Origin of the sequence: Flavobacterium sp. (genome assembly GCF_965262375.1) — a bacterium.
Lineage (GTDB): Bacteria > Bacteroidota > Bacteroidia > Flavobacteriales > Flavobacteriaceae > Flavobacterium.
The window spans coordinates 1905001-2020343 of the sequence record NZ_OZ253527.1 but is presented as its reverse complement, the minus strand read 5'-3'; the positions used below and the strand labels follow the sequence as shown (position 1 = coordinate 2020343).

Below are 115343 nucleotides of genomic sequence, written 5' to 3'. Positions count from 1 at the left end.
ATTAATGCGTACCTCAAAATCGAGACCTTCGGTAAAAGTTGCTGTAGTTTTATTCTCTAATTTGCTAATGTCAGGTTTTTCTAACTTTACTTTATTTACAGCTCCAGAAAACAAATCAATTACTTTCAGATAAACATCATCTTTCTTTAAATCGATTTTGATTTGGTCTTTTTGATTGACTAAATCTAAACCGTAAATATCATTGAAAAAACGAAATCGCTCGGTAATTTTAAAATATTTTGATGGTACACCATCCAAATTCAATTTGTATTCTGAAGGAAATTCATTTTTATCAGACACTTTTCCGATTAAAAATGCCGTTTCTATAGGGGAATAAATACAATTGGCTAATTTTTCATCGGCTATTAATTTTTGCATGAATCCATCGGTATCATACGCCCAAACATCTGTAATCAGATTTCCATACACTTGCGTTGTTTTTTGACCCTGCAAAATCACTACTTTATCCTGATTGGGTAAATACAGCACATCTAAAGGACGCTTAGTGTCATTAAACGGAATTTCAGCTATGTTTTTTTGGCTAAATCCAAGACAACTTATAAATAAAACACTCCAATATATTTTTTTCATGTTTTAAAATCCTTGTTTGAATGAAACACCAAAAGTAAACGACCTCGTCAAACCATCAGGACGCGATTCTCTAAACAAGAAGGGACCTGCTAGAGAAGTTTCAATACTACTACTCTCTCCTAACTTATAATTAGCAATTACATTTCCATTAATCGTTAAGCCCGAAGACTTTTCAATAGTAACTCGTTTGCCAAATTGGTTTTCATAACTATCGTTCCCTAAATGATAAATGAATAATAAATTTGGTTTCAATGTTAATTTTTCATTTGCAAACAAAAGTTTATATGTACTACGGAACAACACATCGGGTTGACGATGGAATAAATTGGTCGATTCAAACTTAGCTGTGGGTGCTAAACTCGTCAAATAAGAGTTTTTATTGTCATTCAACGGAATTTGTGCTGCTAAATTAAAATCAAACTTTTTAAGACTGGTTTCTACCCCTGCAATGATATCAAAAGTCCCTAAACTCGATTGATACGGCATGGGTAGCGATACATTATTTATTTTATCATTAGCACCTGTCAATGGAATTTTAAGTCCTAATAATCCAGACCATTTAGCATTATCACTATTAGGATTGAATTTGTAATTCCCAGTCAGAAACACATCGCCTACATTAGCACGCGTACCAAAATCACCGTTAGCCATTTGTCCAGTAAACTTTGCATTAACTCCAAATTTTTCAGAAAACAATCGAGTGTAAGATAGATAAGAGTTTACAATGGTTGTTCCTTCTTCACCTAACCCGTAACCAGCGCCTATTTCTAATTGATTTTTTACATTTTGCTGAGCCACTTTAAAAGGATTTCCTACCGAGCAGAATCCTGCATCGCTACATCCTTGTGCCCAAAAAGACTGTGCACCTAAGCTTACTAAAGCTATACTTAAAAATTTAATTTTCGTTCGTATCATAAGATTTTTGATTATAAATGAGGTATTAATTTTGCCGTAGCAAATAAATGATTGTATTGTTGACAGTGAATCAACACGTATTGATATTCTGAAAAAGAAATACCATTAGGAATAGCATAGGTGCTGGTTCCATTACCTGTAAAATTCCCCAAATTGACAAAGGCATTGGGAGTAGCTGACTTAGATAAATAGACTTTCAAATCAGGGCCATCACTTAAAGAAACATTTTCTAGTCTGAGTTTAAATTGTCCTTTGTCATTAAAAATTTTAACTTGCCCCGTTGCGCTTATGCCCGAGGTAGGTATCAAGGTGGCTGTATACGTCAATATAGCCCCATTATCTACAACTACATTTGGGGTGGTGCGAGTTAATTCGCCTTCTTTTTCACAGGAAAAGTTAAGCAAAATAAGTCCTATTAACACTATTTTTTTCATAATTAACAGTTTTACTATACAAATGTAAAGTGCTTAATTTTTTAAAATTGTAAGCTAGATTACATTAGAATTATTTGTTTCGGTTTTATTTTTTCAATTAATTTGCCCTATGATAAATCCTTCGGCACACGGCTGGGTCAACAAATTTTTCTTTGAGCAAGTCGCTCAGAAACAATTCGAACTTTTTGATTTTGAAAGTTTCTATTTGGCTACTCGAAAAACAGGATTTTTAGTGGGATATGCTACAAATTTTGTAACTCCTATCCCCATTGAAATTCACAACCTCACCACCGAAGAGATTTCAAAAATTGCCTTATTAAATTCTTTGTTTGGTATTTATCAAATTAGTAAACAATCAAACGACAATCAAGAATTTATTCAAGCATGTGTTGCTTTTTATAAAGAATTACACCCAAAAGAATCTGGCTTATGGGATGTTTTTTTGCCCCATGAAGCTCCCGATAGTAAATTGGAAAAAATTATTGGCAATCGTATCAAAACCAATGATAATATTATCAGTAAAAATTTTTCACATATCCTTACTAATGCACTGCTTTTTATAGATGTTTTAGCTTTCAAACATTACCTACTTGAAAATACATTACCTAAAAAGTATCTGAAAAAGATTGAAGAAATCATTGTAGGAACGGTCTCATTAGCGCTTTCTGCTAAAAAACAAAAAACGCATTACGACGATTTACTTCAAAAACTTTTTGAAACCTCAGTCCGTTATTCCAAGTTCAGTAAAACTTATAACGATGCCTCTACAGAAAATATAGATTATTCGTATTTAAGCGATACGTATGAAAAGTTTTACCTCATTGACCTAGCCAATATGGCTTTATGGAACGATGGAAAAATGGAACCTACTGAGGCTCAATTTTTAGAAACATTAAGTGTACAACTTCATTTGGGTGCTTCTTTTGTGAGTCAGAGTATACAAGATATGGATGCGTTTTTACGAGAAAATAAAAATACAATTCCGTATTTCAACTATTCAAACCCAGTAAAGCATTTTTACGACCAAACTACGACTAACGTGCAAACTTTAATTCAACGTAACAAAAAAAGGTTGCAATTAGAAATTTCTCAAAGTAGGGAATTAATGATTTTACTTACACAATCTACCACTAGAGAATTGTCGCAAGAGGAAAAGAAAAAAGTAAAAACACAATTATTAGACATTTGTAAAACTATCCCATCCCTAACTATTTTCTTGGTTCCTGGAGGCAGCTTACTTTTACCTATCTTAATTAAGTTTATCCCTAAATTATTGCCCTCAGCATTTAATGAAAATTTGGATAAAACGAATTAACCAATAAACCCATTTTTTAAATAAACTTGAACCATTAAAGAATTTAATTCTTTCAGCGCATACTTTGCAATTCAGCTTATCAAAACTTAATCTGCTTAATAGCTTAATAGTAAAAACAAAAAAGACTTTTAATAGTAAATCTTCACTTTTTAATCTGATTTAACACTTTTTAACCATAAATCAAATTGATTGTTTTTATATTTGTATAAAAAATTACTATAAAATGACCATCACACAATTGCAATATGTTTTGGCTGTTGCCGAACACAAAAATTTTACACAAGCCGCAGAAAAATGTTTTGTAACACAACCTACCTTGAGTATGCAAATTCAAAAAATTGAGGAAGAACTCGACATCATTATTTTTGACCGAAGTAAAAAACCAATTCAACTGACAGAGGTAGGACAAAAAATCGTAGAACAGGCGAAAAACATCGTGAATGAAGCTGATAGAATTCAAGATATCGTTGACCAACAAAAAGGCTTTATAGGAGGAGAATTTAGAATTGGTATCATCCCAACCATCATGCCAACTTTGTTACCTATGTTTTTGAATAATTTTATCAAAAAATATCCAAAAGTTAAGCTGATTATAGAAGAATTGAATACCTCAGAAATAATCACCAAACTTAAAAATGGTCATTTAGATGCTGCTATTGCTGCCACCCCATTAGAAGAAGAAAAAATTAAAGAAGTTGTCTTGTATTACGAACCTTTTATGGTTTATGTACCCGAAAGTCATGCAAAATTTGACAAATCGGAATTAGAAATAGACGATTTAAATGTTGAAGAAATCCTTTTATTACAAGATGGACACTGTTTCCGTGATGGCATCCTTAACCTATGTAAAAATAGAAATCTCGCTAAAGATTATAAATTCCAACTACAAAGTGGCAGTTTTGAAACCTTAATTCGCTTAGCCAATGAAGGTTTAGGTGTAACACTGTTGCCCTATTTACACACTATGGAGTTAGCCGATAAAGAAAAAAGCAAATTACGTCATTTCAAAGACCCAAAACCCTCAAGAGAAGTGAGTTTATTATTTCCTAAAAACGAATTAAAAAAGCATATCATTGACGCTTTACAAGCTACTATTCAAGGAGTCGTAAGAGGCGCCATTGCTTTTCAAAATGTGGATATTATAAGTCCACTAGCAAAAAACAATAAAGGAGCCTAAGCTCCTTTATTTTCAATTTCCGTTGTCTTTGGGAGATTTGGGAATATTAAATTTCTACGATGTGGATAAATTGTTTTAATTCGGGCCTTTCACTTGTGAAAAAGCGCAACCAGTTTTGAAGGTGCTCTAATTCATAAGGAAGTAAACTTTTCACAGCTTTTCTCAACTCTTTAACAAAGAGTTTGATATCAAAGCTAACTTTTTCAAGTACTTTTTTGGTATGGTCGTAAATCATTCGAGGCATAGGACAACATAATTATAATGAAACACTTGATTAAGAACTCATTATAAATTTACTTCTAGTTTCGATAAAAAGCAAATAAAATCGATGAAAAGCAACTATAAAGTAAATAAAAAGGGATTTCTTACAATTTAGAAGAAATCCCTTTTTATAATGAAACCTACAAGTTATTTTATCATTGTTGCATTTTAAAATAATAATCAGCTGAATGCTTCCCACTACCATAAAACAAGAAGAAAACACAAATTGCTAATAGTAAAAAAGATAAAATTAGATTTCCAATATGCATTTCTCCAATAAAATTTATTATAAAAGCTCCGAATAGAATAGGAATTTGCGCAATGACAGACCATCGTGTTAACAGACCAAATAGTATCATTACACCTCCCACAATGTGTGCGCCCATGATATAATGCACAATCAACATCCCCCCTCCAATGTTTTTCAGAGGCTCTATTAACTGCGTGTAGTATTCAATATTAGTCATGAAAGACACTCCTTTCATAAATAGAAATACTCCTACAACAATACGTAAGACATCCAACGAGTAATAAGTATGCGCATTAGCCCACTTATTTAAGCTTTTTACAGTAGCCATAGTTTAAAGTTTAGAATTCACACCCTAAGTTACTAAAAACCAAATGATTAATTCATTAAAATTTAATAATTTATGTAAAACACCTTTTTATTCGGTTGAATATCACTCAACCTATTCACTTTAGTCTGTATTGGAGTCCATTGATTGGAAAATATAAATCTTTGGGACTTCCCTTTTATAGAAAGTTCTATGGGCATTTCAAAATTTGACTCCTCGGTTTGCCAACGAGCTTCTAAACCTGTATTTGTTTTTCTGATTTCTAGCTTCGGAATTGTAGTATATCGTAAGTATTGATTAAAAATAGGAGTCAAATTCATTCCAGACTCTTTATTAAAGAAATCAATCACCGTTTGGGTGTCTATAATTTGCTTTTTATAGGTAGTAGCAAATTTATGTAAAATCCCCCACCATTTTTCCTTACCTATCACGTGGCGTAGTGTGTTGAGCATATTAGCTCCTTTATAATACATATCTCCACTTCCTTCTTTATTCACTCCATAAGGACCTATCATTGGACGGTCATTAGCGATATTTTGGCGAACGCCTTTACAATAGTCCATCGCTTTTTCATAACCAAATTGACATTCTAAAAACACCACCTCAGAATACATGGTAAAAGCTTCATGTATCCACATATCAGCAATATCTTTACTGGTTATACTATTCCCAAACCATTCGTGCCCAGTTTCATGAATCGTGATATAGTCAAAAAGCAAGCCTACGCCTGTTCCAGACAAATCATTACCCAAATACCCTTGCATATATTGATTACCGTAAGCCACCGCACTTTGATGCTCCATCCCTAAGTAAGGAGTTTCTACCAACTTATATCCATCTTCTTTGAACGGATATTCGCCAAACTTGGCTTGAAAACAATCCATCATCGGTTTCACTTCTTCAAAATGCTTACGTGCTTTCGCTTCATTATCACGCAACACATAATAATCTAAATCTAACCCCTTGTATTTATCTTTAATCAACACATAGTCCCCAATATTTACGGTCACATCATAAGTATTTATGGGGTTTTTCACTTCCCAATCCCAACGAGTGAAGCCATTTTTCAAATCTTCTTTCCCTATGAAACGCCCGTTAGATACATTCATCAGCCCATTAGGCACCGCTACTTTTATACTAGCCCCTAAATCGGGTTCATCGCTTTGCGAATCTTTCACAGGATACCAACAACTAGCACCAAATCCTTGACACGCAACCGCTATCCATGGTTTACCGTTTGCATCCGTAGTAAACACAAATCCACCATCCCAAGGGGCTCTTTTTGCCACTGTAGGTTTTCCCGAATAATAAAAACGAATTTTTTCAATATTTCCTTTTGGGAGTGGTTTGGAAAAATCAATAAAAGTTGCTAGAAACTCCCTTTTATAATTGAGCTTTTGATTGTTGTAAATAATACTATCAACTTGCATGTTTTCAAACAAATCAATTTGAATTTTTGAAGTATTTTCAACAACTTTAAAAGTAATCTCATTATATCCAACAATTTTTCGGTCAGCAGGAGTGATTTTTAAATTCAAATCATAGCGTTGCACATCAAAACACGTGCGTTCAAATCGTAATCCTCCTTGCAAGGTATCACGACGGGTAAAATATTCTTTCGCTTTGGTCAATTGACCATAAAAAGTTGAACTAATTAATCCAACACAAAGAAGAAAATATAGTTTGTTCATATAAAAAAAATCTACTACTGTAAAAATAGTAGTAGATTTTGATTATTTGTCGCTTTTAAGAAAAGTTTAATAGAAATTAGCTTAGACTTAACCACAAAGTACACTAAGTATTTATATTGTTAATTCTTAATTCTTAATTCTAAAATTAAACTTGTATCACCCCTAGATTAAACGGTTTTTCAATAGGAGCATGATTCGCTGCTTCAATACCCATGGAAATCCAAGTACGCGTTTCTAATGGATCAATGATTGCGTCTGTCCATAAACGCGAAGCTGCATAGTAAGGCGAAACTTGTTCGTCGTAACGCGCTTTGATTTTATCAAATAATTCTTGCTCCTTTTGAGCATCTACTTCTTCGCCTTTTGCTTTTAATGAAGCTGCTTCAATTTGCATCAAAACTTTAGCTGCTTGTGCACCACCCATTACGGCTAATTCAGCACTTGGCCAAGCAAAAATCAATCGTGGGTCGTAGGCTTTCCCGCACATAGCGTAGTTTCCAGCCCCATAAGAATTTCCTACAATAATCGTGAATTTAGGCACTACAGAATTAGATACAGCATTCACCATTTTAGCACCATCTTTGATAATCCCTCCATGTTCTGATTTAGAACCTACCATGAATCCCGTCACATCGTGCATGAATACTAAAGGAATCTTCTTTTGATTACAGTTCGCAATAAAACGAGTCGCTTTATCCGCAGAATCCGAATAAATTACTCCTCCAAATTGCATTTCACTGGGTTTGGTTTTGGCACCCGTTGTTTTTGCAATCAATCGTTGATTAGCTACTATCCCTACAGCCCAACCGTCAATGCGAGCATAACCCGTAATGATGGTTTGACCATATCCTGCTTTGTATTCATCAAACTCAGAATTATCCACCAAACGTTTGATAATTTCCATCATATCATATTGCTCGGCACGAGATTTTGGCAAAATACCATAAATATCATTTGGATTTAAAGCGGGCTTTTCTGCCTTGATACGATTATACCCTGCTTTATCAAAATCACCCATTTTCCCCACAATACTCTTAATACGGTCTAAAGCTGCCGCATCATCCTTAGCTTTAAAATCAGTAACTCCAGAAATTTCGCAATGCGTAGTCGCTCCGCCAAGAGTTTCATTATCTATGGTTTCACCAATAGCCGCTTTTACTAAATAACTTCCCGCTAAGAAAATACTTCCTGTTTTGTCCACAATCAAAGCTTCATCACTCATAATAGGCAAATACGCACCACCAGCCACACAACTACCCATTACAGCTGCAATTTGCGTAATCCCCATACTGCTCATCATAGCATTATTACGGAAAATACGACCGAAATGTTCTTTATCTGGAAAAATTTCATCTTGCATTGGCAAATACACCCCAGCAGAATCTACTAAATAGATAATTGGCAAACGGTTTTCCATGGCAATTTCTTGCGCACGCAAATTTTTCTTTGCTGTAATAGGAAACCAAGCCCCTGCTTTAACGGTAGCATCATTAGCTACCACTATACATTGCTTACCTTGAATGTAGCCCATTTTTACAACTACCCCTCCAGAAGGACAACCACCATGCTCTTTATACATACCGTCTCCCACAAAGGCACCAATTTCAATAGCATCTTGGTCTTTATCTAATAAATAATCTATTCTTTCTCTAGCCGTCATTTTACCTTCGGCATGCAGTTTTGCAATTCTTTTCTCACCTCCACCTAACTTTACTTTTGCGAAACGCTGTCTTAATTCTGATAATAATAGTCTATTATGATCTTCGTTCTTATTGAAGTTTAAGTCCATAAATTAATTGTTTGATTTTGGAGCGCTAAATTACAAAATCATCAGCAACTATTCGATAACACTATCTTAATAATTCTGTAAAGTTAATGGCAACTTATTAATCAGTTAACAATTTCTTAACATTGAAATTCTACTTTTGCACTCGAAATTAAATTGATATAAAATGGCATTCAAAGACATTATTAAGTTTTTCTCTCCAAAGGATACTACTTTCTATCCTTTATTCATCAAAGCTACTAAAGATTTAGTTGCCTTATCTGAAAATTTACACGAAGCTGTAAATATAGGCAAAAGCGAAATGGAAAACAGAACTAATTTTTACAAACAAATTGAACAATTAGTTGCTGATGTAGAAAGTACAAACCACAAGATGAATATTGAATTAAGCAAAAACTTCATCACTCCATTTGATAGAGAAGACATTCATATGTTAATAACAACAATTTCTGAAGTTTCAAACAACATCTATACTGCTTCTAACCGCATGAATCTGTACAATGTTGCTAAAATCAACAAATCTATCCGTAAATTAACGGAAATCACTTTAGAAACTGCAAACCATATCAATAATGCGGTTATCGAATTGAAAGATTTAAAAAATCTTGATAAAATTAACAGTGCCGTAAAAAAAATATACAAATTAGAAAGCAAAGCCGACTTGGTATTTGACAAAGCTGTTGCTGAATTATTTGAAAACGAAACGGACGCAATCAACATCATTAAATATAAAGAAGTATTATCCGCTTTACACAAAGCTACAGACAAATGTAAAGATGTAGCTAGAACTTTAGAAGCAATCTCGGTTAAACACGCGTAATCACAACTTTATATTTTAGAAATGGACTTTACATTATTAATTATAATAATTGTTGTGGCTTTAGCCTTTGACTTGGTAAATGGTTTCCATGATGCAGCCAACTCAATTGCTACCGTAGTTTCAACAAAAGTATTATCACCTACTCAAGCCGTAATTTGGGCAGCCATATTCAACTTTGCTGCGTATTGGGTATTCGACATGAGCGTAGGTAACACCGTAGCCAAAACAGTAGACAACTCGGTTATTGACCTTTGGGTAATCCTTTCAGGTTTATTAGCCGCAACAGTTTGGAACTTATTAACTTGGTGGTTAGGAATCCCATCATCATCATCACACACCTTAATTGGTGGTTTTGCTGGAGCTGCAGTAGCTCACGCAGGTTTTGATGTATTGAAAATGGAAGAAATCACAAAACCTTTGATGTTTATTGTTTTAGCTCCAATTATCGGTGGAGTTATCTCTTTCATCATTACTATGATGACAATTCAAAGAAAATTCATTGTAAAACTTTTATCTTACATAGGATTAACCGTTTTTACTGTGTACATGACATGGGCATATAAAGATATCTTTGATATCAAACCTATCATGATTTGGATTATCGGTATATTATTATCTTCTTTCGTTGTGATTTTCATCATTTTCGAATTAGTAGTTGGTAAAAACAATACCGCTATGAAAGAAGGGAATTTATACAAAAAACTACAATTATTATCTTCTGCAGCTTTCTCTTTAGGACATGGTGGTGCCGATTCTCAAAAAGTAATGGGTATTATTTGTGCCGCTTGTATTGTATATGCTAACGGGGTTAGACGAGGAGAAATAAAAGGCGATATACCTGAAATGCTTCAAGTTACTGAAGTTTTACAAGTAAAATACACTAACGACGAAGGTAAAATTAAAAAATTCAAACCTGCTGTTAGTATTTTTGAAAATGATACTGTTTATGTAGATGGTAAAAAAATCATTGATTTATCTACAAAAGAAAACATCTATGAAGATGAAAAATTAGTAGCAGATGTAAATCCAAACAATCCTTTTTTATTGCATTTAAAGAAAGAAGGTATTGATGTTACAAATTTTGAAAAAGTATCAAAAGAATTAAAAACATTATTAGTATACACGGACAAAAAAGATGTTCATGATACTGAAACTAAGGAGTTAATTTTTAAAAATAAAGAATTAAACCCGAACTACAGATATGCTAAAATGTTTACTAAATATGTAGACGAAAACGGCAAATTGAAAGAAGAACTTAAAGCAAAAGTAGAAACAAAAGTGACCAACAAAACCATGCCTATTTGGATTGCCTTTGGTTGCTACTTGATGATTGGTTTTGGTACACTTATGGGGGGATGGAAAATCGTTAAAACCATGGGTACAAAAATCACAAAAGTTACCCCTTTAGAGGGTGTATGTTCAGAAACTGCAGGTGCTTTAACTTTATTTACGGTATCGCAAATGGGCGTACCTGTGTCTACCACACACACCATTACAGGGTCAATCATCGGGGTGGGTGCCACTAAACGATTAAGCGCAGTAAGATGGGGCGTTACTATTAATTTGATTTGGGCTTGGATATTAACCATTCCAGTATCAGCCTTAGTAGCTGCAATCATTTACTACATCTTATCCTTTTTCAATTAAATATAAAAGGCTGTCAATCGACAGCCTTTCTTTTTAAATAATCTTTAATAACGTTCCTTTTTATCTTGCCTGTTTCCGTTTCATCAAATTTATCAATGAAATAAATATACTTGGGTTTTTCGTACTTTTCGAATTGTTCAAATATCGACTCGTTTATTTCATATGATTCACCTTCAATAATCAGCACTAAACATTCTCCTAATTTTTCATCTGGCATTCCCATACAAAAAAAACGAGATGGTATCAAATCAGTAAGTTTGTTTTCTATTTGCTCTGGAAACAGCTTAATCCCCCCACTATTTACTACATTATCCACTCGCCCTTTCCATACAAAACGATCACTGCATAACAAGTCAACAATATCGTTAGTAATCAAATGTTGCACTTTTAAATTTGGCGCATCTATAATCAAACAACCACGTACATCTACTGAAAGTGAAACCCCAGGTAAGGCTTTAAAATAACTTTTACCTATTTTTTTTAAAGCAATATGCGTAACCGTTTCGGTCATACTATACGATTCAAAAGCATTACAGCGTAGTTGAATTAATTTCAAAGACAATTCTGAATCCACTGCAGCACCCCCTATCAATAAAGTTTTTACCTTATGCAAATCTGACAGGGAAGCTTTAACTTGCATAGGCACCATTGCTACAAAATCATACTTTTTATTCAAATGCAATAATGGCTGGCTAGAAGGCTCTACAAGATCTATCTCCCAACCTAACACCATGGCGCGAACAAGCATCATTTTTCCAGCAATATATTTAACAGGTAAACAGCATAAAGCTGTAGACCCTGGCTGAAGTTCAAAAAAAGTCCCTGTTGCCTTTGCAGAAGCTATCATTACTTCTTTTGCAATTTCCATTTCCTTAGGCACGCCTGTTGTCCCAGAAGTTTGCACTACAACGGCATCCGTTTCATCTAACCAATGAATTAAAAAAGCAGCAGTTTCTTTTATAAAATCTTTAGAAACTCCAATACGCTCAATTGCCCATAGTTGCAATTCTCTTTTAGAATAACTCTTACCATTTAGTTTAAAATCGCGATGAATAGACAACATAGTATTATTTAAAATCAATTTTACCTGTTAATTTACTTCGCCAATTTTTCCAACCGTATTTATTTGAAAACAACATTAATAATACAGGAAAAATAACCACCACAGGAGCTAAGACCTCAATACCTACATCTGGATTAGAAATATCTTTTAAAACAGCATCGGTTTGCAAAGCAGACCAGTCTGTAGTAACTAACAAAGCCGTAATTAAATTATTAGCGCTATGAAATCCTAATGACAATTCCATACCTTCATCCATCAAAGTTAGTATCCCTAAAAACAAACCAGTCCCAATGTAATAAATCATAATAATGGGACCTAATTTAGCAACTTCAGGATTAGAATAATGCAATCCTCCAAAAAACAATGAAGTCACTATGAGTGGAATCCATCTATTACGGGTTAATAATGCTAAACCTTGCATTAAATACCCTCTAAACATCAGTTCTTCAATTCCAGTTTGTATAGGCAACATCACAACACCAATAAAAAACAACACTAGAAAAGATTGCCAGTGAAAATTCCACACAAAATCGTTGGGCGAAATTGTGTACATGGCAATGGTAGTTACAACTTGAAAAGCTGCCCAAATCCCAAAAGCAAAAAAATAACGATTCCAATCGATTTTTGCACGGGAAGTAATTAACGTAGTAATTTTTTGTTTATGCAGTCCTTTTACCACCGCCAAAAGAGCGAAAAAAGCAAAAACAAACGAAAGTAACATTAAAAATAAATTCAAATTTTTGTCCAGCACTTTCATAAGTTCAGATTCCGTTTTCCCAAACATCGATTCATCCTGACTATTCAATTTCAAAAAAACAGCAACTGCAAATGGAATTTGACCAAGAAGAGTAGCGATAAAAACAATAAGAATTCCGATTATATATTTCCAAAATTCATTTCCTTTAAAAAAAGCTTTTTCTAAAAACATAGTTTGATTTTAAGTGTCTTTGAGCAATTTAGATTATTTTTGTCACATAAAAAAAAGAAAAAAACATGATTACCATTTACCATAATGCAAGGTGTTCAAAATCAAGAGAAGGCGTTTGCTTTTTAGAAAACATCGATACTCCTTTTGAAGTAGTTAATTATCTTGAAAACACGCCAAACGCGGAAGAGTTAAAAGATTTATTAAAAAAATTAAACCTTGAACCTATCGATTTAGTTCGAAAAAAAGAAAGCATTTGGATAGAAAACTTCAAAGACAAAACATTAAGTCCTAAAGAAGTTATTGAAGCCATGGTTACGTATCCAAAATTAATTGAAAGACCTATCGTAGTCAAAGGTAACAAAGCCGTTATAGCCCGTCCTACAGAAAAAATAAATGAATTATTACAGGAAACCTTATAATACCTTTAACAAAACTTTGGGAATCCAAAATAGGATTCCCTTTATTTTTGTATTCTAATCCAAAACCAATGAAAAAACTATTACTTTTATTCTTAAGTTTCATTACTTTGACCCTAACAGCTCAAGAAAAAAACTCAGGAAAAAAAATCACCTTATCAGGAAAATTAGTCGACAAAGAAAGTCAACAACCCCTTGAATACGCTACTGTTACGGTGATTGGCACGAACACGAACAAACCAATATCAGGTGCAGTAACCGACTTAAAAGGAGAATTTTCCTTACAAGTGCAAGCAGGAAATTTTATCTTAAAATACGAATACCTTTCTTTTAAAACTTTAACGATTCCTGCAAAAGGCTATTTCGCTGATATCAATCTAGGTGTTATTGGACTTGTAGCAGACGCCAAAGCATTAAACGAAGTAGTCGTGCGAGCTGAACGCACGACTGTAGATTTGAAACTCGACAAAAAAGTATATACTGTAGGTAAAGACATTTTGGTTCGTGGTGGTACCGTAAGCGATGTATTGGATAATATCCCCTCTGTTTCTGTAAGTAGCGAAGGCGCCATAGCTTTACGAGGTAACGAAAACGTAAGAGTGCTTATAGATGGAAAACCAACAAATGCTGTAAGCGTAAGCGATGCGCTAAAAATGATTCCAGCAGATGCCATAGATAAAGTTGAAACAGTTACTACCCCATCCGCACGCTATGATGCCGAGGGCGGTGCGGGGATCATCAATGTTATTTTAAAAAAAGGTAAAAACCTAGGAATTAATGGTACGCTAATTACCGCTATAGGTACTCCAAAAAACAACAGTCTTTCAGCAAACATCAATTATAAAAATGAAAAGATGAATTTCTTTTCAACTATAGGTTATAACGACCGTAACAACCCTGGAAGAGCAAAAATTGACCAAGAAAACTTTGACAGAAATACCGGAACTTTAGTTTCCTATTTAGAAGAAAGAAGAGAAAATGACCGCTTGAGTAAAGGCTTGAATTTAAATTTTGGTATCGAACTTTCTATCGACAAAAACACCTCTTGGACCAATGCCTTCAATTACCGAAACAATGATGGCAAAAACATAGAAGACGTTTTATACTATAATTACAATGCTAATAGAAATTATATCAATACTTCTCGTAGAGACAACCGCTTAGATACCGAAGGTGAAAACGTTGAATACAGTACGAATTTTACAAAAAAATTCAAAAAAGAAGGACATAAACTAACTTTTGACGGAGCTTTTTCAAAAAACACTGATAAAGACGACTCAAACATTTTACAAACTATAGTTGACACAGGTGATTTTGTTAGACAAGAAAAAAGTAAAAAACACGATACGCAAAACAGAAATTTAATCCAAGTTGATTATGTGTTACCACTAAACAAAGAGTCTCAATTTGAAGCGGGTTATCGTGGTAATTTTGTCAACTTAACAGCCGATTTTTCAGTAAAACAACTAAACAAAAACACAGGTGTTTTTGAAAACATTGCAGGCTTTACCAACCTAATGGATTATATTGAAAATGTGAATGCATTATACGTCCAATTTGGTTCAAAAATCAACAAATTCTCCTATTTACTTGGTTTACGTTATGAAGATTCTCATATTGAAATTAATCAACTAACTACCCAAGAATTTATTACAAAAAATTACAACAACTACTTCCCGAGTGTATTTTTAACCTATGATTTAGGGAACAACGCGAGTGTATCAGCTAATTACAGCAAGCGCATTACGCGACCACGCGACCGCTTTATCAATCCTTTTGCTTCCTACACAAGTAACATCAACTTATTCCGTGGTAATCCTGATATCAATCCCGCGTATAGCGATGCCTATGATATTGGTTTCTTAAAAAAATGGGATAAGTTAACACTAAATGCTTCCGTTTATTTAAATCACACTACAGATGCATTCCAAATTGTACGAAAAGAAACTGGCGAGTATGCGATCACCCCTGTTGGAGGTGCAGATACTATTGAAAATGGTGAATATGTAACTATAATCGATGGAAGAGATATCATAACTCCCGTAATCTTGAATACACCTTTTAATTTAGCTACAGACGATAAATACGGTTTAGAACTGACTGCCAATTATAACTTTAAAAAATGGTGGAAACTAAACGGGAACGTTAACTTTTTTTACAACAAAACGGATGGCGAATACTCCTACATAAACACTAAAGGAGAAACTAAAATACAAAGTTTCGATTTTGAATCATCGACTTGGACAGCTCGTTTGAATTCTAGAATTAATTTACCTTATAAAATAGATTTCCAGTCCAGCATGACCTACAATGCTTCACAAAAAATCGCACAAGGAACACAAAAAGGTCAGGCGGTCATGACCATTGGTCTAAGTAAAGATTTGCTAAAAGATAAGGCGACGCTTTCTTTAAATGTTAATGATGTTTTTAATTCCAGAAAAATGTATCGAGATTTACGTTTGCCAAACGTGCATTCAGATTCAGAAATGCAGTTCAGAATGCGTGTGGTTACGCTTTCTTTCACCTATAGATTCAACAAAACGAAAACAGAAAGAGAACAAAAACCACGACAAGATAATGAAGGTGGTGGTGAATTCTAATCATAAAAAAAGTCCCGAAATCGGGACTTTTTTATTTTAAAACAATTCAATTATTGCTTTAAGCTTTCTTTATTAGCTCTCTTTTCTTTGTATTCATTCCACAAGTAACCTCCTACCCAGTAGAATACGAAGTTCACTAAGAAAATCATTAACCAAAATCCCATAGTTAAAATGGTTAAAAATAATAAGAAACCTAAATACTGTTGAAATTCAAACATATTTCCGGAATTTTTTGTATACCCTACAAAAGTAAAAATACTATTTGGTTTACCCAATCTTTTACAACTATTTTTTTAGTTGTTTCAAGATGTCATCCATCATTTCAATTTGTACCTTTTGCATTTCAATAAGAGCTTCTTCTTGATGCATGATTAAATGATCTATTTTTTCATGCAATAATCTAATTTCAAGCTCAGACTTCAAGTTTATCATATAATCATTCTTTGAGCGTTCCCTATCTTTTTCTTCTTGTCTGTTCTGACTCATCATAATAATAGGCGCTTGAAGAGCTGCTAAACAGGATAAAATCAAATTCAACAAAATAAAAGGATAAGGATCAAAACCTTTGTTAGCTAATAAAAAAACATTAGCACTAATCCAGATCAGCAAAAAACCAAAAAATGACAAAATAAATGTCCAGCTACCTCCAAACTCAGCCACCTTATCGGCTACCTTTTGTCCAATTGTATACTGCGGATTTGAATCTTGAATAATACTCAAAAAAGTATTATCTTTTAACGATTGTAAAACTGCCTTTTCTAATTCAGTAATTTCCTGTATATCTTTTAGTAAAAAACCCGAAATGTACTTTTCTCTATAATAGTTTAATTCAGCTAAAGATATCACACTTTCTTTAGTAAAATTAGGATAATCTTGTTGTATTAATTGAAAAACTGATTTTCTAATAGTTTTAGCAAAAATCACATCTGAGGTTTCAATTTCATGTCCTGACAGAGCACTTATATAATTATTCATGAATCTAATTTAAATTAAAACCATTTACGCAGTTTAAAAAGTACAACCATAAACAACTGCAACACGATCATAATCCCCAAAACAATAAAGTAACCATAATGCCAATGCAGTTCCGGCATATAATCAAAATTCATCCCATACACCCCTACTATGAAAGTTAATGGCATAAAAAACACAGAAACCAGGGTTAATGTCTTCATTACCTCATTCATTTTATGACTTTGCGAAGCGAAATAAAAATTTGAAGCACTTTCAAGCGTGGTCAAATCGTATTCAATTTGTTCTAACAATTCTAATGATTTTTGGTGCAAACGGTCAAAAAAACTATAATTTTCTTTCTTAATCACATTAAACACATCATCGTCTTTTGTAGCTCTGATGGAATACAAAGAATCGCGAAGTGGCAATATAGAACGCTTTAAAAAATTGAAATTGTCTCGATGCTTTTCTATTTGTTCTAAGATTAGCGGTTTAGTACTCGTTTTTGACAAATTAATCAAATCTTCTACCTTATCCTCTTCAGCCTCTATGGTGATAAAGAAATTTTCCATAATTGCATCTAAAAGCAAATACAACAAATAATCAACTTCTTTATCACGAACTATCCCCGAATGTGTACGCAATCGCTCACGAATATGTGAAAAAAAATCGCTTTTCTTTTCTTGAAATGACGTTAATAACCCTGATTTTAAAAGAAATGAAATCTGCTCAACTTTTATATTATCTGAATTTTCTATAGGTAAAATAGATTTGATACTAAAAAAAAGCACATCGTGATACTCATCAATTTTAGTACGCTTGGTGGTGTTTAATATATCGCCTAAAATAAATTTGTCAACTTGTAAGAAATGACCAATTTTCTCAATTTTCTCCAAATCCGTTAATCCATGTATGTTCAACCAATTTTGCTTTGTCAAATCTACATCCACTACCATTTCTTCAAAACTCCCATCAGCACTTTCTGTCAGGCTATGGGTGTCATACGAAAACAATTGCATGGTAGTAGCTACATTTTTATGAACACCTGTGTATTCTAAAAATGTAGGTACTATCTTTTTTCCCTTTTTATATTTAATTTTTCGCACGAATTTCTTATTTGTAAGTAATATTACAAAATTTGTCCAGCAGACGCAAAAAAAGCTGTCAAAATAAATCCTGACAGCTTTCTTGAATTAAATAACTAACCTCAATAATTTATGAAAAAATCAAATGAACCGTATTGTAAGCAAACAACTTGTATCTTCCGAAGATTATTACAAATAATTTAAAAAAATTAAATTTTAATTCCTTTTTACTCTTCTAAATTAACACTTTTATTTCAAATATCATAATTTATTTAAAATTTTTTACATTAAATTTTACAATTATTATGAGATTTCCTTAAAAACAAAGTACTTTAGCGGATATTATTAGAAAAATACAAATGAAAAAAATCATTATAAATATAAGAGAATTACTACAAGTTAGAAAAACTGCTATCGACAAAGTCACTGGTACCGAAATGGCTGTTCTACCCAAAATTGACCAGGCTTATTTAATCATTGAAAACAATATCATTTCCGATTATGGTTCGATGGAAAATTGTCCAGATACTTCAACTTTTGAAGTAATAGATGCTACGGGTCAAGTGGTACTACCTACTTGGTGCGATAGTCACACCCATTTGGTCTATGCAGGTCATCGCATACAAGAATTTGTAGACCGCATCAATGGATTGTCGTATGAAGAAATTGCTAATCGTGGCGGTGGTATTCTAAATTCTGCTAAAAGACTTAATGAAACACCAGAAGAACAGATTTATGAAGAATCTAAAGTTCGTTTGGAAGAAGTTATGAAACAAGGCACTGGCGCCATTGAAATCAAATCAGGCTATGGATTGACCGTAGAAGGTGAACTCAAAATGTTGCGCGTGATTAAAAAATTAGCTGAAAATTACCCCATTGCCATTAAATCTACCTTTTTAGGGGCACACGCTTTCCCACTCGAATATAAAGAAAATCATAAAGGCTACATTGATTTAATTATCAATGAAATGCTCCCAAAGATAGCCGAAGAAAATTTAGCCGATTATATAGACGCATTTCTTGAAACGGGATATTTTTCTGTAGAAGAAACCGAACGTATCATGGCAGCAGGAAAACAATACGGCTTAGCTGCAAAAATCCACGTAAATCAATTTACAGCTATTAATGGTATTCAAGCCTGTGTGAAACACAATGCCGTAAGTGTGGACCATTTAGAAATTGTTACCGATGAAGATATAGCAATCTTAAAAGATAGTCATACGATGCCCGTAGCATTGCCTAGTTGTTCTTATTTCATCAGTATTCCGTATACACCAGCACGAAAAATGCTAGAAGCAGGCTTACCACTTGCTCTAGCTACCGATTTTAACCCCGGTACTACTCCATCTGGAAACATGAATTTTGTAGTAGCTACAGCCTGTATTAAAATGAAAATGACTCCCGAAGAAGCCATCAATGCCGCTACCATTAACGGAGCTTATGCTATGGGCATTAGTGATACCCACGGCTCTATCACACGAGGCAAAAAAGCAAATTTGATTATCACCAAACCTATTCCTACCTATTATCAACTTCCGTATGCTTTTGGTAGTGATTTAATTGATAAGGTGTTGATTGAGGGAGAAATTGTGTAAAAAAAGAAGGTTTCCTAAAATTAGAACCCTGTTTCTAAGAATTACTTATAGAAAACTATCTGCAAAGGGTATCTGAATATTTTAGCAAAGAAAAAGGCTGTCCAAAAAGTTTAGGACAGCCTTTTCTAATTTTTTCTTATTCTTCCTCCTCCTCATCATATTCAACCCCAAATAAAAAAGGTTCAATCATAATTTTATCGGCTAATATTTCGATGCGCTCCGTTAAATCTGAGGCAAAAAATAAACGTTGTGTTTTTTCCACACTCATAGACAATCGTTGCACGATACTATCTTGTCGCAATTTAAAAATTTGATCTGCATCATCCACAGCAAAAACTTTAATCGTCGTCATATTAAAACCAGCACCGGAGAACATGGCATTAATTTTATTGGGCGTACCAATCAACACATCCATTCCCGCTGAAATAATATTCTTTTCGTCATCGATATCCGTTCGGTCATTGACCCCAATTACTCGCAGATTAGAATTTTTACCAAATTTTTCAAAGTAATCCACCATTTGCAATACCGCTTCTTTATCTTTTACGATAATCAACGCACGCGTGGACTCCCCAACTGGTTTTTCTAATTTTTGAATCACCGTATAAGCTATGGTAGCCGATTTGCCTTCGCCTTCAGGCATAATCACAACGGCATCAGCCCCACTTTTTAAAGTCCCCCAACAATCCGCTTGAATTTCAGTTGGTTCTGTAATTCCGTTTTCGGTAAGCGCTTGTTTTAAATTGGGGTTTATTTTTTTTAATTCCATTTTATCTAGTAATTAGTAAAAAGTGATTCGTGACAAGTAATGCCCCCTTCACCAATTATTTTATTTTGAAGCAAACAATTTTACATCATTTTCGGAAATCTCATTACCGCCTAAAATGATTAATCGTTCGACTACATTTCTTAATTCACGTATGTTTCCTGTCCAATCGTAGGCCTGTAACAATTGTATGGCTTGGGACGAAAAACTTTTCAAGGCACTCCCTTGTTCATTTGCAATTTTATTAGCAAAATGCTCTATCAAAGCTGGTATATCATCGCGTCGGTCATTCAAAGCAGGAACTTTTATCAAAATAACGGCCAAACGGTGGTATAAATCCTCGCGAAAACGCCCTTCTTCAATTTCTTTCTTTAGGTCTTTATTGGTCGCGGCTACAACACGCACATTTACTTTAATATCCTTATCCGCTCCTACCCTTTGTATTAAATTCTCTTGCAAAGCACGTAAAACTTTAGCTTGAGCCGGCATACTCATATCTCCTATTTCATCCAGAAATATAGTACCCCCATCAGCTGCTTCAAACTTCCCTGCACGGTCTTTGACTGCCGAGGTAAAAGCACCTTTAATATGACCAAACAATTCACTTTCAATCAATTCAGAAGGAATTGCAGCACAGTTCACCTCAATCATAGGCCCTGTTGCACGTTCACTGCGTTCGTGAATTTGATGTGCCACAAGCTCTTTTCCAGTACCATTAGGTCCTGTAATTAACACACGCGCCTCTGTAGGAGCCACCTTTTCAATCATATCTTTAATATGATTGATAGCGTCACTCTCCCCTATCATTTCGTAGTTTTTAGATACTTTCTTTTTCAGTATCTTATTTTCCACTACCAGCTTTTTTCTATCCAAGGCGTTGCGAACGGTATTTAACAAACGATTCAAATCAGGTGGTTTTGAAATATAATCAAAAGCGCCCAAACGCATCGTATTCACCGCTGTTTCTAAATCGCCATGTCCTGAAATCATCACCATAGGAATTTCAGGCTTTATTTTTTTTATCGCTTCTAAAACTTCCACACCGTCCATTTTAGGCATTTTGATATCGCAAAGAATCAAATCAAAATCTTCATTCTTTACTTTTTCAAGCCCTTGAAGACCGTCTTCCGCTTCTTCAACTTTATACGAATCATTTTCCTCCGAAAGAATTTTAACCAAGACCCTGCGGATGGCTGCTTCGTCTTCTATAATTAATATTTTACTCATTTTTTTAGGTGCAAAGTTACTGAGTAACAAAGTTGCAAAGTATTTTAATAATTTTTAAATATTTTCTTTTATCTTTTTCATAAAAGCACTAATCATGCGTTCTAATTCCCTACTACTCTCAAACAAAGTAGTAAAATCCTTTTCTGAAATGTATTCCAAATTATATGCAATTTCTAATTGCGTTTGAAATTCAAATAATGACCCAATAGAAATTCTAAGAAACCTATAAAACTCTTTATTGCTTCCACGTCCAAATCCTTCAGCAATATTACTTGGAATTGAAATACAACTTCTTCTAATTTGCGAAATCAATCCAAATTGTTAATCAATAGGAAATTTTCTTGATAAAGGATAAATAACATTAACCAAGTGCATTGCTTTTTGCCAAATTAATAAATCTCTAAACGTTTTCATAACCACACAGCCTCTAAGTTACGTTAAAACTTTATTACTTCCCAGCTTTACTTCTTTGTCTCTTTGTCTCTTTGCAACTTTATTTTAATATTTCAACCATTTATACAATTCTTTCCATGTAGGTTTTTTACCATACATCAAAATACCTACCCGGTAAATTTTTGAAGCAAACCAAACCACGCCTAAAAATGTTCCAAAAAGTAAAACAATAGAAGTCACCAATTGCCAAACGGGCACACCAAAAGGAATACGCATTAGCATAACGATTGGAGAGGTAAACGGAATAATTGAAAATATCGTTGCTACGGTTCCATGTGGGTCATTGATTACCGTGAAAAAGCCTACGTAAATCCCTAACATTAACGGCATGATAATAGGCAATAAGAACTGTTGCGAATCGGTTTCAGAATCAACCGCTGCTCCAATAGCTGCATACAGTGAGCTATACAAGAAATAGCCTCCAATGAAAAACACAAAGAAGAAAATCACCGTGGTCAAAACAGGGATTTCGTTATAGTACAATTGCACTTTTGCAATTAGTTCGGCAATATTACCAGCTTGAGATGGCAACTTACTTAATGCTTCTTGTGTAGCAACGGCATCGTTAGACGCCCCGAAAAACATAGAACTTCCGAATAGCAACAACAAGCCCAGAGCCACCCAAATGGTAAACTGCAAAATTCCCGCAAGTGAATTTCCTATAATTTTCCCCATCATTAACTGATAGGGTTTTACAGAAGAAATAATCACTTCAATAATTCTTGAAGTCTTTTCTTCAATTACGCTACGCATCACGAAGTTTCCGTAGATGATAATGAACATCATAATCAAATACCCAAAAGCGCCCCCAAAAAACACTTTGATTTCATTCAAGTATTTTAAGCCTTCTTCACCTGAAAATTTAGTAATGTGTAATTCAGATGCAACTTTTGCTTTTTCAATCTTATTGGCATCAAAACCCAACGTTTGCAAATTTTCCTTAGTCAAATGGTCATCGACTACTTCTTCTATAGCAGCTACAAATTCTAAACTTGGGCTTTCATCAGATATATAGGCTACTTTTCTGACTAATTCCTGAGTATTAGCTACTTTAGGCACAAAAATTAAACCTTCATAATGCTTAGCCGCTGTATCTTTTGCTAATGGCAAAGGCATCGCCGACAAATCGACGTATTTAACCTCTTTAGTATCTTTAAAGTCAGCTTTCAAAACGCCTAAAGCATCGTGTATAGCCACTTTTTTAATTTCACCTTTATTCATATTGGATAAAAATGCAATCAAAAATGACATCCCGATAAATAAAATCGGACTTAAAAAAGTCATCACGATAAACGATTTATTGCGGACTTTAGCAATAAATTCTCTTTTTATGATAAGGGATAATATATTCATATTTTATAATTCTTTGTAAAACAGTTTTTCAATGGCAACGACAATATTCAATAACGATTTTTATTTTTTAATTATTAATTTTTAATTGTCAATTATTACAATTGTCTTTTATTGCTGATGGGTAACGGTTTGGATAAAAATATCATTAATCGAAGGAATATTTTCAGCAAAATGGGTTACTTGTCCGTTTTTAATCAAAACCTCCAAAAGTTCATTTTGACTGCGTTGCCCTAAATCAATTTCTAATTGTAAATCATTGTTCAACGATTTGAAAGAGGTTTGTCCCACAGTGAATTTTTGAGTCAAATCATACATTAATCCTTCCACATTGTTCGACATAATACCCACTTGAAATTTATGCGTACGATATTCTTTTTTCACATCGCTTACCTTACCTTCAATCAATTTATTCGATTTATGAATAAGCGCTATATAATCGCACATTTCCTCCACACTTTCCATACGATGCGTAGAAAAAATAATGGATGTTCCTTGCTTGTTCAACTGTATGATTTCGTCTTTGATAAGATTAGCATTCACAGGGTCAAATCCCGAGAAAGGTTCATCCAAAATCAATAATTTCGGTTGGTGCAAAATGGTTACTATGAATTGAATTTTCTGCGCCATTCCTTTAGAAAGCTCTTGAATTTTCTTATCCCACCAAGCTTCAATTCCAAATTTTTCAAACCAATATTTCAATTGTTTTTTGGCTTCGGCATGAGGCATTCCTTTGAGTTGTGCCAGATACAAGGCTTGTTCTCCCACTTTCATGGTTTTGTACAAGCCACGTTCTTCAGGCATATACCCGATAACCGAAACGTGATGCGGTGCTAGTTTTTGACCATCCAACCAAACTTCCCCACTATCAGGCATCGTAATTTGGTTGATGATACGAATCAAAGAGGTTTTTCCAGCACCATTAGGCCCTAGCAAACCATAAATACTTCCTTGTGGCACTTGCAATGAAACGGAATTCAGCGCGGTATAATCGCCATATTGTTTCACTACATCTTTTACTTCAAGTATATTGCTCATTATTGTTTGTAAGATTTTATGTAAAAATACAGATTTATTTAATTATTCTTCATAGTAATCCAAACTATAATAAACACAAAAAAAGTAGATCTCATTTGATTTAAATATTCGCCTTGCATTAATGTAAATAAAAACAATTCCATTTCAGCTAGCTCATCCAATTCGCATAAGACATCGAATGAATACTCATAATTCCAATTCATCCAATTGTACTTTTTTGTCAAAATAATTAGCTCTTTCCCCTTTTCATCTAATAAAACTTTTGAGTTTTTCCAAAAATTTTTAGTCTTCAAAAAAAAATAATTCTTATTTACATTCGAACAAATCTCTAAAACTCCTGACCAATTCTTATTGACCGAAAAAATGATTTGTTTATCTCTTAGAAATTGTATTTCAGAACTTAATAAACTTTTATTTTTAAAAGTAGCATTATTAGTGTCATTTATTCGAATTGCACCACAATTTTTCGAAAAAGAACTATCATAAGTTAAGGATGCTAATTGCTTTTGTTTTTCATATAAAACAAAATTTTTAGAATCTAGTGCTTTAATCTCAAACTTCATCAAGTTAAAATTATATATTATGTATTAGTTTTAAAGTTATCAAATTTATTATAAAAAAATCCCAACCATTTCGTTGTAAAGTACAACGAAAGTTGGGATTTAAAAATTTATTTCAAAAAGATTAAGAAAACATATCTTTTACTTTTTCAAAAAAAGATTTTTCTGATTTTTCTGGATTAGGAGAGAAATTTGGATTCTCTAAGTTCTCTTCAAAGAATTTCTTTTGTTCTTTCGAAAGATTTTTCGGTGTCCAAACATTAATATGTACCAGCATATCACCTGAACCGTAACTGTTCAAACTTGGAATTCCTTTGCCTTTCAAACGTAAAATTTTCCCCGATTGAATTCCTTCATCTAACTTGATACGTACTTTACCCGTAACGGTATCAATTTCTTTAGAAGCTCCTAAAATTGCTTCTGGGTAACTGATATACAAATCGAAATGTAAATTTTCACCTTCACGTTTCAACGTTGGGTGCTCCACTTCTTCAATTGCTACAATCAAATCCCCTGGAATACCATTACCTGGAGCATCATTCCCTTTACCTGATACTTTCAACTGCATACCATCAACCACACCCGCAGGTATTTTGATTGACACCGTATCCTCTTCCAAAATCATTCCTTGCGCATCCGCACCAGCAGGTTTCTTATCAATCATTTCACCTAATCCACCACAGGTAGGACATGGAGAAGCGGTTTGCATACGACCTAAAATGGTATTAGCAATTTTCACTACTTGCCCACTTCCGTTACACGTTGAACAGGTTTTATAGCTTACGCCCTGTGCTTGCACTTTGCGTTTTACTTTTACTTTCTTTTCAACGCCAGCTGCAATTTCTTCCAAAGTCAATTTTACTTTGATGCGCAAGTTGCTTCCTTTAGCGCGACGCTGACCGCCTCCGCCACCGAAACCACCAAAACCGCCACCAAAAGCACTCCCGAAGATATCGCCAAACTGACTAAAAATATCATCCATATTCATGTGGTGACCACCAAAACCGCCAGCGCCATCAAAAGCCGCATGACCATACTGGTCGTACTTCGCACGTTTGTCACCATCACTTAAAATTTCATAAGCTTCAGCGGCTTCTTTAAATTTTTCTTCCGCCACCTTGTCACCTGGATTTTTGTCAGGGTGAAACTCTATCGCTTTTTTGCGATAGGCCTTTTTAATTTCTGACTCCGAAGCTCCTTTGCTTACTCCTAATATTTCGTAATAATCTCTTTTGCTCATTTTATTTTTTGTTTCACGCTTCAAGTTTAGATTGTTTCAGGCTAATAACTTGAAACTTGGCACTTGAAACACAATTAGTTACCTATAACAACTTTAGGGAAACGTATAATTTTATCGCCTAATTTATATCCTTTTTCAACCACATCAACCACTTTACCCTTCAAATCATCACCTGCTGGAATTTGTGTAATGGCTTCTGCAAAGTCCGCATCAAAAGCGTCGCCTTGCTTTATTTCAACTTCTTCTAATCCTTTTGAAATTAATGTTGATTTAAATTTTTCATGAATCAATTCCACCCCTTTCACTAAAGCTTCATCTTCAGATTTTGAAATTTGCGCCCACGCTCTGTCAAAATCATCCAAAACAGGCAACATCGCTTGTAATACTTCCTGACCTGCTGTCTTGAATAATTCGATTCGTTCTTTAGATGTACGCTTTTTATAGTTTTCAAATTCCGCAAAAAGGCGTAAAAACTTATCTTTTTCAGTTGCAATTTCTTCTTGCAATTTTTCTTCAATTGTCATTTCAGGATTTGTAATCTCTTGATTTTCTGAAACATTTTCATTTTCCAATGCCTCTTTCTCGATGTTTTCAGTTCCTTCTTGGCTCATATATTTTGAATTAATTTGAATTAAATTTTTGTTTTCAAAAGCAAAAGTACTGCCAAAGCATTAAAAATGCCAAATTGTCATTCATTTTTTATATCTAATAATAGACAAGCCCACAAATAATTCGTAAATTTATAATACTAAACTACTTACATCTTTTTTCACAAATCTTCTCATTTTTAAATCCAACTAATCATGAAAACACATTTCAGCATCCTTATCCTCATTTTCAGTTTTTTAGTAACAGCTTGTAAAAAAGATAATACAAAAACGGATTACACCAATTTATATAAAAAAAACAACCCTAATGAAATCAAATATAAAGTAGACACTGATAAATCAATAATTCTATGGACCGGATTCAAACCAAAGGTAAAACACACTGGTACGTTAAAACTAGCTGAAGGTGTAATTACCCTAAAAAACGACTCAATCGTTTCAGGAAGATTTTATTTTGATTTGAAATCAATCGCTGTAACCAATCTTACAGAAAAAGAAGGTAAATCAAAATTAGAAGCGCATTTAAAAGGTATTGGTGACAAAGCTAAAAGCAATGATTTCTTTAATATTTTAAAATTCCCTTCGGCTGATTTTAAACTCATTAAGGTGGAATACGAAAATAACAAAGCTATTGTTTATGGCAATTTATCGATTAAAGGCATCACTAAGGCGGTAAATTTTCCTGCTGAAATTAAAATATCCAACAAAGAAATTTTGATAAAAAGTGAAACTTTGCGCTTAAACAGAACCTATTGGGATATGAAATATGCCTCTAAAAAGATTAATCCTGACTTAGGATTAAACTACATTAATGATGAAGTAGAAGTACAAGTTAGCGTAAAAGCCGATAGGATTTAATCTTTTTTTAATAAATTTCTCAAAGCCTCTTCCAATTGGGTATATTTAAAATAAAACCCTTTTTCTCTAATTTTTGTAGCCTGTACTTTTTGCGAATCAAAAAGAAGCACGTGCATTTCTCCTAAAATTAGTTTGAGTACCCACTTAGGGGTATTGGGTACAAAAAGTGGTTTTTGCAAAATACGAGCTATTGAAAAAAGCAAGTCTCGGTGTGTTACTGGCTGAGGCGCTACGGCGTTATACACCCCATCCAGTTCATGCTCTAGGGCAAAAACAAACATGCGAGCCAAATCTTTGATATGAATCCACGATTGCCATTGTTTACCTGAACCGAGTACAGAACCCATTCCCCAGCGGATAGGTTTTAGCAATTGCGGGAATGCTCCTCCCTTCTTAGAAAGGACTAAACCTATACGCAATTTGCAAACTTTTATTCCTAAACGAGTAAACTGCTCCACACTTTCCTCCCATTTGACAACCACATTCGACAAAAAAGTATGCTCAATTGAAGTAAAATCTTCCTGGTATATTCTTTCTAAAGAACTCGGGTAAATACCAATCGCTGAAGCTGAAATTAGCTGTCTAACCTGATTAGGATGCGTTTTAAGCAATTGAAACAATAAATTAGAGGAGAGCACACGGCTTTCAACAATTTCTTCTTTGTATTTAGAAGTCCAGCGATGGGCTATGGAAGCCCCTGCTAAATGTATAATTACCTCAACACCATTCAAACAAGTTTCATCAACTTCACCGGTTTCGGGATTCCAATAAAACCCTTTTGTATTTGTTTTAGTCTTCACTTTTTCAGGAGAGGTAGACAGATAATGCACGACTATCCCTCTATCATGAAGATTTTTCACAATTTCTTTGCCTATCAAACCTGTTGCTCCTGTAACTAAAACTTTCACCGTGGATTTTTTATACAAATTTAATGACAGAAAAGTTGTACTTAATCTTAATTAGCAATAGTTTAACGAAATAGTAATGTAGTCAGTGGTCAGTGGTCAGTGGTCAGTAGTCAGTAGTCAGTGAAAAGTAATTAGTAAATTGTACGTTTCTAAACTTTTAAACTTCGAAACTTTTAACTTTATAAACTTTTAACATTATAAACTCTTAAACTTCTAAACTTTTAACCTTATAAACTCTTAAACTTATAAACTCTTAAACTTCTAAACTCTTAACCTTATAAACCCTTAACCTTATAAACCCTTAACCTTATAAACATTTAACCTTATAAACCCTTAACCTTATAAACATTTAACCTTATAAACCCTTAACCTTATAAACCCTTAACCTTATAAACTTTTAACCTTATAAACTTTTAACCTTATAAACTTTTAACCTTATAAACCCTTAACCTTATAAACCCTTAACCTTATAAACCCTTAACCTTATAAACTTTTAACCTTATAAAACCTTAACCTTATAAACCCTTAACCTTATAAACTTTTAACCTTATAAACTCTTAAACATAAACTCCCAACCTACTAATTCCCCTTCACGCGTATTGTCCATTCAAAATCGATAATAGAAACTTGGTCGCCTTTTTCGTCTGTACCTATAGATTTCATCCAAAAGGTTTGTCCTTCACCTGTGGCAATGGTTTTTTGAATAGCTTCAGAAATCAAATGTCCTTCTGAACAAGTAAAAGTAATACGCCCTGTCGCTTTTTTAGTAAATGTTCCTTTGTTGTTAGCTACAAGCATGGATATATTTTTACCGCTTTCTTTTATTTTCATCATGACCAACGCTCCAGTCGTTAATTCGGCCGCCATAGCTTGCACGGCAAAATACATTGAATTGAAAGGGTTTTGGTTGAACCAACGGTGTTTTACTGTGGCTACACAAGTGTTGGCTTCAATATGTTTGACACGCACTCCAGACACAAAAGCCGAAGGTAATTTGAACATCAAAAAAGCATTTAATTTCCCAGGAGTAAATTTCATATCTTATATTTTTTAGCTAATATACAAAAAATACTATGCATGCCTAGTATTTAACAGTAATAAACAACACAATTGGTTCTAACAAAAAATTCACCCTGGGGTTTGTAAATATAAACTGCTCCCATTTTATCTTAAAAAATAGGACAAAAAAGGCAGTTTTAAAAATGTAACCTTCTCGGCGCATCTATTCCCTTTCATTCTTAAAACAATACTAACGAATAGTAATCTATAAAATCGGAGAGCATCGTCTGGAAAAGTCTTTATTTTAAAAGCAATATAAAATGATGTTTTATCTTGTAAATAATCAAAAACAACAAGGGCATTGTGAGGCGTACCGAGGAGTAATATAAATTTTAATTGTTACGCTTCTAAAAGAAAAATTCAAAATATAATTAACGGATACAATTACATAATTATTATTCCTAAACATACTCCGGCAGAATTACTATAAAAAAAAGCTGGCCTATTCGACCAGCTTTTTCTCTTAAAATACACCCCATTATTTTGCTGTACTAGCTTCCACTTTGGGTTCGTAGGTAACTTTAGAAATATCCACTCTAAGTTCTTCCAATCTTTTGTTTATTTTTTCAGGAATTTCTTTTTGGAATTGTCCCCCTAAAATACCCGCTAAGAATTTTTCAATCTCAGCATACATTGCCATAGAGTTCACAGGTTTTCTAAAACCATGACCTTCATCGTTAGCTAATAAATACGTTACTTGCTTTCCTTTATCACGAAGTGCAATCGCAATTTGGTCTGCCTCAGCTTGTTTTACACGTGGGTCATTAGCACCTTGTACAATCATTAACGGTTTTACAATTTTGTCCGCACTAAACAATGGACTTGCTTCCTTAATACGTTGTTTTCCTTCTTCAGTATTAGGATTTCCAACCATTTTGTATAAACCAGCTTTAAAAGACTCCCAATAATCCGGTACACTATTAATCAAAGTTGAAATATTCGAAGGTCCTACAATATCTACCCCACAAGCATACACTTCAGGCGTAAAGGCTAAACCAGCTAAGGTAGCATACCCTCCGTAACTACCACCCATAATAGCTACTTTAGATTTATCGGCAATCCCTTTTTCGATTAAATATTTTACTCCCCAAGTAATATCATCTTGCATTAATTTTCCCCATTGCAAATCACCTGCATTCAAAAACTTCTTACCATACCCACCACTTGCTCTAAAGTTAGGTTGCATCACCGCATAACCTCTATTAGCTAAAAACTGTGCAATGGAATTGTAACCCCACATATCTCTTGGTCCTTTCGGTCCACCGTGTACTAAAATCACTACAGGAAGATTTTTGCCAGTTGTTCCTACTGGCAAAGTTAAATACGCAGGAATTTCTAATCCGTCGCTACTTTTATACGTAATTGGCGTCATAGGAGCCAAATATTGTTCTACCTCTTTTAACTTAGGTCTTGGGGTACATTGAAAAACTAAATTTTTAGTTTCAGCGTCAAAATAGTAAATATCCGTAGCAAATTTATCACCCGATAAATTAACAATCATTTTCTTTTCATCGCTTGTCATGCTTGAAATTCCAATTTCTCTATTTGGAAATTTGCTTTTCAAGAACTCATATAGTTTCTCCCATTTTTTATCCTTCCAGTATCTCTTTGTTTTCTCAGCAGTATAACTCGTATAAATAATTTCTCTTGTAACATCACTCACCCACATACCTCCAAAATCAACACGTTTTTCAGGGTCGCTTTCTACTAAAGTCATTTTTTTAGTAGCCACATCTAAAAGATACAAGGTTGAAAGATTCATATCCCCTTTGTTAGTTACTAAATACACTTGTTTGTTATCCTTAGTCCAATTGCTAACATACGCTTGCTCATCTACCGTATAATCATAAATAGGCGTCAAGCTTTTATCAGCTCCTATAGCATACATCGTGGTATTTCCTTTTGGGTCGGTTTTGTCTAAGATTCTTAAATTTTCATCCCAATCAAAAGTGTACCCCGTTACGCGCTCTGTATTTTCATATATTTTTTTCAATTCCCCAGTTGAAATTTTCAAAGTATACAAATCATGCCAAGCTTTGTCTCTGTCGTTCAACGAAACATATAACAAATCTTTATCTTTTTTACTCACAAATTCAATGCGCGCCACTACGCTTTTCAACGGTGTAAGATTTCTTGATTCTGGTAAGCCCGTTGCTACTTTGTCAGACGGATTCACTACGAAAATATTCATATTTTCATCGCCGTTATTATCCTTTACATATAAGATATTTTTACCGTCTTCCGACCAAAAATAACCATTCATAGGTCTTTTGCTCGCTGTTAAAGGACGTGCTTTTGAAAAAGGCTCTTCAAAAGATTTCACCCAAATATTCATAATGCCTTCGTATTCCTTCAAGAAAGAAACCCATTTACCATCAGGGCTCAATTGGATTCCCGTAATTTCTGGATTTCCAAAAAACAATTCTCTATCCAATACAGGCGCTTTTTGGGCTTGCACTGTAGCCCCAAACAAAAGCAGTAGAGAAAAAGTAAGTCTCAATAATCTGTTCATTTTTTTAAAATTTTAATTTTTATGTACTTCGTTAGTAGGCATAATTAAAATTTTGTTACAAGAAAAATTAAAGAAGTCCTCTTTGATATACCTCTTCTATTTTACACTTCAATAACGCAATCAATTCTGGTTGCATATAATCATACTCATCAGGAATATACAAGCAAACTATTTTTTTGGTTTCATACACTTTAGGATAATGCTTGCGAATAAAATTTCGGTGGTGGCGTTCCATCACAATTATACTATCTGCCCAATCCAGCAATTCTTGAGTAAGCACCACTTGAGCGTTAGCATCTGTCCCAGCTGATGATACTTCAAAACGGTTATCGTCTTGGTAAATCGTATGGGCGGTGGCACTTCGCATTCGGTTGATGTTGCAAATGAAGAGGAGTTTGAGTGTTTTTTTGAGTGATTAAAAAACTAATAACTTTTAAGTTTGGCTAAAATAAGCTTTATTGCTTCATCATCATAAAGATTGAATCAAATTTTAAAAGAGAGAAAAATGCATTAAAATAAGTCTAGGTATTTTGAATTATTCTTTTTCGAAAAGTATTTATATGTGTATATTTGGGGATTAGGCATAATCTTTTAAAATGGACAGAAATATTATTAAACCATATAAAATAACTGAAGATAAAGAAGCAATTCTCTGGAAAGATGCAATAATTGTTTTTGATTCTTCTGCTCTATTAGATTTGTATTATTCTCCAAAATCTGAAAGACAAAAAATAGATACTGAAATATATACAGAATTAAAAGATAGATTATGGCTTCCAAATCACGTTCAATATGAGTTTCTTAAAAATCGTGAAAATAAAATTAAAAAGCCTATAGCGGAAAAGTATGAGCCCTTAAAGAAAAAAATAGAAAATTTAACAACTATTCAAAAATCGGAAATTTCAAAAAGAATAGATGAAATAATAAGGGAAACGATTAAAGGAGACAAACATCCACACCTAAAGCAGGACACACTAAATGACTTTAAAATTATAGTAGAAGATTTTGTAAAGAAAACCGAAGAATTTCAAAAAAAAATACTAAGCGAAATTAGTATTGTTGAAAAAGAAATTACAGATGTTGAGAATGATGATGATGTACTTAATTCTCTAGAAACACATTTCAAAGTAGGCAGAGAATATAGTTTTGCTGAGATTATTGAAATAACAAAAGAAGGAAAGCATAGATACGAATTCAAAATTCCACCTGGATATGGAGATTACTATAATGGCGAAAAAAAAGGAACGCAAATATTCGCAGATTTAATTATTTGGAAACAAATATTAGAATTTTCAAAAGAAGTAAAAAAGTCCATAATTTTTATTACTAATGATATAAAAAAAGATGAAGATTGGTGTTATATTGATAAAAAAGCGACAGAACAAAGAATTCACAGTCCTCGTGAAGAACTTATTAAAGAAATAAAAGATAATTCTTCTGTAGATTTTTGGATGTACAACTTACCTCAATTCTTATATCAAGCAAAAAAACATCTTAATTCGACAATAAAAGATGAAACAATTCAAAATCTTTTTCAATTTATAAATACAAAAAAAAGCAGGAGCAATTATTTAAAATTTAAATGTAATAATTGTGGAAGGATTCATAAATATGACGAATCTGAATTTAATTTAGAATTTGAGTGTGTTGGAGGTTCTGAAAGAAGTATGGGGTCTGAAAATCAATATCAAGCCGAAGAACATTTTAAATGTAGTTGCGGTAATGAAATAGATGTAAAATTTGAATTATGGGAATATCCAATAGGAATTCATAATTATGACAACATTGAAATTGAAAATGCTGAATTATTAGATTCTTTTAATTTTACAATTGATTTTTATGAAGATGAAGAAGATAACTTTATTATTTGTTATTCTTGTGATGGAAATAGAGATGGAATGGGAAATTTTGTGAGATTTGATAATAACATAGAATTAGATAATGAATTTATAGATAAAATCCCAGAAAGCGAATATTCCTCAGTTTCGTGTGGAAATTGTGAATGCTGCGATAGCCTACACATTGAATGCCCCGAATGTGGAGACATTACTTTAATGGACCTAAATTATGCTAATAAAAATATCGAGTGTGAAGGAGGTTGTGGTTTAATATTCAAAATGGACACAACAAATGACAGAGAAAATCTAGGGGAGTATAAATTGAGATTAGTTGATATTAGAATAAAAGAATGTGCGGATTGTGGAGAAAAGTTTGTTGATGAACAAAATATAGAAATATGCGAAGAGTGCGAAGCGAAATATAATGAAGAATAAAAAATATTCCTTACACACTTTATGATATAGTACCGTTTCAGAAAAAAAAACTATCCTATTTTAACAAACCTAACAGGTTTTTGAAACCTGTTAGGTCTTCTAAATAAAACTACTCCTCAAACACTTCCCTAATCTTCCTCCTCCATTTTTCACCTGCTACGGCATATACTTCCTTTAAAAAATCCGTAGCCACAGGTTTGTATTTTCCCTTTTTACATTGGGCTAGAAAATTTCGCAACGCAAGATTCACACGCTCCTCTCCTATCCATTCGCTGAGGTGATACATCGTCACAGCGCCTTTGGAATAGGAAATATGTGGGGTTTCTGATGTGGTTTTAATCAAAGGCACATCACCATTAAATCCGCGTTCGTTGGTGTAAATATCTTGGTGCATTGCTACCACTTCTTCCACTCTTTTTTTACCGTACATTTTTTTGAGTAACATCAATTCGGTGTACATCGCTAAGGTTTCAGTCAGCATTGGGGCACCTTCGCGGTCATCGGGGTTAATTTGAGCATTGCCCCACCATAAATGCGCCAACTCGTGTCCTGCCAGTTCGTTGATGACATCCTGTTGTTTATCGGCTTTGAGGTTGCAATGAAACGCCATATTTTCGGTCATATAAATCGAGGCTGGATAAGCCGTAGCATTAAACCCTTGGGTAAAACTGGAAATCTCAGCAAATCGAATGGTTTTATAGGGATAAGCACCAAAGTTGGTCTCGCAATAGTCCATCGTGATTTTTGCATTTTTGATTAAATGTGCTACATTTTCGTAATGCGACGGATGATAATAGACTTCAAAGCGTTTGCCTTTATAGACTTCTCTTTTTACGGCATAGCGAGCTGAGGAAATCGCAAATCGGAACGGAATTTGACGAGCTTGAAACTGAAACACATTTCGTTGGGATTCTTTCCTAAACTCGACCAATTCCCCTACTCCAATCACAGTTTGGTAACTGGCTGTGGTTACCGTCATATCCAAATCGATTAGGTCGTTATGTAAGGTTCTAGGCGCTGAAAGCGACAAAATCGCTGTGGGTTTCCCTAAACTATTTTGTTGGCGAAGGCGATGGTCTTCCACTTCCATTCCGCTATCATACCCTATTTGCGGATAATACCTACTGATACGCATAAAACTTCCGTTTTCAATAATCGCATTAAACGATTGATGCCCTTTGACAGGATGCCATTGGTAAGCCAATTCAAATTCGAGGGTCAAATTTGTTTTGGGTTGTAAAACTTCGGGTAATCGAACGGCTTGGTTTTGCTGATGGATTGCAACGGAGGTATTGGCATTCTTTACAATGGCTTTGGTTACTTTAAAATCATCTGAAAAACCTATCAAAACTTCCGAAATCGCTTCTTGACTTTTGTTTTCCATTACATAACGCCCTTTGATAATGTACCTATTCTCCTTCGGAAATAAATCGACCGTTGTCACCACTTGGGTAATGATAGGTTGGGGTTTGTTTTGAAATCTTCGGAGTTGCTTTTCGTAATTCACTTTTTGTGCGATGATTTCCTTATCATTTTTAGGTTCATAATCAGCAATCAATAATACTCCTAATCCAATTCCTAAAATCAGTAGCATCGCAATACTAACCAAGACTATTTTTTTTCGGCTGGTAACCGAATATTGAACAAAAACCAATAGTAATGTAAGAACCACAACCAACCCAAAAATCAATCGGATGACCACAACATTTTCATAACTTCCAAATCCGTTCATATCGCTATAATCAAACGGAATCGTGTGCAAGAATTTCAATAACGGATGTTTGATAAAAACTTTTCCTAAACTCGTAGTCAATACCAATGCCACTAGACCTGAAACCGCTAAGGCAATGTATTTATTTGGAAGTATTTTTTGAAACAACAGCGACAAAGCCCCCAACACCAGCAAGGGTAAAGTAACTAAATAGAATATCTTAGCATATATCGTCCAGTCAAAAAAAGCATACTGATACAAAAATTGAAAAAGTACCCCTTGTACTATCAATAACAAGGTTAACACTATTACCAAAATCGCCAACGTGAACCACAAGGACCAAAAACGCCATTGACTATTAGCCGTAGTCGTTTCCATAAAATGAAATCGGTTGACTTGACTGCGCCAATGCAAATCATTAGCATAAAACACCATTATACAAACGCCCAAGGGGTAGAAATTTTGTATAATCGTAGAAACTAATAATCCAGATGTAGCATATTTTTGAGGAAGTCGGATGCCTTTTTCTATTTCGGCATACATTTCCATCCCAACGGCAAACAAAATCCCAAGCACAATCAATAAAAACGGAATGCTTTTTAACGCATATTTAGTGTTTATTCGAGTAAAAGACACAAAGGATTGCCATTGCGATATCGCTGTAAATTGAGGCGCTACAAATTGAAACGGAACTGTTTTTATTTCTTGCGTAATAGCTAACCCTTTTCCTTTTTTTACTTTGGAAAATAATTGAAAACGTTTGGATGTTACTACTAATAACCCAATTGAAATCAATACTACGCCTATTCGATTGGCCGAAACCATTCCGAATATATTCAAATAGTCAACATTTTTTTGTTGGATGCTCCAACTTGACGTCTGATTAAAAAAGGCGGACAATCCGAAAGGGTCAAAAACACCCGACCAAAATTGAACGGCTTTCGATTGAGGCAACTGATTCGCCATAAAAGGCGAACCTGAAAACACCATTGTCACCATATACAACACATACAGAAGCAATCCGCTTACATAAATCATCATTTTACTTTGGCTCCACCACGCCACACTGGTCGTCACCGCTACTACAAAAAAAGTATTGACAACTGTAAAAAGCAGCATCGGTTGGATATAATACGAAAGATGAAAACCCGCATCTTTCCAATCGGTTGCTAGGGATTCCCGACCGATAAAAAAGCTACTAGTCAACAACAACGTAAACGAAAAACTAACGATAAACACCGACAGAAATCTTGCCCAAAGAAACTTGTTCCTATTAATAGGCAAAGCAAAATAAATCAGTTGGAACCGATGTTCGATTTCTTTCAAGGAAGCTTGAGCCGTAAAAAGTGTCCCAAAAAACAAGGCGGTCAAACTCAAAAAACCAGTGATAAATGCCACTTGGTACGTACCATTATAACATAAGGCGTCCGCCAAAGTAAATCGAGCTTTGCTTCCTGCAAAAATTCCGAAAGTCACTACAACTACCAATGCCAACCAAGTCTTTTTAGCTTTAAAAAAAGACTGCAAATCAAAAAATAAAATGGTTCTCATAACATTCCTACTTTTTGGTGTAACGCTGAAAAATAGACTTCTTCCAAAGAAGGTTCGACGCTTTCAAAATCAGCCAATGTGGTTTCTGAATAGACTTGAACCATTAATTTCCCTTCTCGGTAATACGAGGCAATCACTTCATATTCCGATTGATAATAAGCTAATTCGGAAGTTGTGATTTGTTTGCACCAAACTTTGCCTTCCAATTCGGCTACCAAGACATTCGGTTTTCCTTGCAGAATGATTTTCCCATTTTGCATAATCGCCATTTTCGAACATAAATTCCGAACGTCTTCAACCAAATGTGTCGATAAAATCACAATGCGGTCGTTGCCTATTTCGCTCAACAAGCCGTTAAACCGATTGCGTTCTTCGGGGTCTAGACCCGCTGTAGGCTCGTCCACAATAATTACGGAAGGATTCCCCAAAAGGGCTTGAGCGACTCCAAAACGTTGTTTCATTCCGCCAGAAAATGTGGCTACTTCTTTATGACGCTGTGGAAACAGATTCACTTTTTCCAATAACGAATGAATTTGTTCTTTACGCGCATTGGCATTGGTCACTCCTTTTAAAATAGCCAGATGTTGCAACAAATCATAAGCCGAAACTTTAGGATATACCCCAAAATCCTGTGGCAAAAACCCCAAATGTTGTTGGATGAATTTCGGATGTTGCAATACATCGACTCCATTAAAGAGCACGGTTCCTGAATCGACAGATTGCAAACCCACTAAAGTGCGCATTAAAGAGGATTTTCCTGCTCCATTAGGCCCTAATAAACCAAACATTCCGTTGGTAATCTCAAGCGATACGTCTTGTAAGGCTTGTACTCCATTGCTGTACTGCTTTTGGAGATTTTGAATGATTAAACTGTTCATTTTTTGATGATTTTTATTGATGATTATTGACCTAACAGGTTTTAAAAACCTGTTAGGTTTTGGTAACTTTTAAACTCCATTCTTAGTAAATAGCTCGTATGATACCTGACAGGTTTTGGAAACCTGTCAGGTGTAAAAAGCATACGAAATAGACATAGCAATCCCTATCGGTAAATCAACCGACTAGTAAAACACATTAAATCAAAAGATTACTCGCTAACGTATTCTAATACATCGCCTGGCTGGCACTGCAAAGCTTCGCAAATGGCTTCGAGGGTATCAAACCGAATTCCTTTGGCTTTTCCTGTTTTTAGAATCGATAAATTAGCGGTGGTGATACCAATTTTTTCAGCCAATTCTTTCGATTGCATTTTGCGCTTTGCCAGCATTACATCTACATTTACTATAATTGGCATACTATATATATAAATCTTGTTCGTTTTGTAAATTCACTCCTTGTTCAAAAATAGCCGACATAAAATAGATAAAAATGCCCATTATAGAATGCGCAATTATCATCGCTATAAACGGAAAATCTTCGATACTTATCATCGACCAAATAATAGCAATTACGGGATACAATCCTAAATTGAACCAATAAAACTGTTTTAAATAAGCAAGTCCGTTTTTAGTAAATAAACGTTCTTGCTTGAACGCTTTGAATACATTTCCTAATACCCAGAAGAAAAGACCGTAAACCCCAATTCCAATGACCATTTCTGCAACGTACTCAAATGTATATGCTGAACCTAGTAAAAAATGTTTAGTCGTAAAAGGAAAATTAATAGCAAATCTATTTTTATCTAACATTTCAAAAAAAGAACCACCGAAAGCACAGTTAACTAAAGTATAAAAAGCCGTAAAGAGGTAGCCCAACGCTATCAATTTGACTATTTTTTCTAAAATGGAAGCTATTATTTTTACTGATTTCATTGTCTCTAATTTTACAATTACAAGACAAATATAATAATTAATTATCGTAAAACAATAATTTTATATCTTTTTATTTAAAACTAATTCTTCTATTAATAACTCCTTATTTTTTTCAAAACCAAAATATGCGAAAACAAAACAAGCGGAACTACACAAGTCGCCAAATACGTAAAAGGGAATTGCAATATTGCTACATTGGGTTGGTTAAAACCAAATTGTTGAATAGGCAACGGAGATGATAAAATTGCGATACTGACAATAAAAAGTAAAAAACCAATTCCAATATAATTCCAAATCCGAAGTACGTTTTTAGCTATCCTATCTTTCCTTTTTAGAATATACAAAAACACAAACAAAGAAGAAATTCCAATAAAAACATCGTAATTCCAACCTTCAAAAGTCATTATCCTAGGAATCTTTTTTTGAATAAAAAGTCCGTATAAAATAAATTCTACAGAAACTCTTATAAAATGAATTAAGGTGAGTATTTTTAAATTAATCGTTGCCAAGGCTATTTTATTTGTTAACCTAAATATAATTAGTATGGTTAAAAGAATAAATAATGGGAAAATTTTAGGATTGTTTTTAAAAATTTGAAAGTAATTTAAAATTCCTATGATAGATTGCCATAGTAAAAAGACAATTAGCACTTTTTTGTTTTTACCAATGCCTAAATAAAAAGTATATAGAGTAATGATTGTAATTAATACGAAAGAAAGACTTAACAAATTTTCCATTTTTCAAGATTTACTTCAAAAGTAAGTTTAAGTTGATTCAAAAAAATTGTCCTATGATAATAAATCTAAAAATCTGCTTTTCAAAAAATATACATATAAATTTGCACAATTCAAAAAACATTCTATACATTTGCATTATACAAATAATTGAAAAAAAAAATGCAAAATAGTTTAAACAATACTTGGTGGTGGAACAACTTACGTCAAACGTCGTGAGCAGTACCAGCTATGTAGTAGTTTAAAAACATAATATACTCCAAAAGGCTTGTCAATCACGACAAGCCTTTTTTTATTGTTAAAAATTTAGAAAACACACAAAATGAACAAAATACAATTACATACCACCTACAAACAAATCCTTGCCGACACCATTACGCCGGTAAGCATTTACTTGAAACTAAGGGACAAATTTCCGCACAGCATTTTGCTAGAAAGTAACGATTACCATACCAATGATAAAAGTTTTTCGTACATCTGTTGCAATCCCATAGCTTCGATTACGATTCAAAATGAGACTATAACCACTTCTTTTCCTGATGGTTCTTCTACTACCAAAAGCATCAGCCATAAAAAAGAAGTCTTGGATGCCATAGAAAACTTCACTACAAGTTTTGAAGTAGAAAAATCTAATTTCAAATTTATAACTAATGGACTTTTTGGATTCACTACGTTTGATGCCGTTCGCTATTTCGAAAAAGTGGATATCCAAAAAAAACAAGGGGATTTAGCCATTCCCGATATGCATTATAGCGTCTATCAGAATATCATCGCTATCAATCACTTTAAAAATGAAGCCTATTTGTTTTGCCATAGTACCGACGGACAGGATAATTTAGCCGAAATCGAGCAATACATACAATCGAAAACTTTTGCTTCATATACTTTTGAGCGTGAAGGGCAAAGTACTTCTAACCTGACCGATGAGGCTTTTAAACAAAATGTCAGCTTAGGCAAGAAACATTGTGCCCGTGGCGATGTGTTCCAGTTGGTGTTGTCGCGTCGCTTTTCGCAAAAATTCAAAGGCGACGAATTTAATGTGTATCGTGCTTTACGAAGCATCAACCCTTCTCCTTACCTCTTCTATTTTGATTATGGTAATTTCAAAATTATGGGTTCGTCTCCTGAAGCGCAAATCATCATTCAAAATCGCAAAGCCGAAATCCATCCTATCGCAGGAACTTTCAAACGTACAGGCGATGATGAAAAAGATGCGCTTTTGGCAAAACAATTATCAGAAGACCCTAAAGAAAATAGCGAACATGTAATGTTAGTCGATTTAGCCCGCAACGATTTGAGTCGCAACGGACATCAGGTGCAAGTAGAAAAATACAGAGAAGTCCAATTCTTTTCACACGTCATTCATTTGGTTTCCAAAGTAACCAGCGAATTACACGAATCGGCAACAACGATGCAAGTAGTTGCCGATACCTTTCCAGCGGGAACACTTTCGGGAGCGCCTAAACATAAAGCCTTACATTTAATCGAAGAAATTGAAAACACTAACCGTTCGTTTTACGGTGGTGCCATTGGGGTAATGGATTTTGAAGGAAATTTTAATCACGCCATAATGATTCGTACTTTTATTAGCAAAAATCACGAATTGCATTATCAAGCTGGTGCGGGTATCGTAAACGATTCGGTAGAAGAAAGTGAAAATAACGAAGTGTTTAACAAATTAGGAGCGTTGAATAAAGCGCTGGAGTTAGCGGAAACTATATAAAAAGTTAAAAATTGTTTAAAGTTTCAGGTTACGCAACTTGAAACCTGAAACAAAAAAAGAAAATAAAGATGAATACAACACATACAACAGTTCCCCCTTCGGGGGCTAGGGGGCTCATAGCAGTCATAGACAATTACGATAGTTTTACCTACAACCTAGTACATTACCTAGAAGATTTAGATTGTGAGGTTACGGTGTATCGCAACGATGAGTTTGAATTAACCGAGCTTGAAAAGTTTGATAAAATCCTGCTTTCTCCAGGTCCTGGGATTCCGAGTGAGGCGGGGTTACTAAAACAAGTAATTGAAAAATATGCGCCTACCAAAAGTATCTTGGGGGTTTGCCTTGGGCAACAAGCGATAGGAGAAGTTTTTGGCGGACAGTTAACCAACCTAGAAAAGGTGTATCACGGAGTAGCTACAAAGGTCAAATTAACGAATCCGGATGAAGTCCTTTTCAGAGATTTACCAGAGGAGTTTGAAGTGGGTCGTTACCATTCTTGGGTGGTGGCTAATGAAAACTTCCCAGGGGTTTTGGAAGTAACTTCGGTAGATGAAAACGGACAAATTATGTCATTGAAACATAAGTCCTACGATGTTCGTGGGGTGCAATACCATCCTGAAAGTGTGCTAACTCCTTTGGGTAAAAAGATTTTAGAGAATTGGGTGAGTTGGTGTGAATAGTTACACAAAGTCACACAAAGTCCTTTCACAAAGTCAAAGAAGTTTTTTTCATTGTGAAACGTTGTGAAAAAACATTGTGTTACATTGTGTTACTTCATTTCATAGAATCATACAAATGAACTTTTAATTTTTAATTCATCATTTTTAATTCACACCTAATGAAATCAACACTTAATAAATTATTCCAACACGAAACGCTTTCGCAAGAGGAGGCGTACCAAATATTAGTCAACATTTCACACGGACAATACAATCCGAGTCAGATTGCATCGTTCTTAACAGTGTTTATGATGCGCCCTATTACCATTGCTGAATTAGCAGGTTTCCGTCAAGCGCTATTAGATTTATGTATCGCAACCGATTTTTCGGCTTATGATACCATTGACCTTTGTGGAACGGGCGGCGATGGAAAAGATACGTTTAACATTTCGACTTTAGCGTCTTTTATCACGGCAGGTGCAGGTACCAAAGTGACTAAACACGGTAATTACGGACTTTCTTCTATTTCTGGATCGAGTAATGTAATGGAAAACCTTGGGGTTAAATTCAGTAATGACAAAGGCTTTTTAGAAAAATGTTTGGAAGAAGCAAATATTTGTATTCTTCACGCACCGCTTTTCCACCCTGCAATGAAAGAAGTAGCGCCTATCCGAAAGGAATTGGGAGTAAAAACCTTCTTTAATATGTTAGGCCCAATGGTAAATCCGAGTTTTCCTAAACATCAAATGGTGGGTGTTTTCAATTTAGAATTGGCTCGTATGTATGCTTATTTGTACCAAAATACCGAAACTAATTTTACCATTTTACACGATTTAGATGGTTATGATGAAGTATCGTTAACGAATGCTACCAAAGTTATTTCTCGTAATACCGAAAGAATCTTAAAACCTGAAGATTTTAGCGCATCCAAATTAAACGCTATCGATATTGCTGGCGGAACTACCGTACAAGAATCGGCGGATATTTTTATGACTATTCTTCAAGGTAACGGTACTACGGCTCAAAACAATGTGGTCTGTGCCAATGCTGGATTGGCTATCGCCACCGCTCAAAATTGCTCGGTACTCGACGGCTTTGAACTAGCCAAAGAGAGTTTAATGAGTGGAAGCGCTTTGGAGAAGCTGGAGAAGCTACAGTTGTTGAGTGGTCAGTAATAAGTGTTCAGTGTTCAGTAATTAGTGTTCAGTCTCAGAACTTTTAAACTTTAAACATTGAACTTTAAACAAAAAAAGAAATGAATATTCTAGACAAAATAATAGCAGATAAAAAAATAGAAGTTGAACTTAAAAAATCGATTATTCCAGTGAGCCAATTGGAGCAATCTGTGTTATTTGGAGGTAAAACGACTTCGATGAGTAAGAATTTACGAAACAACTTTGTGGGTATTATCACCGAACACAAACGTAGGTCGCCCTCTAAAGCGGTTATCAATCAAAATCATAGTGTGGACACAGTGGTAACGGGGTATCAAAATGGAGGTGCTTCGGGGATTTCTGTGCTGACTGATGGAAAATACTTCGGAGGTTCGTTAGATGATTTACTTCTCGCTAAAGCTTCGACTTCGGTGCCTTTATTACGAAAAGAATTTATCGTGGATGAATACCAAATTCTTGAAGCTAAGGCTTATGGTGCCGATACCATTTTATTGATTGCTGCGGTTTTAACCCGAGAAGAAATCAAACTATTATCGGAATTTGCGCAATCTTTGGCTTTAGAAGTTTTATTGGAAGTCCACAACGAAGAAGAATTGGAAAAATCGATTATGCCGAGCTTGGATATGATTGGCGTAAACAATCGTAATCTAAAAACCTTTGAAGTTAGTTTAGATTATAGCAAAGAACTCGCTCCTAAAATCCCGAATGAGTTTGTTAAAGTTTCTGAAAGTGGAATTAGCGAACCTAGTGCTGTGATTGAACTCCAGCAATATGGTTACCAAGGTTTTTTAATCGGTGAAAATTTTATGAAAACCGATAATCCAGAAGTAGCGTTAAAGGAGTTTATTAAAAAAATAACCATATAAGTCATATAAGAGCATAAAAGATAAAACTTAAATGGACTTATATGACTTATATGGTAAAAACAAAACACTATGAAAATCAAAATATGCGGAATGAAATACCCTGTCAACATACAGGCAGTTTCAAAACTAAAACCCGATTATTTAGGTTTTATTTTTTATGAAATGTCTCCAAGGCATTGCACAGGAAATATCCCTGAGATTCCCAATACCATCAAAAAAGTGGGCGTGTTTGTCAATGCTGATTTGGAAACCATTCAACAAAAAATACAACAGTATAAATTCAATGCAGTGCAATTACACGGAAAAGAGTCTGCAACGATGTGCCAAGCGTTAAAAGACACTTCAATTGAAGTTATCAAAGTATTTTCGGTGGATGCTCATTTTGATTTTCAAAGTATAATTAACTACGAAAATGTTTGCGACTATTATTTGTTTGATACCAAAGGACAACAACACGGAGGCAATGGATTTACTTTTGATTGGGATATTTTAAAAAATTATCATTCCGATAAACCTTATTTTTTAAGTGGAGGTATTGGCATCAACGAATTAGACACCCTAAAAGCTTTCCTAAAAACTGACGTCGGTCAAAAATGTTACGCCATAGACGTGAATAGTAAATTTGAAATCGACGCAGGGCTGAAAGATGTGGAGAGATGTAGGGAGTTGATTGATAAGTTGGGTGATGGATGATGGAAGTCAGAATTTAGAATTTAGAAAAAGTGATTAGTATTCAGTGTATTAGTGTTCAGTTAGAAGAGTGAATAGTAAAAGTAATTAATTAAAAACTTTGTGAAACTTTGTGCCTTACTTTGTGCAACTCTGTGTAACAAGAAAACTTTGAAACCTGAAACTTGAAACCTGAAACAAATAAAAATAAAAAAATGAAATATACAGTAAACGAAAAAGGATTTTATGGTGATTTTGGAGGGGCTTTTATCCCAGAAATGCTGTATCCTAATGTAGAGCAGTTACGCCAACAGTACCTTGATATAATCGAAACGGAGAGTTTCCAACAAGAATATTTAGAATTATTAAAAGATTATGTAGGTCGCCCTACCCCTTTGTATTTTGCTAAAAATTTATCGGAGCAATATGGCACTAATATCTATTTAAAGCGAGAAGACTTATGCCATACAGGTGCGCATAAAGTCAATAATACCATTGGCCAAATTTTATTAGCCAAACGATTAGGCAAACACCGCATCATCGCCGAAACGGGTGCTGGTCAACACGGAGTGGCAACTGCAACCGTTTGTGCCTTAATGGGATTACAATGTATTGTGTATATGGGCGAAATCGACATCAAACGCCAAGCACCCAATGTTGCCCGAATGAAAATGCTTGGAGCGGAAGTCCGTCCTGCCACCTCAGGTTCAAAGACCCTAAAAGATGCGACTAATGAAGCTATTCGCGATTGGATTAACAATCCACTAGATACCTTTTACATCATCGGTTCGGTAGTAGGACCTCATCCCTACCCTGATATGGTAGCCCGTTTCCAGAGTATTATTTCGGAAGAAATTAGAAAACAATTACTCGAAAAAGAAGGTCGAGAAACCCCTGATTATGTCATTGCTTGTGTGGGTGGAGGAAGTAATGCCGCAGGCGCTTTTTATCATTTCCTAGACGATGAAAATGTCAATTTAATTGCTGTTGAAGCCGCTGGAAAAGGAATTTATTCAGGCGAAAGTGCAGCTACCTCCATATTAGGAAAAGAAGGTATTATCCACGGAAGCAAAACCTTATTAATGCAAACCGAAGACGGCCAAATTACAGAGCCGTATTCTATCTCTGCGGGATTAGATTACCCAGGTGTGGGACCCTTACACGCCCATTTATTCAAAAGCGGGAGAGCAACATTTATGTCGGCTACCGATGACGAAGCGATGCGAGCAGGGCTTAACCTTTGTAAAAAAGAAGGCATCATCCCAGCAATTGAAAGTTCGCACGCCCTAGCCATTTTTGGCTTAAAAAAATTCCAGAAAAAAGATATCGTAGTGATTAACCTTTCGGGAAGAGGCGATAAAGATTTAGACACTTATATGAAAAGCCTCCCCAACCCCTAGATTGCTTCGTTCCTCGCAATGACTGGAGGGGCTTAACTGGACGCAATTGCCCCCTAACCCCCGAAGGGGGAATGTAGGAACGCCTAATCAGTTTTTATGAAATTATAAAAGAACACCTTAGCGAACCTTGCGTACACCTTAGCGCACTTCGCGGTTAAATAATAAAATTATGAATAGAATAAATAAACTTTTCACGTCAACAGTTCCCCCTTTGGGGGCTAGGGGGCTTTTATCCCTGTATTTCACCGCTGGGTATCCTGCATTAAACGACACCGTACACATTATCCAAGAACTAGAAAAAAACGGAGTTGATATGATTGAAATTGGATTACCGTTTAGTGATCCCTTAGCCGATGGTCCCACCATACAAGAAAGTTCGACCATTGCATTAGAAAACGGAATGACTTCTGCCCTGCTATTTGAGCAATTGGCAACCATTCGTCAAACGGTGCAAATTCCGTTATTGATTATGGGGTATTTGAATCCGATACTGCAATTTGGAGTCGAAAAATTTTGTCAGCAATGTGTCCAAGTAGGCATCGACGGTTTAATTATCCCCGATTTACCTTTGGAGATATACCAACAAGAATATCAGGTTATTTTTGAAAAATACCACTTAAAAAATATCTTTTTAATCACTCCACAAACCAGTGACGAACGCATTCGCCAGATCGATGCTATTTCCAATAGTTTTATCTATATGGTCAGTACCGCAAGCGTTACGGGTAGTCAAACAGGCTTTGGCGAAGAGCAAATGGCGTATTTTGAACGAATCACTAAAATGCAACTCAACAACCCACAAGTGATTGGTTTTGGAATTTCTGATGCTAAAACATTCCAACAAGCCACTACTCACCAACAAGGTGCCATTATAGGTAGCGCGTTTATCAAGCATTTAACTGCTAATGGTGTAGATGGTATTGGGGATTTTATTAAGAAAATACGATAATATTAAGCCTGAAGATTTTTTCAGGCTTTTGTTTTATTTCTATTACACGGAGATACTCAAAGAAAACACTGAGATACTCAAAGTTACTCCATACAGTTGGTCACTCCGAATACTACTATGATTTTTAACCACTAAGGACACAAAGGCTTTTACACAATGTTCGCAAAGTTACTCTAAACAGTTTTTTTAGGCTAAATTATGGATTCAATAACTCTCTTTGTGTGACTCAGTGTTCTACTTTGTGTGACTTTGTAAAATTCTATTCAATAAAAATCAAATTGAATCAAAATAAAAATTCATAATTCTTTTATCCCACAAAATTTTCCATAAATACCTGCGTTTTAGTATCTTTAAGAACTACTAACCCAAAATCGGCTACGCATGTTACTACGTCCGCTTCTTTTTGCATTGTTAGCCATACAAGGCATTGGTGCACAAATCAAAAAACAGGAACACAAAGATTTTAGAACACCACAGGAAATTGAGTTGGAGCAAGTGGTATTGAAAATGCGTACGCAGTTCAAACAGCATTACCGCTCAAACACCACCGATTTTTACACGGTAGAAGCTGTAGCGCAAATTAACCAAACACCTTTTTATAGTTTTAAAGGCACTTGCCTCTTGAAGTCCGTTTCGCCTATTGGTTGCGAAAGTACTTATCAATTGGACAAAGCGAAATTTGATACGTATCAGCAAGCCGAAAATGCTATTTTTAAAAAAGAACGCAATCCAAGGGAGCAAATTCCATTTTATTTGACTTCGGTTTTTGGGCAGTTGGAGCACTTCTATGAAAACTATGCTTTTTTGAATCGCAAAGATTTTCAATTCAAATTGGAAGAAACCAGTGATAAAGCTAACTATATCCTGCATTTTCGCTCGCAAAATCCTAAATTACCATTACTAGGCTCCTTGACGCTTACCAAAAAAGAATGTCGCCCGATAACCTTGGAATATCATATCTCTTCGGACTATACTTTTGAGATGAGCAGTGATAATTTCAACTACAAACAAAGTACGGGATATATCGTAAGAGTATTGAATGAAGTAGTAAAAATGACCTTTCAGGAAACAAACGGAGTTTTCGTTCTGAGTCAATACGAATCGGATTATAGGTTTAAAAACGAGACCAAAGACACTTCTGTTACCATCCAAGGGGAGGTGGGACATTCTGCAATCAAAATGAGCAAAACGACTAACGAAGTTAACATCTGCAAAAAAGATTTTGATATGGATATTTTGGAGTAAATTTTTAAGGCTTTTTTGTTACACAAAGTGACAGAGAATTTCACGAAGATTCACAGAGCGTATTAAAAAAACATACTATACAACAATATTTTATCTTTTTTTGATAACGCATATTGTACCTTCTTTGTAAACTTTTTGGTTAATACAACACCTATTTTAAACACCTCAACACACTTCCTAAGCTTTAAAAATCAACCCATTCCCTATTTTTAAAATTGTTAAAAAAATGTTAAAACAAAATTAAACAAACGTTTAATTTAAACAATTGTTTAATTTTGCTTCATCAAATTGAAAGCAATGGCATTACATCCATTTAATGATAAACAAATAGGCATCTTAGAGGTAGCTGAAAAACTTTTTGCAGAAAAGGGTTTTGATGGTACTTCGGTACGTGATATCGCTAAGTCCGCACAAATTAACGTGGCTATGATTTCCTATTATTTTGGTTCGAAAGAAAAACTGCTGGAAGGCATAGTGTTGTATCGTTCGGCAAACTTGAAACTTCAAATGGAGTCGATTACCAACCAAAGTATTAGCCCCGTTGAAAAATTGGAAAATTTAATTGAATTCTTTGTGCATTTGGTTCATAAAAACAAATGTATTTATCAGATTATCAATACCGAGTTTAACAGTCAGAAAAGAGAAATTGATTTAGAACTTTTTAATAGTACCAAAAAAAATAATTACTTAATTTTAGAGAAGGTAATTAAGGAAGGTCAAGAAAAAGGAATTTTCAAAAAAGAGGTCAACATTCCCATGCTTGTCCCAACTATATTGGGCACCTATTTTTACTTTTCGAACAATCATGTTTTTTATTCCGAATTGATTGGTTTGAAAAACGAATTAGAAGTTGAACATTACATCCATAACGATTTATTACACCATATAAAACAAGTTATAAAATCCCTAGTTACCCATGAAACTGCATAACCTACTTAAATGTTTTATTCTTTTTAGTTTAGGCCTTTCCGCTCAAGAAAGAACCAACTTAAATTTAAAAGAGGCGCTTCAATTATTAGAGAACAACAATCATGAAGTGCAATTAGCAAATGCTAAAGCGACAACCAAAAAAATGGAGTGGCAACAAAGCAAAGACCACCAATATCCTGATGTTAAAGTAAGCGGACAATATTACCGTTTGACCGATGCGGATGTGAATTTGAAACTAAAACTCCCGTTACCGCCTACGGCTGGAAATGTAAAAGTCAATGAATTCATGTTGGGGCAAGCCAATGCTTCTTTACCCGTATTTGCTGGTGGAAAAATTAGAAATAGTATTCAAGCTGCTGAGAATTTGTATAAAGCCGAAGTAGCAAAATCGGCCAATACAAAGGAAGAAGTAGCCTTAAAAGTCATTGAATATTATGCTCAATTATACCGTGCTTTAAAAACCGTAGATTTAATCAATGACAATATTAAAAGTGCCGAGCAACGTGTCAAAGATTTTTCGAATATGGAGCAAAATGGCTTGATTGCACGCAATGATTTATTGAAAGCACAATTGCAATTGGCTAAAATCCAATTATCCTTAGAGGAGGCTAATAAAAATGTTAATGTGGTAAATTATGCGCTAGTTACTTTATTAAATTTACCTGAGAATTACAAAATTGGCATTGATGAAAATCAGTTTGAAGGACAATCTCCTATCAAAGAGGTTGCTAATACTGCTCAGGCTTTACAAACTCGTAAAGATTTAGAAGCCATTCATTTTTACCAAAAAGCCAACGAAAACAGCATTAAAATTGCACGCAGTGGGTATTTTCCACAAATTGGTCTTTCCGCAGGATACATTGCTATGAGTTTACAAAACGTAGTCGATGTGACTAATGCTTTGAATTTTGGTGGAGGCATTTCCTATAATCTAGCTTCTTTGTACAAAACACCTAAAGAAGTCAAGGTAGCTAAAAGCAAAGCCGAAGAATTAAAACATACCGAAGCTATGCTTACAGAAGGTATAAAAATTCAAACGCAACAAGCCTTAGAAAACTTCAATTTTGCGCAAAAACAAAAGGAAGTATACCAAAAAGCGATTGAACAAGCTTCAGAAAATTACCGTATTGTAAAAGACAAACACGACAACGGTTTAGCTACTGCAACCGAGCTTATTGATGCCGATGTAGAACAATTAAACGCTAAAATCAATTTTGCCAATGCTAGGGCCAATGCTTTATTAAAATATTACGAAATGCTTTCGGCATCAGGACTTTTAACCTCAACTTTCAACTTAACAAAATAATTACTGTACCATGGAAACAGAAAAAAAAGCCATCAATAAAAAATTTGCTGTAATCTTAGCCACTTTAGTTTTAGGAGGCGGTTTTTACGGGGTTAGCAAATATTTACACGCACAAGCACACGAAGAAACGGATGATGCGCAAGTAGAAAAGAAAATGACTCCCATCATCCCTAGAGTTTCTGGATATGTGTCTAAAATATATGTAAAAGACAACGATTTTGTGAAAAAAGGAGACACTCTTTTTGTAATAGATAATCGTGATTATTTAGTTAAAATTGAAGAAGCAAGAGCTGCCTTAGCGGCTTCAGAAAGTTCATTTGAAGTAGCAAAAGCCGATGTAGGAAGCGCTAATGCTAGTGTTGCCGCTTCTGATGCAAACGTAGCATCGGCAATGGGAACTATCGAATCAGCTAGAATTCGTTTAGACCGCGCTACTAACGATTATGAGCGTTACAATAATTTGTATAAAAACCACTCGATTACAAAACAACAATACGAACAAGCTTTAGCTACTAAATTAGAAGCTGAAAATCAAGTACGTATTTTAACCAATCAGCAAAAAGCAAGTAGCTTCCAAAAAAACGTCGTGGCTTCAAAAGCAGTAGTATCGAACAAACAAACTCAAGTGGCATCTGCTAACATCAGCAGAGCTCAAGCCGCTTTAAATGCAGCAAAATTGAATTTAGATTATACTGTAATTACAGCAACCATAGACGGGCAAGTATCGAAAGTTAATGTACAACCTGGACAATTGGTGAATCAAGGGCAATCATTATTTTATATTGTAAACAATACTGAAACTTGGGTGATTGCGAATTTCAAAGAAACGCAATTAGGCAAAATGAAAATTGGTCAAGCCGTTACGGTTAAAATCGATGCTTTTGGTGACTTAGAATTAAAAGGAAAAGTAAGTTCCTTCTCCCCTGCTACGGGTTCGCAGTTTTCTATTTTACCTCCAGATAATGCGACGGGTAACTTTGTGAAAACCGTGCAACGCATCCCAGTAAAAATCGAATTTACTGCAGATAACGAAAAAGAAAAAATTGAATTATTGCGTGGGGGTATGAATGCTCATGTAGATGTACTTGTAAAATAACAACCGATGCAAACAAGTAGTTCAGACGACTTAGTCGAATATGGATATCGCAGAGCTATGGTGACTATAGTTGCCATACTCTGTTCCTTACTGGAAATCGTAGATACCACTATTGTAAATGTGGCACTCAACGAAATGAAAGGAAGCTTAGGAGCCACTCTGAGTGATGTTTCGTGGGTGATTACAGCTTATGCCATTGCGAATGTAATTATCATTCCCATGACCAACTGGTTATCTACCCAATTTGGTCGAAGAAATTATTTTACAGCGTCCATCATCATTTTTACCGTTACTTCCTTTTTATGTGGAAACGCTACCAATATTTGGGAATTAGTTTTCTTCCGTTTTATTCAAGGTTTAGGAGGTGGTGCCTTATTAGTAACGGCACAAACCATCATTACCGAGAGTTATCCTGTAGAAAAAAGAGGTATGGCACAAGCTATTTATGGCTTGGGTGTTATTTTAGGTCCAACTTTTGGTCCTCCTCTAGGTGGATTTATAGTTGATAATTTTTCATGGCCTTTTATCTTCTACATCAATATTCCTTTAGGAATTATTGCTACCATTATGACAATAATGTATGTAAAAAGTCCTAAATACAGTGTCAAACTCAAAGCAAATCAAGTAGATTGGTTAGGAATTATTTACTTATCCTTGTTTGTAGGTTCCTTACAATTTGTATTAGAACACGGGCAACAAGACGATTGGTTTAACAATAACACCATTATAACATTAAGCTTAATTTCCTTTTTTGGTTTCTTGTTTTTTGTTCATCGCGAATTGACCTATGAATTTCCTATAGTAAATCTCCGTGTACTGAAAAACAATTCCTTAAAAGTGGGCGTATTTTTTTCAACCATTTTAGGATTTGGGGTTTACACTACTATTTTCATTATTCCGGTGTACACCCAATCTATTTTGCGATGGAATGCCACCCAAGCAGGCTTATTGCTTATTCCAAGTTCGTTAATGACGGCATTTGCCATGCCTATCGTAGGTAAATTACTGCAAAAAGAAATTTCCATCAAATACCCTTTGATGATTGGTTTTGGGTGTTTTTCATTTTTTGCTTTTTGGATGTATAACATACTCACACCTAGTACTGGAGAAGAACATTTCTTCTGGCCTTTAGTCCTTCGTGGAATAGGTTTAGGTTTATTATTTGTGCCTATTACCGCCTATTCGTTAAGTGAATTACAAGGAAAAGACATTGGAGATGGAGCCGCTTTTACGGGTATGTTACGACAATTGGGAGGTTCATTTGGAATTGCTATTGTAACTACTTTCATTTCTAGATTTAGTCAAGAACATCGCGTGAATTTGATAAGCCATTTGGACAAAACGGATTTCAAAGTACAAACGCAAATCAATGCTTTGCAAAAAGGATTTATGGCCAAAGGCTATTCATTTAATGAAGCTTTAAATAAAGCTCACCAAGTATTGGAACTGAAAGTGCTAAAACAGGCGAACATCTTAGCATTTATGGACATTTTTCAATATTTAGGTATCCTTTTTTTACTTTGTATTCCTATAGTGTTCTTTTTAAAAACTAGAAAATCAAATATTAATCCTGCAGATGCGATGCATTGATGAAAATTTAGAATTTAGAATTCAGAATTTAGAACATTATTTTTAAGAATTCCATCATAATTCTGATTTCTGATTTCTAAATTCTAAATTCAATTCACTTATCTTTGCGTAAAATTTTAAAAAAATGAACTTACAAAACATTCCAAATATAAAACACTTAGACAGTGGAAATTTCTTTGTACTTGCGGGACCTTGTGCTATTGAAGGAGAAGAAATGGCAATGCAAATTGCGGAACGCTTGGTAAAAATTACCAATGATTTAAAAATTCCTTATGTATTCAAAGGTTCTTTTAAAAAAGCCAATCGCTCAAGAGTAGATAGTTTTACAGGGATTGGTGATGAAAAAGCATTAAAAATTTTACAAAAAGTAGGTCAAGAATTTAATATTCCTACCGTAACAGACATTCATACCAATGAAGATGCTGCGCTGGCTGCACAATATGTAGATGTATTACAAATTCCTGCCTTTTTAGTACGTCAAACTGATTTAGTGGTTGCCGCTGCTAATACAGGAAAAACGGTAAACTTGAAAAAAGGACAATTTATGAGTCCAGAAAGCATGAAACATGCCGTTCAAAAAGTGTTGGATTCCAACAACGAAAATGTAATGATTACTGACCGCGGGACCATGTTTGGCTACCAAGATATGATTGTAGATTTCAGAGGGATTCCTACCATGCGTCAAATGGCGACAACCGTTTTAGATGTTACCCATTCTTTACAACAGCCTAATCAAATGACGGGAGTTACAGGAGGGCGTCCTGACATGATTGAAACCGTGGCTAAAGCTGGTATTGCTGTAGGCGTAGACGGTATTTTCATTGAAACTCATTTTGACCCAGCAAATGCTAAAAGTGATGGCGCAAACATGCTTCATTTAGATTACTTTGAAGATTTGATGAAAAAATTAGTCGCTATTAGACAAACCATTAATCAATTTTAATTTTACAAAATCAATGAAAAAGCTAGTATTAGCTTGTATTATAGCATGCACTTTCGGTTCTCAACTAAGAGCACAAGAGACAGCACAACCTGAAAAATACACCGCACATAATAAAGGTAAATTTTATTTTTATTGGGGTGGAAATCGTGAAACATATACCAAATCTGACATCCATTTTACAGGAAAAGATTACGATTTTACTTTATATGATGTAACAGCGCATGACAAACCTAAAGGTTGGCATGTAGACTACATTAATCCTGGAAGGATGACTATCCCCCAAACCAATGCGCGCATAGGCTATTTTATTAATGATCATTATAATATTTCTGCAGGTCTAGATCATATGAAATATGTAATGTACCAAGATGGAGTAGTAAATTATTCGGGTAACTACCCTTCTAAAGGGTTATATGGTGAAAATGTTGATCCTAGTGGACAACCCTTAAAAAATGATCAAATCAATTTGACCGAGGATTTTTTAACTTTTGAACATACCGATGGTTTAAACTATGTTAATTTAGAAGTGGCACGTGTGGATGATATTACACCTTTACTTTTTAAAACACTTAATACAGACAAGCTACAAATTAATATTACAGAAGGAATAGGTGGTGGATTTCTTTTACCTAAAACAAATACCAAATTATTCCATAAAGAACGTTATGACGAATTTCATTTAGCAGGGTATGGAGCAGCGGCTAAAATTGGTTTAAATTTAACTTTCTTTAAATATTTCTTTATTCAAACGGAACTTAAAGGAGGATATATCAATATGCCCGATATTAGAACAACTTATGACCCAGCTGATAGAGCAAGTCAAGATTTTTGGTTCTTACAACGTATTATTGCCTTTGGAGGTATTTTTCGAATCTAATTTTAGCCCTGAATTTCAGGGCTTTTTTTATGTCTTTTTGTTAAAATCCTCTTAATTAGTTAGTCGCCTTTTTATTTTTTTATTTACTTTGTTTTTCAAAGTACTTTAAAAATGATTACACGAAATAGATTACTTATTTTAATAACCGTAGGAGGATTACTCTTAGTTCCTTTAGTGGCAATGCAGTTTACAAAAGAAGTAAATTGGAGTTTGTCTGATTTTATACTTATGGGAATATTACTGAGTCTCTTGGGTTGGATAGGAATATATATTTCTAGAAAAACAAAAAATAAAACAAAAAGAATACTATTACTTGCAGGAGCATTACTCCTATTTTTACTCCTTTGGGCAGAACTTACCGTAGGAATTTTTAACACACCACTAGCAGGTTCATAACATTAACTAAACACTATGGAAAACAAAAATTATTTAGAAGACTTAAAAGACATCAAAAACTTGATGAATCATTCCACTAAGTTTTTATCGTTAAGCGGTATCTCTGGCATTTTAGCGGGCGTCTACTGCTTGGTTGGGGCTTACCTTGCCAACCAACTCATTTATGCTGATGTTACTGATTTTGAGAATTACAATCGAATACTCATTACCCAATCAACCATTTTCAAATTATTAGCTATAGCCGTTACTGTGGTACTTCTTTCTTTGTTTACAGCCATCTATTTTAGCAATAAAAAAGCTAAAGAAAACAACCTGCAACTGTGGAATGCAACCTCAAAACGATTGCTCATTAATTTTATGATACCCCTAGCCACTGGTGGCTTTTTCATATTATTTTTAATAGAAAAAGAAATTTTAGTTTTAGTCGCTCCACTGACGCTCCTCTTTTATGGTTTAGCTTGTGTAAACGCTAGTAAGTATACCTTAGGCGATATCCGTTATTTAGGAATTACAATGATACTTCTTGGCTTACTATCCACTTGGTTTTTAGGCTATGGATTAGTATTTTGGGCCTTAGGTTTTGGAATATGCCATATTGTTTACGGAGGATTGATGTACTTTAAATACGATAGAAAATGAGAAAAATAATATTTCTATGCACCATTATTTTAGCAACAATTAGTATCAGTTGCAAAGATGCTGGCGCGGAAAACAAAAGCAAACAAGACATTGTGTTTAAAGATGGCGACATCATTTTTCAAACTTCTGAATCTTCACAATGCGAAGCGGTTCGTTTGGCTACACAATCTAAATTTTCGCATTGTGGTATCATTTTTACCGATAGAGGAGAAAATTATGTTCTGGAAGCCGTTCAACCCGTTAAAATTACGCCTTTAAAAACATGGATTCAACATGGAAGAGACCAAGCTTATTTAGTAAAACGCTTAAAAATGTCCGCAGGCGTTTTAAGTTCAAAGCAAATAGTTGAAATGAAAATCTACGGTAAGAAGTTACTGCATAAAGATTATGATTTGTATTTTGAATGGTCTGATGATAAAATTTATTGTTCCGAATTAGTTTGGAAAATATATGAACACGGGGCTCACATCAGCCTTTGCCCTTTCAAAAAATTGAAGTCATTTGATTTGAGTGCGCCACAAGTACAACAAATCATGCAAGAACGCTATGGAACCAAGATTCCTTTAGAGGAACAAGTTATTGCACCTTCTCAACTGGCTGAATCGGAAAAACTGGAGACTATTTTTGATAATTATACTTTTTAAAAAATGATATTATTTGTTCTTTTAGCAATATTAATTATCGTAGTACCTATAAATGTCGTATTTGTAATTATTGGACTGATATCCAAAAAGCCCATTTTTCATAAAATAGGTTGTGGGATTAGTATTTTACCTTTTTTGTTACTCTTACTACTCTATTTTTACAGATTTTGTTTTCATGAAAAAATGACTGTAGATGAGGACGATATTTATGGTACCTATGTTATCAACACCAAAAAATGTCCAGGAAAACAAGCCGATTGGCAATACAAACATTTTCGATTTGAGATAAAAAAAGACGATTGCTTGTATTTCTACATCTATGATGACGCTGGAGATTTGAAAAAAACCATCAAAAAACCCATCATTTTTAATACTGGTTACACGAGTAGTCAAATAGACATGCAACCAAAGGAAAATGATTTTCACATCCTAAAAAATAACCCAACGCTTTATCGCGAAGTATGGTCATTTTATTATGTGTTTGAATCTGAAAAATTTGGAAACATGTTTTTTTCAAAGAAAAAGTGGTATTCGTTTGATTAAGTTAAACTAATGCAGTACAAGAAACATTATGAAAAATATCATACAAAATATTAACAAAGCCTTTGACCATCGCATCCGACTGGGCATCATGTCGATTTTGATGGTCAATGAAAGTGCCGATTTCAACACTTTGAAGGAATTACTAGGCGTTACAGATGGCAACCTTGCCAGTCATAGCAAAGCTCTAGAAGCTGAAAATTACATCCTAGTTGAAAAACAATTCATTGGTCGTAAACCTAATACCCGTTACAAAGCAACTCCTGAAGGTCGCAAAGCTTTTCAGGAGCATATCGAAGCGCTGGAAAAATTAATTTCTAAGACTTAATTTTTTTAAATATTCACTTTGAATCTCAAAGTTCTTTAAACAAAAATGAAAAACTATTCATACACTTCCAATGTAATTGCCTTATTAAGTTTTAGTTTTGGCACGCTTCTTCTAATTGTATATCTACTTAGTAAAAATGAGTTTCTACTTGCTGTGGGATTTACTTATGTACTACTGGCAATATTTTTCAATTTATTGGTACTCGTGTATAATATACATAAGTTGCTTTATCGTTCTGAAAAAGTAAAAACGTTGTCAGAAATAGGAATACTATTAATCAACGTTCCAATAGCGTATTCTTATTTCTTAATAGTTATGAATCAAATCCCTTAAGTCATGAAGTTACATTGGAATACATTAGGCTACTTCTTTACTGCCATAAGTTTTGTGCTACTGAAACTTTTTTACAGAAACGCAACGGTCAGTGATTTAAAAATACTACTAGCACCAACAAAAACAATAGTTTCGTGGGTTACGAATTCAACAGCTATATTTTCCCCACAAATGGGTTACTATTTCAAGGATTTACACCTTACGATTGATAAATCATGCTCAGGATTTAATTTTTTTAGCCTACTCTTTTGTATGTTTTGCTTTGTCATCATAAAAGAATTCAATCACAATGCTAAGAAATGGAAAGCCATTCTCATAAGTTTTGGATTGACCTATTTGGTTACTATCCTCGCAAATACATCAAGAATTCTGATAGCTATTTATACCAAAAAAATCATACCTCAACCTTTATATCAAAAACCATGGATGCATGAAACACAAGGAATTCTTGTCTATTTACTCTATTTTATTATTATTTATAATGTTACAACAACCTATATTAATAAACTGAATCATGAAAAAATTGCTTAACCCAAAAGTCTTACTCTTTATTAGCTTGCTTCCGCTAATTGTTTTGATGAGCCTATTTTATGCGCAATATTCCATCATTAAATCACTTTTAAACTCTGAAAGTTTACAAATTTGGAAAAGCTTTGGTTACCTAACTATGAGTATACTTATTGGTCATAGTATAACTCTCGTATATTTTTTAAAAAACAAAAAAACACTCCATAAGCTATATGCTATAATTACTTTATTTATTTACATTGGATTAGCGTATTGGTATTCGTACCATACAGACGATTTTATACCTTTTAACATCCCAAGATGGATGATAAGTACCGAGCTGATAATTTATGTGGGTAGTTTTTTGATGCCTACTATAATACATTCCATTATCGTCGTAATGCTGGATTTGACAAAAAACATTGAAACACAAAATTCAGTTTTAAATTTTGGTTTGGCATTTACTGTCCCATTTTTATGGTATATGACCTCACAAATAGCACTTCCTTTGTATAAAATTGTAGATAGCCAATTTGGCGAACATCTTATTTTTATTTGTATCATCGCCTCGATAATTTCTTTTCTATTTTTCTTGTTTCGAGGAATTTACATTTTAGTACAAAATAAATCTGAAAAATGGAAAAAATATGATTTAACTTGGAAAATACCCATTGCACTGGTTTTTCCAATACTAGGATTACTCCTCAATAATGGTATAATTGCAGAGATAATTTCCGCAAGAGGCGATGGCGTATTTGGCAATTTCAACAACCCTTGGTTTTACATCATCGCTGTTTGCAATGGTATTCTACTTTGCCTGCCTCAATTTTCAAATCCTAAAACCCGATTAGTACTTTTTGCTTTGAAAGCTATAACCTATTGTTATACGGTCTATTTCTTCTTAATTTTTATCCCATTTTTACCGTTTTCAGTAGTGGCGGTAATAGCCTTAGGTCTAGGTTTTTTGATGCTCGCCCCTCTCCTATTGTTTGTCTTTCAAACCACACAAATGCAAACAGACTTTCAATTTTTAAAGACATTTTATTCTAAAACAAAATTAATCAGCATTCAACTTATTGGTTTTTGTATACTCCCTTTATGCATAATAGGTACTTTTATTCATGATAAAATGATTTTAAACGAAACATTAGAATATGTTTATGCTCCCAATTTAAATAAAACCTATACCATCGATAAAAAATCTTTAGAAAACACTTTACAAAAAATTAGTATTCAAAAAAACTCAAAAAACAATATTTTATTCGGAAGCCAAACGCCTTATATTTCTATGCTATTTAATTGGATAGTATTAGATAATCTGACGCTTTCGGATGAAAAAATAAATACCATTGAAGCTATTTTTACTGGTACACAACATTCTAGTTATACGCTACCTAAAAACGAGAATAGTAACGTTACGCTCAATACTTATACCATTTCAACAAAATATGACCATAAAAATCATTGTTACAAAAGTTGGGTAAATTTGAGCTTGAAAAACAATTCAAATAGTGATTTTCAAGGATACACCACGCAATTTACACTTCCTGAAAACTGTTTTATAAGCGATTATTATTTATACGTAGGCAAACTTAAAAAGAAAGGACTGTTAACAGAGAAAAAATCAGCATTATGGGTATTTAATCAAATCCAAAACGAAAACAAAGACCCAGGCATTCTTTACTATCAAAATGATACAACCTTAGGATTCAAAGTTTTTCCTTTTACTGCACAAGAAGAACGAAAAACAGGTTTTGAAATTATTCACAAAGAGGATGTTTCGTTAGTATTAGATGGTAAAACAATTTTTATCCCTGTCAATTCATCAATTGATGATACAAAAAACATTGAAACTCAAAATGCAATTTATATTCCCAATAGTAAAAAAAAACAACTAGAACAAATCGTTAGAAAACCCATTTACAATTTCATTATAGATGTGTCTAGCTTGGCTAAAAAAGACCAAAACCATCAAATTGAAACCATAGAACAGTATATAGCTCGGGAAAAAATCAATAAGGATGCTATTCTATTTACTGTTTGTAATAGTACAATTAACACCATTTCATCACTAGAAGAATTAAAAAATTATAAGTATGAAGGTGGATTTTACTTAGAACGTGCTTTACAAAAGAATTTGATTCAGAATTATAAAAGTAAAAACCCGAAACAACTCATCCCCATTGTTGTGACCGAGAATATCCAACAAGCCATTATGAGCTATGATTTCAATAACCTAAGTTTTACATTCCCTGAACACCGTTACTTTTACAATTTACAAACCAATGGGCAACTAAACAGCCATGATTTAACGTTTCAACCGAAAGAAGTCGTTGCCATTAATCAAAAAGTAGAAACTAAAATCCCCGTATATCGCTATCCATTAAAAAATAGCTATACCTACTTCACCCTTAACGCTACAGCTACGGTACTTTTAAAAAACAAAGAAACATACAAGGAATACAACCTTGAAACTTTAGATTTATTTACCCAAGGTATTGAAACCAAAGCCATGATGCAACTGATGCTTTTAAACCCAGAACAAAAAGAAAGCCATTGGTTCAATTTGTTAAAATTAAGTTTTACAAGTAAAATTTTAAATCCAATCACCGCTTATATAGTCGTAGAAAATGAAGCTCAAGAAAAAATGCTTTTAAAAAAGCAACAAGAAGTCATTAATGGCAATAAAAATCTTGATTTAGAAGAAAGTGAAATACAAAGAATGAGTGAGCCAGAAACTTTTTTAATATTCATTTTATGCTTCATTATTTATTTACATTCAAAAAATAAAAATAAAATAATTAATTAAAGATATACAACAAGTTGAACTCACTTACTAAGAATTGTATATTTGAAAATCATCTCCGATAAAAAACTGAAAATCATATCAATAAAAGAGGCTGTTCAAAAATTCGAACAGCCTCTTTATGTTCAAAAAACAAACATCAGAATATAAACTGTCTTAAAAAAAAATTACATTTTAACCAAATTGATTCAAAAAACTACAGTATTTATAAATTAATTATAGATTACTTTGAAAACTATTTTCTAAGTAGTCATTTAGATACAAATTCCTTCGTTCCATCAATTTTGTCAAATAATTTCGCAATATACATTTATCAAAAATATTACCCAACCAGCCATAAGGGACACTATACTCGATGGCATCAATCATCAAAGTAGCACCATTTTTATCAAAAAAATAGTGTTGATGTTCAAAGTGTTTAAAATGCCCTTGGCGCATAACATCAGTAAATTTTTGATACGGTACTAATTCGGTGATCAGACTTTCATGGGTAAGGTACACGCCAAAATGTTTAGCACGCCAAGTAACTGTTTCTCCTTTTTCAATCAGTCCAGAAGTACGACCAGCTATGATTTGCTCTTGGGTGTCAACAAGCGAACGTTGGTGTAAATCTAAATTTCTAGATGCATCAAATACTTTTTCTTTGGGAGCTTGTATTATCGTTTGTAAGTAGATTCGTGTCATGTTGAGGTTTACTTTTACGATGCGGACTTTGTGCAAATCAATGAAATCTATTATTGTGTGATTATTTTAAGTTTTTAACTCCTTTAAAGCATTTTCCAACCTACCATATAGAAATTCAAATCCATGTTCCAGCAGTCGTTTGGGGATGACATTGCGACTTTTTAAAATCAATTCGGTCTCGGTTCTAATGATTTTAGCGCCAAATGCCAACATGCGTTTGCTTAAAGGCGTTCCTACACGAATTCCGAGAACTTTTCGTAGCGTTTTCATAAACTCGGCGTTGCGGATAGGTTGGGGAGCAACGATATTTACTACTCCAGTGAGTTCCTGTTCGATGCAGTAATGTACGGCACGAGCAAAATCTAGTTCGTGTATCCAACTTACAAATTGTTTTCCATTACCCTGTTTGCCTCCGAATCCCATTTTGGTAAGATTTTTTAAGGGGACAAAAGCTCCTCCATTTTTTCCTAAAACAATCGAAGTGCGTAAAGCTGTTTTCTTGGTTTTTGGTGTATCGGTTGTAAAGAATGCTTCTTCCCAACGTTTGGCTACATCCATAGAAAAATCATGACCAATTTCACCTGTATACTCATCCATTGGCAAATCTTCTGAATGTCGGTATATGGTTGCAGTTGATGCATTCAGCCAGTGTTTAGGTGGATTTTGACATTGTGCAACCGCTTGATTCAGTATTTGTGTGCTGACTACTCGAGAGTGTAGAATTTCAGCTTTGTTTTTAGGCGTATAACGACAATCAACTGATTTGCCCGCGAGATTTATCAGTACTTCTGCATTTTCTAAAACGGCTTCCCAACCGTTCAGTTCGTGTAAATTCCAAGTAACATATCGTATATTGTTTTTAATACAAGCTTTACCCCGTGTGAATATGACTACTTCGCAAGCGAACTTTTGGAAATATTCGGCGAGTACTTGCCCTAAAAAACCTGTTCCTGCTACAATTACTATCTTTTTCATAGAATATCTTTTTAGAATTTGTAACTCAGATTTCTTGGGTTGCAAGAAATCCGAGTTTAATTGGAGAATTAATAATTCGCTGCTTGGCTGTTTTCTTTTGCTTTTCTCTTCCCTCTAAAAAATAAATACAGATTAAAGAACAGCATAATGCCTAAATAAATTGAAAAGCCTCCAACTTGGTAACTCAGTTCTTCTATAAGTTCTTGATAGGTGTTTTCGTATAAATTTAATTCTAATATCAGCAAGGCAAAGCCCAAGTTTAAAAGGTAAAAACCAGTTTCAAATAGCTTATTAGTCGCTAAAGCTATTTCTTCACGGCCATGAAAAATATCCATCATAAACGTTTTTCCATTTCGGAATAAAGTTTTTGAAACATAAAACGTAAGTGCAAAAGCAATAGGTAAATACACGGCGTAACCGATAATGATTTTTGAAGTTTCCATAATGATTTTATTTAATTAATTTTTGAATATAATGGGTCAGTAGGTAAATGTTTAGATAATGCAAACCTGAGAGTATAAAGGCAATGACGGCAGTTTTTGTAGCTACGGTTTCAATGAGTTCTTCGAGGTTGTTGAGTGTTTGCCATTGCATTAACGTCATGGCGCTGTAACCTAAATTGACCAAATAGTAACCGGTGAGGAGTATTTTATTGATTTGAAGACATAATGCTTGATGATTAGGAATAAGCTCCGCAACATAAATATTTCCATTTTTATAGCATATTTTCCCCACAATCAGGATGATATAGACTATAATGAGTAGGAAAATACTATAGCCGATTATGTTGTAGTTAAAAGATTGCATTGGTTGTTATTTTACGTTTGCTTTTTACTGCTATTTCAGAGCCTTTAGCTAAATAAACAGACCTAGGTTTTAAATTATTTAGTATAGCAAAGGAACTACCGTATTCTTGTTCAAAATCTACATCTATCGTATAGTTTTTAATGAAGTATTGTTCCCATTTGGGATGTTGTACTTCGTATTCAAAAGTAGTATGATTGTTATATTGGGTATAGCCATAATAATGTTCTAAGATAAATTCGGCTTCAGTGTTTTCATCTATAGGCGTTAAAAAATCATAGGCATTTACAGCTATCGATTGTTGGTTTAGGTTTTGTTGCCAGGTATATTGGATGTTTAACACTTCGCCTTTCTGTTCATGGGTATGATTCATGGTTTGGGTTTCATAATGCTCTTTATAAAGTGTGTTAGCCACCCAAGTGAGCGTTTTTTTGGGAACAATTTCTTTGATGAAAACCACACCTCTTTTCCAACTGCCACTTTCAAAACGTTTGACATAAAATCGAAGATTGACTTCTTCAAAAGTATGATGCTTCGGGATTTTGATTCCCAATACTTTGGTGTCTTTAAAAAGAAAGCCTACCAAACTCACATAACATTGGTCTTGCCATAAGTCCAACTCGGTTCCTTTTGGGATATAGGGTTTGAGTATTGCTGGAGGCACGGTATAATTGACTAGGATTAACTGTTGCCATTGTGCGGTTAGGAAGTTCATAATATATTGTATTTATAAAACTTTCAGAAAAAAATGAAAGTTTTGATTAAAAAAAATAATTTTTCTTTTTTTAAAGCGAATTTTACCCGCTTTACTTCATAAATTTGACGAACAATTGGGCTAACCAATTGTCTTTGTATTCGGTAATTTTATCCAAAACATTATCGGCTTTCAATACGAAATCGTAAAGTTTTGAGGTCTGGTCAACAAAATGTTTCTCTTCTTCGGTTTGTGGCTGTTGCAAGGAAGAAACCTCTTTCAATACTTTCAAAGCCGGTTTAATTTCACGTTTGCTACGTTCTCTTGAGATTTTCACGGCCAATTCGTCTAAATCTTTCTCAGCGGTAAAGTACTCGCGTCGTTCACCTGCCTTAAATTCTTTATACACGATACCCCAATCCATCAAAGCGCGTATGTTCATAGAAGCATTTCCGCGGGAAATCTGTAACTCCTCCATAATGTCCTCCATTGAAACCGCTTCGTTAGAAACCATCAACAAGGCGTGAATTTGTGCCATGGTTTTGTTAATCCCCCACTGAGAACCTAAGGCACCCCAGGTTTGAATGAATTTATTTTTTGCTTCTTTGAATTCCATAGGTCAAAGGTATATAAAGTTTTTAAACTTTCAAAAAAAAATGAAAGTTTATTTTAAATACCTATATCTTTTTGTTTTAGTTAAACTTGGTTGAAAACATAAGATTATCGAAAATCATCTAAACCAGATATTTAAAGATTTATAAAGAAATTCAATCACACTCTCAAATTCTTATAAAATGTTCGAGTTATAAATCAATCTCAAATCAACTGTGAATTTTGTAAAAAAATCTTAGCAAATCTCAAATCTGCAGCCTAAAAAATCAGGACGATGTTAGAAACATGCTATTAAGCGCAAGATTTTTCTTGGCTATAGTCTAAAAAAATTGCATTTGAAAATGAAATTCAACTTTCAAATTGATAACTTGTATGGGGTCGTGGGATTTCAGCAAACTCATTTTACTTTCGTTTTTTTCTTTACAAAAAATAAAGTACTGATTTTCGCATTCATAATTTGGTCACCTTTTAGATTGAATAATATACAATTGATGAATTATTTAGTCAAGATGTTTATTAATGAAACAGGTTGGTTTTACTGGTAGTTTCATCATTTTAGGTGACCCTTTTTAAAAAAAGTAAAATAGGTCTCGAATTAGCCCCTTTAGGAATGCTAAAATTTGAATCTTTTGGTAATAGAATAAAAGTAAAAAGCCCTTAAATCCTGCGAATTATGGGCTTTTGTATTAAAATGGGTTTTAAATTGTGGAGTCGGAGAGAATCGAACTTAAGCTCATAAACTCTTATAAAATAAGACTTTCAATTAATCATTCATTCAAAGACCACCGATTTAGCCCCTTTTATTTTAATATATTTTGTATTAAAATCACTAATGCAAATTTATTAAAACAATAGTAATTATCCAATTATATACTCCTGAATGTGTTCAATATTTAAACCTGTATAATGGCAAAATTCATCTATTGAGATAAAGCTGTTTTTAGGTTTGTTGTAGGCTTCCTTTATCTTGTTGTAGATGCGTGTGCTTTGTCGGTAGCTTTTACCTGTGATTCGCTCTATATCCTTTGGGTAGATGCATGCTCTTTTGGGTGTTACTTTCATACTCTATCTATGCCTTTGATGGTTGTTTGACTTTGCTTTACTATTTCTAAAATTAATTAAAAAATGAATCCGTTTGAAGTGGTCAATTGTGACTGACTTGGACAGTTGTGTCGGTTTAGGACATTGTGTATGCGATGGTTTTAGAGTTGGTTTAAAAAATGCTAAACTTTGTTTAGAAATTACTTTTCTGTTGCAACTGGAGGGTTTATGTAGAATGTTTAATCACTTTAATTTTTTTGGATTATGGCAAGGCAAAAAGGGATTATAAAGCTAAAAGGTACTATCGGGGATATTACTTTTTATAAAACGCAGGATGGTCATTTGGCGAGAGAAAAAGGCGGTATTGACGCAAGTAGAATCGCAAATGACCCTGCGTTTCAAAGAACACGTGAAAACGGTTCTGAATTTGGTCGTGCGGGTAAAGCGGGTAAAATACTTCGTATTGCTTTACGCCCGCTTATGTTAAACTCTGCTGATGGTAGAATGGTGAGTCGATTGACGCAAACCATGATGAAGGTGATTCAAGCAGATGCGGTTAGTGTTCGTGGACAACGTAACGTGATTGATGGTGAAGTGGAATTGTTGATGGGTTTTGAATTTAATATTCGAGGGAAATTAGGCACAAGCTTATTTGCTCCTTTTACCTCAACGATTGACCGTGTAGCTGGTACTTTGGCTATTGATTTAGCACCTTTTGTGCCTATCAATATGATTGCAGCTCCTACTGGAACAACGCATTTCAAAATCGTTTCTGGTGGTGTTGAAATTGATTTTGAACAGGAAACCTTTGTTTTGAGTCAATCTGCTACAGGGATTTTGCCTTGGGATGCTACTACAACTGCTGCTATTAATTTGAGTAATACTGTTACTGCTAATTCTACAAAACCTTTATTATTGGGACTTGGTATTGAGTTTTTCCAACAATTGAATGGAGAAATGTATCCGCTTAAAAACGGGGCATTTAATCCATTGAGTATTGTAGCCGTTGATGGTGGGGTGTAGTTTAGTGGTCAGTGGTCGGTAATCTGTGTTCAGTATTCAGTATTCAGTGTTCAGTAATCAGTGTTCAGTATTCAGTGGTCGGTAATCAGTGGTCGGTAGAGAGTGGTTGGATTATGTTAAGTCAAAATGATTTAAGATGGTGTTATTTTTAACAAGAAGCTATTTCCCTGATGGCACGAATGGGAAATTGGAATGTGCTGGTAAGTTGGTTTGTTATACCATAGAATTACCTTGGAAGCAAAATGTAAAGGGGGTTTCGTGTATTCCTGAAGGGAAATATCTTCTTAAAAAGCGTTACAGTCGCAAGTATCAATGGCATTTTGAAGTGATTGGTGTTGCTAACAGAAGTTTGATTTTGTTACATCCTGCTAATTATGCTATGCGTGAATTGCAAGGATGTATAGCACCTGTAAGTCGGTTGTCGGGAGCTGGAATGGGAATTGACTCTAGAAAGGCTTGTAAGCGTTTGTTTGGATTGTTAGCTGCCCAGATTCAAAAAGGAGAAATTATTGAACTGGTTGTCACAAATTGAAGGAATTAATCATTTTTATTCTTTATTCTATGAAAAATATTGTAACAAGAATTCAGTCGCCAACTCCAAAGTTTTTCAAAGTATTGCGAAACGTGGGTTTGGTTTTGTTGAGTGTTAGTAGTGTCATTGCTGCTGCTCCTATTGCGTTACCGGCTGTAGTGATTACAGTTTCTGGTTATGTAGCAGTAGCAGGTGGTATTTTATCAGCGGTAAGTCAATTGACTGTTCCCTCTGAAGAAAAGTTGGCACGAGAAAAGGAATTGGAACATTATTCGGGACCTGGTTCTGAAATTAATTCGGAGTAGTATGGAAACGAATCACACGTTGTCAGTTGGAACTACATCGGGTACTTTGTTGAGTATTGCACCTACGATTGTTTCGGCAGACATTTTGAAAACGGTTATTTTAGCTGTTATAGGTGCTTTGGTTAGTTTTTTTGTTTCATGGTTGTTGAAACGTTTTTTAAAATAAACTCTTGTTTATGATTGGTAACCTTTTACGGGAGTTGAGCCTGGTCGAAAGACTGGGCTTTTTTTATGGGGAATTCAGACCTGCGGTTTGTTAGTTGCCACGAATACACTAAATGGCGCGAATATTTAGACCTACGGTCTTTGTTATACCGCTTATTTTTAACACAAATTAGCACAAATTGGCACGAATTTTTGACCTGTGGTCTTTAATTTATCCACAGATTAAAGGATTTGCACAGATTTTTTAGAACATCAATTAACAAGAATTTCAGACCTGCGGTCTGTTGGTTTCCACTAATACACTAATTGTCACGAATATTTAGACCTACGGTCTTTATTATACCGCTTATTTTTAACACAAATTAGCACAAATTAGCACAAATTGGCACAAATTGGCACAAATTTTTAACCTGTGGTCTTTATTATTAGCCACAGATTAATGGATTTGCACAGATTTTTTAAAACACCAATTAACAAGAATTTCAGACCTGCGGTCTGTTGGTTGCCACTAATACACTAATTGTCACGAATATTTAGACCTACGGTCTTTGTTATACCGCTTATTTTTAACACAAATTAAGACAAATTGGCACAAATTGGCACAGATTTTTGACCTGCGGCCTTTATTATTAGCCACAGATTAAAGGATTTGCACAGATTTTTTAAATACCAATTAATAAGAATTTCAGACCTGCGGTCTGTTGGTTGCCACTAATACACTAATTGATACGAACTTTAGACCTATGGTCTTTTTTTACAACTTATTCTAACACAAATTATCACAAATGGTCACGGATTTTAGACCTGCGGTCTTTGTTTTTAGCCACTGATTAAAGGATTTGCACAGATTTTTTATATGTTTACCCTTAGCAGGTTTTGTCTGCTAAGGGGTTGTTTTTTTATTGGATTAGGAGTTTTATGGCTGCTAATTTGAGTTCGGTTATTTGGTGTACTTTTATGGCAAAGTTGATTTCTGCTTGTTCGATTGTTTTTATTTTTGATATCAAATCTTGATATTTTTTGTACTCGGTGTCCATATTGGTGATTTTTATTTGGAGGTGTTTTTTGAAGTCGGATATTGTTAGAAAGGGTATCACTGAGCCTCGAAGGTATATTTTCCAATAGTTGGATTTAGCTAATGCTTTGCATAAGTATTTTACACTTTCTAAATAATCAGGGTTTTCAACCTCAACAGTAAAGCAATTCATACAGGGTTGGGGAAGTGTTTTACCTGCGTTGTTTCCTTTGTTTAATACAAAGAAATGTGCTTTTTGATAGTTTGTTTTAGCGTCGTGGGTTTTAATGGTTACTTTAATCATGGCTTAAAATTTTGTGGATTCGACAATCATTTCATAAATTCTTTTCAAAAGAAAAAGGAAAAAAAGAAAGCTTTCGCCCCTTCGGAGTCCATCAAAAAAGCAAGTTTTGTTTGATTTTTTTAATTGGAAATGGTTTCTAGTATTGGATGAATGACCTTAAAAAAATCGGAGAACCTGTGGCTTGAACTTGCTTTTTTGATTGACGGAGAACAACTTTGTTTTCTTTTTTTCCTTTCTTTTAAAAGAATTTCGGGGGTACCAATCAATGAATTCAAGTTGATATAAGAATCTATATTCTATTTGAAAACATTAATCTATAGGGAAACATCAGAAAAAATGTTTGTCGTAACCGAAAACATTCTAGGGAATCGAACACCCCTAAGCATCGCAGGGAACAGAAAAAGCGCAATGAGGTTTGATTAGAAACGAAATACTTGTTGCTTTTTCTGTGAGCGAGGAGCGCCAGGCGGTGTTGCGGCAATGTGAGGAAGCCTGCGACACGGAATGCGGACGAACGTAGGAACTAAGTGAGGAGCAATGTGGCGCAGTGTGCTGAAAGCATAGCCCTGTTACCAAACGAAGTGCGGTAGAAAAAAAAAGCGTGGCTTTGCCACACCAAACAGGGCGTACTGAACGAACAGGGAGCAACCGCCATAAAAGCAAGGGGCGTTGGACACCAGCACGGGCTGACCAACGGGAAGCTGGTGCGGTGGACAAAGAAGCCCCGACGAACGACGCCGAACAGCGTGTGAAGCTGAGGACGAAATGCAAAAGGCAGTACATGTGCTGATAAGCTTATGTACTGCCTTTGCATGAGTGAACTGTGGAACGGAAGCCAAGAAGTTACACGGAGTGTAGCTCGAGGCTGACTGGAACAGCCGAACGGAACGAAGCGGTTCAAGGAGAGAGACCGCTTGATTACTATGTTTATTCCAAGTAAAATTTGATTTTTTTTCAAAAAATATTCTTAGGTTTTTTTAGGCATAGCCACCTCTGAATAAGAGATGAAAAAGGAAGGATTAAGCTGCCTTTTTGCTTTGACTTATTCGTCGGTATCAAAGGTTATTCCTGATAGGTTGCTCCTCAGCAGAGCCTATTTCCGCTTAGCCTTGACAATGGTAAATATATTAAAATTAAGCAACTTATCGAAGTTGATAGCATCTATTTTCTTTTATACAGGAACAAATCCTGTGTATCAACTTGTTTTTTATGTTGTTTAAAATCAGTAGTTTATTTTTATTCTGAGCTACTTTTCTTTGATAATACGCTTTTAATTCTGGGTCATAAGTTGCAGCTGCTAAAGCACACATATGAAGTCTTTTTTTTAATTTTTTATTTGCCATATTACTAACTCTTGACTTACCTTTTATACTTTTACCTGAAGTATGCTCGAATGGTGCAATACCTCTGTTGATATTGGTTCCAAAGACTTGTTTTTTCTAGTTCTCATAATTACTATAATTTAATTGTTTTATAGTTTATATGAAAAAGATAAAAAGGTAACCCTATTGCTAAAAAAAATTATTCAAGTAGTACAAAACCTGCCCAATAGTATGGGGAATATTTTTCTTTCATTTTGTTTTGGGCTTCATTGAAAGCTTCTTGTATGGATTTGCCATTGAAACATGCTGCATAGAAAATTTCAAATAATTCTGCTGATTGTACATCAGGTACTTTCCATAAACTCATGATGATATTTTGAACACCTGCCATTTTAAATGCGCGTTGTAAACCGAAAACACCTTCACTACCGTTTATTTGACCTAAACCTGTTTCACAAGCGCTCAATACTACTAATTTACAATTGCTTAAATCAAGATTAGCGATTTCTTTAGCGGTTAAAATACCATCATCTGCATTTGTTTCATTATTGGTTTTTCTCCACGAATTATTTGCTCCAGCAAGTAGTAAACCAGAACGCATCATAGGGTCTTCTGATGCTAAATAGATTCTTTTTTTAGCTTCTACTGGAATGTTTTTATCTAAATCTGATAATTCCTGTTTTGTATTTTCAAAGAAAAAACCATGAGTTGCTAAATGCAATATGAAAGGATTTGCTTTTCCACTTAATTGCTTTACACTCTCTTCTGTAGCTGCACTTTCTGTTTTAATTGTAGTTTTGAAGTTATACGTAATTGCTTCTTTATTAATCTTATTTACCTCATCATTGGTGCCAGGTAAATAATTAAACTCTAAAATTCCACTTCTGGTTGCTAAATCATTTAATTCGTTTGGATAAGCTTCTTTATAAACCTCAACCTGTTTTTTGTTGTAATTAATTCCACCATATAAAACAATCTCAAAATTATCTTTTTTATTGATGGTTAATGGTTTATAATCTACCAATGTAGTTGTAGTACCTAAAAGAATTAACTTGTACTTTTCGCCCAAAGTTTGATTTGTATTTACAGGTAAGGCTTTAAAATTTATTTGGTGCGCCAAACCCGAAGGAGCCAGATAAATCGTGTTGCCATTTTTTAATTCAGCTTCTAGTGGTTTGTAAAACAAATTGCTGATTTCTTTATCTGAATATTGCTTATTAATTATCTTGGATTGTATTGAATCGTGCGCTTTATTATTCCTTTCTAATAAAACTGCTAGTTGTTTTTCCTCAAACAGATTTACAAACTTTGGAAATTTGCTGTCTTTTTTAATTACAAAAGCACCATACATAATACTGTCAGTCCATTTTTTGTTATAATAATTGAATGAAACTAAGTCAATAACTACTTCGTTTGGTTTTAGTTTTTCTTGAATTTGTTTCCAAGAAACCGCCAACGATTTTTTTGCCTCAGCAAAGGTTGCTGATAAACGTGTTAATTCTTTTTCAAGACTTTCTGTTTCTGTTTTTAGTTGGTCGTATGTTGCAGGTCTTTGTGCTACTGGAAGTTCTTCTATTTTAGTGATATACCGTTTATTGTCAATAAATTGTTGGTATTTTTGCTTTACTGTGGCATCACCGTTTTTTTCAATGGTGGTTTTTATTCTTTGTTGGTTGCGTATCGAAAGGTTTTTAAGTAGAAGTTGGTTTTCGTAAATAGCGATAATCGATTTAGAAAAATATTTGTTCTTTTTAAGAAGAAAACTCAAATGGCTATTATTAGGCAAAATTGTACTATTAAAAATTAAATTTTCATTTTCACTTAAATTTTCCGAGGATTTAATTAATAATTTGTTTAATGTATTCAAATACAAGTATAAATATTCTTGATGTTTAACAATATTTCCATTAGTAATGTATAGTAAATTATTGTAAAGTATTAGATTATTTAAATTGTTCTTACCAAATAATTTATTCTTAATTTCAAGACTCTTTAAATAATAAAGTTCTGCCTTTTTAATATCTTTCATTAAAGCATATGTTGTAGCTAAGACATTAAGTGTCTCAGATAAAAGCCTTTGATTATATTTAGTATCATTCCTAATTATATTGTAAGAAATTAAACTATATTCTAATGCTTTTTCATTATCACTTAAATTCCAATATAAATTAATTAAAGCGTTTAATGAGCTAATCAATTTTATACTGTCATTCTTATAAAATCTTTTTTTAGATTCAAAATTATTTTTGAAATAATATTCTGCTTTAGTATATTTTTTATTCTTCAGATTAATAAAGCCTAAATCATTAGTTACTTTAAAAATTCGATCATAATAATCACTTTCATGATCTAGATAATATTTTAGTACTTCTAAATAAAGCTTTTCTGAATTATCGATTTTTCCAATTTCAAATTCTATTATAGCCTTATTGTGTATGAAGTTTATTCTATATTTAATCAAAAGATCATTGTTCTGTGATAAAGATAAACCGATATTATTATAAAAATCCGCTTGAAAAATGTCTTTATTAGTTAAAAACATTAAAACAGTATTGTTTAATATCTCTAATTGTAATTCTTTATTGTTAATATCGTTAGATATTTTAATACATTTAAGATATGTAGATTCGGCTTCTTTAAAATTCTCTATCCTTAAAAATGATTGAGCAACATTTGATAAAGCAATAATATATTTTTCACTATTTTTATCATAAATATTTTCTGCAATATCCAAGCACTTTTTTGAACAAATTACAGCTTTGTCAAATTTATTTTGATTAATGTATATATCTCCTAATAGATTTAAAGAATTATAATACACTTCTCCTATAATATTTTTTAATTCTGATAAATTAATTGCTTTCAATAAATAAATTTCTGCAAACTCATTATTTTGATTTTCTGAATAATTATTAGCTATTAAAAAATAGTTATGTGTTATTGCTTCAAAGTTTTGATTGTAAAAACTTATGTTTTCTTCAAGTAATTTAAAATACTTTTCCTTTTCGCTATTTTTTTTTATTTCTGTATTTAAAAATGCCAGCCAACTTATAGTATTGACATAACCTTCGTCTTTATCGCTTGGGTTTTCATTATAAAAACTAATTATTTTTTCACCATATTTGATAGCCTTTTCTAGTTTGTTTTCTTGATAATAATAAGTTAAACTATCAATTTGAGAAAATGATACTTTTGATAAAAAAGTGAACAATATCAACAATTTTAACTTCATATTACCAATTTATTATTTGATTAGAGAAAGACTTAGAATATTTAGTAGGAGCTAATTCACAATAGCTATCAGTATCATTTGGTTTCAGTATAACCTTTTTTTCTTCCACCTTGTCAAGTTCATAATTATCATCGAAAACATCATATTTCATTGCTATATTTATTGCTAACAAATCATCTTGAACACTTGGGAATAAAATGCATTCAATTTCACCATTTTGTAAAAAATTAAATATTCTATTTGCATAAAACGAACTTAAAAAGTAGTCAAAGTGATTATTAGCATCGACATCTTTTGAAAAACAATCCGATAAAAAACAAACGAATAAATCTATATTTTTTTTAATTTCACTATCCTTTTCATTTAGTTTTTTGATATACTCTTGTCTTAGTTCGAAAAAATTTAAATTAAATGCTTCATTATAAATAAAAGGGAAATTCTTAAAAATTGGAGAAATTGTCAGCATTCTTTCGTTTTTTAATTTCCATGTAGAAACAGTTATTGTATCATTATTATCAACTCTAGCTTCTTTTAAAGCAGATATTATATTATCAGTACCATACAATATTTTTTCTCCTATCAAATTTGCTCTCCCGTTTGTTTTTGCCCCATCGGGAGGATATTTTAATTTTTTAATTTCATCAATTGTTTTCTCACTTTTATCGTCATTTACTCTTTTATTAATTGTAACTCTTGAAAATGAATCTATTTTTTTCTTAAAAGTTAAATTTGAAATAAATCTAAATTGATTTAGTAATATGAATTCTATTTGCTTGGCTTTATTTTCATTTATTGAGTTTTTATCTAAGTATTTCCTCAAATTCGAAATATAATATTCTAATTGTTGATTCTCCTTCACTTTTTTAATATTACAAATTTTAATTTCTTACTAATAAAACACAATCTTATCACACATTCTGAATCTCTTTTCTAATAAACTCCTCCAATGTTGCCTTACTTGGGAGTTGTAATAAATATTTAGAAACAAAAATATCATTAGCTAAGCCAGCTGTAGCATATTCTACTAAGGTTTGGTTTTTATTAGCACACAATATAATACCTATTGGCGGGTTATCGCCTTGGGTCATTTCGTTTTGTTTGTAGTAGTTTAGATAGACATTCATTTGGCCAGCATCAGCATGGTCAAATTTTCCTAGTTTTAAATCTATGAGTACGTGGCATTTTAAAATACGGTGGTAAAAAACCAAATCAATTCTGTAATGTGTATTGTCAAATGTGATACGTTTTTGTCTGGCTTCGAAACAAAATCCTCTTCCTAATTCGGTTAAAAAGTCTTGTAAATGATTAATTATTGCGGTTTCTAAATCGCTTTCACTATACGTGTTCTTTTCTTGCAAACCCAAAAACTCTAAGAAATATGGGTTTTTAATTGCCGAATCAACAGTTGTTGTTTTATCTTCTCGAAATTGTTCTATAACACTTGCTTTATCTTCAGACAAACCCATTCTTTCATATAGCATAGAGTCCATGGCTCTGGCTAAAGCTCTTGAACTCCAATTGTTTTTTATGGTTTGGATTTCATAAAAAGCTCTTTTGGTTTCGTTTTCTGCATTTAGCAATTCTATAAAATGAGAAAAACTCAAACGGTTTAACAGTAGTTCCGGTTCGTAAGATAGTGTGCTTTCTGAAAAGGTTTGTAATTCTATCGACAGTGTCGAGAAAATATTTTGCGTAAGTAATTCGGTATTTTTAAATTTTATCAACACTGTTGAGAAAATATTCGGATAGGTATTGTATAGGTCTCTAAATCTATACAATTGAGGAGCAGAAATCCCTTTGATGTGTTTGAGTTTCTGAGCTAGTAATTGTATTGTTTTTGCACCATATTCGGCACGATCTAAACCATTTTGTTCGTACTCTACAATATAAAATCCGATAAGTATATTTCTAATTACTAAACTACTATTCACTTGTTGTACTGCGTGCTGTTGTAGTTTATTGTGTGTAAATTCAATATGTTCTATTAATCCTTTAAAATCCATAATTATCACTATTCTATTTCTTTCCAGATTTCTGCTGCCTTATTTTCATTGTCTGCATGATAATAGGCAATTGCTAAAATTCGTTTCGCTTCGTTTGTATTTTGTTGTTCTTTAGATAACTCTTTAATTTTTCCAATAGCGGCTTCTGGATTATCTAACAAATCGAAAACACAAGCTAAATTTACATATGCTTTGTAGTAGTTAGGGTCTAGACTGATTGCTTTTTCAAAATCTTTCTGAGCTGCTTTTAAAAGTTGTATCATTTTGAGTTGGTCAGCTTCAGCTCCTCTAGTTCCATTTTGATTTAAACGGCTCGAGTTATCCAATTCTAAAGGATATAGAAAACGTTTTGGATATTTGTGTTCTTCTAATGTTAGCACTTTTAAGTCTAAAGCGCTTAACGTTTTAATTACTCCTAAGTTGTTGAAATTTTCACGTGATGGAAAATAAGTGTTGATTTTTTCTAATAGCTTAATTGCTTCTTCATACTTTTTTTCTTCCTTTAACTGAATCGATTTTTTAAAGGCAACATATAGTTCGCTTGTTTTTTGTTTCACAGCATTTGCCATTTGTTTCCTTTCTGCTTTTGAAGGATAACCTGGATTGCTTTCGGGTAGTTGATATAATTTATAGATGGCATCAATAGTTTTGTCATAACAATCAAAAGGATTGTAGCCTGCAATGGCTGCATAGAAAAATCCTTGATAATCGGCTTGAGTTTCTCTACTTATTTTATCGGACTTAGAAACCATTTTTAGTTTTTGAGCTAATTCAGCATTATTTTTTCTAACTACAAATGCAAAATCAGCACAAAAAGTATGGTCGTTATAGTAATGTGCTAATTCATGACTTAAAACTACGGCTAATGCATTTGTACTATCCTTACCAAAAGAAATACAGAGATCATAAAACTTACCATCTACCAGAATAGTTGGCTGAGGTGAAGTTGTGTACAAAGCTGGTGTTGTTTTGATAGCTTCCTTTTTAAAATAGGCTAATTTTGGAGCTGCTTTAGAATTGCCATAAGCCAATACTAAGTTTTTGAAAACAGATTCAATTTGTTTTTCTGTATGAGTTTGACCCACAGAGGAAAAAGAAATAAAAGCAAATATTAACGTTGTGCTTAGTTTCAAATTATTTTGAAGCTTTCTATTCATTTTCAAAAATGATTTTTTCTAATTCTTCTCTAACATTATTATCTTTTACTTTTTCTAATTCAAGAGGAATTTCTGTTTTTTGTAATTTATAAAATTCTGATTTATCGTAAAAATACAGTGAACCGTCAGCTGTTGTTAAAATAGCTTCTTTACGATTTAAGGCTTTTTTGTAAACCGAAAGCGAAATCCCATCAAAAATATATTTATTATTTAATGCTGTTAATTTTTTATATTCTTCTATATATTCGGGGTTGTTATCTCTTTTTAAAGCCTCCTTTAAACCTTCAATTTTTTTACTGTAATCAATATAGTTGATTTTGAATCCTTTTTTGTTGTTTGAATCTGTATATCCTAAAGTGCTCTGACTTGACAACACCGAAACAGCTGTGTCTTTAGCTACTACAGAAGTTGACTTATCATCTACTATTTCTTGTATTGGGTTTGTTTTGTCGAAATTTTTAACAGAATCCAATGGTTTTGGATTATCTTTTGAAGTTACAACAAAATCTGTATTAGATTGCATTATTTCAGAATTTGAAAAGTATACCCAAGTACCAAAAGCCACAACAAAACAAGAGGCAACAGCATACTTAACCCATGTTAAAGAAAACACTTTAGAAGTAGTGGATTTTTTCGACACTGTAACTAATGATGTTGCCGCAGCGACATGAGAAAAATCGGTTAATTCTTCATCCCATTGTTTGAATTTTTTTTTAAGGTTTTCTCTTTCGGTCTTTTTAATTGCAGCTTCTAAATCATTTTCAGGAATTTCAAATGTTACTTTTTCATAAGCTTTGGGTAATTCCTCTTTAATGCGTTCGCGTTCTAATTTTGTTATTACACCTTTAACGGTTTTAAAATAGTTAACCTGTTCTAAAAAAAGCTTATCGTTTTTCGTTAATAAAATATTAATAGCTTCGTCGCTACCTTCTAAAACATGAAGTTCAGCAAGTTCCTTAATGAAACTAGTATGAATTGATGTTAGTTTTTTAATTACTTTCTCTGGATCATTTAATTGTAATTCATATACAACTTTGAAACTAGGTTTAGCATCATTTTCGTAAAGTAATATCGCTGCAGTAAATGCTTTCCAGAACTCATCATTCAAATTAAATTGATTGAAATTATTGTCCTTTTCCAATACTGGAAGCACTAATGATTTTATTATTTGTTCTGATTTCTTCATGTTTAGTTATTCAACTCATTGAACGCTAATTTCTCTAATCTTTTCTGGCATTTTGCTTTTTGTTGCTTTGTATTATCAGCATTAGAATAGCCAAAAACTTCCGTTAATTCGATCATACTTTTTTTATGATACCAAAACAACGTTAATAACTCATAGCAATGTCCACCAGTTTCTTTTATTTTTAACAATGCTTTTTCAATTGCTTGAAAATAAGGTTCATTAGTATTTTCAATAACATCTAACCTATCTGTAATATTTAGGTAAGATAGCTCTGAATTGTCATCCTCCTCCTCATTCCTTTCAATAAAATCTACTGTATTTTCGCTTTTATTTAGGGTGTTGAGTAATTGAATTCTACAAACAGAATTTAGATACGTTTGGAAAGAACAAGTTAATTCAAAATTTCCTTTGGTTATTTTCTCATACAACACTAATATAGCATCTTGAAATACGTCTTCAAGTTCGTATTCATTCATTTTAGAAGTCATTTTTTTCATAAAACGAATGCTGTTATTTTTACATTTTTTGTAAACAATGCTTAGATTGTCACTATCTTCTTTTATTTTAGATAATAAATCCTTGTCAGTAATCTGTATTAAGCTTAAAAGTTTATTCATTGTAGCGATTTAGTTTGTTTTTAAAATCGCTACAATTTAATAAATTTTCAGAAAATCACCTTTTATTTTTTTGTTTACGCCATTGCCATGGTGGTATGGAATTAGATTGTTGCCATAAACCAACTTTTAATTTACGAGCTTGAATTTCCAATTTTGCATAGTCATTATTAGAGGAGTATTTTTTAAAGTGCCAAGCTAATCCATTTTTAACTAACTCTTTGTTGATATTTATGTTATTACAATACACTTCTGCAATTAATCTTTTGTAGCGGTCTTTTTTATCATTGCTCACTATTTTAACCATTTTACCAAAACAAAGTTCAGATGCTTTCCATTTAGCATTTTTTCCATAAGGTTGGTTTTTTTCAGGACAATCAATGTGATTTAAACGAATTGTTATTTCGGAATTGTTATACAATACTTTGAACGTATCGCCATCTTTGACTCCAACAACTTTTGCTTGAAAAGTTGTTGGAATTTGCGTTTGGCATAATGACCAATTAAGGGTTAAGAATGTAAAGAAAAGAATAGCTGCTATTTTCATTGCTTGATGAATTGGTTAATTGTATTTACTGTTATATCTGTTGCCTGTTCACGATGTACCAGTTTGATATTTCTAGCATTCATTCTTTGTAACCAATCGGTCCAGTATGCTTTTAAAATTTCGAAATCTTTACCTTTTCCTTTTTTTCGTTCGTTTACTTCGCAAATTAATATTTCAGAATTTGATAAATCTACATTTACTTTTGGAATGCTAAAGCCTAACATTGAAATCATTTCGTTTGTATTTCCTATATTTAAAGACTTGTATAACTGAGGTGCCAATTTTGTATAGGCTGCTCTTTCTTCGGGTTCTAAATACCCATCTGTAATAATAACAATTTTATTTAGGTAGTTATCAAATAGCGTATTCTTTTTAATTCTGCTTTCTAAGTATCTTTTGAAATAAAATACATAATCTGCTCCCAGTGGTTTCTGAGTTGCTGCATTGTACATTTTTTCTATCCCCAAATTAAATTGGTCAGTTTTATCAGCTGTAAAATACAATCGATTACTTTTTCCTTTATGATTTGATAAGTCAAATTGTAGATTATTTGCTATTGCGTTAAATTGTCCTTTAGCTTGTTCTACATCCGTTACATCAATTATCAACTTGTCTTTTGAATCCTGTTTTAGCATTGAAACTTCTACAAATGACTTCCAAATGTTTGAAAGAATAATTTTGTCGTTAGCCACTTGATTAGGATTGTTAATTTCATCTAAAATTCTTCTTGATAAATCGGGAACTACAATTACATTTACGTTAGTTTTTGCAGTGGGTAACCACTCTAAACAATGTTTGATTTCTTTATCATTTAAATTGAAAGTACTCAACTTTTTACGAAGCTTATCTTGAAATTCAATGGCAATACATTTATTTCCATTTTCGTCAGTTTCTAACAAATCGAATTTATATTTGTCAAAAATTGATTTAACTTCATTCACATTTGTACTAATTTGAATTTCATCGATAGCAGTATTCAATTTAGAAGGCATTGAAATTAGACTAATGAAAAGAATAAAAAACACTAATACTGCGATTAATATGTAAATTGGTTTTTTACTTTTAACTTTATTTGCTCTTTTTGTTTCCATAACTTAACTGATTACTCGTTTAGATTTTCAATTTTTGAATTCATCCAATTTGTTTGTACTCTAATTGCTTCATTATTTAATTTTAAAGCATCATCCGAATTGAAATTTCCATTGGTAAAATATTGCCAACCTCCCATAAATTCTCCGATTGCTGCTTTTAAAGTTGAAATGTTAATTGGGATGTCTCCAGTTTCATAACCACTTATGTTTTTTTCTTTGTCTTCAATTTTCGCATTGCATGATAAAATATCACTTTCGGCCTTAGCTATTCTCGATAAAATAAGGTTTAATTCATTTTTCTTTTCTTGAATTCTATTGCTAATGTTTCCTAGCATTATTTTGGTTTTTTCATTTTCTGTTTTTAAATAGGAATGGCTTAACACATAGTTTAATAAGAATCCCCAAATGACATAAACTACAAACCCTAATATCAATACTAAGTAAAAATTAATATCCGAAAATATCATATTGAAATTCCACAATTCATTTGTACGACCAGCATTAAACTCATTGTTGTGTACTCCTTCGGCAATTTTATAACCAATGAAAGCATCGGCAATAAATGTTATAAAGAGCAACACCGAAATCAAAGCAAATTTTTGTGGTTTTCCTTTTTTAACCAATTCTTTATTTTCTTCTAATGCATTATGAATTAAAAATCCTAATCCTAAAAAAATCACTGGAAAAAGGATTATCAAAGCAAAAACCCCACCGCCTCGATTCAAAGCATCTGAAAAAACATTTGCATTTATGAAACCTAAACTTCCTTGCTTTATTCCATAAAAAGAAGAATAACCGGAAGAAGAGTAAAAGACAAACAAGTAAAGTGTAAGTAGAATTGTTATGAAAGCTCCAATGATAAAGGAAGTTGTATCACCTAATTCGCCTTCACCATTTTTTATGTCAATTCTATCTAATTCAAGTTCTTGAATTTCGTTTTCTTTATCAATTTTATTAGCGCTGTAAGCTGTGATTTCTGCTTGAAGATCATTTTTTCTGGTTTTTTCCAATATTACTTCTTCTCGCAATCTTGAAATTCTATTTTTAACACCAGTTTCGTCTAACTTTTGGTCTTCTAAGAACTTGTCATATACTTTATTTAAATAGCCATCAATACTTTCAGGATTTGATTTTGAATTTGTTGCTGATTGAAAGCCATACTGGGTTAATGTAATTTTATCGGAAGTTATACTTTCTTGCATATCGATTAATTTAAAATATTAAAAAAAAATTATTTTATGTAAGTTTTATTGCCATTGCTATTAATATAGTAAGTACCACCTCTAGGACCAGTATAAATGGTTTGAGATGCATAAGTCTGCGTGTTAGTTTCAGCTGAAGAATAGGATGCTAAAAAATTATCAGAACTATTACTATTATAACTATTATATGTTGGAGTTGTGTATGATGGTGCTGTATAAGCAGGTATTGTATATGAAGATGTTACTTGTTTTGAATGAGAGTATACTGTAGAAGTATATTCTGGAGAATCATAAGATTTAGCCTTGAAATTAGAATAGCGAGATGTGTTGTAAGAATATGACACACTCCTAGGTCTTGTACCGTGTTTACCAGTATGCGGATTAATATTACCTCTTGTTGTCCAATTATCATTAATAGTATGGTTTTTTTCCGTTCTATAGTGCCCCTTGACATAGGTTCCATTGCTTCTGTAGTAGCCATCAACCCATACTTGTGACTGCGCAAAGGATAAAAATGATGTTAAAAACAAAGTGATTAAAAAGAATACATTTTTCATGATATAAGATTTTATGTTAAAAATTAATTTATATCTATTTATATTCTTTATTTAAAAAGGTAACCCTATTACTAATGTTTTATGAATATTTATTTCTAAGAAGTGATGTATGTTATTGGTATATAGTGTGTTGTATTCCACAAAAAAAAGCGTCAATAGTATTGACGCTTGATTCCTATAAATAAATTTCCTCTCGTTTTTAGAAAGAGATTGAGAGTATAGTATAATTTTGTTTAACTACGATGTTAAATGCGGATTATAGTTTGAAATTAGTTATTTTGGATTTTCTATAAATAAGTTAGTACGTTTTTTTACTAATTCTTTATAGCTCAATTTTGCATCTTCATTTAAAAAGGAATTATCAATTAATTGAATGGCTTTAGGTAACCATTTATGTAGTTTTTTGTAAACAGAATTTATCTGTTTTTCGTTCAATTTCAAGAGATCTCCAAATCTATCAAAGTATTTTTTATTAAAATTTTTCTTTTTACCTCCAAATTTCAATGCAGTATCTTCATCGTCTTTTGGTAAAATAATTTTTACGTTCAACAAATCATAAGCTGGGGATAATACCCATCCTATGTCTGATAACCACATTGAAAAGTTTTTCAAATGCATATCATTATTACCTATGATAAAATTGAAAAGAGTTAGTTCAAAATACCTCAATTTATCCAATAAGGTGTTCACGGATAATTCGCCAATAGTTTTTCCAAGTAATTCGGTTGTTCCTAAATATTTGTCTTCTAATTCAAGGATTTGTAAGAAATCAATCATATGAATTTTCTGACCTGCTTTTTTTCTATCAATTCTTTTAGTAATATAGCACAATTCGCCAGAAGCTAAACGAATCATATTAGAAGGCACTACATCAATTTTTAGCAATTCAGCTAATTTCATTGAGAGATGTTCATTTTCTGGCATCTGTGGGTATTGAGAATTTTGTGGTTTTAGGATATAGTTACCATCTAAGGCATCCATAATGGTTAAACGACCATCGTGTCCATTTTCTAAGTTTGATTTTATCCATCCTAGCGATAATTTAGGTTGCACACCAGGCACGGTTACCGATAATGCTACAGCATCCCTTGCTAATTGTTCCATTTCTTCTAAACGATATGGAAGAACAGGGGCTAAGGAAGTGCCATAAAAAGCTTTGATACATTTATCGTGATAATCAAGATTAGTAATAGTAACTATTTCTTGATAACAATAGAGGCATTTAGACATCTTGATTTTCATTAATAGGGTGAATACTGACAGCACCAATTGCATTTTGACAGCAGGCTAAAAGAAGTCCCATACGGTCATTTTTATTTATTTTCCAACTTTCGGAGGCAATATTTAACAACCACCCCTCTGGAATTAAACCATCAAAAAAAGGGAATAATCTTTTACTTCTGTATGCCCGCCTTTGTACAGGCATATTAAAAGTTATAAATAAATCGGGATAGTTTTCAATGTAATTTTCATCGTACACAAATTCATATTCTCCGCTATCTAACTCTTTTAAAATACCCGATTGAATGTTGTTATATTTAACTATAGCTTGTCTCATGATTATTTTTCGCTAATGGGACCTAAAACATGCCCAAACATTTTCAATACCTGATTTACTTTTGATAGACTTAAGTTTTCTTTGCCTTGTTCAATTTTTCGAATAACCGTTAAAGCTACCCCCGCCTTTGTTGCAAACTCTTCTTGAGTAAGTCCAGCTTGTTTTCGTCTCTTTTTAATAAAATCTGCAATCAAATCCATTTTTATATGCTTTTGAATATAAAAGTAATAAAAAATATTTAATTATATGTAAATAGATATAAAAAGTATTAACACAAGCTTGATTGTATGTTTTTGCATATAAAACTAGGTAAACTTTAAAAGCTATATGTAATTACGTATAATTGATTTTTTTTATGAGTAAGTGGTATTGTCTTTATTTTGATTTTAAGAAAAGGTGTTCATTATATACTGTATTTGTGGATATAAATGCTATTATTGTTTACCTTTAAAGTAATGTTTATTTCACTGATCCTTCTCGATAGACCCTTAGGTTATTATAGTAATTTCAAGGTTGAAAAGGGTTGATTTTAATATTGAGTAAATTCAATAAATAAAAAATATAGGGCTTCAAGCTTGGCTAATCTACATGTTTTTATTTGGCTAAATAACTTTCGATTTTTTTAAAAGCGTCTTCATCAAATTCATATCCCCAAGATTCTTTATAGATTAAGAATTCTTCTTTATTTTTAAGCTGTTGTATACAGTTCACCAATGTTTGAGCAAAATCGGAAATCGAGGAATCTATCGCAAAAATTAGACAATCGTTTATATTTGGAATTTCTGCATAAAAATAAATTTCTTTTGCGCTAAAGCCAAGACGTATCCAATCTAGTACATCGTATTGATTTTCCCAAATTAGAATTTTCAATTTATCATTTTCTTTAATAATTACTTAGCTAATCTATATGTTTTTATTTGTCTAAATAACCCAGCTCTCCGAAGTCTGAGCAATAAATTTAAGATGAATATGCTCCGCAAAGTCTCCCGACTTTGAGGGATGATAAATAAAACAAAAAGCACTCTGTAAAAAGGGTGCTTTTGTTGTTTGAATTCAGCTTTAAAAATAATACAATCTTCTTTTTAAAATGAGGTTTTCCGTAAAACAATGATAGGTTTTTTATTGTAATTTGTGTATAATTTAAAATTTACAAACAATATGGAAACAATTAAGTCTATTAAGCCAGGCCCTAAACCTAATAAACCTGATGGCACACCAGATAAAAGACGTAGGGTTACACCTCCTAACAAGCCCCCCCCTCTGATCCCCAAAGTTTCAACCATAATTTTAAGATAGGCTTGCTACGCAAAGTCTCCCGACTTTGTGTTAAGATAGTAATCTAATACTATTCTACATTATTTTTGCATTTTCATTAAAAATAAAAATAAGTGATTATTGAAAAAAAGTTTAATTTGTGGTAACTCAAAGCTGAGGGACTTTGCGCAGCTGGGGCAGGAATAGTTAGTAAAATAGAAGATTATATTTATTCAAGCGCAAGTAATTATATTGAAGGAAATGGATTAGTTAAAGTTGAATTAGTCGAAAATAAAGTTGTGAATGTTCATAAAAAGTCATCGTTTGAGAATATGTTAGTTAGAGCTCAAAGTCGGGAGACTTTGCGCAGCGGGGTATGCCCATTTTACTGTTAACTTTCTACTGTTTTTTTTTGTCTTCTTTTATTGTTTTTACTCAATAGATTCTTGTACTACAGGTCGCAGTACTGTTTTTCAGCCGCTACAATTTTCCTGTACAAATAAAGATTTGAATTAGACCAATCTGAATTTAATGATTCATTATTTTTGAATGACCATGCGTCAGATAATCCTGAAAATTTATCTCTGAGGTGGGGAAAATCTAGAAATAAATTAGCAATGAAGTTGATGTTGTTTTTTGCCAATGCCAATATTACATAAGCTTCAACATGTTCAGTATAAAAATTTAAAAAATCATTATTTTCAATTAAAAAATGATGGTGGTACTTTTCGGCTTCCGTAAATTTATCGTTCCAAAGTAATATTGAACATATTATATAAAAACCAGCAGCTTTAGAAAAATCATCATCATCCTTTGAGCAAAAATCTATAGCAATCGTTACATTTTCGAGTGCAAAATCTTTAAGATGTCTTATGTTTTTACTCAGAATTAAGTAGGATAGTTTAATCAATGCCGTTGGGCTCTGATTTATGTCCAACACTCCAAAAAATGCTCTTATTGTACGGTCATCTGCTATCCCTAAATTAAGTTCATTAGTTGCAATCGTTTCAGTAACAATTCCGATTAGTTCATCGCTAAGCTCTATATGTTCAGATATGTTGTTTAAAGCGTTAACAATATATTGGTTAGACAGTTCGCTTTTCCCTAAATTGAAATAAGCAAGACCTATTACAAAACCAGCAAAAGGCATTTCTTCAAGGATTGTTTTTAGGATTCTGATGCACGTTTTATCATCAACATTCAAATACCCTAATCCTATTTTAAAAACTTCATTTGCGCTTTCTTGAGCTAATTGGATTATAAATCTATTGTCGAGTAATTGTAGGGGTTCAAAAGTGTTTTGTAGGTTGGCTAAATCTACATTAAAACTCAACTCAATTTTAAACTCTTCATCAACCGTAATTACAAAATCTCTAACTTTTTCTTTAAGAATAAGCATCGATTCAAATAGATTTCCTCTCCAATTGATGTACTCGTTTTTACATTTATTTTGATTAAAAATCTCTTCATGAACTGTGAGTAAAAAAGTACCTTTCATTTTTGTAGCCACCCAATTACTACTAAACTGAAAATAATCGCCATGATCTTTAATTGATAAATAGAATTTTGTATCTGTATTTTTTACTGAATAATCTGCTAAAAAAGCGGTGCTTCTAACTACATCATAAAATCCCGATTTGAATTGGTCTCCTTTTTTAAATTTGGGGTATATCCTATTGGTATTGATATTACTATGGATGTTTTTCCATATTAGATTATGATAGATGTATTCTTTTCCCATATTTATTACAATTCAAATGTTAGAACTCTTTTTGTGTTTACCAAATACCACTTATCTAGTTTTTTTACAATGAGTTTCAATATTTTACTTAAAATTAGCGAAATGAAGCAAACAAAGAATTGGCTTTAGGAAAACTTGGACTAAAGACGGTTTTTGTGCATCTGAATGAGGTAATTATTTTATTGAACTGAAAGTCCCTTACAATTTACTTAGGGCTAAATCAACAAAATCTTCACCATTTGAAACTAACTCCAATTTAATATTACTCTTAGTTGCTTTTGAAAGTTCTTCAAAGTGCTTTTTGCCACAATCAATTTTTCCTTGTTCTGCAGGGCGTAAAAAGTCATATCCTAAAGTACCTTTACTTTCTACAACGAAATATAATTGTTCTTTACCATCAACTTCAAATAAAACTGCCCAATCAGGATTATAATTGCCTAGAGGTGTTTCAATTTTAAACCAATCGGGAAGCTTAGCATATACCTTTACATTGTTGTTTTTTTCAAACTCTTTTGAAAGTTCTTTTTCGATGTTACTATCATAAATTGTAAATTCAAAAGGTGATTTTGAACTTTCAATCATATTGGATTTTAAATATCCAGTTAGTTCTTCGTTTTCAAAAAGTTCTTGATTGTAAAATTCATTATCTCCAATTTTCTTGTACACAATTCCATCTACAATATGCAAGCGCATTTGTTCATTAATTATATCAATACATCCTTCAATGTATTTTTGTGGGTTTATTTTAAAGAAATTCAGATTATCACAACCTCTTAGAATTTCCACAATTGATTTTCTAGTTAATCTTGTTTCATTTTGCAAGTAACCAATAATATCAGGTAAAGCAGCAACTTCTTGCTTTACAACATCATAATTTGTTTTTGGATCATTAAATGTAACTCCACCCTCGGTAATATCTAACTTTGTTTTATTGTATGATAGTTTTCCTCCATTAACAACTAATCTATTGCTAATGTTTTTAATGCATTCTTTTATTAATGTTTCACTCTTAAAGTCAACAGAATATGTTGTTTTAAATTTTATTTTATCCCAAAGATTTTTAAATTCTTCACTTAAAAAGACTTGCTTATTAACTTTTACAATTTCTTTAGTAGCATTATTTTTTACATCTAATCTTCCAGCTGTTCTGGTAATTTCTTTGATGATTTGTTCTTCAACATGTTTTTCAAAATCTTGACCTAAATCAACTGCTCCTTGTTTGATATCTTCTTTTAATAGATCTTGGATTTTACCTTTGGTATTGATGTATCCTTTTAGTAATAAGTGGTTAAATACTTCTTCCGATTTATGATGTCCTAAATATTCAGGCTCATTACCATTCATACTAATTACTACATTGCTGAAACTATGTGTTTGAAGAATACCAAATTTGATACCTGTTTCATCTTCAATATTTTTTTGAAGCTCCTCTACAAATTGTTCATAGCTAACACTTGCCATAACTGTAAGTGTATTTACTTCAAAACCATATACACGTTCACCATCTTGGTTGACTGCTAAACGAAGACCACGACCAATTTCTTGTCTTCTTTTGTTGTCTGATTGTCCTGCTTCTTTAAGTGTACAAATTTGAAATACATTTGGATTGTCCCAACCTTCTTTTAATGCTGAGTGAGAGAAAATAAAACGTAGTTTACTATCGAAACTAAGTAATTTCTCTTTATCTTTCATAATTAGATTGTAGGTATCTTCATCTGCTTTAACTGAACCAGAAGTATCTTTGAAATATTCAAATTTTTCTTTCTTGTTGCTTGCTTTAGATTGTTTATCAATTGAGAAATAACCGTTATGTATTTGAGAAACTTCGCTATCTAAATCTTTTATTTCATTGAAAATAGATTGGTACTTTCTTGATTTTATTAGTTTTTTGTATTCTTCTTCGAAAATTGTAGCATAATCACCATTTTGTTGATTTCCTTCTTCATCATATACGCGATAATGCTTTACAGAGTCAATAAAAAACAAGCTTAATACTTTTATCCCTTTTGGATTTAATCTTACTTCTTTGTCTAAGTGTTCTTCTATTGTTTTTCTTATTTGAAAACGTTTTATCATCAAATCATCTACAGCTCCAATTGAATGACCTAAACTAATCTCGGTTCCATTAGTAAACTCAATATATTCTTGATCGATATAGATGTCCTTTAAAAAGTAATCTGCATATTGAGGCAATTTTGTAATCTGTAATAAATCTGTATTTTGTTTTATTTCTTTTATTTCACGCTTTGCTTTACCGTCACGTCCTTTTACATCAATCTCTACTTTTGCTGATATACCATTACGGTTTTGTAGTGATACCAGTTTTATGTATGCTCCGCTGGAAGCTGCACCATCAACCATTACTGATGCTACTTCAATTTGTTTTACCAACTGTTTGTTATAAGCATCCACAGCATCTAACTTGTACATTAGATTAATTTTTTCTGTGTGTGTAGCTGAGTATCTGAAAATTGCTAATGGATTAAGATTTTTGATGGATTTCTTTTGTAAAGGACTACTCATAGTTGATTGAGGCTCGTCTACAATTACAAAAGGACGTGTGTTTTGAAGCAAAGAAATAGGTTTATAGCCTAATTTATCATTATAATCTAATAAGATTCTGTTTGTTTTAGCTGCTGTTTCATCTATATCTTTTGCAAAAGCTTGAATGTTGATTACCATTATTTGTAAGCTATCATTTATAGCAAAATCTCTTACACTAGATAAATCAGAACTATCATAAACGAAGAAACTTTTTTCGTTATAGACTGCTTCTGGGTAATGTTCGTTGAAATGGTCAACGGTCATTTGTAGTGATTTAAAAACACCCTCTTTAATAGGAATTGAAGGTACTACAATGATGAATTTTTTGAATCCATATTGACGTTGCATTTCCATAATAGTTTTTAGATACACGTAAGTTTTTCCGGTACCTGTTTCCATTTCGATTGAAAAATCAAGATTGTTTATGTCTATTTCATTTGATAATGAAGGACGCAATCCGTTTCTTAATTGTATTTTTTGAGCATTGTCTATGATTTGAGCTTCATTGATTTGTAATTTATTAGCAAAACCCAAGTTATTTTCTGCAGTACGATACTGTTTGTTTATATATTCTGGTGAAAATACAGTAAAGTTAGAAGTACACACTTCTTGTCCTTTGAATATATCTACAATAGCTTCTACAGCATCTTGTTGGTGTTCTAATCCGCTTACAAACTTTATTTTCATGGTTTCAAATCTATTTTTTAGGTGGTGCACTAAGTCTTACAACTTGTGCACTAAGCTTTTTAACTGGTGCACTAACATTATGTACTGGTGCACTAAGGACTTCTGCATTATTATAATTAGTATCATCTTGTCCAAGTTAACTTTAATATTACACTATTTTATGTATTACTTGGACATCTTGTCCTAGTTATTGTCCAAGTAGTGCATGTTAATATATTTTGTTGACAGTTAACTTGGGCACTCTTTTTTGATTGATTTATTTATTTTTATTTGATATGAGCGAAATAATTTAATCGAGTTCCTTTAAAATTATCTATTAATGCTCTTTGTACTTCTGGGAAATCTCTGAATGCATTCATCCAAATGGACCAAAAACCATTTTTAAGTGATAAATCTACAATTGTTTCAACATCACATTTATCAGCAATATATTTTTGTTTATATTTTTCACTTAATTCCCATGCTTGCTTACGTTCTCGCCAGCGATCATCTTTAGTGCTATAGTTTGCAATTCCAGGACGACGATCTAGTCCAACTAAATTTACCAATTCAACAACTTTACTCCTTAAAGGTTCAACAACTTCATCTTTAATTTTGATAAAACCGCTCTCTAAATATTCAAAAGGAGAAAATGTATTCTGAATATGTGGTAAAATAATATTAGGGAAGTCAATTTCTTTTGTTCCTTTAATTGAATTACAATTTTTACATGCCAATAAAAAGTTATTCCAAAGAAACTCTTTATCAGGATGACCATCTTTATCTTGAATGTGTTCTACATCAAGAGCAGAACTAAAGCCTTCTCTTTCACAATAAGAACAAAACGTACCAATTGCAGCTATTAAATCTGGTTTTGCATCACCATATGGATTGTACTCTATATGGTTAGTTGTGTATCTTGATTTATCAACTGGTCTCATTTATGGTAGTTCGGTTTTACGTTCAGCTTGCATTAAAGCAACATAAACTGGGTCATCATTAAATTCTAGTTCAATCCTATCTAGTTCCATTTTTAACTTTCTAGTTTCTATGTCATCTTTAGAATTTTTTCCTTTTTCAATTAAATCAAAATATTTAGCAGCAATATCTTGATAGTGCATAAATTTTTGACTTCTTTTTACATTAACAACATCCATATCTTGTTCTGCAATTTCCTCTATACTCTTAGTGAAAGGATCTTCATTAATTACTTCAACATCTAAACTTATTACTTCCTCTTTCTTTAAAGATTGAACAATAAAAGGTGAATGTGTTGTTACAATAAACTGGATTTTAGGAAAGGTTCTTTTTAAATCTTCAATAATGTGACGCTGCCACTTTGGATGTAAGTGCATGTCAATTTCATCAATTAAAACAATACCTTCGGTGTCTAAAACTGCTCTTTCACCTAAATGTGGATTTAACTGTATTGCTCTGTAAGCTAAGTCGGCTGTTAAATGAACAATACCTCTATATCCGTCACTTAGATTTTTTAATGGTAACCAATTACCATTTTTGGTTTTACCTAAAATATCTTCCTGGTCCCAACTGTAATGTAATTGTTCCCAATCCTTGACCATAGATGTTATTGTATTAGTAAAAGCATCATACAAACTCTTATCTTTTTCAAATTTTAGAATATTGTCTTCATATGTTTTAAACCAAACTAAAAACTTATCTTTGATAGAACGTGAATCTAAACAAGCATAATAGCCTTCAAATCTGGATGTAAGTTTCTCGTATTTGTTTTTTTTATCAAATATGTTACCCCATAATCTTGCTGTTGTATGATGAACAAATAATGGTAAATTTATAGGGTTTTCAATGTTTTGAGAAAAATACTCGCCTAAACTAGTTACATCAGATGCTTCTTTGTAACTTAGGTTTTTAGAGAATTTAGGTTGTTTTCTACACCATTTTAATGTATGCCCTTCAAAATTAAAGCTACCTTCTAAAACAACATCACGTGGTTCTTTTCTGCCTAATTCTGTGATAACATTTCTAATTTCATGTTTGTATAAAGGTCTAGTTCTAGTACCACTATAGCCAAAACTAGCTCCTGATTTCATTAGGATAGTACCCATAGCTATAGAAACGGCGTCTAAAATTGACGTTTTTCCAGCACCATTATCACCGATTAAAACATTAAATTGTGGATTAAAAACAAATGATTTGTCCTCAATTCCTTTAAAGTTTTTTATATGTATGTCGTTTATTTTCATAACGAAAGTTATTTTTTTGTAAAAAAACTAAAACCTATTTATATACTATTCACCTCTTCAATACCAAATCGTTTTAAAATTTGCATTGCGTTTACTTTGTCTTTGTCGCTTGCAAAGCCTGAGTCTTTGAAGATGACTCTGCAAATGGAAGGGTTTAGTTCTTGTTTCCAAGCTCCGATGCCTTCTGAAATTTGTGGTGTAATGCCATCTGCTAAGCAAATGAATAAGGTGCCTAATCCTATGCTGTACACTGTTTTGCCTGCTATGTTTTTTTCTTCTATAGGCACGGTTAAATCTAAACCGTATTTTAGTAGAATTTCAAATAAAATATCTTCTTCGGTTCTATTTGTTTTGATGTTGTTTGCGAATACATCTAACTGCTGTTCTAAATTATCTGGATTGCCATCCCAAGCGGTAATGTTACTGCTGTCTAATTTGAACGCTTTAAAACCAACGTCTAATTTGTCAATACCATCTTTGTCTTTAAAATCTTTTTTGATTTTTTCTCCTGCTCTTCGAATACGCTCTTTTGTGATATCAGCTATATTAAAGTATTTTGCTTTGTAAGCTTCACTTTTTTCATCGGTAGGTTCTGGTAATTGTACTGAAATACATTTTCTTGAACCACCATCTTCTGCATTCAGTTGCATTACGGCATGGGCTGTGGTACCGGAACCTGAAAAGAAGTCAAGAATAATATCATTTTTAGATTTACTTTCACCAACTGAAATAATTCTTTGTAGCAATTTAGTTGGTTTCGGTGTGTCAAATGGAACTGTACTATCTGAAAATAAATCTCTAATTTCTGATTTTGCACCAATATTATGACCTGCATCGTTATATGACCAAATTGTAGTTGGAACAATACCATTTTGAACTTCACTAAGATATGTTTTTAGATATGGTCTTGAAGTTCCATCTTTCCCAAAAGTAATTCTTCCGTCTTCTAATAATTCTTTGAACCTTTCTTTTGAAACTACCCATGCTCTTGAAGCAGGTGGTGTAAACTCTAAACCAGTTGGGCCTGTTATTATATAATCATTTGCTTTACTATACGTTTTCACTGATAAATTTGTTGCAATCCATTCACCTCTTGGATCACCATCTGGATTTTTATATTTTGAATTTAATTCATCGGGCCTTTCAAACATATTTGGACGCCAATTATTTATGTTTTTACAATAAACCAATATGTGATCATGTACATCTGAAAAATATTTTGCATCATTTGCTGCACCATATTTTTTATGCCAAATCAAATTTGTTACAAAATTATCTTCTCCAAAAATCTCATCACACAATTTTCTCAAATTATGCACTTCGTTATCATCAATTGAAATAAAAATAACGCCATCATCTGTCATTAGGTTTCGTGCCAAACGCAAACGAGGGTACATCATGTTGAGCCAATTACTGTGATAACGACCGTCACTTTCGGTATTGGTATTTAGTTTTTTACCTTTATCGTCAACTTGTCCGGTTATACTCAAATAATTACCTAAATTATCGGTATAATTGTCTTTATACACAAAATCTTTGCCTGTATTATAAGGCGGATCTATGTAAATCATTTTGATTTTATTAGCATAACTTTTTTGCATTAACTTTAATACTTCCAAGTTATCCCCTTCGATAAAAATATTGCTCGTAGTGTCCCAATCTTTACTCTCTTTTTTATTAGGTCGTAATGTTGCTGTAGTAGGTTTGTTTGCTTCTAAACGTGCCTCACTTTTGCCTGCCCAGGTGAAGCGATAGTATTCGTCTTTATCTTCTACGTTTTCGCCCAACAATGCTTTTAATTCATTGAGGTCTATGTTCCCTTCTTTAACAATAGTAGGAAACAATTGTTTTAGTGTTTCTATGTTGTCTGCCACAATGTTGGCACTGGTTAATGCATTTATTTTTTCCATACTTTACTTCTTCCAAATTTGTAATGCAATTGCTTCTAAATCTTCTGCACGATTATTTATGGTGCTTTCATTCCAATCCTCTAACACTGTATATTTTGTAGTTAAAGGTAATGATGAATATTGCTGCAATACTGTTTTTTTATTGCTCCAAGCACTATTGCGTAATTTGCTATTTAGGTTTTTGGTAATAATGGTTAAATTCCCAAAAGTCAGCAGCTTGTAATTTCGTGCATTCTTTTCTTCTTGAGTTTCTAGCTTACTCCAATTTTCTTCCCATTTTTTTGGCATCATGTGCTCTACAGAGAAACTATTTGCACTCAATACCGTTACATCGTTAAGTACTGTTTTTACTTGATATAGTGCAATAATGTATAACGTTTCTTTTGCATGTTGATTGCTTAAAATAGAATTGGCAAAAGCATTTTTTACATCAGTGTCTTCTGGAAAACGATTGGTGTCTTCTTTGTAACTATGTAAGGTGTTTTTTAAGGCTTCAAAGATTGTAGTTTCACTAGTTTCTTTAATACTCTTAATTATTGATATGAATAAGTTGTTGTAGTTTTTTGTAGTTAGTCTGCAAATATTTCTTCTCACCAAATAGCTTTCTAATAGTTCCAAACATTGTTCTCTTTCTGTTTCGTCTGCAACACTTTTGTAGATGTACAATACTAAAGGAAAAATTGTGGTAATGTTCAGGTTTTCGATAACATGAAAGAAACGTTTTTCTTTATCATCAAACTTCAAATTGTTCAATTCTGTTCCTGAAGGGAATGTAGCATAGATTTCGGCATAGGATTTTAAACCTTCTAAAAATGTTTTTTTGTCTTGGAAGGATTTACCCGATAACCAGTTTTTATAATCTTTGAACAGATGCTCTAAAGATATGTCTTTTTGAGTTTCTATTAATAGATAACAGTATAATAATACATCGATATTTTCTCGATAAACACGTCCTGCTGTTTTTTTAGTATTCCAAAATTTGATTGTTTCTTCGTCACTTTCAAAAATGTCTTCCCAATAGGTTTTGTATAAATCTTGTGTTTGTTTGTCGCTGAATACATAATTTTTTAACAACTCAGAAGTTGTTAATTTTACTCCTAATGAGTTAATCGTATCGAATATTTCTTGCTCATCATCGTGAGCATCTAACACCATGCTAATTGCTGGAAACTTGTGTAAAATGATGTTATTATAGTTAAGTAACTCATCATTTGATAATCCTGAGAACTTAGCTAAGAAGTAACGATACGTATCTAGTATGTTACTTTTTCCTTCAGGTTCTGTAAAATTGGTATTTTTATCTGAACTTAATACTTTGTCAAAATAAATGGTATCAATACGATTGTGCATAATACGGTAATGCACTTCACCATAAGCATCTTTAAAAAACAAAGAGTTGTTGATGTTATCAAATAAGAAGTTAGCATTTGGCTGGTTTAAATCAACATTATTTGCCAACGCTTTAATCAATAACGAAAAAGTTGTCATACGTTGTTGTCCGTCAACTAAATCATACTTAGCTGCCATTTGTGAACTATTACTGCTGTTTTTTGTGATAATTGTACCAATAAAATGTTCTTTAAGCGGATTGATTTTATTAGCTTTTGCTGTTTCAATTACATCTTCATATAAATTTTCACAATCCTCTTTTAACCATACATAAGGACGTTGAAAGAAAGGAATAACATACTGATTGGTTCCAGTATTTAGTAAGTTTAGTAAGTGTACTTTTTGTATGTTCATTATTGATTGACTATCTTATTTGTTAATTCTGTAATTTCTTTTCTGTGTTCTTGAATTTTGGTATTGTATTTTACCATTTCGGCTACTTGTGTTTCCTTTTTGGCAAGATTTTCAAGTGTTGTAATTTGCTGTTTTACTGCTTCTATTTGTTCCAAAAGTAAGACATTTTCTTTACTTTGCTCTATTGGTCTTGCTACAAAAGTACCGTTAATTTGTGCCGATTGCAAGCCTATAACGGACTGAATAAAATGATTGTAATACTGACTTAAATTCAACTTGTTAGCTTTGTCAAAACTTAAGTTTTCGAGAAACTGGAGTTGTTTTTTGTCGGTTGTTTGTATTGCAATTGTTTCTGTTGTATAGTTTTTTTCTAGTACTCTTTTTGTAGCATCGTTACTGTTTATTCGTTTTTCGGCTACGTTGATTATCATTCTTTTTTCGTCATAGATTATTAAAACTATTGGATTGGGAATGTATTTTTGAATGAGTTCTATGATTTTGTTTTTTTGTTTGTCAAACTGTTCGTCAGTGGTTTGAACTGCTAAAACAATTATTTCTTCATAACTTACTGTTTCATTATTAAATACCGGAATATTTGCTGTTTCGGGATTTACTAACGCTAGTACTTCCATTTGTTTGATGGTAGCAAAATCATCTAACAGTTTTTTTTCTGACAATGTTAAATCAAAGTTGCGCTTAAAGAATGTTTTAGGCAACTTTTGATTTACCCAACAATGTGCAGGTAAGTTTACTATTTTATGAATTAATGCTACTGCCATTGGCTATTTTATGATTAAGAATGAAATTATTTCGAAAGGCGCATCGATACTCTTTTTAGACAAACGGCTGATACCTGGTAAGGCTAACGAGTTTAAGCCCATTTCGGTAGAAGCTCCTTTGTAGTGTTGCAATGCCACGTCTAATAATTCTTTGTAACCCTCCATATAACGTCCGCTTTTTGTTTGCTGATTGAATTCGGTAATCAAATTTGGCAGTACTTCGGAATGTCCTAAACATAGTTTTTTATAATAGTCTAAACAGCGTTTTGGATTTGTACTTGGGATGAAAATAGTACCTTCGGTAGTTACATAACACAAGGTAAATGGATATATAATATTGGTACTTAGTTTATCCGCATCAATAGTGGATTGTGTGTCTTTTAAGCAAAAAAGAATTCCTTTTTTTCCATCTTCCAAATTGTTTTCGGTTAATGCAAAAATACCTTTTGGGGTTATTTGGAACGTTTCTCTTTCATTTGGTGTTAGTCTATCTGCATCAATTTTAAAGTCATTGAATGTTAAATCAGTAATCGAGATTCCGCCTTCAATATCTTCTAAGTCTAAAACTTGACTTTGCAATTGTTTTAATTGTTTTCTTCGATATTCTAAATCTTGATTTTGATGTGCCGTTTCGTCAATAATGTTATCATCACCAGTTGCAGAAGTATCTAATAATTGCATACGTCCTTTTACACGACCAATTAAATCGATGTAACTATCTAGAGCTAAATTTGGAAAGAAATTAACCAATTGTATTTTATCATTTTTGGAACCAATACGGTCTATACGTCCAAAACGTTGAATGATACGAACCGGGTTCCAGTGAATATCATAATTTACTAAATAGTCACAATCTTGCAGGTTTTGCCCTTCGGAAATACAATCTGTACAAAAAAGTATATCAATTTGGTTTTTCTCGTCAGGATAAATTGCATTTCGTTTTTTAGATAATGGTGAGAAATGAATTAAAATAGAGTTCAAATCTAAACGGCAATTTGGCATATTTGATTTGTTAGCATCACCACCCGTTACCAAAGCTGAATATATTTTATGCTCATCGAGAAGCCATTGCGACAATTGTTCGTACAGGTACAGAACCGTATCAGCAAAAGCTGAAAAAACTATTACTTTTTTGTTTCCTTCATTGATTGGATTATTTAATTTTTCGATGATTAGTTTTTTTAAGTCATCCAATTTTGCATCACGTTTTGAATCGACTACTGAAGACATTGCCAATAGTTCTTCTAAACGTTTTTTGTCATCGTCAATGTATTCCTTGAATTTAACTAAATCTAAATCCTGCAACAATACTTTTACTTTTCCACCAATGATTAAATCTTCTAATCGATCATCGTCGAATTCTACTTCGTTTATATCGAAATCTGTATCGAAATATTCGTTTTGATGAATTGTTTTTATCTTATCTGAAAGATATTCTACTTGGTTTAAAAGAGAGGCTAAAGTCAATCTAAATGAATGGATAGAACTTTCTAAACGCTTCAAAAGATTTACTCTCATTAAGTGAATTAAACTGTCTTCACGTTCAACTTGTCTGAAAACAGAACCTGTTGAAGTAATGTAATCGTATTTTTCTTCGTAGCTTTTTTTCTTATCATCACGAACAAAGTATAACGGAGAATAGAACTTTAAATTTAAAGCATTCAATAAATTATTCACATTGTCCATTTGCGGAAATGCTTTTCCAGTATCAAAGTCAGAGTATTTTGCAATAGGTTTTAGGCGTTCCGGAAACTTACCGATATCCGTTACGTCATAATATTTTTCAATGTGCTTTCTTGAACGCGCTATGGTTAATAAATCTAATATCTTAAAGTAATCGCCATTTAAGCTGGTTACTAAACTATCACGATTTATATTTTCGCTATGGTTGTCTTTTAACCAACTATTGAATTTTTGTTGTGCTTTACGTAATGTTTGGTCGATACTTGATATTCCGAATTCGCTTAAAGCTGCATCATTTTGTTCTGTTATGAAAGCGATTTGGTTTTTTATATCGTTCATTCTCGTGTTTACAGGTGTTGCCGACAACATTAAAACTTTTGTTTTTACACCTGTTTTAATGATATCCCGCATTAATCTTTGGTAACGAGAAACAGCATTTTTACGAGGATCATTATTCCTGAAGTTATGACTTTCATCAATAACTACTAAATCATAATTGCCCCAATTGATTGTTTCTAAATTTATTAATCCTGAAGTTCCTTTTTCACGTGATAAATCGGTATGATTCAATACATCAAAATTCATTCGGTCTTTAGCCAAAATATTCCTTACATCAGAAATTAGACTATAGATTAACCAGTTTTCACGAAGCTTCTTAGGACACAAAACTAAAATCCTATCGTTTCTTAGGTTATAGTATTTCATAACCGCCAAAGCTTCAAATGTTTTTCCTAAACCTACACTATCCGCTATAATACAACCACCAAAAGTTTCAATTTTGTCAATGGCTCCAAGTACTGCATCTTTTTGAAAATTGAAAAGCATTTTCCAAACTTCGGTTTCTTTGAATCCGGTTCTGCAAAGACGTTGTTCTGATATTTCGTCTATGGTTTTGTTTTGAAAAATATTATGTAGTGTGAATTTATATAATTCTTCCGGACTGTAATGTTGTGCCGCTTTTACAATACTTTTAAGAATATTTTCTTTTAAATCTTTTTTACTACTGTTCCAAACATTGTCAAATATTGATAAATATTGATTGCTTGTATCAACGAATGAATTAAGAAACATTGGTTGTTTTGCAGACATAACTCCTAATGAAATTAGGTTTAAATCGTGTGGAACCAACATAAAATAATTTGTAACCTGATTTGTTTCAGTTAATATAAACTTTTGACCACCAACACTTCCTTCTCTTATTTCTACTTTATCTTTAATCAGTTGAAATACTTTATCGGCTTTGAACTTTTGAATTAAATTATGATATGATTTTAGTTCTTTTTCATCATATGAGAAACGTATATCTTTTTCTACATCAATGTTATCAATTAAGATTTTTATTGGTTTTAGAGACTCAAAACTTTCTAATAATTCAAATATTGAAGCAATTGAAAAATAATTAGCAGCAATATATATAGACGAATTTTCCTTTAATACTAATTTCAATTCCTCTATTAAAAGAACATCTTGATTGTTAATTATTTTCATGCTATTGAACAGGAGTTTGCTTATGAATAATTGAAATTTTGCAAAAAAATTATGATTTTTAATGTATAAAATACAAGCCTAAAAGGCTCTTATTTATATAAAGAGGTAAATATAATAAAACGCAATCTAAAATAATATGAGGAAATCCACAATCTAAAAATTTCTTATTAACAAAAAGTAGGAAAAAGACGAAAAATAATGCAATTCATTTTAGGGTAAGCAGGGTAATCAATTACACATCAATCCAATCGTACTGGGGCATCCCTTTGAATCGACTTAATGTAAGTAAAGCTTCTTTTAGTTGAAAAGCTTCTGTTTCGTTCAGAGGTTTATTTGATATAGAAAAGTTTGGATCTTCATAGCGGTAAAATACTTTTCTGCCGTCTTTTGTTTTTTCTAATTCAATTGACCAACCTTGTTCACTTTCCATAAATCGGATATCGTCATAAAGTTGTCTTTTTTTAATCCCTTCTACTTTACCTGTAAACTCGTAAATAGCTTCATTACATGCAGCTATTAAATCCTCAATAGCAAATCTTTTACCTGGATTCCTAAAACACTTATCAAGTGTGTTATATCTAATTTGTGCATGTTTGTTAGTTGCCAAAATTTAGTTTAGTTTAGATAATTGCAAACATACTAAAATGTGGTATTTTATTATCAAATGTATTGTTGTTATTCAAATAAAATATTTTGTCACCTTTTATCCACTGATTTTGTATCAAAACACACCAAATTAAACATTTCTCGCATGCGACTCCGTAAGCGATTTCCGTAAAAACTTTCAATTTCAGATGCTGAAAGATTTGTGGTAAGGTGGGTTATCGAGTTGTTGAAAACAAAATCTTCATAGCGTGAAATGAGAATTTCAGCCATGACATTGCAATCGTTCCCGAAATGTTTTATTTGTTGTTCTGCACCTAAATCGTCAAAGCAATATCCAGCTAGTCGGTTTTGGAGTGGTGCTTTTAGGGTATAGGCTTGGAGTGCCTCGAAGCCATTTTTAGCAAATTCGAAGGAGACTTCACGACAGGTTTTTAGTTTGTAATCATTTTTGGGTTTCATGAATGGTTTGACTAAATGCATTAGAGACGTTTTCCCGCATCCAATTTTTCCAGACAACAAAATCCCTTTGTTGAGCGAAATATTCAATCTACGGGCTTCTTTTTGGTCTTGAATCGCATAAATAATTAGCATGTAGATAGTTGGCTGGTCTAAATTGTCGATTTTGAATTTTTGCCCATAACGAATTTTCCCTTGTTGCTCGATGTAGCTTAGGCAGGTTGGAAAGTGATATATTTTGGTGTTGTTGTGGATGGTGTACGTGTCGGATAGCGTGAGTTGTTTCATTGTTTTGGGTTTAAAAGTTTAAAAGTTTAAAAGTTTATGAGTTTATAAGGGCGAGTTAGAGCGGTTCCGCATAGTTTTTATCTTGGTTGGTGTTGAGGTGGTTGGGTTTTAAGTTTCCGTTTTGTGGTGTTTTATAATTTTGGCTGTTGAGCATCCAGTTACGAGCGGCGGCATGCCAATCTTTCATTTTTGTTTTTCCACCTACAAGCCAACCGTTGCTTTGGAAATAGTTATAAAATTTTTCTGCTTCGAGACGGGTGCTGGATTTGGCGATAAAATATTCAAACACCCTGTCCCAATTTGGCGGGATATTTTTGGACTCAGGATTTCGGGAGCGGTTTGGTTTATCTTCGTTTGGAATTTCGAGTTCGGGAAAAAGTCCGGGCGTTTGATTTTGGGCGGTTTGTTTTTTTATGCGGTTAGTGGTTTTAGGGGATTGAATTTCTTGTTCATTTTTTGGCTCGCTTGATTGGTCAAATGCAAAAACATTTGACTGTTTACAATGTTTATTTAATGTTTTAATATGTTTATTATTATATATACTATATAGGCGTTCGAGAGGTTGTTCAGGAGGTTGATTAGTAGGTTGGTCAATAGGTTTTTCATTTTTTGAAATTGAGTTGTTTAGTTTTTGAACCCCTTTTTTAGAGGGATTCAACACATTTTCTAAGGGAATAATTTCGATTTCGGTACGCGTATAGGAACTGTAAGAAGGTGTATAAATAATGAATTCTTTTTCTTCCAGAATTTTGATGCATTTGTGATAAGTAGCGGTAGAGCTAATTTTGCTTGCTAACATGATTTCCTCACGTGAAGCGTGGATGGGCGATTTGAAACGGTTGTGATTCCAAATTTGGAAGATGGCCAAATAGACACTGATAACCGAAGGATTGATTTGGTCGTCGAATTTGATTTTTTCGAAGAAACCTGATAGGTGTTTGATGTAGTTCATTTTCTAGTGATGAGTGATTAGTAATTAGTGATTAGTGAATCACTTTCTTTTATTACAAGAGGGTTGCTGTGTATTGGGGTACGTTTTTTAAGGGGCTTTTGAGTTTAATAGTTTTTCGATGTCGGCGTAGTTGTAGTAGATAATACCTCCGATACGGTTGTGTTGTAAGGTGCCGTTGATGCGTAGGTTTTGAAGTGTCCCTGGGGAAATTTTTAAAAGTTTACGAACTTCGGAAGATTTCAACCATTGTGGGGTTTGCTCTTTTTGTGTCGCGTTTTTGATTTCAGATAAAAGCAGATTACCGAAATTGAGTAGGTCGCGTTTGGTTACTACTTGATGATTTAGTAAGTCGAAATTGTCTACTTCAGGGAAAAGTTTTTTTGCTTGTAAATTCATAATGATTTTGATTAAAAGATTATGATTCAAAACAAGCGGTTTTGGAGGATTTTTTTTCCCAAGATGTACCCAAGTTGGGAACGATTTTTTTCAAATTATTACAAATCTACTGTTATAGGGAGTTGGCTAACACTTCGCGTTTAGTTCTGCTCAATTATCTTAGTAAAAAGCTTATCTATTTGCCTTGAAAATGAAAAAACCCAAGTTGGGTCGACTTGGGTTTTACTAATAAAAGGCATTTTTTTATTAGGCTTCATCATCTAGCATTTTATCATTTAAATTTTCGGAAAGGCTGTTTAAGAATTTTGTACGGTTGGCTTTCCTGTTTTTGATATCTAAATAACTACGGTAAATATTTTCTTCGAGTTCTATGTTGAACATTTTGCCCATATACATTGCGATTTCTTTTAGGTCGGTATTACCACCATTGAATACTTTTTGATGATGTAAGGCATAGACTAATTCAACCAAGTCGATTTTGCTTGCTGTCCAATTTATGGGTGTGCCTTGAATGGGCAATTTGCATGAATTTTCAAGTTCATCTAAACGATTTTCTAGATACACACAAAGTAGGTCGTTTGACATGATTTTAGCAATATTGTAATCCTGTGTAGTGCATAGTCTACTGTCGTAATTCAACAATTGGCAATCATCCGAAGTGTTATGATGTACGTGACTTCTTAAAAAATATTCCTGGTCTTTATGCGAAGCTCTTGAACGATAATATTCAAAGAAATCTTTATGTTGTTTGTTGTACCAATCGATTTCATGTATTTTTTGTTGGTAATACTCTTTTTTTAGCATTTTGGTATTAGGCACATGGCACTCCATCTTGAGTATAGTTTTGTAATAAATTAGTTTTGAGGCTAATTTGGGTTTGAGTTCTTTGAAGAAATAAATTTCTTCATCTTGGGTTTCGAAAATGTGTTTCTTGAGCCAACTATGTAAGTGTTTGATTTTAGATTCCAAAAAAGGAATCATCTTATTAGCTAAAGAAATGATGTCAGAAAAGGACTTAAGAATAGCATGATATTCTTGGTCCAATTCTGCGAAGAAATGGAGGCAAAAGGCATTCATAAGTGGAAATTTTTTAGTTTTGTTTGTATCAAAATAAACTAAAAAAGGGTTAAATAATTGTGAATCCATTTGTAAAACTATGCAAATTACCTCAAAATTAACTATTTCTTAACTGTTGGCTGATTTTTGATTATCAATGGTTAGGTTGTTGAATTTTGTTTTTAGTACTTGCATATCCTCGCTGATTTTTTTATCTAAAATTTTAGCGTAATGTTGGGTGGTTTTTAGATTAGTGTGTCCTAACATCTTACTCACTGTTTCCAAAGGAACGCCATTGGAAAGTGTTACTGTTGTAGCAAACGTGTGTCGCGCAATGTGAAAGGTTAGTTCTTTGTTGATACCACATACATCGGCTATTTCTTTTAGATAGGCATTCATTTTTTGGTTGGAAAGTATGGGTAATAATTTGTCTTGATTTAGACACACTGGGTCTTGGTGGTATTTTTGAATAATGGATTCTGCAATGGGTAATAAGGGTATTCTGGAAGGGGTTTCTGTTTTTTGTCGGTTTTTGAATATCCATTTGGCTCCATCTATTCCTGTGGTGATGTTGTTCTTGGTTAGTTGTTGTACGTCGATATAGGCTAGTCCTGTAAAACAGGAGAATAAGAAGATGTCACGAACGAGTTCTAGCCGTGAGGATGGGAAGGTTTTGTGGAGTAATGTATTTAATTCTTCTTCAGTCAGAATTGTTCTATTTACTGTTTTTACTTTTTGGGTGTAAAACCTAAATGGGTCAGATTTTATCCATCCATTTAAAAGAGCTATTCTTATGATTTTTCCAAAAATCATTAAATATTTTACGGTAGAGTTGTTGTTGCATTTTCTTACTGTTCTAAGATAGTAATCAAAGTTATTGATAGTTTCTATGTCTATATCGCTTACTGGTATATCTGAGATTTTGTATCTTAACTTGAGAAACTCAACGAAATGACTATGGGTTGTTTTAAATCGTTTGAGTGTTGATAAGGAATATTTAACTTCTAAAAGCAGTTCCATTTGCTTGTTATGCTCGTCAAATATTTCATTTAGCATTTTTGAATTATTATCAAGGTTAAGCAATCGATTTCTAACTGTTTCGACTGTTATTAATTTTGATTCTAGGATTAGATTTTTTTGAGTTTCAAAAACTTTACTTTCAAAAATTTTTAGGTATTCATTAATTGAACGAGCTTCTTCTGAATTGCCTTTGATTCTTTTTAAAGTGGAGGACCATTTTGATATTTCTACAAATTTATTTGTAGAGGTTTCAAATCTGTTGCCATTTACTGTTACTCTTAAATAAATGGGAACTTCACCTTTTGAGTTTACTTTTGTGTTTTTCACAAAAAATAAAGTACTAATTTTCGCATTCATAATTGGTCACCTTTTAGATATAAAAAATTACTTTATAAGGCACGAAAAATCAAGATGTTTATTCTTTGAACAGCCTGATTTTACTAGTGCTTCGGCTGATTTAGGTGTCCCATTTTAAAAATTTAAAATGGGACACCGAATTAGCCCCTTTTGAAATGTGATTTTTTGAATCTTTTGGTATTAGAATAAAAGGAAAAAGCCTATAAAATCAGTGTTTTATAGGCTTTTGCATTAAAATGAATGATAAATTGTGGAGTCGGAGAGAATCGAACTCTCGTCCAAACAAGCAATCAAAGAGCTTTCTACACGCTTAGTTTTCACTTGGATTTTCGACTATGGGCAAGGCTGAAAACGACCACCTATAGCTTAGCTTTATCAGTGTCAAAAAGGATTTAAAGCATTACCTTTTCTAGGGTTACTTTTACGGTTCCCCTTAACCAACCGCCGTAAACCAAGGCTTTTGAGGAGAATCTAGCTTTCCTACCTTGTAGGAACTAGGCAAATCGTACTATAATTCGGATTAAGCAGCTAAAGCGTAATTATTTTCGCCGTGTAATGTTCGTATAGCAGATATTTACGAGCCTACCATACTTGGCTCGACGTGCTTACTAATCAATTCCACTCGCTGTCAAAACCAGTCGACCCCAATTAGCCTTGCAAAAATACATTTACTTAAATGAAATAACAAATATTTTGCCAAAGTTATTTTATTCTATTAAATCATCTCCTTTTTTTCGAATATGAAAAGGGTAATCGCCAAATAACCCCGTGGCTAGTTTTAAAAAATATGCTTTCCGTGTATATTTATTTGACAAAGCAATCAAAGTTACTTTTTCTTTTTTTAGTGTAATATAGGCAGATGTATTACCGTGCCACCAGCCATTGTGGTAAAACATTTGTTTGCCTTCTTCCCATTCTAACAAGCGAATTCCTAAACCGTAATTACGTCTTCCTCGAGCTTCATAGCTATAGCCTTTAAAAACTTCTTTTAACAACTTTGGATTTAAAAAATTCGGATTATAAGTTGCCATATCAAACTTTAATAAATCCCTTGGAGTCGAATAAATATTTTTATCTCCATAAATAGCATCCAAATGATTCATCGGATATTTGATGTAATTCCCTTTGTAAGAAGCACTCACTTTGTCTTTTTGCTTTTCCAAATCAAACACAAAAGTGTTTTTCATTTGCAAAGGTTCAAAAATCAACTTCTTCATAGCGGTACGATAATCCATTTTGGCAATCTTTTCTATAATCAAAGCCAAAATAGCATAATTAGTATTACAATAACTAAATCTCGTATTAGGCGTGAATTCTAAACCCACTTTCGCATTATTCATCACTGGAATAATATCGGTATTATGAAGCGTTTTAAAACGTTCCCAAGCACCTTTATCTTCTATAAAATAACTATAGTTACGTAATCCACTACGATGATTCAATAACATTCGAACAGTAATGGCTTCATACGGAAAATCAGGAAGAATTTTTTGTACTTTTTCATCTAATGCCAATTGTTTGGAATCGATTAAAAGTAGCGTAGCTGTCGCTGTTAGAACCTTGCTTACAGACGCAATATGCAATGGTGTTTCAGCTGTAATCGCTTCTTGTTTTTCAAAATTACTCATACCGCTATAACGCTCATAAAGAATTTTTCCATTTTGCGCTACCAATACACCACCAGAAAAATCATTGCTAAAAAACTCTTTGTTGTACAAATATTCCATGCTGTCTTTTACCATTTGGCGTTTTGAAGCGCTTATTTCAGGTAATTCTTCATCTAGCGGTTGCATGGTGTAAATTTTACCGACTTTAAATTCTTCCTTGCTTTTTTTAGCGGGTTTATTGTCTTTACAATTAAAAAATAAGCAGCTGGATGTTATAATTATATATGTAGATATTTTCGGGAAAGTCATTTGTATGCTAAATTGGGTGGCAAATATAAATAAAGATACGTTTTTTTCGCTCATTCCTCTTATTTTTTGTATGGAAAAATCTATTTTAAAAGTTATATTTGCAACAATTTTAGAAAATACAGTTAAAATTCCAACCTTAAAAACTTTTAATAAATGAAATTCGGTATTATAAAAGAAAGAAAAAACCCACCTGATAGAAGAGTCGTTTTTTCACCTGAAGAATTAAAACGAGTGAAAGAGCATTTTCCTCAAGCTAATTTTGAAGTCGAATCTTCTGATATTAGAGTTTTTAAAGACGAAGAATATACTGCTTTAGGTATTGAAGTAGATAGTGATTTGAATGATTGCGACATCTTAATTGGGGTGAAAGAAGTTCCTGTAGAAGCATTAATCCCAAATAAAACGTATTTCTTCTTTTCGCATACGATAAAGAAACAACCTTATAATAGAAAACTACTTCAAGCGTGTATCGAAAAAAACATTCGCTTAATAGACCATGAAACCATTGTAGATGCAAACAACAAACGTTTGATTGGTTTTGGTCGCTATGCAGGTATTGTGGGGGCTTATAACGGAATTCGTGCTTTTGGTTTAAAATATGATTTATTCAATATTGCAAAAGCGGAAACCTTAAAAGACCAAAAAGATTTAATTGACCGTTTACGTCGTATTGTACTACCTCCTATTAAAGTGGTTTTAACAGGACATGGAAAAGTGGGTTTAGGAGCTAAAGAAATGCTGGATGCTATGAAAATGAAACAAGTGAGCATCGAGGATTATCTAACTAAAACCTACGACCGTCCAGTATATACACATATTGATTTGGAAGATTATAATATGCGTAAGGATGGAAAACCTTATGATAAAAAAGATTTTTACCAAAATCCACAAGAATACACTTCAAATTTTGAGCGTTTTACTAAAGTTTCTGACATTTTCATGGCAGGACATTTTTATGGAAACAATGCTCCGTATATATTAACGAAGGAAATGCTTAAAGCACCTCACAATAAGATTAAAGTGGTGGCGGATATTTCTTGTGATGTTGATGGTCCAGTAGCTTGTACTTTGAAAGCTTCAACAATTGCAGAACCTATTTTTGGTTATTTACCAGGTGAACATCGTGAAGTGCATTTTGAAGACCCACGTGCTATTGCAGTAATGTCTGTTGATAATTTACCGTGCGAATTGCCTAAAGATGCTAGTGAAGGTTTTGGAGAAATGTTCTTAAAACACGTTATCCCTTCTTTTTACAACAATGATGCAGATGGAATTCTAGAAAGAGGAACAATCTGTAAAGAAGGAAAATTGACGGAGAAATTCGCTTATTTACAAGATTATTTGGAAGGAAAGGAATAGCTTTCATTTTATAATAAACAAGAAACTCAAAATAAGTTTTTTGTAATTGCTTTTAAAATTTCACCAAGCTGATTGGTATTTGAAAGCAGTTATGAAAAACTTATTTCACTTTGAATAAGTAAGGAATACTTAGATAGTAAATGTTTTTTTTTACTCAAAAATATAAAATAGTATCTTTGCGCCACACACAACACAACTACAATGAATTATTTCTCTTCTGATTTCAAATTAGGAATCTTAGGTGGTGGTCAATTAGGAAAAATGCTCCTATACGACACACGCAAATTCGACCTTCAAACTTTAGTATTAGACCCTAGCGAAGAAGCGCCCTCGCGTTTTGGCTGTAATGCTTTTTACGAAGGAAGTCTTTTGGATTTTGATACGGTGTATCAATTTGGAAAAATGGTCGATGTATTGACTATTGAAATTGAAAACGTCAATCTAGAAGCCTTAGAACAGTTAGAAAACGAAGGTTTGCCTGTATATCCCTCTCCTAAAACTTTACGTTTAATTCAAAACAAAGGACGTCAAAAGGATTTTTATGTCGCTAATAACATTCCGACTTCTGTATACCAACGTTTTGTTGATTTGAGTGAGTTAAAAGAAGCCTTAGCTAAAGACACTTTAAATTTTCCTTTTGTTTGGAAATCGGCACAAGGAGGATATGATGGCAATGGGGTAAAAATTGTTCGTTCTACTATGGACTTAATGGATTTGCCTGAAGTGGAATGTTTAGCAGAGGATTTAGTGCCTTTCAAAAACGAATTAGCTGTCATCGTAGCCAGAAGTCCAAAAGGAGAAATCAAAACGTATCCTGTGGTGGAAATGGAGTTTCATCCAGAAGCGAATCAGGTGGAATATGTAATTTGTCCCGCGAGAATTGAAGCGCACGTGGCTGAAAAAGCTCGTAAAATTGCACTTCAAGTTTCTGAAGCCATGAACCATGTAGGTTTATTAGCCGTAGAGATGTTTCAAACAGAAGAAGATGAAATCATTGTAAACGAAGTGGCTCCTCGCCCGCACAATTCAGGACACTACAGCATTGAAGCGAGTTACACCTCACAATTTGAACAACATTTACGCGCTATTCTAGATTTACCTTTAGGCAATACCGCCAGTAAAGTTGCAGGTATTATGGTTAATTTAGTGGGTGAAGAAGGTTACACAGGGCAAGTAGTTTATGAAAATATTGATAAAATCATGGCTATCGATGGGGTAACGCCTCACATATATGGAAAAAGAGAAACCAGACCTTTCCGTAAAATGGGTCACGTAACCATAGTGAATGAAAACATGAACGAAGCGAGACGTGTGGCTGAGGAAGTGAAGAATAGTATACGTGTGATTAGTGAATAGTAGTCAGTAAACAGAAAACAGTGAACAGTTTAAAAATAGTATCTAATTCAGTTTCTTTATTTGCTGTATTTATTTTATTTGAAATTATCCTTCAAATGATTTTATACTCAAATGTAAAAGAATATGCGGAGTTAAAATTAGGAATCCCGTTTGGCTTTCTAAAATTTCACATGACAGAAGAAGGTACATATAAACACTTTATTTCCTTTAACTCCTTACTATTTGATTATTTCTGCTTTGGAGTTTTGACGGGTATCTATCAAATCATCCAACATAAATTAAAAGAAAAAAGAAAGTAATTAACAACACATAAACCCTACTCACCCCTAGTAGGAATTCCCCTTTTGAGGGATAGGGAACTTATATGAAAGTAGCCATCGTAATGGGAAGCATATCGGACATGCCGGTTATGCAAGAAGCTATAGATATTTTAAAAGGTTTTGATATTGAAACCGAAGTTGACATTGTGTCGGCGCACAGAACTCCTGAGAAATTATTTGATTTCAGCTCAAACGCACACAAAAAGGGTATTGCAGTTATCATTGCTGGGGCTGGTGGTGCCGCACATCTACCAGGTATGGTGGCTAGTATGAGTCCACTTCCAGTAATTGGGGTTCCTGTAAAATCGAGCAACTCGATTGACGGATGGGATTCGGTGTTGTCTATCTTACAAATGCCTGGAGGTGTTCCTGTGGCAACCGTTGCTTTAAATGGCGCTAAAAATGCTGGTATCCTTGCGGCCCAAATTATAGGTGCACACGACAAATGTGTGCTGGATAAAATCATCGCTTACAAAGAAGGTTTAAAGCAAGCCGTGCTCACTGCTTCTGAAAACTTAAAAAAATAGAAAATCCCGAAAGGGATTTTTTTATGGCCTTATGCATAACCTTTGTTAATTTGTATAAGGTCTCGATACGCTTTGCACCCAAGCAAACGACTCTCCCGATTTTGCAGATTATAGACAGTTCTATTTTTTCCATGAAATTTAAAAAAAATCATCGAGCACTTTAGCTTTTATATCTTGGTTAATTATTCCAATATTTTCTAAGTTTAAGTGATATTAAAAACATTTCCTTTCACTAAAATTTCAAGCCTTGAAAACAGACTATAGCTAAAGAAATTTTTACTCTCTAAAAACACGGAATAATTCATTTTTTCTTTAAATTCGGCATAAAAAAAAGCTCCAGTGGCAATTGGAGCTTTAAAGTAACACAAACATAAATACCGATTGGGTTAAATCAATATCTAAATTTTAAATATGATAAACTTTTAAGAGTTATCTTGTATTGACGGTATCAAACTTACAATTAATTTCGATATATTACAAAAAAAATCGATGAAATACATAATATTATGAAAATACTTACTTCTAAATTCCAAACTAAACATGATACAGCACCGTTTTCTTCCATCAAAATGGAGGATTACAAACCTGCCATTATGGAGGGTATTGCGATGACTCGCAAAGAAATTGACGCGATTTTAGAAAATCCAGCAACACCTACTTTCGAGAATACCATTGAGGCTTTAGAGTACACAGGTCAAACTTTAGACCGCATTACCAGCATCTTTTTTAATTTGAATTCGGCTGAAACTTGTGACGAAATGCAACAGATTGCTCAGGAAGTTTCACCTTTACTAACCGAGTTAAGCAATGATATTACCTTAAACGAAGTTTTATTTCAAAAAATAAAAGCCGTTTACGAGCAAAAGGAACAATTGAACTTAACCGTTGAACAAGCGACTTTACTAGATAAAAAATACAAAGGTTTTACCCGCAATGGTGCGCTTTTACCCGAGGAGAAAAAAACTCGTTTACGCACCATCGATACTGAATTGGCCACCTTAAGCTTAAAGTTTGGTGAAAATACTTTGGCTGAAACCAACAATTTCGAACTGTTAATTACCAATCCGGAAGATTTAAAAGGCTTACCGCAAGACACTATTGATACCGCTTTGGCATTGGCAAAAAACAAAAACAAAGAAGGCTGGCTGTTCACCTTGAACATGCCTAGTTATTTACCTTTTATGACCTATGCCGATTCTAGAAGTTTGCGTCAAGAAATGGCTATTGCGTATGGCAAAAAAGGATTTCAAGACAATGAATATAACAACGAGGCTATAGTTTTAAAAATAACCAATTTACGCCACGAACGTGCCCATTTGCTAGGTTATGAAAGTCATGCACACTTTGTTCTGGAAGAACGCATGGCGCAAAGTCCCGAAAAAGTGACAGCGTTTTTAAATGATTTGCTTCAAAAAGCTAAACCTGCATCAGAACGTGAATTTAATCAACTGAAAAACTACGCCAAACAGTTAGACCAAATCGAACAATTAGAAAAATGGGATGGAGCGTATTATTCTGAAAAATTGAAACAAGAATTATTCAATTTGGATGATGAAAAATTAAAACCTTATTTTCAATTAGAAAAGGTAGAAAAAGGTGCTTTTGAAATTGCTCATCGTTTGTTTGGTTTACAATTCACCGAAGTTTTTGATATTGACAAATACCACGAAGATGTACACACATTTGAAGTTACCGACACTCAAGGAAATTTGGTTGCCATTTTCTATTCCGATTATTTCCCGAGAGAAGGCAAACGTAACGGCGCTTGGATGACGAGTTTCAAATCGCAATATGTACAACAAGGCGTAAATGAAAGACCACACGTTTCTATCGTGTGTAATTTCACCAAACCTACCCCTACCAAACCCTCTTTATTGACTTTCCAAGAAGTAACAACTTTATTTCACGAATTTGGACATGCCTTACACGGTATGTTAGCCAATACAACCTATCCGAGTTTATCAGGAACTTCGGTGTTTTGGGATTTTGTAGAATTGCCTAGTCAAGTGATGGAAAACTGGTGTTATGAACCTGAAGCCTTGGCAATTTTTGCAAAACATTACGAAACAGGAGAGGTAATTCCGCAGGAATATGTCGATAAAATCAAAGAAAGTGCATCGTTCTTAGAAGGCATGGCCACTTTGCGTCAATTGAGCTTCGGGATACTAGACATGCAATATCACAGTCAAAATCCAAGGGACATCACTTCGGTGAAAGCCTTCGAAAAAACAGCCATGGAAGCCACTTCTTTATATCCTGATGTAGCAGAAAATTGTATGAGCACTTCTTTTTCTCACATTTTCCAAGGAGGCTATTCATCTGGATATTACAGCTACAAATGGGCGGAAGTTCTAGATGCCGATGCATTTGATTATTTTAAAGAAAATGGCATTTTCAACAAAGAAATCGCTACCAAATTTAAAGATTTTGTCCTATCACAAGGTGGTACGGAACACCCTATGACGTTATACAAAAAATTCAGAGGACAAGAACCAAAACCAGAAGCATTACTAAAAAGAGCGGGATTGTTATAAATGATAGTATTTACTCCCTTGAAAAGATACTTTAAAATAGCCGTTTATGGCGCGGTCATTTTATTTACACTAGTAGTTTTGGTGAATTTTTATGTAAAATCATCCACTGAAGATTATATTTTTACTTCCGATTCTAAAATCCCCACCGAAAAAGTGGGGATAATTTTCGGTGCTGGGATAAATGGTGACCAACCCAGCAAATACTTGAAAGACCGCTTAGATGCTGGAATCCATTTATACAACAAAAATAAAATTCAGAAAATATTACTTTCGGGTGACAATGGCAGAGAAGAATACGATGAACTCACCGTAATGAAAAATTATTGCTATCAACACGGTGTAGATACCACTAAAATCTATATCGATTATGCTGGTTTTGACACTTATTCTACTCTATACAGAGCGATGCGTATTTTTAAAATTAATTCCGCCATTTTAATATCCCAAAAGTACCATTTGAATCGTGCTGTATTTATAGGACGCCAAAATGGTTTAAATGTACTTGGCTATTCCGCCAATAAAGGCGCCTATAGAGGTTATAAGTATGTTCGTTTTAGAGAATATTTTTCTATTTTCAAATCAGCTATCGATGTGTTTAGACATCGTAAACCTCGCTTTTTAGGCACTGTAATTCCTATTGATGGTGTATCTAATTTTAGTAAAGAGGACAAGAGGTAATTCTTTAAAGAATCTACATAATTAACGCATACCACTTCAAAATTAAAAAATACATATATTAACTACTATCAAAACCAAGTTTTAACTAACATTATTTTTTAGCATAGTCATCCAACAAAAAAAGGTTCAGCATCAGCTGAACCTTTTTCATATATCCTACAATGACCATTACACATTAAACCTAAAGTGCATCACATCACCATCCTTCACTATATACTCCTTACCTTCCACACGCAATTTACCAGCTTCCTTCACCTTACTTTCAGAACCAAAAGTCACATAATCGTCATAAGCAATCACCTCTGCACGGATAAACCCTTTCTCAAAATCCGAGTGAATCACACCCGCAGCTTTCGGAGCCGTATCTCCAACTTGAATTGTCCAAGCACGAACCTCCTTCACCCCAGCCGTAAAATACGTCTGTAAATTCAATAATTTATATGCAGAACGAATCAGCTTCGACACACCAGGCTCCTCTAACCCCATGTCCCCTAAAAACATCTGACGCTCTTCATAAGTTTCTAACTCCGTAATATCCGCTTCAGTAGCAACCGCTAACACAATCACCTGCGCATTCTCATCCTTCACCAACTCTTTCACTTGCTCAACATACGCATTCCCGTTAGCTGCCGATGCTTCATCCACATTACACACATACAACACAGGCTTTGAAGTAATCAACTGAATCATATCTAAACAATCCGCCTCATCCTGATTTTTAGGCTCAATTACA

108 protein-coding genes and 1 other RNA gene (2 of these 109 only partly in view) are annotated in these 115343 nt (G+C 33.3%); 41 read left to right on the top strand and 68 right to left on the bottom strand.

Features of this window, described 5'->3' with window-relative positions; translation table 11 throughout:
- The 3 genes in view from ACQY29_RS09355 to ACQY29_RS09345 are tightly spaced (at most 11 nt apart) and all read right to left on the bottom strand, a layout consistent with a single transcriptional unit that may run on beyond the window.
- Positions 1–591, bottom strand: partial view of a hypothetical protein gene (locus ACQY29_RS09355; RefSeq protein ID WP_428224930.1) — the beginning only. The gene continues 789 nt to the left of window position 1, outside the view; 591 of the gene's 1380 nt are visible here — the first part of the coding sequence; it begins with the start codon at positions 589–591; its stop codon lies beyond the left edge, outside the window.
- 3 nt (positions 592–594) lie between these two features.
- Positions 595–1506, bottom strand: coding sequence for a hypothetical protein (locus ACQY29_RS09350; protein ID WP_428224929.1), 912 nt, complete (start codon positions 1504–1506; stop codon positions 595–597).
- A gap of 11 nt (positions 1507–1517) precedes the next feature.
- The gene (locus ACQY29_RS09345) at positions 1518–1940 is read right to left on the bottom strand and encodes a DM13 domain-containing protein (protein ID WP_428224928.1); all 423 of its coding nucleotides are present in this window, start codon (positions 1938–1940) and stop codon (positions 1518–1520) included.
- Positions 1941–2049: 109 nt separating this feature from the next.
- Here ACQY29_RS09345 and ACQY29_RS09340 point away from each other — a divergent pair, with 109 nt between their 5' ends.
- Together ACQY29_RS09340 and ACQY29_RS09335 are read left to right on the top strand one after the other, a co-directional pair.
- Positions 2050–3255, top strand: a complete 1206-nt coding sequence (locus tag ACQY29_RS09340) for an LETM1-related biofilm-associated protein (protein WP_428224927.1) — start codon at positions 2050–2052, stop codon at positions 3253–3255.
- A 223-nt stretch (positions 3256–3478) separates the two neighbouring features.
- Positions 3479–4432 (top strand): LysR substrate-binding domain-containing protein, encoded by a 954-nt coding sequence (locus ACQY29_RS09335; RefSeq protein ID WP_428224926.1) that lies wholly within the window; start codon positions 3479–3481, stop codon positions 4430–4432.
- A gap of 416 nt (positions 4433–4848) precedes the next feature.
- On the opposite strand, the gene ACQY29_RS09330 is transcribed toward ACQY29_RS09335, so the two are convergent.
- The 3 genes from ACQY29_RS09330 to ACQY29_RS09320 all read right to left on the bottom strand — a co-directional run bounded on the left by ACQY29_RS09330 (position 4849) and on the right by ACQY29_RS09320 (position 8748).
- Positions 4849–5271, bottom strand: coding sequence for a DoxX family protein (locus ACQY29_RS09330; protein ID WP_428224925.1), 423 nt, complete (start codon positions 5269–5271; stop codon positions 4849–4851).
- 62 nt (positions 5272–5333) lie between these two features.
- Positions 5334–6959 carry a M1 family metallopeptidase gene (locus ACQY29_RS09325; RefSeq protein WP_428224924.1) on the bottom strand — a complete coding sequence of 542 codons (1626 nt, stop codon included), beginning with the start codon at positions 6957–6959 and terminating at the stop codon, positions 5334–5336.
- Positions 6960–7104: 145 nt separating this feature from the next.
- Positions 7105–8748, bottom strand: coding sequence for an acyl-CoA carboxylase subunit beta (locus tag ACQY29_RS09320; RefSeq protein ID WP_428224923.1), 1644 nt, complete (start codon positions 8746–8748; stop codon positions 7105–7107).
- A gap of 163 nt (positions 8749–8911) precedes the next feature.
- Here ACQY29_RS09320 and ACQY29_RS09315 point away from each other — a divergent pair, with 163 nt between their 5' ends.
- Positions 8912–9565, top strand: a complete 654-nt coding sequence (locus ACQY29_RS09315) for a DUF47 domain-containing protein (RefSeq protein WP_428224922.1) — start codon at positions 8912–8914, stop codon at positions 9563–9565.
- A gap of 21 nt (positions 9566–9586) precedes the next feature.
- Positions 9587–11212, top strand: a complete 1626-nt coding sequence (locus ACQY29_RS09310; protein ID WP_428224921.1) for an anion permease — start codon at positions 9587–9589, stop codon at positions 11210–11212.
- Positions 11213–11225: 13 nt separating this feature from the next.
- On the opposite strand, the gene ACQY29_RS09305 is transcribed toward ACQY29_RS09310, so the two are convergent.
- Positions 11226–12293, bottom strand: coding sequence for an AMP-binding protein (locus ACQY29_RS09305; protein ID WP_428224920.1), 1068 nt, complete (start codon positions 12291–12293; stop codon positions 11226–11228).
- The gene (locus ACQY29_RS09300; RefSeq protein ID WP_428224919.1) at positions 12280–13203 is read right to left on the bottom strand and encodes a lysostaphin resistance A-like protein; all 924 of its coding nucleotides are present in this window, start codon (positions 13201–13203) and stop codon (positions 12280–12282) included. The genes ACQY29_RS09305 and ACQY29_RS09300 overlap by 14 nt, the downstream gene beginning before the upstream one ends.
- 65 nt (positions 13204–13268) lie before the next feature.
- Between ACQY29_RS09300 and arsC the strand changes: the two genes are divergently transcribed.
- Positions 13269–13622 (top strand): arsenate reductase (glutaredoxin), encoded by a 354-nt coding sequence (gene arsC, locus ACQY29_RS09295; protein ID WP_428224918.1) that lies wholly within the window; start codon positions 13269–13271, stop codon positions 13620–13622.
- 68 nt (positions 13623–13690) lie between these two features.
- The gene (locus tag ACQY29_RS09290) at positions 13691–16219 is read left to right on the top strand and encodes a TonB-dependent receptor domain-containing protein (RefSeq protein WP_428224917.1); all 2529 of its coding nucleotides are present in this window, start codon (positions 13691–13693) and stop codon (positions 16217–16219) included.
- A 50-nt stretch (positions 16220–16269) separates the two neighbouring features.
- Here ACQY29_RS09290 and ACQY29_RS09285 read toward each other — a convergent pair whose 3' ends face one another.
- The 3 genes from ACQY29_RS09285 to corA form a co-directional block, all read right to left on the bottom strand.
- Entirely contained in the window at positions 16270–16437 is a 168-nt protein-coding gene (locus ACQY29_RS09285) for a hypothetical protein (protein WP_428224916.1), read from the bottom strand.
- A gap of 67 nt (positions 16438–16504) precedes the next feature.
- Positions 16505–17194, bottom strand: a complete 690-nt coding sequence (locus tag ACQY29_RS09280; protein ID WP_428224915.1) for a DUF1003 domain-containing protein — start codon at positions 17192–17194, stop codon at positions 16505–16507.
- A 14-nt stretch (positions 17195–17208) separates the two neighbouring features.
- Positions 17209–18279 carry a magnesium/cobalt transporter CorA gene (gene corA, locus ACQY29_RS09275; protein ID WP_428224914.1) on the bottom strand — a complete coding sequence of 357 codons (1071 nt, stop codon included), beginning with the start codon at positions 18277–18279 and terminating at the stop codon, positions 17209–17211.
- Positions 18280–18617: 338 nt separating this feature from the next.
- On the opposite strand from corA, the gene hutI reads away from it, so the two are divergent.
- A complete protein-coding gene (hutI, locus tag ACQY29_RS09270; RefSeq protein ID WP_428224913.1) occupies positions 18618–19853 on the top strand; it encodes an imidazolonepropionase in 1236 nt (411 codons plus the stop codon).
- 136 nt (positions 19854–19989) lie between these two features.
- Here the strand turns inward: hutI and ACQY29_RS09265 are convergent, their stop codons facing one another.
- The 8 genes from ACQY29_RS09265 to ACQY29_RS09230 form a co-directional block, all read right to left on the bottom strand.
- Entirely contained in the window at positions 19990–20622 is a 633-nt protein-coding gene (locus ACQY29_RS09265) for a DEAD/DEAH box helicase (protein WP_428224912.1), read from the bottom strand.
- 60 nt (positions 20623–20682) lie between these two features.
- The gene (locus tag ACQY29_RS09260) at positions 20683–21846 is read right to left on the bottom strand and encodes a sigma-54-dependent transcriptional regulator (protein ID WP_428224911.1); all 1164 of its coding nucleotides are present in this window, start codon (positions 21844–21846) and stop codon (positions 20683–20685) included.
- 54 nt (positions 21847–21900) lie between these two features.
- The gene (locus tag ACQY29_RS09255; protein ID WP_428224910.1) at positions 21901–22158 is read right to left on the bottom strand and encodes a four helix bundle protein; all 258 of its coding nucleotides are present in this window, start codon (positions 22156–22158) and stop codon (positions 21901–21903) included.
- Between the two features lie 186 nt (positions 22159–22344).
- The gene (locus ACQY29_RS09250) at positions 22345–23652 is read right to left on the bottom strand and encodes an ABC transporter permease (protein ID WP_428224909.1); all 1308 of its coding nucleotides are present in this window, start codon (positions 23650–23652) and stop codon (positions 22345–22347) included.
- 108 nt (positions 23653–23760) lie between these two features.
- Positions 23761–24687: an ABC transporter ATP-binding protein gene (locus ACQY29_RS09245; RefSeq protein WP_428224908.1), complete on the bottom strand. Its 927-nt coding sequence runs from the start codon at positions 24685–24687 to the stop codon at positions 23761–23763.
- A 38-nt stretch (positions 24688–24725) separates the two neighbouring features.
- Positions 24726–25250, bottom strand: coding sequence for a hypothetical protein (locus ACQY29_RS09240; RefSeq protein ID WP_428224907.1), 525 nt, complete (start codon positions 25248–25250; stop codon positions 24726–24728).
- A 121-nt stretch (positions 25251–25371) separates the two neighbouring features.
- Positions 25372–26487 (bottom strand): molecular chaperone DnaJ, encoded by a 1116-nt coding sequence (dnaJ, locus tag ACQY29_RS09235; RefSeq protein ID WP_428224906.1) that lies wholly within the window; start codon positions 26485–26487, stop codon positions 25372–25374.
- 74 nt (positions 26488–26561) lie between these two features.
- Positions 26562–27098 (bottom strand): nucleotide exchange factor GrpE, encoded by a 537-nt coding sequence (locus ACQY29_RS09230; RefSeq protein ID WP_428224905.1) that lies wholly within the window; start codon positions 27096–27098, stop codon positions 26562–26564.
- A 192-nt stretch (positions 27099–27290) separates the two neighbouring features.
- On the opposite strand from ACQY29_RS09230, the gene ACQY29_RS09225 reads away from it, so the two are divergent.
- Positions 27291–27953, top strand: a complete 663-nt coding sequence (locus tag ACQY29_RS09225; RefSeq protein ID WP_428224904.1) for a YceI family protein — start codon at positions 27291–27293, stop codon at positions 27951–27953.
- Here ACQY29_RS09225 and ACQY29_RS09220 read toward each other — a convergent pair.
- The 4 genes from ACQY29_RS09220 to ACQY29_RS09205 all read right to left on the bottom strand — a co-directional run bounded on the left by ACQY29_RS09220 (position 27950) and on the right by ACQY29_RS09205 (position 32799).
- Positions 27950–28861 (bottom strand): TIGR01777 family oxidoreductase, encoded by a 912-nt coding sequence (locus ACQY29_RS09220; protein WP_428224903.1) that lies wholly within the window; start codon positions 28859–28861, stop codon positions 27950–27952. The two genes, ACQY29_RS09225 and ACQY29_RS09220, sit on opposite strands and share 4 nt — an antisense overlap.
- Positions 28862–29440: 579 nt before the next feature.
- Positions 29441–29899 (bottom strand): DUF4442 domain-containing protein, encoded by a 459-nt coding sequence (locus ACQY29_RS09215; protein ID WP_428224902.1) that lies wholly within the window; start codon positions 29897–29899, stop codon positions 29441–29443.
- Between the two features lie 499 nt (positions 29900–30398).
- A complete protein-coding gene (locus ACQY29_RS09210) occupies positions 30399–32432 on the bottom strand; it encodes a S9 family peptidase (protein WP_428224901.1) in 2034 nt (677 codons plus the stop codon).
- A 67-nt stretch (positions 32433–32499) separates the two neighbouring features.
- Positions 32500–32799, bottom strand: a complete 300-nt coding sequence (locus ACQY29_RS09205; protein ID WP_428224900.1) for a hypothetical protein — start codon at positions 32797–32799, stop codon at positions 32500–32502.
- A 229-nt stretch (positions 32800–33028) separates the two neighbouring features.
- Here ACQY29_RS09205 and ACQY29_RS09200 point away from each other — a divergent pair, with 229 nt between their 5' ends.
- Positions 33029–34705, top strand: coding sequence for a PIN-like domain-containing protein (locus tag ACQY29_RS09200; RefSeq protein ID WP_428224899.1), 1677 nt, complete (start codon positions 33029–33031; stop codon positions 34703–34705).
- 109 nt (positions 34706–34814) lie between these two features.
- Here the strand turns inward: ACQY29_RS09200 and ACQY29_RS09195 are convergent, their stop codons facing one another.
- The 5 genes from ACQY29_RS09195 to ACQY29_RS09175 form a co-directional block, all read right to left on the bottom strand.
- Complete coding sequence (locus ACQY29_RS09195; protein WP_428224898.1) at positions 34815–37967, bottom strand: M1 family aminopeptidase; 3153 nt, start codon at positions 37965–37967, stop codon at positions 34815–34817.
- Positions 37964–38845 (bottom strand): ABC transporter ATP-binding protein, encoded by an 882-nt coding sequence (locus ACQY29_RS09190; RefSeq protein WP_428224897.1) that lies wholly within the window; start codon positions 38843–38845, stop codon positions 37964–37966. Before ACQY29_RS09190 ends, ACQY29_RS09195 begins: the two co-directional genes overlap by 4 nt.
- Positions 38846–39054: 209 nt before the next feature.
- Positions 39055–39261, bottom strand: a complete 207-nt coding sequence (locus ACQY29_RS09185; protein ID WP_428224896.1) for a helix-turn-helix domain-containing protein — start codon at positions 39259–39261, stop codon at positions 39055–39057.
- 1 nt (position 39262) lies between these two features.
- Entirely contained in the window at positions 39263–39778 is a 516-nt protein-coding gene (locus ACQY29_RS09180) for a DUF2975 domain-containing protein (RefSeq protein ID WP_428224895.1), read from the bottom strand.
- A 92-nt stretch (positions 39779–39870) separates the two neighbouring features.
- A complete protein-coding gene (locus ACQY29_RS09175) occupies positions 39871–40515 on the bottom strand; it encodes a hypothetical protein (RefSeq protein WP_428224894.1) in 645 nt (214 codons plus the stop codon).
- A 319-nt stretch (positions 40516–40834) separates the two neighbouring features.
- Between ACQY29_RS09175 and ACQY29_RS09170 the strand changes: the two genes are divergently transcribed.
- The 22 genes from ACQY29_RS09170 to ACQY29_RS09065 all read left to right on the top strand — a co-directional run bounded on the left by ACQY29_RS09170 (position 40835) and on the right by ACQY29_RS09065 (position 62139).
- Entirely contained in the window at positions 40835–42235 is a 1401-nt protein-coding gene (locus ACQY29_RS09170) for an anthranilate synthase component I family protein (protein WP_428224893.1), read from the top strand.
- A gap of 68 nt (positions 42236–42303) precedes the next feature.
- Positions 42304–42918 (top strand): anthranilate synthase component II, encoded by a 615-nt coding sequence (locus tag ACQY29_RS09165; protein ID WP_428224892.1) that lies wholly within the window; start codon positions 42304–42306, stop codon positions 42916–42918.
- 158 nt (positions 42919–43076) lie between these two features.
- Positions 43077–44072 (top strand): anthranilate phosphoribosyltransferase, encoded by a 996-nt coding sequence (gene trpD / locus ACQY29_RS09160; protein WP_428224891.1) that lies wholly within the window; start codon positions 43077–43079, stop codon positions 44070–44072.
- 80 nt (positions 44073–44152) lie between these two features.
- Complete coding sequence (gene trpC / locus ACQY29_RS09155; RefSeq protein ID WP_428224890.1) at positions 44153–44938, top strand: indole-3-glycerol phosphate synthase TrpC; 786 nt, start codon at positions 44153–44155, stop codon at positions 44936–44938.
- 69 nt (positions 44939–45007) lie between these two features.
- The gene (locus ACQY29_RS09150) at positions 45008–45631 is read left to right on the top strand and encodes a phosphoribosylanthranilate isomerase (RefSeq protein ID WP_428224889.1); all 624 of its coding nucleotides are present in this window, start codon (positions 45008–45010) and stop codon (positions 45629–45631) included.
- 191 nt (positions 45632–45822) lie between these two features.
- Complete coding sequence (trpB, locus tag ACQY29_RS09145) at positions 45823–47007, top strand: tryptophan synthase subunit beta (RefSeq protein ID WP_428224888.1); 1185 nt, start codon at positions 45823–45825, stop codon at positions 47005–47007.
- Positions 47008–47176: 169 nt separating this feature from the next.
- On the top strand, positions 47177–47956 hold the full coding sequence (gene trpA, locus ACQY29_RS09140; protein WP_428224887.1) for a tryptophan synthase subunit alpha: 780 nt from the start codon (positions 47177–47179) through the stop codon (positions 47954–47956).
- A gap of 381 nt (positions 47957–48337) precedes the next feature.
- Positions 48338–49201 carry a hypothetical protein gene (locus ACQY29_RS09135; RefSeq protein WP_428224886.1) on the top strand — a complete coding sequence of 288 codons (864 nt, stop codon included), beginning with the start codon at positions 48338–48340 and terminating at the stop codon, positions 49199–49201.
- 297 nt (positions 49202–49498) lie between these two features.
- Complete coding sequence (locus ACQY29_RS09130; RefSeq protein WP_428224885.1) at positions 49499–50131, top strand: TetR family transcriptional regulator; 633 nt, start codon at positions 49499–49501, stop codon at positions 50129–50131.
- The gene (locus ACQY29_RS09125; RefSeq protein ID WP_428224884.1) at positions 50118–51437 is read left to right on the top strand and encodes a TolC family protein; all 1320 of its coding nucleotides are present in this window, start codon (positions 50118–50120) and stop codon (positions 51435–51437) included. The genes ACQY29_RS09130 and ACQY29_RS09125 overlap by 14 nt, the downstream gene beginning before the upstream one ends.
- Positions 51438–51447: 10 nt before the next feature.
- Positions 51448–52533, top strand: coding sequence for an HlyD family secretion protein (locus ACQY29_RS09120; protein ID WP_428224883.1), 1086 nt, complete (start codon positions 51448–51450; stop codon positions 52531–52533).
- Positions 52534–52539: 6 nt separating this feature from the next.
- Entirely contained in the window at positions 52540–54123 is a 1584-nt protein-coding gene (locus tag ACQY29_RS09115; RefSeq protein ID WP_428224882.1) for a DHA2 family efflux MFS transporter permease subunit, read from the top strand.
- A 124-nt stretch (positions 54124–54247) separates the two neighbouring features.
- Positions 54248–55066 carry a 3-deoxy-8-phosphooctulonate synthase gene (gene kdsA, locus ACQY29_RS09110; protein ID WP_428224881.1) on the top strand — a complete coding sequence of 273 codons (819 nt, stop codon included), beginning with the start codon at positions 54248–54250 and terminating at the stop codon, positions 55064–55066.
- Between the two features lie 13 nt (positions 55067–55079).
- Positions 55080–55943, top strand: coding sequence for a hypothetical protein (locus ACQY29_RS09105; RefSeq protein WP_428224880.1), 864 nt, complete (start codon positions 55080–55082; stop codon positions 55941–55943).
- Positions 55944–56054: 111 nt separating this feature from the next.
- Positions 56055–56339 (top strand): hypothetical protein, encoded by a 285-nt coding sequence (locus ACQY29_RS09100; RefSeq protein WP_428224879.1) that lies wholly within the window; start codon positions 56055–56057, stop codon positions 56337–56339.
- 15 nt (positions 56340–56354) lie between these two features.
- Entirely contained in the window at positions 56355–56978 is a 624-nt protein-coding gene (locus tag ACQY29_RS09095) for a hypothetical protein (RefSeq protein ID WP_428224878.1), read from the top strand.
- Positions 56975–57622 (top strand): YiiX family permuted papain-like enzyme, encoded by a 648-nt coding sequence (locus ACQY29_RS09090; protein WP_428224877.1) that lies wholly within the window; start codon positions 56975–56977, stop codon positions 57620–57622. The genes ACQY29_RS09095 and ACQY29_RS09090 overlap by 4 nt, the downstream gene beginning before the upstream one ends.
- 183 nt (positions 57623–57805) lie before the next feature.
- On the top strand, positions 57806–58165 hold the full coding sequence (locus ACQY29_RS09085) for a hypothetical protein (protein WP_428224876.1): 360 nt from the start codon (positions 57806–57808) through the stop codon (positions 58163–58165).
- A gap of 28 nt (positions 58166–58193) precedes the next feature.
- Entirely contained in the window at positions 58194–58490 is a 297-nt protein-coding gene (locus ACQY29_RS09080) for a winged helix-turn-helix domain-containing protein (protein WP_428224875.1), read from the top strand.
- Positions 58491–58535: 45 nt separating this feature from the next.
- Positions 58536–58823 carry a hypothetical protein gene (locus tag ACQY29_RS09075; RefSeq protein ID WP_428224874.1) on the top strand — a complete coding sequence of 96 codons (288 nt, stop codon included), beginning with the start codon at positions 58536–58538 and terminating at the stop codon, positions 58821–58823.
- A 3-nt stretch (positions 58824–58826) separates the two neighbouring features.
- On the top strand, positions 58827–59354 hold the full coding sequence (gene xrtK, locus ACQY29_RS09070; RefSeq protein ID WP_428224873.1) for an exosortase K: 528 nt from the start codon (positions 58827–58829) through the stop codon (positions 59352–59354).
- Positions 59338–62139 carry an MSEP-CTERM sorting domain-containing protein gene (locus ACQY29_RS09065; protein ID WP_428224872.1) on the top strand — a complete coding sequence of 934 codons (2802 nt, stop codon included), beginning with the start codon at positions 59338–59340 and terminating at the stop codon, positions 62137–62139. The genes xrtK and ACQY29_RS09065 overlap by 17 nt, the downstream gene beginning before the upstream one ends.
- Positions 62140–62352: 213 nt before the next feature.
- On the opposite strand, the gene ACQY29_RS09060 is transcribed toward ACQY29_RS09065, so the two are convergent.
- The 7 genes from ACQY29_RS09060 to ACQY29_RS09030 all read right to left on the bottom strand — a co-directional run bounded on the left by ACQY29_RS09060 (position 62353) and on the right by ACQY29_RS09030 (position 66967).
- A complete protein-coding gene (locus tag ACQY29_RS09060) occupies positions 62353–62820 on the bottom strand; it encodes an SRPBCC family protein (protein ID WP_428224871.1) in 468 nt (155 codons plus the stop codon).
- Positions 62821–62886: 66 nt separating this feature from the next.
- Positions 62887–63795, bottom strand: coding sequence for a TIGR01777 family oxidoreductase (locus ACQY29_RS09055; RefSeq protein WP_428224870.1), 909 nt, complete (start codon positions 63793–63795; stop codon positions 62887–62889).
- 68 nt (positions 63796–63863) lie between these two features.
- On the bottom strand, positions 63864–64238 hold the full coding sequence (locus ACQY29_RS09050; protein ID WP_428224869.1) for a hypothetical protein: 375 nt from the start codon (positions 64236–64238) through the stop codon (positions 63864–63866).
- Positions 64239–64245: 7 nt separating this feature from the next.
- Positions 64246–64602 (bottom strand): hypothetical protein, encoded by a 357-nt coding sequence (locus tag ACQY29_RS09045; RefSeq protein ID WP_428224868.1) that lies wholly within the window; start codon positions 64600–64602, stop codon positions 64246–64248.
- On the bottom strand, positions 64589–65314 hold the full coding sequence (locus ACQY29_RS09040) for a YqjF family protein (protein WP_428224867.1): 726 nt from the start codon (positions 65312–65314) through the stop codon (positions 64589–64591). Before ACQY29_RS09040 ends, ACQY29_RS09045 begins: the two co-directional genes overlap by 14 nt.
- Before the next feature lie 91 nt (positions 65315–65405).
- Positions 65406–65909: a GbsR/MarR family transcriptional regulator gene (locus ACQY29_RS09035; protein WP_428224866.1), complete on the bottom strand. Its 504-nt coding sequence runs from the start codon at positions 65907–65909 to the stop codon at positions 65406–65408.
- 854 nt (positions 65910–66763) lie between these two features.
- A complete protein-coding gene (locus tag ACQY29_RS09030; protein WP_428224865.1) occupies positions 66764–66967 on the bottom strand; it encodes a hypothetical protein in 204 nt (67 codons plus the stop codon).
- Positions 66968–67210: 243 nt separating this feature from the next.
- Here ACQY29_RS09030 and ACQY29_RS09025 point away from each other — a divergent pair, with 243 nt between their 5' ends.
- The 4 genes from ACQY29_RS09025 (at position 67211) to ACQY29_RS09010 (ending at position 68972) form a co-directional block, all read left to right on the top strand.
- A complete protein-coding gene (locus ACQY29_RS09025) occupies positions 67211–67969 on the top strand; it encodes a hypothetical protein (protein WP_428224864.1) in 759 nt (252 codons plus the stop codon).
- Between the two features lie 136 nt (positions 67970–68105).
- Positions 68106–68501: a DUF5675 family protein gene (locus tag ACQY29_RS09020; RefSeq protein WP_428224863.1), complete on the top strand. Its 396-nt coding sequence runs from the start codon at positions 68106–68108 to the stop codon at positions 68499–68501.
- Positions 68502–68530: 29 nt separating this feature from the next.
- Entirely contained in the window at positions 68531–68806 is a 276-nt protein-coding gene (locus ACQY29_RS09015) for a hypothetical protein (RefSeq protein ID WP_428224862.1), read from the top strand.
- A gap of 1 nt (position 68807) precedes the next feature.
- Positions 68808–68972, top strand: coding sequence for a hypothetical protein (locus tag ACQY29_RS09010; protein ID WP_428224861.1), 165 nt, complete (start codon positions 68808–68810; stop codon positions 68970–68972).
- Between the two features lie 898 nt (positions 68973–69870).
- On the opposite strand, the gene ACQY29_RS09005 is transcribed toward ACQY29_RS09010, so the two are convergent.
- From ACQY29_RS09005 to ACQY29_RS08850, 32 genes are all read right to left on the bottom strand, one after another.
- A complete protein-coding gene (locus tag ACQY29_RS09005; protein WP_428224860.1) occupies positions 69871–70290 on the bottom strand; it encodes a DUF6943 family protein in 420 nt (139 codons plus the stop codon).
- A 1142-nt stretch (positions 70291–71432) separates the two neighbouring features.
- Entirely contained in the window at positions 71433–71693 is a 261-nt protein-coding gene (locus tag ACQY29_RS09000; RefSeq protein WP_428225899.1) for a transposase, read from the bottom strand.
- Between the two features lie 118 nt (positions 71694–71811).
- Positions 71812–74844 (bottom strand): CHAT domain-containing protein, encoded by a 3033-nt coding sequence (locus ACQY29_RS08995; RefSeq protein ID WP_428224859.1) that lies wholly within the window; start codon positions 74842–74844, stop codon positions 71812–71814.
- 1 nt (position 74845) lies between these two features.
- Positions 74846–75703: a hypothetical protein gene (locus ACQY29_RS08990; protein WP_428224858.1), complete on the bottom strand. Its 858-nt coding sequence runs from the start codon at positions 75701–75703 to the stop codon at positions 74846–74848.
- Between the two features lie 49 nt (positions 75704–75752).
- On the bottom strand, positions 75753–76847 hold the full coding sequence (locus ACQY29_RS08985; RefSeq protein ID WP_428224857.1) for a PDDEXK nuclease domain-containing protein: 1095 nt from the start codon (positions 76845–76847) through the stop codon (positions 75753–75755).
- Positions 76848–76855: 8 nt separating this feature from the next.
- Positions 76856–78004, bottom strand: a complete 1149-nt coding sequence (locus ACQY29_RS08980; protein ID WP_428224856.1) for a tetratricopeptide repeat protein — start codon at positions 78002–78004, stop codon at positions 76856–76858.
- On the bottom strand, positions 77997–79190 hold the full coding sequence (locus ACQY29_RS08975; RefSeq protein WP_428224855.1) for a hypothetical protein: 1194 nt from the start codon (positions 79188–79190) through the stop codon (positions 77997–77999). Before ACQY29_RS08975 ends, ACQY29_RS08980 begins: the two co-directional genes overlap by 8 nt.
- Before the next feature lie 2 nt (positions 79191–79192).
- Positions 79193–79807, bottom strand: a complete 615-nt coding sequence (locus ACQY29_RS08970) for an RNA polymerase sigma factor (protein WP_428224854.1) — start codon at positions 79805–79807, stop codon at positions 79193–79195.
- Positions 79808–79862: 55 nt separating this feature from the next.
- Positions 79863–80351, bottom strand: coding sequence for a thermonuclease family protein (locus tag ACQY29_RS08965; protein WP_428224853.1), 489 nt, complete (start codon positions 80349–80351; stop codon positions 79863–79865).
- Positions 80348–81442, bottom strand: a complete 1095-nt coding sequence (locus ACQY29_RS08960; RefSeq protein ID WP_428224852.1) for a hypothetical protein — start codon at positions 81440–81442, stop codon at positions 80348–80350. Before ACQY29_RS08960 ends, ACQY29_RS08965 begins: the two co-directional genes overlap by 4 nt.
- 11 nt (positions 81443–81453) lie before the next feature.
- A complete protein-coding gene (locus ACQY29_RS08955; RefSeq protein WP_428224851.1) occupies positions 81454–82644 on the bottom strand; it encodes a hypothetical protein in 1191 nt (396 codons plus the stop codon).
- A 29-nt stretch (positions 82645–82673) separates the two neighbouring features.
- A complete protein-coding gene (locus tag ACQY29_RS08950) occupies positions 82674–83201 on the bottom strand; it encodes a hypothetical protein (protein ID WP_428224850.1) in 528 nt (175 codons plus the stop codon).
- Positions 83202–83474: 273 nt separating this feature from the next.
- Positions 83475–84431, bottom strand: a complete 957-nt coding sequence (locus ACQY29_RS08945) for a HipA domain-containing protein (protein WP_428224849.1) — start codon at positions 84429–84431, stop codon at positions 83475–83477.
- Entirely contained in the window at positions 84424–84759 is a 336-nt protein-coding gene (locus tag ACQY29_RS08940; RefSeq protein ID WP_428224848.1) for a HipA N-terminal domain-containing protein, read from the bottom strand. The genes ACQY29_RS08945 and ACQY29_RS08940 overlap by 8 nt, the downstream gene beginning before the upstream one ends.
- A gap of 2 nt (positions 84760–84761) precedes the next feature.
- The gene (locus ACQY29_RS08935) at positions 84762–84959 is read right to left on the bottom strand and encodes a type II toxin-antitoxin system Y4mF family antitoxin (RefSeq protein ID WP_127823667.1); all 198 of its coding nucleotides are present in this window, start codon (positions 84957–84959) and stop codon (positions 84762–84764) included.
- Between the two features lie 394 nt (positions 84960–85353).
- Positions 85354–85629, bottom strand: a complete 276-nt coding sequence (locus tag ACQY29_RS08930) for a hypothetical protein (RefSeq protein ID WP_428224847.1) — start codon at positions 85627–85629, stop codon at positions 85354–85356.
- 835 nt (positions 85630–86464) lie between these two features.
- On the bottom strand, positions 86465–87754 hold the full coding sequence (locus ACQY29_RS08925) for a hypothetical protein (protein ID WP_428224846.1): 1290 nt from the start codon (positions 87752–87754) through the stop codon (positions 86465–86467).
- A 198-nt stretch (positions 87755–87952) separates the two neighbouring features.
- Positions 87953–90985, bottom strand: a complete 3033-nt coding sequence (locus ACQY29_RS08920; RefSeq protein ID WP_428224845.1) for a type III restriction-modification system endonuclease — start codon at positions 90983–90985, stop codon at positions 87953–87955.
- Between the two features lie 266 nt (positions 90986–91251).
- Complete coding sequence (locus ACQY29_RS08915) at positions 91252–91905, bottom strand: HNH endonuclease (protein ID WP_428224844.1); 654 nt, start codon at positions 91903–91905, stop codon at positions 91252–91254.
- Positions 91906–93186: an AAA family ATPase gene (locus tag ACQY29_RS08910; protein WP_428224843.1), complete on the bottom strand. Its 1281-nt coding sequence runs from the start codon at positions 93184–93186 to the stop codon at positions 91906–91908.
- 38 nt (positions 93187–93224) lie between these two features.
- The gene (locus ACQY29_RS08905) at positions 93225–95096 is read right to left on the bottom strand and encodes a site-specific DNA-methyltransferase (RefSeq protein WP_428224842.1); all 1872 of its coding nucleotides are present in this window, start codon (positions 95094–95096) and stop codon (positions 93225–93227) included.
- 3 nt (positions 95097–95099) lie between these two features.
- Positions 95100–96839: a DUF262 domain-containing protein gene (locus ACQY29_RS08900; protein ID WP_428224841.1), complete on the bottom strand. Its 1740-nt coding sequence runs from the start codon at positions 96837–96839 to the stop codon at positions 95100–95102.
- Positions 96839–97618 (bottom strand): DUF4391 domain-containing protein, encoded by a 780-nt coding sequence (locus tag ACQY29_RS08895; RefSeq protein WP_428224840.1) that lies wholly within the window; start codon positions 97616–97618, stop codon positions 96839–96841. Before ACQY29_RS08895 ends, ACQY29_RS08900 begins: the two co-directional genes overlap by 1 nt.
- A gap of 3 nt (positions 97619–97621) precedes the next feature.
- The gene (locus ACQY29_RS08890; protein WP_428224839.1) at positions 97622–100789 is read right to left on the bottom strand and encodes a helicase-related protein; all 3168 of its coding nucleotides are present in this window, start codon (positions 100787–100789) and stop codon (positions 97622–97624) included.
- Between the two features lie 232 nt (positions 100790–101021).
- The gene (locus ACQY29_RS08885) at positions 101022–101396 is read right to left on the bottom strand and encodes a hypothetical protein (protein WP_428224838.1); all 375 of its coding nucleotides are present in this window, start codon (positions 101394–101396) and stop codon (positions 101022–101024) included.
- A gap of 89 nt (positions 101397–101485) precedes the next feature.
- The gene (locus ACQY29_RS08880; protein WP_428224837.1) at positions 101486–102139 is read right to left on the bottom strand and encodes an ATPase; all 654 of its coding nucleotides are present in this window, start codon (positions 102137–102139) and stop codon (positions 101486–101488) included.
- A gap of 55 nt (positions 102140–102194) precedes the next feature.
- Positions 102195–102938, bottom strand: a complete 744-nt coding sequence (locus ACQY29_RS08875) for a hypothetical protein (protein WP_428224836.1) — start codon at positions 102936–102938, stop codon at positions 102195–102197.
- A 240-nt stretch (positions 102939–103178) separates the two neighbouring features.
- The gene (locus ACQY29_RS08870; RefSeq protein WP_428224835.1) at positions 103179–103487 is read right to left on the bottom strand and encodes a helix-turn-helix domain-containing protein; all 309 of its coding nucleotides are present in this window, start codon (positions 103485–103487) and stop codon (positions 103179–103181) included.
- Positions 103488–103733: 246 nt separating this feature from the next.
- On the bottom strand, positions 103734–104564 hold the full coding sequence (locus tag ACQY29_RS08865) for an RteC domain-containing protein (RefSeq protein ID WP_428224834.1): 831 nt from the start codon (positions 104562–104564) through the stop codon (positions 103734–103736).
- Between the two features lie 108 nt (positions 104565–104672).
- On the bottom strand, positions 104673–105920 hold the full coding sequence (locus ACQY29_RS08860; protein ID WP_428224833.1) for a site-specific integrase: 1248 nt from the start codon (positions 105918–105920) through the stop codon (positions 104673–104675).
- A 248-nt stretch (positions 105921–106168) separates the two neighbouring features.
- Positions 106169–106566, bottom strand: a transfer-messenger RNA (tmRNA) gene (gene ssrA / locus ACQY29_RS08855).
- A gap of 61 nt (positions 106567–106627) precedes the next feature.
- On the bottom strand, positions 106628–107713 hold the full coding sequence (locus ACQY29_RS08850; protein ID WP_428224832.1) for a serine hydrolase domain-containing protein: 1086 nt from the start codon (positions 107711–107713) through the stop codon (positions 106628–106630).
- A gap of 276 nt (positions 107714–107989) precedes the next feature.
- Here ACQY29_RS08850 and ACQY29_RS08845 point away from each other — a divergent pair, with 276 nt between their 5' ends.
- From ACQY29_RS08845 to ACQY29_RS08820, 6 genes are all read left to right on the top strand, one after another.
- Positions 107990–109195 carry an NAD(P)-dependent oxidoreductase gene (locus ACQY29_RS08845; protein ID WP_428224831.1) on the top strand — a complete coding sequence of 402 codons (1206 nt, stop codon included), beginning with the start codon at positions 107990–107992 and terminating at the stop codon, positions 109193–109195.
- A gap of 201 nt (positions 109196–109396) precedes the next feature.
- Positions 109397–110551 (top strand): 5-(carboxyamino)imidazole ribonucleotide synthase, encoded by a 1155-nt coding sequence (locus ACQY29_RS08840; protein ID WP_428224830.1) that lies wholly within the window; start codon positions 109397–109399, stop codon positions 110549–110551.
- Between the two features lie 95 nt (positions 110552–110646).
- Positions 110647–110850, top strand: a complete 204-nt coding sequence (locus ACQY29_RS08835; protein ID WP_428224829.1) for a hypothetical protein — start codon at positions 110647–110649, stop codon at positions 110848–110850.
- A gap of 65 nt (positions 110851–110915) precedes the next feature.
- Complete coding sequence (purE, locus tag ACQY29_RS08830) at positions 110916–111398, top strand: 5-(carboxyamino)imidazole ribonucleotide mutase (protein ID WP_428224828.1); 483 nt, start codon at positions 110916–110918, stop codon at positions 111396–111398.
- Between the two features lie 506 nt (positions 111399–111904).
- Complete coding sequence (locus ACQY29_RS08825) at positions 111905–113932, top strand: M3 family metallopeptidase (protein WP_428224827.1); 2028 nt, start codon at positions 111905–111907, stop codon at positions 113930–113932.
- Positions 113933–114610: a SanA/YdcF family protein gene (locus tag ACQY29_RS08820; RefSeq protein ID WP_428224826.1), complete on the top strand. Its 678-nt coding sequence runs from the start codon at positions 113933–113935 to the stop codon at positions 114608–114610.
- A 168-nt stretch (positions 114611–114778) separates the two neighbouring features.
- Here ACQY29_RS08820 and ychF read toward each other — a convergent pair whose 3' ends face one another.
- Positions 114779–115343 carry the 3' portion of a redox-regulated ATPase YchF gene (gene ychF / locus ACQY29_RS08815; protein WP_088420298.1) on the bottom strand. Its footprint extends 530 nt past the window's final position, so 565 of the gene's 1095 nt are visible here — the last part of the coding sequence; its start codon lies off the right edge, out of view; the stop codon is at positions 114779–114781.

Excerpts from the sequence above, each read along its gene's own strand:
- ACQY29_RS09350 (WP_428224929.1), bottom strand. The coding sequence starts at position 1,506 with ATGATACGAACGAAAATTAAATTTTTAAGTATAGCTTTAGTAAGCTTA.
- ACQY29_RS09345 (WP_428224928.1), bottom strand. The coding sequence starts at position 1,940 with ATGAAAAAAATAGTGTTAATAGGACTTATTTTGCTTAACTTTTCCTGT.
- ACQY29_RS09340 (WP_428224927.1), top strand. The coding sequence starts at position 2,050 with ATGATAAATCCTTCGGCACACGGCTGGGTCAACAAATTTTTCTTTGAG.
- ACQY29_RS09335 (WP_428224926.1), top strand. The coding sequence starts at position 3,479 with ATGACCATCACACAATTGCAATATGTTTTGGCTGTTGCCGAACACAAA.
- ACQY29_RS09330 (WP_428224925.1), bottom strand. The coding sequence starts at position 5,271 with ATGGCTACTGTAAAAAGCTTAAATAAGTGGGCTAATGCGCATACTTAT.
- ACQY29_RS09325 (WP_428224924.1), bottom strand. The coding sequence starts at position 6,959 with ATGAACAAACTATATTTTCTTCTTTGTGTTGGATTAATTAGTTCAACT.
- ACQY29_RS09320 (WP_428224923.1), bottom strand. The coding sequence starts at position 8,748 with ATGGACTTAAACTTCAATAAGAACGAAGATCATAATAGACTATTATTA.
- ACQY29_RS09315 (WP_428224922.1), top strand. The coding sequence starts at position 8,912 with ATGGCATTCAAAGACATTATTAAGTTTTTCTCTCCAAAGGATACTACT.
- ACQY29_RS09310 (WP_428224921.1), top strand. The coding sequence starts at position 9,587 with ATGGACTTTACATTATTAATTATAATAATTGTTGTGGCTTTAGCCTTT.
- ACQY29_RS09300 (WP_428224919.1), bottom strand. The coding sequence starts at position 13,203 with ATGTTTTTAGAAAAAGCTTTTTTTAAAGGAAATGAATTTTGGAAATAT.
- arsC (WP_428224918.1), top strand. The coding sequence starts at position 13,269 with ATGATTACCATTTACCATAATGCAAGGTGTTCAAAATCAAGAGAAGGC.
- ACQY29_RS09290 (WP_428224917.1), top strand. The coding sequence starts at position 13,691 with ATGAAAAAACTATTACTTTTATTCTTAAGTTTCATTACTTTGACCCTA.
- ACQY29_RS09285 (WP_428224916.1), bottom strand. The coding sequence starts at position 16,437 with ATGTTTGAATTTCAACAGTATTTAGGTTTCTTATTATTTTTAACCATT.
- ACQY29_RS09280 (WP_428224915.1), bottom strand. The coding sequence starts at position 17,194 with ATGAATAATTATATAAGTGCTCTGTCAGGACATGAAATTGAAACCTCA.
- hutI (WP_428224913.1), top strand. The coding sequence starts at position 18,618 with ATGAAAAAAATCATTATAAATATAAGAGAATTACTACAAGTTAGAAAA.
- ACQY29_RS09265 (WP_428224912.1), bottom strand. The coding sequence starts at position 20,622 with ATGGAATTAAAAAAAATAAACCCCAATTTAAAACAAGCGCTTACCGAA.
- ACQY29_RS09260 (WP_428224911.1), bottom strand. The coding sequence starts at position 21,846 with ATGAGTAAAATATTAATTATAGAAGACGAAGCAGCCATCCGCAGGGTC.
- ACQY29_RS09250 (WP_428224909.1), bottom strand. The coding sequence starts at position 23,652 with ATGAATATATTATCCCTTATCATAAAAAGAGAATTTATTGCTAAAGTC.
- ACQY29_RS09245 (WP_428224908.1), bottom strand. The coding sequence starts at position 24,687 with ATGAGCAATATACTTGAAGTAAAAGATGTAGTGAAACAATATGGCGAT.
- ACQY29_RS09240 (WP_428224907.1), bottom strand. The coding sequence starts at position 25,250 with ATGAAGTTTGAGATTAAAGCACTAGATTCTAAAAATTTTGTTTTATAT.
- dnaJ (WP_428224906.1), bottom strand. The coding sequence starts at position 26,487 with ATGAGCAAAAGAGATTATTACGAAATATTAGGAGTAAGCAAAGGAGCT.
- ACQY29_RS09230 (WP_428224905.1), bottom strand. The coding sequence starts at position 27,098 with ATGAGCCAAGAAGGAACTGAAAACATCGAGAAAGAGGCATTGGAAAAT.
- ACQY29_RS09225 (WP_428224904.1), top strand. The coding sequence starts at position 27,291 with ATGAAAACACATTTCAGCATCCTTATCCTCATTTTCAGTTTTTTAGTA.
- ACQY29_RS09215 (WP_428224902.1), bottom strand. The coding sequence starts at position 29,899 with ATGAAATTTACTCCTGGGAAATTAAATGCTTTTTTGATGTTCAAATTA.
- ACQY29_RS09210 (WP_428224901.1), bottom strand. The coding sequence starts at position 32,432 with ATGAACAGATTATTGAGACTTACTTTTTCTCTACTGCTTTTGTTTGGG.
- ACQY29_RS09205 (WP_428224900.1), bottom strand. The coding sequence starts at position 32,799 with ATGCGAAGTGCCACCGCCCATACGATTTACCAAGACGATAACCGTTTT.
- ACQY29_RS09200 (WP_428224899.1), top strand. The coding sequence starts at position 33,029 with ATGGACAGAAATATTATTAAACCATATAAAATAACTGAAGATAAAGAA.
- ACQY29_RS09195 (WP_428224898.1), bottom strand. The coding sequence starts at position 37,967 with ATGAGAACCATTTTATTTTTTGATTTGCAGTCTTTTTTTAAAGCTAAA.
- ACQY29_RS09190 (WP_428224897.1), bottom strand. The coding sequence starts at position 38,845 with ATGAACAGTTTAATCATTCAAAATCTCCAAAAGCAGTACAGCAATGGA.
- ACQY29_RS09185 (WP_428224896.1), bottom strand. The coding sequence starts at position 39,261 with ATGCCAATTATAGTAAATGTAGATGTAATGCTGGCAAAGCGCAAAATG.
- ACQY29_RS09180 (WP_428224895.1), bottom strand. The coding sequence starts at position 39,778 with ATGAAATCAGTAAAAATAATAGCTTCCATTTTAGAAAAAATAGTCAAA.
- ACQY29_RS09175 (WP_428224894.1), bottom strand. The coding sequence starts at position 40,515 with ATGGAAAATTTGTTAAGTCTTTCTTTCGTATTAATTACAATCATTACT.
- ACQY29_RS09170 (WP_428224893.1), top strand. The coding sequence starts at position 40,835 with ATGAACAAAATACAATTACATACCACCTACAAACAAATCCTTGCCGAC.
- ACQY29_RS09165 (WP_428224892.1), top strand. The coding sequence starts at position 42,304 with ATGAATACAACACATACAACAGTTCCCCCTTCGGGGGCTAGGGGGCTC.
- trpD (WP_428224891.1), top strand. The coding sequence starts at position 43,077 with ATGAAATCAACACTTAATAAATTATTCCAACACGAAACGCTTTCGCAA.
- trpC (WP_428224890.1), top strand. The coding sequence starts at position 44,153 with ATGAATATTCTAGACAAAATAATAGCAGATAAAAAAATAGAAGTTGAA.
- ACQY29_RS09150 (WP_428224889.1), top strand. The coding sequence starts at position 45,008 with ATGAAAATCAAAATATGCGGAATGAAATACCCTGTCAACATACAGGCA.
- trpB (WP_428224888.1), top strand. The coding sequence starts at position 45,823 with ATGAAATATACAGTAAACGAAAAAGGATTTTATGGTGATTTTGGAGGG.
- trpA (WP_428224887.1), top strand. The coding sequence starts at position 47,177 with ATGAATAGAATAAATAAACTTTTCACGTCAACAGTTCCCCCTTTGGGG.
- ACQY29_RS09135 (WP_428224886.1), top strand. The coding sequence starts at position 48,338 with ATGTTACTACGTCCGCTTCTTTTTGCATTGTTAGCCATACAAGGCATT.
- ACQY29_RS09130 (WP_428224885.1), top strand. The coding sequence starts at position 49,499 with ATGGCATTACATCCATTTAATGATAAACAAATAGGCATCTTAGAGGTA.
- ACQY29_RS09125 (WP_428224884.1), top strand. The coding sequence starts at position 50,118 with ATGAAACTGCATAACCTACTTAAATGTTTTATTCTTTTTAGTTTAGGC.
- ACQY29_RS09120 (WP_428224883.1), top strand. The coding sequence starts at position 51,448 with ATGGAAACAGAAAAAAAAGCCATCAATAAAAAATTTGCTGTAATCTTA.
- ACQY29_RS09115 (WP_428224882.1), top strand. The coding sequence starts at position 52,540 with ATGCAAACAAGTAGTTCAGACGACTTAGTCGAATATGGATATCGCAGA.
- kdsA (WP_428224881.1), top strand. The coding sequence starts at position 54,248 with ATGAACTTACAAAACATTCCAAATATAAAACACTTAGACAGTGGAAAT.
- ACQY29_RS09105 (WP_428224880.1), top strand. The coding sequence starts at position 55,080 with ATGAAAAAGCTAGTATTAGCTTGTATTATAGCATGCACTTTCGGTTCT.
- ACQY29_RS09100 (WP_428224879.1), top strand. The coding sequence starts at position 56,055 with ATGATTACACGAAATAGATTACTTATTTTAATAACCGTAGGAGGATTA.
- ACQY29_RS09095 (WP_428224878.1), top strand. The coding sequence starts at position 56,355 with ATGGAAAACAAAAATTATTTAGAAGACTTAAAAGACATCAAAAACTTG.
- ACQY29_RS09090 (WP_428224877.1), top strand. The coding sequence starts at position 56,975 with ATGAGAAAAATAATATTTCTATGCACCATTATTTTAGCAACAATTAGT.
- ACQY29_RS09085 (WP_428224876.1), top strand. The coding sequence starts at position 57,806 with ATGACTGTAGATGAGGACGATATTTATGGTACCTATGTTATCAACACC.
- ACQY29_RS09080 (WP_428224875.1), top strand. The coding sequence starts at position 58,194 with ATGAAAAATATCATACAAAATATTAACAAAGCCTTTGACCATCGCATC.
- ACQY29_RS09075 (WP_428224874.1), top strand. The coding sequence starts at position 58,536 with ATGAAAAACTATTCATACACTTCCAATGTAATTGCCTTATTAAGTTTT.
- xrtK (WP_428224873.1), top strand. The coding sequence starts at position 58,827 with ATGAAGTTACATTGGAATACATTAGGCTACTTCTTTACTGCCATAAGT.
- ACQY29_RS09065 (WP_428224872.1), top strand. The coding sequence starts at position 59,338 with ATGAAAAAATTGCTTAACCCAAAAGTCTTACTCTTTATTAGCTTGCTT.
- ACQY29_RS09060 (WP_428224871.1), bottom strand. The coding sequence starts at position 62,820 with ATGACACGAATCTACTTACAAACGATAATACAAGCTCCCAAAGAAAAA.
- ACQY29_RS09055 (WP_428224870.1), bottom strand. The coding sequence starts at position 63,795 with ATGAAAAAGATAGTAATTGTAGCAGGAACAGGTTTTTTAGGGCAAGTA.
- ACQY29_RS09050 (WP_428224869.1), bottom strand. The coding sequence starts at position 64,238 with ATGGAAACTTCAAAAATCATTATCGGTTACGCCGTGTATTTACCTATT.
- ACQY29_RS09045 (WP_428224868.1), bottom strand. The coding sequence starts at position 64,602 with ATGCAATCTTTTAACTACAACATAATCGGCTATAGTATTTTCCTACTC.
- ACQY29_RS09040 (WP_428224867.1), bottom strand. The coding sequence starts at position 65,314 with ATGAACTTCCTAACCGCACAATGGCAACAGTTAATCCTAGTCAATTAT.
- ACQY29_RS09035 (WP_428224866.1), bottom strand. The coding sequence starts at position 65,909 with ATGGAATTCAAAGAAGCAAAAAATAAATTCATTCAAACCTGGGGTGCC.
- ACQY29_RS09030 (WP_428224865.1), bottom strand. The coding sequence starts at position 66,967 with ATGAAAGTAACACCCAAAAGAGCATGCATCTACCCAAAGGATATAGAG.
- ACQY29_RS09025 (WP_428224864.1), top strand. The coding sequence starts at position 67,211 with ATGGCAAGGCAAAAAGGGATTATAAAGCTAAAAGGTACTATCGGGGAT.
- ACQY29_RS09020 (WP_428224863.1), top strand. The coding sequence starts at position 68,106 with ATGGTGTTATTTTTAACAAGAAGCTATTTCCCTGATGGCACGAATGGG.
- ACQY29_RS09015 (WP_428224862.1), top strand. The coding sequence starts at position 68,531 with ATGAAAAATATTGTAACAAGAATTCAGTCGCCAACTCCAAAGTTTTTC.
- ACQY29_RS09010 (WP_428224861.1), top strand. The coding sequence starts at position 68,808 with ATGGAAACGAATCACACGTTGTCAGTTGGAACTACATCGGGTACTTTG.
- ACQY29_RS09005 (WP_428224860.1), bottom strand. The coding sequence starts at position 70,290 with ATGATTAAAGTAACCATTAAAACCCACGACGCTAAAACAAACTATCAA.
- ACQY29_RS08995 (WP_428224859.1), bottom strand. The coding sequence starts at position 74,844 with ATGAAGTTAAAATTGTTGATATTGTTCACTTTTTTATCAAAAGTATCA.
- ACQY29_RS08985 (WP_428224857.1), bottom strand. The coding sequence starts at position 76,847 with ATGGATTTTAAAGGATTAATAGAACATATTGAATTTACACACAATAAA.
- ACQY29_RS08980 (WP_428224856.1), bottom strand. The coding sequence starts at position 78,004 with ATGAATAGAAAGCTTCAAAATAATTTGAAACTAAGCACAACGTTAATA.
- ACQY29_RS08975 (WP_428224855.1), bottom strand. The coding sequence starts at position 79,190 with ATGAAGAAATCAGAACAAATAATAAAATCATTAGTGCTTCCAGTATTG.
- ACQY29_RS08970 (WP_428224854.1), bottom strand. The coding sequence starts at position 79,807 with ATGAATAAACTTTTAAGCTTAATACAGATTACTGACAAGGATTTATTA.
- ACQY29_RS08965 (WP_428224853.1), bottom strand. The coding sequence starts at position 80,351 with ATGAAAATAGCAGCTATTCTTTTCTTTACATTCTTAACCCTTAATTGG.
- ACQY29_RS08960 (WP_428224852.1), bottom strand. The coding sequence starts at position 81,442 with ATGGAAACAAAAAGAGCAAATAAAGTTAAAAGTAAAAAACCAATTTAC.
- ACQY29_RS08955 (WP_428224851.1), bottom strand. The coding sequence starts at position 82,644 with ATGCAAGAAAGTATAACTTCCGATAAAATTACATTAACCCAGTATGGC.
- ACQY29_RS08950 (WP_428224850.1), bottom strand. The coding sequence starts at position 83,201 with ATGAAAAATGTATTCTTTTTAATCACTTTGTTTTTAACATCATTTTTA.
- ACQY29_RS08945 (WP_428224849.1), bottom strand. The coding sequence starts at position 84,431 with ATGTCTAAATGCCTCTATTGTTATCAAGAAATAGTTACTATTACTAAT.
- ACQY29_RS08940 (WP_428224848.1), bottom strand. The coding sequence starts at position 84,759 with ATGAGACAAGCTATAGTTAAATATAACAACATTCAATCGGGTATTTTA.
- ACQY29_RS08935 (WP_127823667.1), bottom strand. The coding sequence starts at position 84,959 with ATGGATTTGATTGCAGATTTTATTAAAAAGAGACGAAAACAAGCTGGA.
- ACQY29_RS08925 (WP_428224846.1), bottom strand. The coding sequence starts at position 87,754 with ATGGGAAAAGAATACATCTATCATAATCTAATATGGAAAAACATCCAT.
- ACQY29_RS08920 (WP_428224845.1), bottom strand. The coding sequence starts at position 90,985 with ATGAAAATAAAGTTTGTAAGCGGATTAGAACACCAACAAGATGCTGTA.
- ACQY29_RS08915 (WP_428224844.1), bottom strand. The coding sequence starts at position 91,905 with ATGAGACCAGTTGATAAATCAAGATACACAACTAACCATATAGAGTAC.
- ACQY29_RS08910 (WP_428224843.1), bottom strand. The coding sequence starts at position 93,186 with ATGAAAATAAACGACATACATATAAAAAACTTTAAAGGAATTGAGGAC.
- ACQY29_RS08905 (WP_428224842.1), bottom strand. The coding sequence starts at position 95,096 with ATGGAAAAAATAAATGCATTAACCAGTGCCAACATTGTGGCAGACAAC.
- ACQY29_RS08900 (WP_428224841.1), bottom strand. The coding sequence starts at position 96,839 with ATGAACATACAAAAAGTACACTTACTAAACTTACTAAATACTGGAACC.
- ACQY29_RS08895 (WP_428224840.1), bottom strand. The coding sequence starts at position 97,618 with ATGGCAGTAGCATTAATTCATAAAATAGTAAACTTACCTGCACATTGT.
- ACQY29_RS08890 (WP_428224839.1), bottom strand. The coding sequence starts at position 100,789 with ATGAAAATAATTAACAATCAAGATGTTCTTTTAATAGAGGAATTGAAA.
- ACQY29_RS08880 (WP_428224837.1), bottom strand. The coding sequence starts at position 102,139 with ATGAAACAACTCACGCTATCCGACACGTACACCATCCACAACAACACC.
- ACQY29_RS08875 (WP_428224836.1), bottom strand. The coding sequence starts at position 102,938 with ATGTTAGCAAGCAAAATTAGCTCTACCGCTACTTATCACAAATGCATC.
- ACQY29_RS08870 (WP_428224835.1), bottom strand. The coding sequence starts at position 103,487 with ATGAATTTACAAGCAAAAAAACTTTTCCCTGAAGTAGACAATTTCGAC.
- ACQY29_RS08865 (WP_428224834.1), bottom strand. The coding sequence starts at position 104,564 with ATGAATGCCTTTTGCCTCCATTTCTTCGCAGAATTGGACCAAGAATAT.
- ACQY29_RS08860 (WP_428224833.1), bottom strand. The coding sequence starts at position 105,920 with ATGAATGCGAAAATTAGTACTTTATTTTTTGTGAAAAACACAAAAGTA.
- ACQY29_RS08850 (WP_428224832.1), bottom strand. The coding sequence starts at position 107,713 with ATGCAACCGCTAGATGAAGAATTACCTGAAATAAGCGCTTCAAAACGC.
- ACQY29_RS08845 (WP_428224831.1), top strand. The coding sequence starts at position 107,990 with ATGAAATTCGGTATTATAAAAGAAAGAAAAAACCCACCTGATAGAAGA.
- ACQY29_RS08840 (WP_428224830.1), top strand. The coding sequence starts at position 109,397 with ATGAATTATTTCTCTTCTGATTTCAAATTAGGAATCTTAGGTGGTGGT.
- ACQY29_RS08835 (WP_428224829.1), top strand. The coding sequence starts at position 110,647 with ATGATTTTATACTCAAATGTAAAAGAATATGCGGAGTTAAAATTAGGA.
- purE (WP_428224828.1), top strand. The coding sequence starts at position 110,916 with ATGAAAGTAGCCATCGTAATGGGAAGCATATCGGACATGCCGGTTATG.
- ACQY29_RS08825 (WP_428224827.1), top strand. The coding sequence starts at position 111,905 with ATGAAAATACTTACTTCTAAATTCCAAACTAAACATGATACAGCACCG.
- ACQY29_RS08820 (WP_428224826.1), top strand. The coding sequence starts at position 113,933 with ATGATAGTATTTACTCCCTTGAAAAGATACTTTAAAATAGCCGTTTAT.